The organism is Alcanivorax sp. MD8A (assembly GCF_002888555.1).
Taxonomy (GTDB): Bacteria; Pseudomonadota; Gammaproteobacteria; order Pseudomonadales; family Alcanivoracaceae; genus Alcanivorax.
In genome coordinates, this window is sequence record NZ_AQOQ01000014.1 from 1 (window position 1) to 102,249 (window position 102,249).

Genomic DNA, 102,249 nt, shown 5'->3' on the forward strand with positions numbered 1-102,249 from the left:
TCAGCGGATTCTTCCGGGCAAAGCTGCTCGGTGAGCGGGTTGGAACCTGAGATCAGGTCCTGCACGTCAGCAAAGGCGGCACCGGCTTCCGTCAGACAGTCGATCGGCGTGGTCGGGCCAACGTCACCGGCAGCGGTTTCCGGACAGAACTGTTCCAGCACCGGCGCCAACGGATTGTCACCACCGCCACCACCGGGCAGACCGCTTTCAGCCGCTTCGGTGAAACAGGCGGCAGGATCAATCGGCGTCGTTTGTGCGGCTTCCGGGCACAGGTTTTCGGTCAGAGGGTTCGGGCCCAACAGCAGGTCCTGAACATCCTGGAAGTTACCACCGGCTTCGGCCAGGCAGTCAAACGCGGTTGAGGCACCGATTTCAAGCTGTGCGGTTTCGGGACAGAACTGTTCCATGACAGGAGCAAACGGATTGCTCGGGTCGCCCCCATCGCCACCGTCACCGCCATCTCCACCGCCATCACCGGGGAAACCACCCGCCCCCATCAGGGCTTCGGCGAAACATTTCGGTGGGTCGATGCGGCCATCTGCCGAATCTTCCGGGCAGATCTGGCTGGTCAACTCATTGCTTTCGGTAATCAGGTCATAGATGGCCACATAGTTACGGCTGGCTTCATCCAGACAGTTCATCGGGGTTTCTTCGTTAAACTCACCGGCCCCGGCTTCCGGGCACAGTTGCTCGGTAATCTGGTCAGCACCAGGCAAGCCACCGCCATCACCGCCGCCAGGCAAACCGCCGCTGCCCGCAGCTTCAGCGAAACAGTTCGCCGGATCCACCTCGCCATCAGCGGATTCTTCCGGACAGATCGCTTCAGTGATCGGGTTGGAACCACCAATCATGTCACCCACGTTTTGCAGGTTGCCGGCAGCTTCCTGCAAACAGGCCGCCGGAAAACTGGCGCTACCATCGAACGACGTATCGGTGTCGTAAATAAAATCCTGATCCAACAGTTCGCCGTTGAACGTCAGGGTGGCATCAAAGGCCTGTGCCGCTTCGGGACAGAACTGTTGAACCACCGGATTCAGCGACAAGGTATAGCCGGTATCTTCCTCAGCCTCCTCTTCGCCTTCGTCCATACAGGCTTCCGGGCTGATGTTGCCAAGCTCGTCAGGCGCACTACTGGTGGCCGGACAGAGCGCATCAGTCAGCGGGTTTTCCTGATCAATGATGTCTGCGATTTCTGGTGGCAGGGCACGGGCGGCTGCGCCCGCGGCGTCTGCGGCCGGCGAAGAACTGCCGCCACCGCCACCGCAGGCGGCCAGCATGGCCGCAAGGGCGCTGCTACCTACCAGAAGTTTGAGTTGATTAGCCAAGGTGAACCCCTCCATGTGCTTTGTCGTTATGTTCCCCCCTTGGGGAGATTGCATGTGCGACTATGGAAGGGATGTGCAATCTGCTGTAGAGCAACGCCGTTGACAGAATGTAAGCGAGCGTAGCCAGCGTTACCCGATCGTGTCTGAAGACGGGTCAACGCAACTTTTTGATAACAGATCCATGCTTATCACTTGGAAGAGCCCATCACCACGGAGGCATGGGCGCGCACATGGCGGTGGTTATCCGTCTTGCTGAGATGCGGGTGCACGAAAGCGCCGATTTCGCGAAATGCCTGCCCGGCCTCGGGCAACCAGGCAGACAGCGCCTGAAACACGTGGGGCATGTTTTCCCACACCTGCAACCGACAGGCCACGCCCGCCGCCTCGGCGCGCTGAGCAATCCGCTGGGCATCGCTGAGCAGCACCTCTGTGCTGCCAACCTGAATGATCATGGGCGGCAGGCCTGTGAAATCCGCAAATACGGGTGACAATGCAGGCGCTGCAGGGTCCTCTCCGCGACTATAGGAGGCCGACACGAAACGCAGTGCGTCCAGGGGAATCAGGGGGTCTTTGTCCACATTGTCACGAATCGAATCACCAGAGCAGGTCAGATCGCCCCAGGGACTAATGAGCACAGTACAGGACGGCAACGGCAAGCCCATTTCACGCAGCCGCAGCAGAGTGACCAATGACAGATTGCCTCCGGCAGAATCCCCGGCGAAGACAATCTGCTGCGGATCATAGCCCTGCGACAACAGGGCCCGATAGGCGCTCACCGCATCCTCAAGGGGAGCCGGGTAACACCAGTCCGGCGGCTGCCGGTAGTCCAGCGCCAGCACTTTTGCCCGGCAATAGTGGCTCATTCGCCAAGTCACTGCCCGGTGCGATCGCGGTGAACCAAAAAAATAGGCACCGCCATGAAAATACAGCACCACTCGACTGGCCCGCACCTGCCGGCCGGCGATCAACCATTCACCGGGTACGCCCCCCACATGTGCACGGGCAATGTGCACATCCGATGGAACCGGTAAGGCAAGCGTTGCCGCATCAAACCCCAGTTGTGAAAACTTCATGAACCGCGGGGTAAAGCGCACCCGATTCACCACCGGTTTCACAACCCCTCGCAGAGCGGCGCCAATGGCCTTGCCCTGCCAGCTGACGGCACGAAAATACTGGTTGTTATTGTCGTTCATTGCATCGTTATTCCACTGGCCCAAAACCAGAGTAAGTGGTCATTCTTTGGGGAACAAGCCACAATAGCCTCAGCTTTGTTGATCAATGAACGACAGGAAGACGAGACGCGGTATGGAATCACTGCGCCAACGCTGGCGGCATATCATTTTTGGTACCGATACCCCGGCCGGGCAGCTGTTTGATGTGCTCCTGATTGTGGCGATTCTCGGCAGTGTGGTCGCGGTAATGCTGGATAGCGTTTCCGGACTCCATGAGGATTACGGCACCTGGCTATACGCCGCCGAATGGTTTTTTACCCTTCTCTTCACACTCGAATATGGGGTACGGCTTTGGGTCAGTGATCGCCCGTTGCGCTATGCACGCAGTTTTTTCGGCATCGTTGACCTGCTTTCCATTATCCCCACCTACCTGAGCCTGTTTGTTCCCGGCTCCAATTATCTGCTGACCATCCGTGCTCTGCGTGTGCTGAGAGTCTTCCGGGTGATGAAGCTGGCCAAGTTCATGGGCGAAGCCAATCAACTGGGGCTGGCACTGGTACGAACCCGGCGCAAGATTGCCGTATTCATGTTTTCGGTTTTTGTGGTGATCATTATCTTCGGCAGCCTGATGTATGTCGTCGAGGGCCCCAGGAACGGCTTCACCAGCATCCCGCGCAGTATTTACTGGGCCATCGTCACGATCACCACGGTCGGTTACGGCGATATTTCCCCGCAGACGCCACTGGGGCAACTGATTGCATCACTGGCCATGATCACCGGCTACGCCATCATTGCGGTGCCTACCGGCATCGTCACAGCCGAAATTTCTGCCGCGCGCACCAGCATGCAGTACGAGCGCGAGTGCACCCATTGCCACCGCCACGCGCACGACCCGGATGCCCGGTTCTGCAAGCAGTGTGGCAATGAGCTGCCAAAGTTGTCGCTGAAAGGGCCGGATGGCTAAGCTTGCTATGCCGTGCGTCTACGGCTTAACCGCAACGGTGAGGTGTCAGGGCTTGCGTCCCCTGGGCAGAGGCACTGTTCCTCGTGCAGGTCCCAGAGGATCATGAACCTCTGGGACTACCATTTTTCTGCCTTTTGCGTCAGACGTCCGACCTATCTGCTTTACCGCTAATCCGCGATCAACCTTAAATAAGGCCCTCGCGCTCCAGCACTTCAATAAACAGGGAAGGCTCCGGGCGAATCCGGTAGTTATCGGTCAGATGCTGGAACACCAATCGCCCTTGAGCGTCCAGGATCAACACCGTGGGCATGACCGTATCACTGTCATAGCCCAGCACCTCGAGTCCCGCCGGCGTGCCCCCCGCGTCGAGAATCCCCAGCGCACGGGCGGCAGCATTGTCATCATCTCGCAGATAGTCAAAATTCACTGAAAACTGTTTCGCCAGTTCCGCCGACTGGGCATGGGATTGCGGACTGATCAGCGCCACACGTACCCCCTTTTCTTGCAGGGACTGATAGGCCGCTGCCACTTCGCGTATCTGGGCAAGACATAACGGACACCAGTTACCCCGAAAGAACAACATCACCACCGGGCTGCCCGCAAAGTCCGCCACCGTCACCGGACGATTCTCAAGATTGGTAAACTGTACTGCCGGCAGCATTTCACCGACTTTCGCCACCACCGGGCGCTGTTGATAACGGCTGTACCAACGAATATAGAGATGCACCCCGGCCAGATTCAGCACCGCAAGCGTGGTCATTAACCAACAGGCATGCCCGGCCAGAAACAGACTGATCACGGCTAGGGTGCCCAGCATTGAGGGCCAGAAGACCCAGGGCAATGACGCACTGGTCCGTGCCGGTTTCCCCAGAAACAGCCATCCCAGAAACACCAGCATGGGAACAGCGGCAAGCAGCAACGCCAGCGACGCCAGATTCCCGGACGACACCAGCAACCACAGAGCGAAGACGACCGTGGCTACCGCGAGGGAAATCAGACCGGAAATAAACAAGGATTTGAGACTTTTCATGGACAACCCCATTGTGCATTCGCCATTGGATGCACAATGGGGACAGGCGTTACAAAAGAAATCAGGCGCTGCAGGTTTCCAGAAGACCGCGCAGCTCCGGAATACACGAGCCACAGTTGGTGCCGGCCTTGCAGCACTTGCCAATGGCTTCCACGGAATCAGCGCCCTCTTCCACTGCTGCCTCGATAGTCTTCTGTCGAACCTGATGACAGCTGCAAATCACCGGCCCCAGATCGGGACCGGCATCTGCGGGTTGCCCGGCCAGAATCGATAGCGCCTGCACTTCACTGCCTTCAGTGAAGCACGTCGCCAGCCACTCCACGTCACACAGCGGCAGGGTTTCGCCAATGGCCAGCCAGGCAATCAGCTTGCCATCGCTGTCCAGAGCCGCACGGCGGAAATGCCCGGTAGAGGGATCATTCAGCGCCAGCCACTGGGCGGCCTCTGGCATCCATTCGTGAAGTTGTTGTTCGGTTAGGTCCGCATCGCCGGCCAGCCGATAGCGTTGTACCTGGCCCGCCTGCAAAAATGCATCGACGGGAACTCGGGCCCAGTACTCCACGGCGGGCGGGGTTGCCGCCGTGAACAACCAGCCATGCCAGCGGGGTTGCCAGTCGCTGACATTAACCGGCGTATGTTTGAACGCTGGCTGGCCGGAATGCGGATCCAGACGTGCCGGTACCAGGGCATCAACCCGGGCCCGACGAGAAAACTGATCAGTCCAGTGCATGGGCATAAACGCGGTACCGGGACGCTGCCCGCCATCGCTTTTAACCCGCACCAACGCATCACCCACCCGGCTGGTCAGGCGGACAAAACCGCCATCTGCGAGTCGGTAACGCTCGATGTCTTTGGGATGCAAAGCCGCAAACGGCTCGCTGAGGTGGGCAAACAAGCGACCTGCGCGCCCGGTGCGCGTCATGGTGTGCCACTGGTCGCGAATACGGCCACTGTTGAGAATGATCGGGAAGCTGTCGCCAATCTCGCGCACCACCGGATTCTCGCAGGCCACAAAACGGGCACGGCCATCCGGGGTGGAGAACGTGCCGTCCGCAAAGCAACGGGCACCGCCCTGCAGTGGCCATTGTTGGGGCTGCCACTGCTCGTATTGGTCGGCACTCAGTTCCGCCGCAGCAGTCAGGTCAAGCCGCTTGCCAAACCGGCCTGCCAATGCGGTGAGCGCCGAGTACTCGGCAAAAATTTCGTGTTCGTGCTGATAACCGAATCCCTGGCTGTACCCCATACGGCGCGCCACTTCGGTGATAATCCACCAATCCGCCCGGGCTTCTCCCGGGGCGGGCTGAAACGGCCGCTGACGGGAAATACAGCGCTCGGAGTTGGTGACCATGCCGGACTTCTCACTCCAGCCCAATGCGGGCAGGCGGATGTCCGCACACGCGAGGGTATCGCCGCTGGCCACACAGTCGGAGACCACCACCGTGTCGCATCCCATCAAGGCGTGACGAACCCGGTCGGCCTCTGGCAGGGAATCCACCGGGTTGGTGGCCATGATCCAAACCGCTTTTACCTCGCCACTTTCCACCGCATTGAACAGGTCCACGGCGGTGAGTCCGTTATGTTTTGCCAACTGTTCGGTCTGCCAGAAATCCGCCACCGCGGCGTGATGTTCGGGGTTATCGATATCCAGGTGCACGGCCAGCTGGTTGGCCAGACCGCCCACTTCGCGCCCGCCCATGGCATTAGGCTGCCCGGTAATCGAGAACGGGCTGGCGCCCGGCTTGCCGACACGGCCGGTAGCCAGGTGGGCATTGATAATCGCGTTGCCCTGGTCTGAGCCGTTTCGGGCCTGATTCACCCCCTGTGAAAACACTGTCACAGTGCGTTCGCAGGCCGCAAACCAGTGATAAAAGGTGGTCAGATCGACTTTCGACACCCCCAGCTGTCGGGATAGTGCGTCCCAGTCGTTACCCTGGGCGCGGGCTGTAGCCAGTGCCTGATCAAAGCCGTTGGTATGATGGGCAATGTAATCCTGGTCCAGCGCGTTGTGATCATCCAGCCAGGTCAGCAGACCGTTGAACAACGGCACATCCTGACCGGGACGCACCGGTATATGCAGGTCGGCAAGATCGCAGGTGGCGGTACGGCGAGGATCAATCACCACCACTTTCATTTCCGGCCGTGCCTGCTTTGCCGCAGCAATGCGCTGGTACACGATCGGATGTGCCCAGGCGGTGTTGGAGCCAGTAAGAATCACCAGATCTGCGATTTCCAGATCTTCATAACAGCCCGGCACAACATCTTCACCAAAGGCACGCTTGTGGGCGACCACCGCACTGCTCATGCACAGGCGAGAATTGGTATCAATGTTGGCACTGCCGATGTAGCCCTTCATCAATTTGTTGGCCACATAGTAATCTTCGGTGAGCAGCTGGCCGGAGACATAAAAGGCCACGGCATCGGGGCCATGTTCATCCACGATACGGCGAAAACGCTCGGCCACTTCGTCCAGTGCCCGGTCCCAGCTCACCCTTTCCCCATCGATATCGGGATACAGCAAGCGGTCCTGGTCGCCCAGGGTTTCCAGTACAGACGAGCCCTTCACACACAACCGGCCCGCGTTGGCCGGGTGTGCTGAATCGCCTTGCAGCTCCTTGCCATCGGTGCGAATTCCGCAACCTACGCCACAATACGGGCAAGTGGTACAGATACTACTCATGCGGCAATTTCCTCCTCGCCGTCGCCGCCCCTGTCCGCTGCCTTGTAGAACGCTTCGCCCAGCAGCAACACCTGGCGACGGGCGCCGATATCTGCATGCTCGCGCCACAAGGTTTCGTAAAAGGCAGCGTCAGACACATCGCCATACAGCACCATGCCGATGATCCGGTTATCACGAACCTGAAGACGACGGTAACCACCCGGCAGAGACAGCTGCAGGGTTTCCCCTTCACTGCCTGTGCCTGCGCCTTCAAAATCGCCAAACGAGACCAGATCAATACCGGAAATTTTCAGGCGGGTGGCACTATCGGCATAGAGATATCGCCGGTGGCCCAGTTCCGCCAGATGGCTGGCACACACCGCTGCCTGTTCATACAGCGGTGCGACCAGACCGAAGGTCCGGTTACGGTGCTCCACGCATTCGCCAATGGCATAAATAGCAGGGTCAAACGTTTGCAAGGTGTCATCAACACGAACACCTTGGTTAACGCTTAAGCCTGCGTAATCGGCCAGTTCCGTCCGCGGAACAATACCCACGGCCTGAACCACATAATCTGCAGGCAGACGCTGACCATCGGCCAGCCTGACAGCCGCCACGCGGCCCTGCCCTTGCGTTTTCGTATCAGCGCTCTCGATGGCAGCCGTGCGGGCCTGCATGACAAATTTCACGCCCCGTTTTTCCAGGTCGTGTTGCAGGCGATGACCGGCTGCCTCATCGAGTTGCTGATTGAGCAAGTGGCCGCGACTGTGAACCAGGGTGACATCATGCCCCTGCTTCACCAGTGCATCGGCGGCCTCAAGCCCTAAAAAGCCGCCGCCCACGACCACCACACGGGCGGCCGAGAGCGACAACAACTTGCGCACGTCATAGAGATCGCGAAAGCTCATGACGCCGTCTAAATTCACTCCCTCAACGGGAAGCTGGCGGGGTGCAGCCCCGGTAGCCAGCACCAGGCGGTCGTAGTCCAGCTTGTGGCCGGCGGCAGTGACCACCTGACGACGGTGGCGGCGGATAGCCACCACCGGTGAACCGGTTATGAGTCGAATTCCCCGGTCCCGGTACCACTGGTGCGGGTGGGTGGTGATCGTGACTTCGTCAGTCCCACCACCCAACAGGGGCGACAGCATGACCCGGTTGTAACCGGCAAAAGGTTCTTCCCCGACCACCGTGATCTGATACAGATCCGGCGCCAGGCGAGTCACCTCTTCCAGCAGACGGATCGCCGCCATGCCGTTACCAATTACTACCAGTTTTTTCATTACTGCCTTGCCCTTGCGGTCAGTGCGCGGCCGACATGGCCACTTCGATCACGTCACCCTCCACCCGAACCGGGTAGACATTCAGGCTGACGGTTTCGTCTTCGATACACTGACCGGTTTCCAGATCGAAGTGCTGTTTGTAGATCGGCGAGGCCACGACCTTGCGGTCCCCGATCGATCCGAGGATCCCTCGACTCAGCACATTGGCATGACTGAAGGGATCCAGGTTGTCCAACGCATAAAACTGGCCATCACGGGTACAGAACAGTGCGGCCTGGCCCGCCGGCAGACGAACGCCTACCCCGGTGCCCGGCAACACATCACTGACCTTGCAAACGGCTTTCCATTCCACGGCAACAGAACTGTTCATGATCAGGCCTCCTGGACCATTTCAATGCGTTCGTGCTCGTAGGCCGGGCGACGTTGGCCACGCTCACGAACGTACTGCAGGTTGTCATCGTTGGCGTCATCGTTAACAAAGTGCTTGAAGCGCTTGACCGCTTCCTCGTCTTCGATGGCGGTCTTCCATTCGCACTGATAGGTTGCAATTACGTGCTGCATTTGCGCTTCCAGCTCTTCACCGATCCCCAGCGAATCATTGATGATCACGTCCTTGAGGTATTCGAGGCCGCCCTCCAGGTTTTCCATCCAGACACTGGTGCGCTGCAGGCGATCAGCCGTCTTGATATAGAACATCAGGAAGCGATCGGTGTACTTGATCAGTTCCTCATCGCTAAGATCCGAGGCAAACAGATCGGCATGACGAGGGCGCATGCCGCCATTACCACAGACATACAGATTCCAACCTTTCTCGGTAGCAATGACACCCACATCCTTGCTCTGCGCCTCGGCACATTCACGGGTACAACCACTGACCGCAAATTTGAGTTTGTGCGGGCTGCGCAGCCCTTTGTAGCGCTCTTCGATCTGGATGGCAGTACCTACCGAATCCTTCACACCGTAACGGCACCAGGTCGAACCCACGCAGGACTTCACGGTCCGCACCGACTTGCCATAGGCATGACCGGTTTCAAAACCGGCCTCGACCAGAATTTTCCAGATTTCGGGAAGCTGATCGACGCGGGCACCGAAAAGATCGACCCGCTGACCACCGGTAATCTTGGTGTAAAGGTCATATTTCTTGGCCACTTCACCGAGCACAATCAACTTGTCCGGAGTGATTTCACCACCGGCAACGCGGGGCACGATGGAATAGGTACCGTCGCGCTGCATATTGCCCATGAAGTAATCGTTGGTGTCCTGCAGGCCCGCATGGGGTTTGTTCAAGACCCAATCGTTCCAGCAGGAAGCCAGCACATTGGCCACGGTCGGTTTACAGATATCACAACCATCACCGCTGCCATGTTTTTCCAGCAGCTGATCAAACGTGGTGATCTGGCCAACACGTACCAGGTGATAGATTTCCTCACGGGAATACGGGAAGTGCTCGCAGACGTGGTTGTTGACTTCCACACCCCGTTTTTCCAACTCGCTGTCGAGCACCTGTTTCACCAGTGCAGCACAGCCACCACAAGTACCCGCGGCATTGGTGCAGGCTTTCAGGTCGCCCACGGTCATGCAGCCACCATCGATAGCCGCACACAGATCGCCTTTGGAAACGTTGTTACAAGAACAGATTTGGGCGGTGTCTGGCAGGGCATCGGCACCCAGCAAGGGGGCGCCATCAGAGACCGGCGCCACCAGGGCTGCCGGATCGCCAGGCAAATCCATTTCGTTAAGGCACAGTTGCAGCAGGTTGCCATAATCGGCGGCGTCGCCGACCAGCACCGCGCCAAGCAGTTTCTTGCCGCACTCGCTGACCACCGCCTTCTTGTAAATGCCAGCGGTCTGATCCATGAACACGGTGCTGCGACAGCCCGGGGTGTTGCCGTGCGCATCACCGATGGACGCGACATCCACGCCCATCAGTTTGAGCTTGGTGCTCATATCGGCACCCTGGAACGCTTTTTCGGCCTTGCCCATCAAGTGCTCGGCAGCAATTTCCGCCATCTGGTAGCCCGGCGCCACCAGACCAAAGATACGGCCATTCCACAATGCCACTTCACCGATGGCGTAAACATCTTCATCTGAAGTCACACAGTGATCGTTGACGACGATACCGCCGCGCTCGCCCAGCTCCAGTTCGCAGGCACGACCCAGGGCATCCTGCGGACGGATACCAGCGGAAAAGACAATCAGGTCCGTTTCCAGATGCTTGTCTTCACCAAACACCATACGGTGTTTGCAGCTTTCGCCATCAATAATCTCCTGAGTGCCAGTGCTGGTATGCACAGTCACACCCAGTTCCTGAATTTTGTCTTTCAGCAGACCACCACCGAAATCATCCACCTGAACGGCCATCAAGCGCGGGGCAAATTCCACCACATGGGTTTCCAGACCCAGATCGTGTAATGCCTTGGCGGCTTCCAGGCCGAGTAGCCCCCCGCCGACCACAGCGCCGACTTTGCCGCCTTTACTGGCGGCAATCATGGCATCCAGATCATCGATGGTGCGGTACACAAAGCAATTATCGCGATCGTTGCCCGGGATCGGCGGCACAAACGGGTAGGACCCCGTGGCCAGCACCAGCTTGTCGTAAGCCAGGGTCTCACCGGTATTGGTGGTCACAGTTTTGGCAGCTCGATCAATGCTGTCGGCTCGGGTCTTGAGCTTCAGGGTAATACCGTGCTCTTCAAAAAAGCCCTGCGGCACCAGTGACAGGTCGTCGGCGGTCTTGCCGGAAAAGTAGCTGGTAAGCCCAACCCGGTCGTAGGCCGGCAGCGGCTCTTCACACAGCACGGTAACGTCGAATTGTTCACGGCCACCCTGGGCTACCAGCGATTCCAGATAACGCTGGCCCACCATGCCGTGACCGATCAAAAGAAGTTGTTGCTTTGCCATAAGGCTCACCCTCGCGGTGCGTAACTGACACCCACCCCAAAGCAACCCTTGTGCCAACTTTTTATCTTGTTGTTTTTATTGAGTTTTTGCCGTTATAACGGAATACCCTACAGAAAATGTGCGTTCTTTTAATGCGCCAATGCACGACAAGGATGCACTTTTTCGTGCACCGAAATGTTCCATTTTCGCGCTCCCCCTTTGCGCACTATCCCGGCGCACGCCCCCCTCTTTCGCCCTGTTTACCTATACAAATCATAGGGTTAAACAAGTGGCACAGGAGTTGCTCACAAACACAGACCGTTAATCGCCCATGTATGGAGTTTTCGTGAGCGCCGACAAGCTGAATCTGTTTAATCTGTCCTCCCCACGCATTCGCTTGCTACACCTGAGCTGGCTGGCCTTCTTTATCAGTTTTGCCGTGTGGTTTTCCCACGCGCCACTCATGGGCCACCTTCGGGAGGTGTTTGATCTGACCAGCGAACAGGTAAAGGCACTACTGATCTTGAATGTTGCCCTTACCATTCCGGCCCGGGTCATCATTGGCTCCCTGGTGGACCGCTTTGGCCCCCGTATCGTATTCGGCACCCTGCTGATTACTGCGGCCTTCCCGTGCTGGGCCTTTGCCATGGCCACCAACTTCGAACAGCTGGCGATCACCCGCCTTCTGCTCGGCTTTGTCGGTGCCGGTTTTGTCGTCGGGATCCGGCTGATCAGTGAGTGGTTCCCCGCCAAGGAAGTGGGCCTGGCAGAAGGCGTCTACGGTGGCTGGGGGAACTTCGGTGCGTTTGCCTCTTATGTCGCCCTGCCATCACTGGCTCTGTGGTTTGGTGGTGAAAACGGCTGGCGCTGGGCGATCGCCAGCACTGGCGCCCTGGCGTTTGTGTACGGCCTGGTGTTTCTGTGGCGTGCCCGCAACACCCCCGCTGGCGCCTCCTATTTCAAACCCAAAAAAGCCACCGCACTGGAAGTCAGTAATCGGCGAGACCTGTTCTTCTATGTGGGCGCGTGCCTGCCGCTATATATCGCCCTTGGCGTCATTGTCTGGCGGCTCGGCCCGCAGGGGTTTGATCTGTACGGTGAAGCGACCCAATGGATGATGGCGTCGCTGGTGCTGGCTCTGGCAGTGATCCAGCTTTCCCAGGTCTGGAAGGTGAACCGCGAACGCATGCTCGAACCGGCCCCCAAGCATGACAAGTACCCCTTCAAACAGGTGGCCATTCTCGATCTGTCCTACTTCATCACCTTTGGCGCCGAGCTGGCAGTGAAATCCATGCTGCCTCTGTTCTTTCTCGACACCTTTGCCGAAGTGACTCCGGTGACCGCCGGCCTGCTAGCCTCCGGCTTTGCGTTCACCAATCTGATTGCCCGCCCCGGTGGCGGCTGGCTGTCTGACCGTATCGGCCGCAAGAAAGCACTGACCATTCTTATTGGCGGTCTATTGCTGGGCTTCATACTCCTCAGCCAGATCAACAGCAGCTGGCCTGTGCTGGTGGCCATGGTCGCCACCATGGTGTGCTCCTGCTTTGTCCAGGGCGGTGCAGGCGCGGTATTTGCCACTGTCCCCCTGATCAAGCGCCGCCTGACCGGCCAGATTTCCGGCATGGTGGGCGCCTACGGCAATGCCGGGGCAGTGATTTTCCTCACCGCGCTCACCTTCGTGAACGCCAGCACCTTCTTCCTGGTAATCGCGGGTTGCGCCGCTGTCGTGCTGGCCGCAGTCCAGTTCCTTGATGAGCCCAAAGGGCACATTGCGGAAGTGGATGAAGATGGCCAGGTTCAACTGATTGAGGTGGGCTGAACCGTATGGCAGGCACGGGCAAGGCATGGCATTTCCCGCTGGCGGTCCGGGGCACCCACCCGGACAGCCAAGCCCGTTTATGCCCCAATGGCGCTCACTTTTTATGCACCAGCGAACGGCGCCCCGCGCACCGCTTGCACATCAGCCTGTCGCCAAATAACGCCAAAACAACAAAAAAACCATTACTATCAGACCCTTACAATCTGGCACACCCTTTGCTTGATATGAGCTTGTCATCAACGCTGCCGTCTATGGAGTTACCATGAGCGCCGACAAGCTGAACCTGCTGAATTTCTCTGCACCGCGCATCCGGCTGCTGCACCTGAGCTGGGTCGCTTTCTTTATTACCTTTGTGGTGTGGTTTTCCCACGCCCCGCTAATGGGTCACCTGCGTGAGGTATTTGACCTGACCACCGAACAGGTCAAGGCCTTGCTGATTCTCAACGTGGCCCTGACCATTCCTGCACGTGTGGTCATCGGCTCTCTGGTCGATCGCTTCGGCCCCCGTATCGTGTTTGGCACCTTGCTGATGCTTGGCGCTCTGCCCTGCTGGGCCTTTGCCATGGCCAACACCTTTGAACAGCTGGCCGTCACCCGTTTGCTGCTGGGTTTCGTGGGCGCCGGCTTCGTGGTGGGTATCCGTCTGATTGGTGAATGGTTCCCGGCTCGTGAAGTGGGCCTGGCTGAAGGCGTCTACGGCGGCTGGGGCAACTTCGGTTCTGCCGCGGCAGCCATCACCCTGCCCACCGTCGCACTGATGTTTGGCGGTGAAAACGGCTGGCGCTGGGCGATTGCCAGCACCGGTGTTCTGGCCTTCCTGTACGGTATGTTCTTCCTGTGGCGGGCCCGCAACACCCCGGTTGGCGCCTCTTACTTCAAACCCAAGAAAAGCTCTGCACTGGAAGTCAGCACCAAACGTGATCTGTATTTCTATCTGGCCATGAGTATCCCGCTGTACGCCGCCCTGCTGGTCATCGTATGGCGCCTTGGCCCGAGCAACCTGTCCCTGTTTGGCAGCACCGCTCAGTACGTCCTGATTGCCCTGATCCTGTCGCTGGCAATTCTGCAAATGGGCCAGGCCTGGCGTGTAAACCGCGAACACCTGAAAGAAGGTGTCGAAGAACACGATCGCTATAACTTCAAACAGGTCGCCATTCTCGATCTGTCTTACCTGGTGACCTTTGGTTCCGAATTGGCGGTGGTGTCCATGCTGCCGCTGTTCTTCGCCGACACCTTTGGCCTTGAACCCGTGACCGCCGGCCTGCTGGCGTCCGGTTATGCCTTTATGAATCTGGCGGCACGCCCGGGTGGCGGCTGGTTGTCTGATAAATTTGGACGCAAGAAATCCCTGATCATCCTGCTTGCCGGCCTGATGGTGGGATACGGCCTGATGAGCCAGATCAGCGGAACCTGGCCGCTGCTGCTGGCCGTGGTTGCCACCATGTGTTGTTCCTTCTTTGTACAGGCGGGTGAAGGTGCCGTGTTTGCCACCGTACCGCTGATCAAGCGTCGTCTTACCGGGCAAATCGCCGGTATGGTAGGCGCTTACGGGAATACCGGTGCGGTCATTTTCCTGACCGTCCTGACCTTTGTGGACGCCAGCACCTTCTTCCTGGTGATTGCTGCCAGTGCAGCCGTGGCCCTGGCCGCCGTCCAGTTCCTGGACGAGCCAAAAGGTCACATTGCCGAAGTGGACGAAAAAGGCGAAGTCCAGCTTATTGAAGTGGGCTGATCGCCACCCCTGCTCACCAGCCGCAGGCCGCCACAAGGCCCCTGCGGCTGGCGCAGTTAACCGTGAGACCCTGGAGCCCGGATATGGAAACTTCCACCGCTGATCTGCCCGCCCCGAGTGCGCTTGACGCTACCGCGGAGCACGAACCCGAGCTGCACCCGAAGGTTCGTATTGGTCAGTACAGCGATGCCGGGCCCAAACTGCACAACCAGGATGCCCTGGCCATGCAGATTCCTGATGGCCCCCTGCTTCGCACCAAAGGCATCGTAGCGGCACTGGCCGATGGCCTGTCTACCGCCGGAGCCGCCCGCGAAGCGGCGGAGTCCTGTGTCCTCGGGTTTATCAGTGATTACTACGCCACTCCCGCTTTGTGGAGTATCCCCCGCTCGGCCCAGCGCGTTCTCGAAGCACTGAACCGGTGGTTGTGCCGCCAGACCCTGGCCGGCGAAAGCCACTTGTGCACCCTGTCGCTGTTGATTCTGCGTTCGCGCACTGCCCACCTTTTCCAAGTCGGGGATTCGCGGATCTGGCGACTGCGCAACGACAAACTGGAATGCCTGACCCGTGACCACAGTCGCATGATCGGTGAAAACCGGCAGGTGCTGACTCGGGTGATGGGCGGCGACACCCGGCTCGACGTGGATTACAGCAGCACCGACCTGCAAGTAGGCGATATCTACCTGCTGACCACCGACGGCATTCACGGGTTTCTAAGCCGTTCGCGCATGCAAGGCATTGTTCGCGGCTGCGAGGCCCCCGACGTGATTGCCCAGACACTGGTAGAAGCCGCACTGGCCAACGGCAGTGATGACAACCTCAGCTGCCAGGTGTTGAGAGTCGACGGCCTGCCGGATGCCAGTGCCGATGAAACCCTGAAACAGCGTGGCAGCCTGCCACTTCCCCCTCCCCTCAGCCCCGGGATGAAAGTCGACGGGTTCACCGTCAAACGAGAACTTTATGCCAGTGTGAGAAGCCACCTGTACCTGGTGGAAAATGAGGAAGGCAAGCGTTCCGTATTGAAAACTCCTTCGGTCAATCTGGAAGACGACCGCGATGCCCTGGAGCGGTTCGTGATGGAAGGCTGGGTCGGAAGCCGGCTGCGCAACCCGCACCTGTTGCACGCCCTGCCACTGCCAGAGACCCCCAGCTGCCTGTACCAGCATCTGGAGTTCATCGATGGCGTTACTCTCAAACAGTGGCTCAAGGAACACCCGGATGCGGCCGTAGAGGAAAAACTGTATCTGGCTGACCAGCTGCTCAACGGTATTCGCGCACTGCACCGTGCGGACGTTATCCACGGCGACCTGAAACCCGACAACATCATGGTCGATACGTCCGGGCTGGTTCGCATCGTGGATTTTGGTAGCTGCCATTGCCGTGGCATGGAACAGAGCGCCTCGGACATTCCACTGGGTACCCGGGACTACACGGCACCGGAACTGGTCGACGGGGACGCTCCCAGCGAACAAAGTGACCTGTTTTCAGCCGCCGCGATCATCCACGAAATGCTGACCGGTGCCCTGCCCTGGCAAGGCCGTTACGAGAAGAGCAACCACCGACCGCTACCCGCACTGCAGACCCTGAACGCCTTTATCCCATTGTGGATCAACAACGTCCTGCAAATTGGCCTGCAACGGCACCCCAACCAACGTTTCGCCGACGCTGCCGAATTCCGCGACGCCCTGCGCCGCCCCGTCCGCGCCACCAAACCCGGCAAGGACAACAGCATCAACGAGCTGCGATTATGGAAAGGGGCTTGCCTGGTGTTGGTGATGTTGTTGCTGATTAGTGTGAGCCTTAATCAGTGAACAGTTAACAGTGAATAGTTAACAGCGAAAACCCGCGTAATAAACGGGGTTGGGTCTAAAACGCATGAGGCCGCGCCCAGGGTTTGGGCGCGGCCTCATGCGTTTTAGAAAGAATGTCGTTGCTCGCGCAACTGTTCACTGTTCACTGTTCACTGTTAACTATTCCAGAGCACCCAACACAAACCCCTCCCCACCACTCTCAACCACCAACCTGCCATCCACCTCCTCTGCCCAATCCACCAACTGGTAGAATGCGCTTCGGCCGATCAGGGCGTGCAGGTTCTTGCGTACGGTAATGTAGGGTGAGGGTTCGCCGGTTGAGGGGTCGGTGTCCACCCGGATCGGGTGCTCGGCACCCGCGATGACATGGCTACCCACATTGGTGGTGAACACCAGCTTGTTGTCAACCTGCTGGACTTCACCCGCTACAAAGGGCGCATCTTCTACCTGGATACGGAGTTTCTCCACCGGCGTAATCAGGAAGTAATCCTCCCCTTCACGCAACAGGATGGTGGAAAACAGGGCGACCATGCGCTCACGCTCAATGGGCGATCCCTCATAATACCAGGTGCCGTCTCGGGCAATGCGCATATCAATATCGGCATGCCGTTCCGGCTTCCACGCATGTACCGGCGGCAAGCCGCTCTCGTCTTTCTCTGCCTTTTCCAACAAGGTCAGCAGATCGTCGGGCTGGCTCATTTGGCCCCCCGTTGCCCCTTGTTCCCCATACGGATACCGATTTCGATAAGGAAATCCACGAAATCATCCTTGTCATCAATAAGACGCTGGTAAAACGGGGATTCCATCAGTGCCACCGCACCATGGGCCAGCGCCCAGGCGGAACAGATGTGGTAGATCGGGGGGACATCTTCCAGCGAACCTTCTGCCATCCGCGCTTCGACGATCTCCGTCAAGCGGGCAAAATTCGCTTCACGAATGCTGTGCAGCTTTTCTACCAGCTCGGGCAGCGCATGATCCTTGATCACCTTGTTTTCCAGGCGATCAAACAGTTGGTAACGCTTGGGATCACTGATCCGGAAACGGAAATACTCCCGGGCCAGTTTCTCCTTGTCGTCCGCACCGGAGATCTGCTTGAACACCTCTGCCAGATCCTCCTCGTAGCGGAGCATCAACAGCAGATAGATCTCGTTCTTGGTTTCAAAGTGCTTGTAGATGGTGCCTTTTCCGATGCCCACCCGGTCCGCAATCATCTCCACCGTGACACGGTCTTCGCCTTCCTCCAGAAACAACTCCAGAGCAGCATCAAGAATTTGCCGTTCACGCTGGCGAAACTCTTGCGCCTTGCGCGTGGCTTTTTCCAGGTCACCCATCCATTTCTCCTTGAGCACAACAGAACTTGTCACTCCTGCCGGCAATTCTAACGTATTCCTTTTTTATAAGCATACGAACGAATACCCTGCGCTGTTTACCTGCATAAGACAATCTGCCGCGTTAGCATGGTGTCAACGCCAGAACCGGTGCGCAAGCAAGGGAGCCAGGATGCCTTCATCAGTGCCAGACCACACGGAATTTCCCCAGCAGGATGACCTGCTCTATCTCAACCATGCGGCCGTTGCCCCCTGGCCGCAGCGCACCCGCGATGCGGTGTGCGCCTTTGCCGAAGCCAACTGCAGTCTCGGCGCCCGGGATTACCCGAAGTGGCTGGGAGTGGAGCAACGGTTACGGCAGCGGCTCGCCTGGCTGATCGGCCAGGTGGGTACCGATGAGATCGCCCTGCTGAAAAATACCTCCGAGGGCTTGTCGGTGATTGCCCAGGGGCTGGACTGGCATGCCGGGGACCAGATTGTGATCAGTGATCAGGAGTTCCCGTCCAACCGCATTCCCTGGCAAGCCCTGGCCAATCAGGGAGTCGGCGTCGTTGAGGTCAATCTGGACGTCGACGATCCAGAGCAGGCCATTATTGAAGCGCTAACCCCAGCCACCCGGCTGGTGTCCCTGTCAGCGGTGCAATACGGCAGCGGCCTGTTGATGGACATGGCCCCCATTGGCAAGGGCTGCCGTGAGCGAGGCATTCTGTTCTGTGTGGATGCCATCCAGATCCTGGGCGCCCTGCCCTTTGACGCCCGCGCCTGCATGGCCGATTTTGTGGTCGCCGATGGCCATAAATGGATGCTGGGTCCGGAAGGGCTGGCACTGTTCTACTGCCGCCGGGAAGTACAGCCGGAGTTGACCCTGCGTCAGCATGGCTGGCATATGATTGCCAACCCGGGAGACTACACCCGCAAGGACTGGCAGGTCGCCGACAACGCCAAACGCTTCGAATGCGGCAGCCCCAACATGCTGGGCGTTCATGCGCTGGAAGCCTCGCTCTCGTTGCTGCAGGAAACCACCATGGAAACCGTGGCAGACAGGCTGGCGGAACGCGTCCAGTACCTGATTGACGGTCTGCTGCAGCGCGGCGCCTCGCTCTTGAGCCCAGCTGCCCCCGAACGCTGCGCAGGTATCGTTACGTTCACCCTGCCCGGAGAAGATCCTGCAGCGACCTTTCAACGCCTTAAACAAGGTGGGGTGGTCTGTGCTGAACGAGGCGGCGGCGTGCGATTTTCACCGCATTTCTATACGTCGTATTCGGTCATCGACCGGGCTTTGGCCCTGCTGTAAGCTCCAGTGACTTTGATTGTTGGGTGGGATAGAGAATGAGTCGACAGCGCGCGGTCTACGAATGGATTTGCCGCCGTCTGCAACGGGACGAGTCCTTGGGACACCCCAGTGCGGACCTGGAAAGCCTGCGCTCGGTGATTCGCCCCTGCGATGTGCTGCTGGTCTCTGGCCACAGTACCGTAGACCGCACGTTCAAGGTGATCGGCGATAGCCGCTATGCCCGTGCCGTACTTTACGTGGGCCGACTTCATGATGTGGCCGACCCGGCCCTTCGCGCCCTGCTGGCCGACTACACCCCCTGCGAACCGGACACCCAACTGGTAATTGATGCCCGCCTGGAACGGGGCCTGATCGTAGAGCCCCTGTCAGCCCTTGAGGGTCGACAGATGCGTGTGTGCCGGGCCCAGGGGCTCAGCGACAGCGAAGCCCAGGACGTCATGCGTTATGCCATCAGCCGTATTGGTGCCGGTGGCGGGCAGTCCTGGGGCGCCCTTGCCCTGCTCGGCATGATGCCGTGGCGCTGGCTTCCACTATTGTGGCGTACCCGCATGTACCGACGCTGGGCCGGAGAGCTGATCAAGGCACTCAGCGGCACCGTGGTTGCCGATGCCTTCAGCTTCGTCCAGTTTCCCGTCATGCCATTGGTCAAGGAAGATGGCAGCGGCGCGCGCCTGCTCCGGCTGCAGCCCAGAGCGGTCACCGCCGCCGACTTTGATCACTCGCCCTATTTCGAAATCATCAAGGCCCCCTTCCAGCTGACGGAAATCCCCAAAGGGGTGGACGCCGTTCCCTGGAAGGGCAATCAAGGCGCGCTGGCGCCCGAGCGCCAGCGCCATCTGTCACTGGTAGAACCGGCGAACGGCAACCAGCAGTAACGTCGTCAGCCACAGCCAGGACAGGCTGCCACCACCACCACTGCCACCCCCATTGCCACCAGACTGAGCGGGCGGAGTGACGGTAGCAGCACGCGCCTGAGCTGGCCGTGTGGTGGCGTAGGTGTCCCCCGCCGGATAATCCCCGTTGTCAGACCAGACCTGCACCGACATAACCGTATCGCCGTCACCCTGCAGCAGAAGCTGCTGCGCGGCGAGCGTAGCGGGTGCCACATCGCCAAGACCGCACTGCACCGTCGTACTGCCACTGCAATTGTCCGGCACCTCGGCAGACCAGCCATCAGGCACATAAAACGCCACGCGCACGCGAGCCGCGCTGCGGTGCGTAGCCCGATTTTCCACCTGGGCATTGACTCGAACACGGCCATCATCGCCACGGCGCGTCGTTAACGACAGCACCAGGTCCGGCTCATCGCTGAACACCAGACGGAAACTTTCCCCGGCCCTGGAAAAATAATCGTGTGAATCGCTCACCGGTCGCACCGTGACATCGCCCGCCCAACGGTCACTGGCGCTCAGCGTCAGGTTGTAACGGCTACCCGTCGCCCCGGCACTGAGCGACTGACTGCTGTCACAGCGGGTATAGGTCGCGTAGCGCTCACAGTTCAGACCGCTGACGGCCACCTTGAGCCCACGCTGATGATCAATCTGCAGGCCCACATTTCGGGCCCGGGTTTGACGGCTGCTGTTGTACAGGCTCGGGCTCAGGGTGACGGGGACGCCGATGGATTGATAGGTCTCACCATCAAGCCCCTGTGGCTCCAGATCCACCAGACCATTACTGGTGGTGCCCTCCAGCCAGGACAGGAAACTGTCAACACGGGTATAGACCGCAGGCACCCCTGAGGTCGCGCAGGTTTCGTGGCCATAGCTGGTGATCCCAACCAACCACTGCTTGTCACCCTGGGCATAAACCAGCGGACCGCCACTGTCACCGCGGCAACTGTCTTGACGCTGGCCCTGCGGATTCATTTCTCCGGCACAGATCTGACTGTTACCCAGATTGCTCCACTGACTGGCACAATAGGCGGGAGACACATAGTCCAGCATGGCACTCTGCAAGGTATCAGACATGCCGTAGCCACTGCTGGCAGTCGAGCCCCAACCCAGCACCTCCAGCGCTTCATCCGCAGGACCTCGGGTCAGATCAGCGATAACCGACGCCTTGCCCAACTCCAACGGGGCGTAACCACTGGCGGAGTCCAGTTTCAGCAAGGCGATATCATTATGAAAAGTACGACTGTCGTAGTGGGGATGTACCCGCACTGCAGCCACCCCATGGCGCTCCGGCGGGGTGCTGTTGCGGTTCACTGAGCCCAGCGACACAAACAGAATCGACGCACTGTGCGTCACCCCGTCAGCCGTGACGCAATGGGCTGCAGTCACAACCCACTGGGGCGCAATCAAGGTGCCGCCACACAGGGTTGCCCCACGTTCCGGGTCGCCGGTACGACTGATTTCCACCTCGGCCATCCACGGCCTGATTGTCTTTACGTCCTGTCCCCCGACTACCCGGGGCTGGGCTTCCAGCGCCGTAACCGTCTGACCCAGGCCTGCCACCAGAAACAGAGCCAACATCAAACGATACATTTCTTTACCCTCAGCTAATATTTCGTTACCGGCGAAATATTAACCACGGAATATCAATGCGTCTTGTGATGCAGTTCTGATATTACGATGGTGGTACAAAGGTACTAGATGAGCGCCAAAACTGACTGGCAAGTCCGGTCACTTTGTGTGGGATTTCGACGCCATTTACGACAAATGACGTCATTTAAAAAGGATTTTTACTGAAGTTTTTTAACCAAAAAACAACTGCATATCGCTGTAAGTTTTACATTGTATCGCTTATTTTGTCAGACAGACCCGTCAGTCATTCTGAATCATCGTCAGTTACACGCGGTAACGCACGGCGCGCCTTGGCCCCCAGATCCATCAATTGGTTGGCCTGACGTAACAGGTTCCCCCTGCCCTGGGTGAGACGATTATGAGTGGTCTCCCAGGCAGAATGTGCCTTGTTGAGCTTGTCGCCCAGGTCGCCCAGGGACTCATCCAGCAACGAGACCTGGTCGCAGATCTTGCCGGCCCGGTCGGCAATATCCAGTGCATTACGGTTCTGGTATTCATACCGCCAGATATTCTGAATGGTGCGCAGGGTAACCAGCAGTGTGGTCGGGCTCACCAACACGATATTGCGTGCGAAGGCATCGGTGTACAGGCTGGCATCCTGCTCCATGGCCACCATGAAGGCTCCCTCAATGGGGATGAACAGCAGTACGAAATCCAGGCTGCGGATACCTTCCAGACCACTGTAGTCCTTGGCATCAAGCCCCTTGATATGGCTGCGCAGGGACGCCAGATGCTCACGCAACGCCTGCTCCCGCTCCTCGGCATCCGCGGCTGACGCCAACCGTTCGTAGGCCACCAGAGATACCTTCGCATCAATCACCACATCCTTGTCTTCCGGCAGGTGTACGATGGCATCCGGCAAGCGACGTTGACCGCTCTCATCCTTGAGGCTCACCTGGGTTTCATATTCCCGGCCCCGCGTCAGGCCTGACGACTCCAGCACCCGTTCGAGAATCATCTCGCCCCAGTTGCCCTGGGTCTTCACCTGCCCTTTCAGGGCATCGGTCAGGTTGCGGGCGTCCTCGTGCATCTGTTGGTTCAGCCCCTTGAGCTGATTGAGCTGTTCCAGCAAGGTCGCCTGGGTGCGCGTCTCATCACTGTGAATCTGGTCGACCCGACGACGAAAGTCCGTGAGTTGCTCACGAAAAGGCTTGAGCAGACCGTCCAGGCCCTGTTGTTGCTGTTCGTGAAGCTGCTTGCTGCGTTGTTCAAAAATCCGCGCGGACAGGTTTTCAAATTCCTGCTTGAGCAGCTCTCTGCTCTTCTCCGCGAACACAAGTTTTTCTTCCTGTCCGGCCAGCCGCTCTTCCAGACGGGCTTTCTCTGCAGCCAGCTGCTGAGCCCGGCTTTCACTGTCCTGCAGCCGCTTGTTGGTAATCTCTATCTGCTCTCGCAACAGGGGCACCTGAGCCAACGGCTCACGCAGCTGCTCCTTTTCCTGCTGGAATTGCAGGCTCAACTGTGACTGCCGCCGGCGCTCCAGCAACCAGACCAACAAAGCCGCTATCAGGGCTGCGGCCAATGCCGATGCCAGAGCAATCATTACCGTGCTATTCATCGTTGCGCCTTGCTGAAAAGAGTAAAGAAGTTATCTGCCGTCACCCGAGCCAACTCATCCACCGGGACCCCTTTAAGCTCCGCCACACACTCCGCCACCTGAGCCACAAAACGGGGTTCGTTGGGCTTGCCACGAAACGGTACCGGCGCCAGCCACGGCGAATCGGTTTCGATCAACAGGCGCTCGATCGGTAGCGCTTTCACTGTGTCCCTTAAGGACTCGGCATTACGGAAGGTGACAATGCCTGAAATTGAGACGTAGAACCCCATCTCGATGGCCTGCAGGGCCATGTCCAGGTCTTCGGTGAAACAGTGCAAGACCCCTTTCACTTCACCCTGCCCGTGCTCACGGAGCAACGCCAGCGTGTCGTCCTTGGCCCCCCGGGTATGGATGACCAGAGGCAAGCCGGTTTCGCGTGCCGCCTCGATATGAGCAATGAAGTAGCGGCGCTGCCAGTCACGTTCTTCCTTGGCGTAAAAGTAATCGAGCCCCGTTTCCCCAATGGCCACCACTTTCGGGTGTGACGCCCGCTCGACCAGCTCTTCAGCAGAAGGCTCACGGGACTCCTTGTACAAAGGGTGCACGCCGACACTGGCAAACACATGGGGATAGCGGTCCGCCAATGCCTGCACATCAGGAAAACTTTCCAGGTCGACCCCGATGCAGAGCATATGGCTGACCCCGGCCTCTTCCGTCGCGGTCATCATGGCGGAAAAGTCACCGCCGTGGGCATCCAGATTCAGTCGATCAAGGTGACAATGGGAATCCACAAAAGTGGCAGCAGACATGAACAGCTCCGGCACGATTAAGGCCCGGAATTGTAGCGTAGATCACCGCCATGCTTCACGCTCCAGGCCTGGATTGATCCCCCGGAAACAACAAGGCCGCGTTCCAACCCTGGACGCGGCCTGCCTTGGTTTTGCGTATTGCGTGTTGCGTTACATGGTATGGGTGGGCCGGTCGGATTCCAGCGAGCCGGCCAAATGGTTCTCAATGGTGACCCGGGCAGTGTCATCCTGATCCGAGAACTGCACCCCAATCCCGGCACTACGGTTACCCTGAGCCCCCTTGGGAGTAATCCAGACGACCTTACCGGCCACCGGAATCTTGTCCGGCTCATCCATGATATTCAGCAACAGGAAAATCTCTTCGCCCAGCTTGTATTGCTTGTCGGTGGGAATAAACAAGCCACCATGGGTAATGAACGGCATATAGGCCGAATACAGCACCGCCTTGTCCTTGATGGAAAGCGACACAATGCCGCTGCGCCCGCCAGGCATTTTCATGGGAACCGCCTCTTTGCTCTGGTCATCCGTCTAACGCCACTCTTGCCACTCTAGGGTAAAGGGCCCGTCCGTACGACTTTATTATTAATTTTCAATCAAGATTAGTGGCCAGCCGGGGCAGCGTCAACGCCCACCAGTACCAGCAGCCATTGCTCGTAGAGCAAATCCTTATTGGGGTTGGCCCCGGCCAGCAAGGCACGGCGACCTTCCAGCACCCGCTGGGCGGCGCGCATCAGGCGTGCCGCAGGCACCGCCGTCGCCAGGCGCTTCAGCAACGGTGCCAGCTCCGCATCCGCACTGTTATCGTCAGCCACGACGGATTTCAGGCCACGGGCCAGCCAACCGTAAATCACCCCTGCCAATTCTACCGGGTCATGCTTTGCCAGCACTGGCGAAGCCTGCGCGGGCGACTGCCGCCCCTCTGCCACCATGACCAGCGCTTCCAGCAACTTGCGGCGATCGGCAAACCAGTCAGCTTGCTCCAGCGCCAGCGCCTGCAAGGGCGCCCCCTGCGCGGCATCCAACAGCGATTCCGGCTCACTGACCTGCCCCTGCAACCACTCCAGTGCCTGGCCAGTGGCTGGCACCGCCAGCGGCCGCTGTTGGCAACGGCTACGGATGGTAGGCAACAACAAGCTGGGTTGGTGGCTGACCAGCAGCAGCAGGGTCTGGTTACCTGGCTCTTCCAGGGTCTTCAGCAAGGCATTCTGCGCATTGCGATTAAGCGCTTCCGCCGGCTGGATGATGGCCACCCGGTAACCGCCGTATTGCGCCGTTCGGGTCGCAAAACTCACCAGCTGGCGCACCTGATCAATCTTGATGGCCTTGCTGCCATCTTCCGGGCTGAGACGGTGGTAATCGGGGTGCGTCCCGGCGGTACTGAGTTGACAGCCCTGGCAACGCCCACAGGGCAACCCGGCAGGGTTGTCGCACAGCAGCGTCTGGGCCAGTGATTCCGCCAACCGCACCTTGCCTATGCCACGAGGGCCGCTCAATAACAGGGCATGGGGCAAGCGCCCTTGCTGATGCTGATCGAGCAGCCGCTCCATCTCTCCCTGGTGCCAGGGGCAGGGAACCTGAATCGGAGCGGTTACGGCCATGCCAGCATCTCCTCAAGCAGAGGATTGAGTTGTTCGCGCACCTGTTCCAGCGGCTGAGCCGCATCCAGCACCCGAAAGCGCCCCGGCTCGTGGCTGGCCCGTTGCAGGTAATGCGTGCGAATTCGTTCGAAAAAGGCCACATCCTCCTGCTCGATACGGTCCAGGGCGGCGCGTTTGCCTGCCCGGCTCATACCCACCTCCACAGGCACATCAAACAGGATCGTCATGTCCGGACGGCTTTCGCCAATCACCAGCGTTTCCAGCTGGGCAATGGCCTCAGCATCCAGACCGCGACCTGCGCCCTGATAAGCCCAGGTAGCATCCACAAACCGGTCGCACAATACCCAGTCGCCACGCTCAAGAGCCGGGCGAATCTTTTCCGCCAGGTGTTGGGCCCGGGCAGCAAAGACCAATAGCAGCTCGGTATGTGCTGCCATGGGTTCATCCGAGGGGTTCAGCAAGACATGGCGAATGGATTCCGCCAGCGGTGTCCCACCGGGCTCGCGGGTCAACAGCACCGTTTTGCCCGACGCACGCAATTGCTCGGCCAACCATTCAAGGTTGCTGCTCTTGCCGGCTCCCTCACCGCCTTCCAGGGTGATAAAGCGTCCACTCATTGCGACGCTCCCGGGGACGAGCGATAGCCTTCACGACGACGCAGCTGGTAATCACGCACCGCTTTCTGGTGCTGAGCCAGGGTTTTGGAAAAGTAGTGACTGCCATCGCCACGGGCAACAAAGTAGAGAGATTCGGTTTTCGCCGGGTGCAAGGCAGCCACAATCGCGTCCTTGCCTGGCATGGCAATGGGCGTGGGCGGCATACCCTTGATCACATAGGTGTTGTAGGGCGTCGGTCGACGAAGGTCACTGCGACGGATATTGCCCTGATAGGACTCGCCCATGCCGTAGATCACCGTGGGATCCGTTTGCAGCCGCATGCCCTTGCGCAGACGGTTCACAAATACCCCAGCGATTTCAGCTCGCTCGCTGGGCACGCCGGTTTCCTTTTCCACGATGGAGGCCATCACCAGAGCGTCATAGGCCGTCTCGTAAGGCAGCCCTTCCTCTCGCTCCAGCCAGGCTTGTTCAAGCACAGCTTCCTGACGCTCCAGAGCCCGCTTGAGCACGGTCAGGTCTGAGGTACCACGGGTATAGAAATAGGTTTCCGGCGCAAACCAGCCTTCCGGATGGCGATCCGGATAACCCAACCGGGCCATCACCTCCTGATCCGATAATCCCTCAAGGGTTTGTGTCAGGGTATCTTCCGTCTCAAGACGGGCACGCAGCTCACGAAAATTCCAGCCCTCTACCAACGTCAGGCTTCGCTGCATGACTTCACCGCGATCCATTTTCTCGAGCAGGGCCAGCAACGAATCGCCAGGATTCAGCTGGTACTCCCCCACGTGCAAACGCGAGTCCATGCCGGTAAAGCTGCTATACAGACGGGCGCCCAGACGGCGGAACTCAGCCTCCTGAGCAGCACCAAGAATCCCCTCGCCTTTCAGCTTCCAGAGCACACGGCTGAGCCCCTCACCGGGCTCAACGCCTACCACACGGGGCTCGTCAACAGGCAGAGGGCGATGGAGATAACTGCTGACCCAGGCCCCGGCCAGAGGAACAGCGACTACCAGCAGGACTACCAGTAGTCCGAAAATTCGAATTTTTTTACGCATAGCGAAATTGTAGGGCCTGTGAGAAGGAAAGCCAGCAAGATTGTATTGGCTGACTGAAAGGCGCACCAAGGGAGTTATTGATGGAAAAGTTGTTCCGCCTGCGCCTGTAATGCGGCCAGCTCGGCCGTCACCGGCCAGTGCCACTGCGCCAGTTTACGCACCGGCAGCACGCCGACAACACTGTTGCACAAAAACAACGCTTCAGCGTGACGGAGCTGTGACAGCGGCCGCAGATCAGAGCAGACTCGCATGCCCTGGGCGACCAGTTTTTCCTGGAGCACATCCCGCATGACCCCGGCGACCCCCGCACCCGCCCTCGCCAGATCCGGTGTCCACCAGTGATCCTCAAAACGGACAAACAGATTCATGCTGGTGGCTTCCAGCGGTTGCTGACGCGGGGATAACAACAAGCCTTCATCCCACCCGTACCGGGCGACCTCCCGGCGCGCCTGCACCTGGGGTAGGCGGTTAAGGTGCTTGTAGCCTGCCAGCAGATCAGGATGAAGAACCGTCTGGCACACGCCAAGCTCAATGCCCTGCTCTCGCTGGGCCCGGGACCATTGCGGAAGGTCTCCGTGTTGCACAAAGAGGGTCGGGGTAACGCGCGATGGCGGCAGGTAACCCCGCCCACCCACACCGCGAGTGACCGTCATCTTGACCACCCCCTGGCGCCCTGCCAACGCTCCGATCGCGGACGCCAGGGCACCCTGTAGACAACTCGGGGCCGGGGCCGGAATGCCCAGGGCCTGCAAACCCGCCTGCAGGCGGGCCAGGTGGCGAGGCCACAACGGGGCCTCACCGGCCGCCGTTATGCGCAGGGTTTCGAAAACCCCATCGCCATAGGCAAGGCCTCGATCACGGGGGTCCAGGCGCATTACACCTTCTTGAACAGCAGGGTGCCGTTGGTGCCACCAAAACCGAAGGAATTGGACATGGCATAGTCGATGTTGCGCTGCTGCGCTTCATTGGCGACCAGGTTGAGATCGCAGCCTTCGTCCGGATTCTGCAGGTTGATGGTAGGCGGTGCCACAGAGTCGCGCATCGCCAGAATGGAGAAGATCGCCTCAATGGCACCTGCGGCGCCCAGCAGGTGACCGACCATGGATTTGGTCGAGCTGACCGCCAGCTTGTACGCATGATCGCCATACAAGCTCTTCACGGCAGCGACCTCAGCCAGGTCACCCATTTGGGTAGAGGTGCCGTGGGCGTTGATGTAATCCACCTGATCCGGGCTGACACCAGCATTGCGCAGGGCATTACGCATGGCCTGCATGGCACCAACGCCGCCTTCCGCCGGGGCAGTGATGTGATAGGCGTCATCGCTCATCCCGTAGCCCACAAGCTCTGCATAAATGGTCGCACCGCGAGCCTTGGCGTGTTCATACTCTTCAAGCACCACGGCCCCGGCGCCATCCGCGAGTACAAACCCGTCTCGATCCTTGTCCCAGGGGCGGCTGGCGGCCTGGGGATCATCATTGCGGGTGGACAACGCCCGAGCAGCAGAAAAACCACCAAGCCCCAGAGGGGTGGACGCTTTCTCTGCCCCACCGGCCACCATCACATCGGCCTGGTTCAACTGAATCTGCTGTGCAGCGAATCCGATATTGTGAGTACCTGTGGTACAGGCTGTCACCGTGGCAAAGTTCGGCCCTTTCATGCCGTACATGATAGCCAGATTACCCGCGATCATATTGATAATGGTGCCCGGCACGAAGAATGGCGTCAGCTTTCGCGGGCCGTTATTCACCATCTTGATATGGTTCTCTTCAATGTTGGTCAGGCCACCGATACCCGAGCCGATAGCTGCACCAACACGCTCCGCGTCTTCTTTATCCATATCCAGACCGGAATCACGCACCGCCTGGATTGCCGCAATCAACCCGTACTGAATAAAGATATCCAGCTTGCGTGCGTCTTTCGGAGACAAATAGCTGGAGACATCAAAGTCCGGTACCAGGCCAGCAAAACGCGTGGAAAACGGCTCCGTATCAAAATGCTCAATCGTACGAATCCCGCTTTTCCCTGCCTTGATGCCTTCCCAGCTGGAAGTTACATCTGCACCCAGCGGGGTCAGCATGCCCAGCCCTGTGATTACAACGCGCCGTGTTGTCACCCGAATTCCTCCAGTTCTTCAAATTTGGAGCATTAAACGCTGCCAGTGCGACAAGATTACTACACTCGCCCCTTCAGCAGGCCGCCATTATGTAAGCGGTTATCTCCTCAATGCGCTGGCAGCCTTCGCTACCAAAACGCGCGCACAAAAAAACCGCAAGCTCACTGAACCTGCGGTTTTTTTGTGGTGCTCAGCAACTGAATATCAGCTGTGGGCTTTGATGTAGTCGACTGCGGACTGAACGGTGCTGATTTTCTCAGCTTCTTCGTCCGGAATCTCGGTCTCGAATTCTTCTTCGAGAGCCATAACCAGCTCAACGGTGTCCAGGGAGTCGGCACCCAGATCTTCAACGAAGGACGCTTCTGGCTTTACGTCTTCCGGCTTAACACCCAGTTGTTCTACGATGATTTTGTTTACGCGTTCTTCGATGCTGCTCATGATCCTTTAACTCTCCTGATTGATGGTGTGCTAGCACCTGTCAGCGGCTATTCTAGGTGAACGCAGTTTGCGCTTGCAAGCGAACAGGCCCGGTGCATTTCCTTCAAGTTTTTCCAAATATTTTTTTCTGTAAAAACAGTCAATTAGGCCGCTTACACAGAAACACTTGCGCGCCCCACTTCGGGGCCCAGAGTCTTAACCGGTAAACATGCCGCCATTGACATGCACGGTAGTACCGGTCACATACCCACCGCCATCGCTGGCCAACCAGGCTACAGCGCTGGCAATTTCTTCCGGCTGTCCAAGGCGTCCCAGCGGGATGCCGGACAGCAGGGATTCTTTCTGCGCGTCTGCCAGGCCATCGGTCATATCCGTCTGGATAAAGCCTGGCGCCACGGAATTTACCGTGATGTTACGGGAACCCAGCTCTCGGGCCAATGCACGGGTAAACCCTTCTACCCCGCCCTTGGCAGCCGCATAGTTTGCCTGACCGGCATTCCCCATGGTGCCAACCACGGAACTGATATTGATGATCCGCCCCCAGCGCGCCTTGGTCATGCCTTTCAGGCATGCCTTGCTGACACGGTAGAGGGAATTCAGGTTGGTATTGATCACATCTTCCCACTCATCATCCTTCATGCGAAGCATGATGTTGTCACGTGTGATGCCAGCATTGTTCACCAGTACCAGCGGCGCGCCGAATTCCTCGGTGATGGCTTTCAGCGTGCTCTCAACGGACGCTTTATCGGCCACGTTCAACACCTTGCCAGCACCGTTTGCACCCAGCGCCTCACCGATTGCCGTGGCGCCACCTTCAGAGGTCGCCGTGCCTACCACAAAAAAACCATCGGCAATCAGCTGGTTGGCAATAGCACGGCCAATGCCACGGCTGGCACCGGTGACCAGGGCCACTTTCTTGTCTGTCATCCTTTATCCCCTTGTTCTGAATTGGTCTGAGGTCCGTGCCATCCGCAGGCTGCCGGGCAATCCTGCCCGGCACACATGACAGCCGGGTTACTGTCCGGTCAACGCCGCCTCGAAGGCATCCGCGGTTTCCAGCGCGCAGGAAGCCACATCACGATCAATACGCTTGATCAGGCCGCCAAGCACCTTGCCCGGACCACATTCATACACCCGGATCACACCCTGTTCCTTGAGCGCCTGTACGGTTTCCACCCAGCGCACCGGCGAATAGAGTTGGCGAATCAAGGCATCGCGAATCTGTGCAGGATCGGTTTCCACCGCCACATCCACGTTATTGATCACCGGCATTTCCGCCGCATGGAAGTTGGTGTTATTCAGTGTCTCGGCAAGCTTCTCGGCGGCAGGCTTCATCAGCGCACAGTGCGACGGCACACTAACCGGCAGCGGCATGGCACGCTTGGCACCCGCTTCCTTACAGGCAGCAATGGCACGCTCGACCGCCTCGGCGGACCCGGCAATCACCACCTGACCGGGGGCGTTAAAGTTCACCGCCTCGACCACATCGCCGTTAGCCGCTTGCTCACAGGCAGCACGTACCTGGTCATCATCCAGACCCAGCACCGCAGCCATCTTGCCCTGGCCTTCCGCCACCGCTTCCTGCATCAGCTGACCCCGGGTGCGGACCAGACGCACCGCATCGCCCAGATTGATCACCCCGGCACAGCTCAAAGCGGTGTATTCGCCCAAACTGTGGCCAGCCAGAAACTGCGGGCGCGGCCCACCGCTCTGCTCCCACAGCCGCCACAGGGCAACACCTGCCGTGAGCAACAGCGGCTGGGTATTTTCGGTCTGATTCAGCGCTTCTTTCGGGCCATCCTGACACAAGGCCCAGAGGTCCAGATCCAGCGCACCGGACGCTTCCGCAAACGTCTGTTTTACCGCGGGTCGATCCGCGAAATCGGACAGCATACCCAGTGCCTGGGAGCCCTGACCGGGAAAGATGAAAGCCGTCTTGGACATTGGTTATCCCCTTGAATTCGGCGGCAGTATGCCCGGTTTCGTCGGTGCTGTCCGGGCCACGCTGCAACAAAGTATGAATGAAATCAGTGGTCTTGCCCGGCCGTAGCGGCGGGCGCAAGGGCATCGCTGATCAGCGCCGGTACATTGCGGCGTGCTTCCACTTCAGCCACCTCCAGCGCACTGAGAAACCCCTGCTCGGAGGTACCACCGTGGCTTTTCACGACGATACCGCGCAGCCCTACCAGGCTGGCCCCGTTATAGCGATCCGGGTCCATACGTTTTTTGAGGCCGCTGAGTACCGGTAAGGCGAGCAATCCACTCAGCTTGCGCAACCAGGAATGGCCAATTTCCTCGCGGATCATGTTGCCGATCATCTTGGCCACGCCTTCCATGGTCTTGAGGGACACATTACCCACGAAACCATCGCAGACCACCACATCGGCCTCACCGGCGAAGATGCCGTTCCCTTCGACAAACCCCACGTAGTTCATGTCCGGGGCAGCTTTCAACAGGGCGGCGGCCTCCTTGATCTGCTCGTTGCCCTTGATGTCTTCCTCGCCAATGTTCAGTAATGCGACGCTGGGCTGGCTGACGCCATCCACCGCCCGCACCAGCGCCTGCCCCATCAAGGCAAACTGCATCAGGTGCTCCGGCTCGGAATCCACATTGGCGCCCAGATCCAGCATATGGCAATGGCCTGTGGCGGTAGGAATGGCGGTACAGATCGCCGGGCGATCCACGCCGGGCAAGGTCTTGAGAACAAAACGACTGACCGCCATCAGGGCGCCGGTGTTGCCGGCACTGACTGCCGCCTGGGCTCGTCCTTCCTTGACCATATTGATGGCGACCCGCATGGAGGAATCTTTCTTCTGGCGCAAGGCCACTGCCACGGGATCATCCATGGCCACCACTTCCGTAGCAGGCTGGATCTCCAGGCGGGCATGGCCAGACAATCCCGCCTTTTGCACCGCCTCAGCCAGCGGCTCAGCCTGCCCCACCAGGATGATATTGAGATGAGCATGGCGGGAAAGCATTTTCGCCACGGCGGGAACAGTCACGGACAAACCATGATCGCCCCCCATGGCATCCACCGCCAACGTCACAACCGACATGGGCTGCTTCCTTTATAAGATATTCGTTCAAATAGCCCGGCCTTGCGGCCAGTTATCAACTGGCCGCCATTCTGACAAAAAAGCGGCCGGGAAACAGGCTTCCTTGTATCCGCTTACAAAAAATCCTCCCGAAGGAGGATTTTGTGGGCACCCTGACGGGCACCTGCGGCCAATAACAAAACGGGAGCCTTAGCCCCCGTTTTGCGTTACCACTTATTCTTCGTCGTCGGTCTCAACCTGACGAATCACCTGACGGCCACGGTACATGCCATCCGGAGAGATGTGGTGACGACGATGCACTTCACCAGTGTTGGTGTCTTCAGTCAGCGCAGAAGAGGTCAGCGCATCGTGAGAGCGGCGCATGCCGCGCTTGGAACGGGTTTTACGGTTCTGTTGAACAGCCATTTCGAGCTCCTCGGGCGTTGAATCAGCCTGAATTTACTTGCCTTGACCTTTAAGCTTGGCCAGCACGGCAAAAGGATTATCCGCGTTTTCCTGTTTCTCAGGTTTGCCGCTGTCTTGCGGCAAAGCTGTCGGGCAAGGGTCATGCAGTGCCACCAACGGCATGGCCAGCAACAGTTCTTCCTCGAGCAGGTCGGTGAGAACCATGGGTTCTTCGCCAACCAGCCAGGGATCAAGTCGCTCCGGCAGTGCCTTGGCCTGATCCTCGCTCCACACCAGTGCCACGTTGATACTGGCCTTGATGTCGCAAGTCACCGGCTCCAGGCAGCGCTGACATGGCAGCACCAGTATCGTGCTGACCTCGCCCTCAATACGCCGATGCCCCTCTTCATCACGGCCGAATGCCAGCGAAATATTCACCGGCTGGTCAAGACTGTCATGGTAATCCTGCAGGCGAGGCAGGTCCGCAACGGTGAGTTGACCTTCAACAATGCGACCCTGATCCGCGTATTTGCGGGGATCGAGGAACTGTGGCAGTTGCCCTGAAAACATAAGCGCGCAATTCTAGGGCCGAGAGGCCCGCCTGTCAAAGTTAATCTCGGAAGCTAACCATTTGAACTAAAAAGACTTTTTCCAAAACGGAAAAAAGTCAGCGAGCAAAATGCACATTTTTTGCCCGTCAGCGGGGATTTTACCCCAAATCCCCTGCCGCAAACCTTCTTCCCGCAGCGGAAAATCACTACACTCGTGCCCGCCAGAAGTGGAGATCCCCATGACAGACACCCCTACCCTGTTGCTCGCCTCATCCTCGCCATTCCGCCGTGAACTGCTGGGCAAGTTGCGGCTGGATTTTATTCATCAAAGTCCAGACATCGACGAAACCCGCCGTCCCGGCGAAAGCCCCACCGAGCTGGTGATGCGACTGGCGAAAGAAAAAGCCGCCGCTCTGGCCGCCCAACACCCGGACACCCTGATTATCGGTTCGGATCAGGTGGCCGTATTAGGCGAGCAAGTGCTGGGCAAGCCCGGCACCGAAGAAAAAGCCATTGAGCAACTGACTGCCGCCAGCGGCCAGCAGGTGACCTTTCTTACTGGACTGTGCCTGCTCAATACCGCCACCGGGCGTACCCAGGTCGCCTGTGAGCCCTTCAATGTACAATTTCGTACCCTGAAACCCGAGCAGATCACCCGTTATGTGGCGCTGGAACAACCGCTCAACTGCGCCGGCAGCTTCAAGTCAGAAGGGCTGGGGATTGTGCTGTTCAAGGCACTGGAGGGGCGAGACCCCAACAGCCTGATCGGGTTGCCTTTGATTACCTTGACGGAATTTCTGGCGGCGGAAGGAATTCAGCTACCGCCTGAGCTGTGAGCTGTGAGCTGTGAGCTTGCAGAATGGTGACCTGACCACACTAAAGCGCACCCCTTAAAAGCAAAAATCCGACACCCCGGATTTTTGCTTTTCCTCGTAGCTGAAAGCTCCCGGCTCGCAGCTGCCTCACCGAATGCTCGGCACCACAGCATCCAGGCCCAGCTGACTGCCCAGTCCCTCACCGATGGACACACCGAACTTGCGCATGAATTCCTCAAAGGGAGAGCGGCTGGCGCTGTAATTCACGGCTTCATCCAGACCCACAACATCCCGCGCCACATCTCCAGGGCTCTTGAGCCCATCCACCAGCCCCATTTTCTGCGCCCGCTCACCGGTCCAGAACAATCCGGAGAACATGTCCGGATACTCATCCACCTTCAGACGATCGCCACGCCCATTCTTGACGGCAGTAATAAACTGCTGGTGGATCTCGCCAAGCATGGTTTGCATGTGCTGACGGTCACGGGGTTTGACCGGCGAGAAGGGATCCATGATCGCCTTGTTGTCTCCGGCCGTCAGTACCCGGCGCTCGACGCCCAGCTTCTCTGCCGCTTCCTGCAGACCAAAACCGGCCATGATCACACCAATGGAACCAACAATACTGGCAGGGTCGGCATAAATCTCGTCCGCGGCAGACGCAATATAATAAGCCCCGGACGCGCCCACATCCGTGATAGCGGCATACAGCTTCTTGTCCGGATACTCATCGCGCAGACGCTTGATGGCGTTATAGACCTGGTTGGACTGCACGGGGGAGCCGCCTGGACTATTGATCTTGAGCACCACCGCCTTGCTGTTTTCTGCCTCAAAGGCTCGGGTCAGACCACTGACAATCAGATCAGCGCTGGCATCCTGATCCGGGGCAATCACCCCGGAAACATCAACGATGGCCACATGCTCTTCGGCCACCGCCATGGTATTGCTGGTCTTGCCCGGCAGCACCATTACCAGTACCGCAAACAGATACACAAAAGTCAGCGCCTTGAAGAAGATACCCCAACGTCGGGATTTCCGGTGCTCGTCCTGGGCCTGACCGAGCAGCTTTTCAATCAGCTTCCACTCACGCTCATTGGCAGGACGCTGCGGGGCGTTATCGTTTTCCATCTATACCGTCTCCGTGACCAGTTCATTCGCCGCCAAACCCACCAGCGGCAGCAAGTCGTTCAATCTATCAATCACCGCCAGCGGCTCACAAGGCAACAGCCTGTCCAGCGGATGAGCGCCATAACTGACCGCTATGCGGTCAACGCCGGCATTGCGGGCCATGTCGAGATCAAAAGAGGTATCCCCGACGACCACCGCCCGTTCAGGCGCAACTGCCAGCTCGTCCAGCAGTTCCAGCACCATATGGGGCTGCGGTTTCGAGCCGCTTTCATCGGCACAGCGTGAGGCATGAAAGTACCGGTCCAAGCCGGTATTGCCCCACACCCGCTGCAAGCCCTTACGACTCTTGCCCGTGGCGACGGCCAGTTTTAGCCCCTGCCCGCGTAGCTGGGCCAACACCTCTTCCGCACCGGGATACAGGGCGCTGGGCGTCGACTCGGCCTCAATAAAGTGAAAGGCATAACGGTCTCGCATCAGCTCTACGCCGGCCGCATCCAGCACCGGATACAAGCTGGCGATCGCCTCTGGCAAACCCAACCCGATAATGCCGCACACCTGATCATCAGCCAACGCGGGCAGCGCCAGGTCCCGGGCCGCCGCATGCATGCAACTGACAATCCGACCGGTAGAGTCCATCACCGTGCCATCCCAGTCGAAAATCACCAGATCGTATTTCATTGATTCCCCCGCAATGCAGCCAGAATAGCCTCAAAGTCCTCATCCAGCGGCGCCGTGACACTCAGGGTCTTTCCGGTGTCCGGGTGCGGGAACACCAGCGTTCGGGCATGCAGACACAAACGCTTGTGCCCCAGGGCATCCAGCAGTTGGGCGCCCTTGTCGATACCGTATTTGTCGTCCCCCAGCAGCGGGAAGCCGCCAAACTGGCTATGCACCCGAATCTGGTGGGTACGCCCCGTCTCCAGGGTCGCCTCGACCAACTGGGCGTCTTTGAGCCGCTCGATCATGCGAAAATGCGTCACCGACGGCTTACCCTCACGAGACACCCGCACGATACGTTCATTGCCATTCTGCATCTTCAACAAGGGCGCCTCGATCGTACGCTCCTTGCCCTTATAACCTTGGCAGATCAGCCAGTAGCGTTTTTCCACCTGCCCGGCCTGCATCAGCCGCTGCAGTTTGCGCAAGAAAGAGCGACGTCTGGCCACCATGATCAGGCCGCTGGTGTCGCGGTCCAGCCGGTGCACCAGCTCAAGCTCCTTCTCGTCGGGGTAGATCACCCGTAACGCCTCGATCAAGCCCAGGCTGACCCCACTGCCCCCATGCACCGCCAAACCCGCGGGCTTGTTGAAGATGAACAAATGGGGATCTTCATGGACACAGGCCCGTGACAGGCGCTCGGTCAGGCCGTCACTGACCTTGGGCGGAGCATCGGATTCACTGGTACGAATCGGTGGAATGCGCACCACATCCCCAGTGGCTAACCGGGTCGTTTGCTTGGCTCGTCCCTTGTTCACCCGCACCTCACCGGAGCGAATAATCCGATAGATACGGGATTTGGGCACCCCTTTCAGGTGGGTGAACAGGAAATTATCAAGGCGCTGTCCGTGCCGGCCATCGTCGATGGTCACAAAGCTGACACGGTTCGCTGCGGGGGTATCGTCTGACATGGCGGCGATTCTATAGAAAGCCGCATATAGTGAATAGTTAACAGTGGGCTAATAGCTAAAACAAATAAAGACAAAGCCAAGCATAACCCAACAACCCTCTGACGCGGGCACAGCCAGTCAGAACCCGCTCCACCACCCGAGACTATCCACTATTCACTGTTCACTGCCACAACCGATTGATCCCCCTAGCCTTTTGTTGCTATAGTCAAGCGTCGACCTGAATAGAAGGCAACGGCGACGCGCAGCGAACATTCGCCGTGTGGCCCGCTCCGGCACAGCCGCGAACGACATGGGCCCCGCCCGATCAGGTCTGGCAAAGCGTTACCACCCGCCACTGTCCCCACAAGGTAAACAGTGCCGGGTACAACGCTGCAGAGTAACCCATTTAAAACAGCGTCCAAGGTATGGACCCTGAACATTAACAATGGTGGCCTGCAGCGCCGGTCGAATGACCTGGAAAACAGACAGACAAGAGTTTACATATTGTTGTGCTGCCCGGGAGTGAGATACCACCTCGAGGCCACGGCAATCGCGTAGAAGTAAAACCGCCTGGCCACACTGCCAGTGACCGTTACGCACTAAACATTGCCAATAACTCGGAGAGACGCTGACTCAGGCACACTGATCACCCAGGAAAGCGAAGATCCACGCCCTGCGTGCGCCCTGCCCGTGACTTGCCTGCAGCCCTCCCCCTGGTCTGCTACCGGTTTGCCCCCGGCCCTGCCCAGTGCCACCACTAACGTGTGGTAGCACCATGAAACGTATGCTAATCAACGCCACTCACCCTGAAGAGGTACGGGTGGCACTGGTCGATGGCCAACGGCTGTATGACCTGGATATCGAACACCGGACTCGGGTTCAGAAAAAAGCCAACATCTACAAAGGCAAAATCACCCGGGTAGAACCCTCTCTCGAAGCGGCCTTTGTAGACTTCGGCGCCGAGCGACACGGTTTTCTGCCTCTCAAGGAAATCTCCCGCCAGTACTTCCAGAAAGACCCCAAAGATATTCAGGGTCGCATCAACATCAAGGAAGTCATCAAGGAAGGCCAGGAAGTCATTATCCAGGTCTCCAAGGAAGAGCGCGGCAACAAGGGCGCAGCCCTCACCACCTTTATCAGCCTGGCCGGCCGCTATCTGGTCCTGATGCCCAACAACCCCCGTGCTGGCGGCATTTCCCGCCGTATTGAGGGCGAAGAGCGGGCTCAACTCAAGGAAGCCCTGGGCGCCCTGACCATCCCCGATGAAATGGGCGTCATCGTGCGTACTGCTGGCCTGGGCCGCAGCGCCGAGGAACTCCAGTGGGACCTGAACTACCTGCTCAAGCTGTGGAGCTCCATTGATTCCGCGGCAGAAGAACGCAAGGCGCCCTTCCTGATCTATCAGGAATCCAATGTCATCATCCGCGCCATTCGCGATTACCTGCGCAAGGACATCGGCGAAGTGCTGATTGACTCCGAGAAGGTATTCGCCGAGGCCCAGGGCTTCGTGCAGCAGGTGATGCAGGACTTCCAGCACAAGATCAAGCTGTACAACGAAGAAACCCCGTTGTTTTCCCGCTTCCAGATCGAATCCCAGATCGAGACCGCCTTTGAGCGGGAAGTGAAGCTGCCCTCCGGTGGTTCCATCGTCATCGATCCCACCGAGGCACTGGTGTCCATCGACATCAACTCCTCCCGCGCCACCAAAGGTGCGGATATCGAGGAAACCGCCCTGCAGACCAACCTGGAAGCCGCGGAAGAAATCGCCCGCCAGCTGCGCCTGCGCGATATCGGTGGCCTGATCGTGGTGGACTTCATCGACATGGGGCCGTCGCGCAACCAGCGCGACGTGGAAAACCGCATGCGCGATGCACTGGAAGCCGACCGCGCCCGCATCCAGCTTGGCCGCATCTCCCGCTTTGGCCTGCTGGAGCTGTCACGCCAGCGTCTGCGTCCGAGCCTGGGCGAGACCTCCAGCATCGTGTGCCCCCGTTGTGATGGACAGGGCCATATCCGTGATGTGAAATCCCTTGCCCTGAGCATCCTGCGCCTCATCGAAGAAGAAGTGATGAAAGAGCGCACCGGTGAAATCCAGGCTCAGGTACCTGTCGCCGTGGCTACCTACCTGCTCAACGAGAAGCGCGAACCGCTGCGCGCCATCGAGCAGGCCCACAAGGTACGGGTGGTGATTATCCCCAACCCGAACTTGGAAACCCCGCATTTCGAGGTAGAACGCATCCGTGACGATCAGGTCGTCACCCAGCTGAGCCATGAAATGGACCTGCTGGAAAACAACAACGACGGTGAAGTGCCCAATGCCCAGGACGCCACCGCCAAGCCGCCGCAGGAGCCTGCGGTCAAATTGATGGCACCGGATACTGCCCCGCCGCCACCAAAGCCCGCCGCCGCCGCCCCGGCCCCCTCTGCCAATGTGCAGAACCTTGGGCTGCTGGCACGTTTCTTCACCTGGCTGGCACAAGTCTTCACTGCCGAGCCCAAGCCGGAGAAAAAGCCCAAGAGCAGCAAGCCCCAGCAAAAGGGCAACAAGGGCCAGCAAAACAACCGTAACCGGGGTGGCAACACCCGTAACCGCAACGACAACCGCGGCGGCCGCAATGACAACCGCAATCGCCAGGATGATGGCGGCAAGGGCGGCAACCGTGGCAACAAAAGCGGTGACGACAGCGGTAACCGCAACAACCGTGGCCGCAACAACAAGCAGCAGGACAAGGACGACAACCGAAAGGACAATCGTCAGTCCGACAACAAACGCAACACCGCGGACAACCGTAACAACGAGAACGGTAACGACAACAACGGTGGCAACAACGAGCGCCGTGGCCGCAATCGCAACAGTAACCGCAATAACGACAACCGCGGCGACAAGGGCGACAACAACAAGGCCGAAGGCAACAAGCCACGTAACCGTAACAAGCAGCAGGACAGCAGCAAATCCGAAGGCAATAACGACAAGGGCCCCAAGGCACCGCGTCGCAACGAAGCCAAGGATGACCGCCCCCTGCGCGAGCGTCAGCGCCCGGCCAAAAAAGACACGGCCCCCGCGAGTGATGCTGCGGCCGCCGAGCAGGCAAACGACAGCGCCGTAGCCAGCAAAGCCGCGCCGCGCCCGGAGCAAAAGCAGGCCCCCCGTGCACAGGCCGAGGACACGGCTGCACCGGCTGAAGGGCACCCGCCTGCCAAGCTGGTTCCCGAGCAGGAACCCGCCAGTAACCCGCAACAGACGCCTGCAGCCGCCAAGGAGGCTGCTGAGACTGCGCAGAAACCCGCCCCGGCCAAACCGGAGCAGGCTCCTGTCGCCAAACCCCAGGCTCCGGCGGCTGACGCCAAGGCAGAGCAGGCTCCGAAGGCTGCCCCCGCGCAACAGCAACAGCCCGAGACAACGGCAGAACCCGCCAAACCTGCCGCGCCCAAGGCTGACGCTACCGCCACCAAGCCGTCCTCTGAAGCGGCACCGTCTGACGCACCGAAGCCTGCCGATGCGCCAGCGCCTCAGGCACCACAAAGCGAGAACCGTGAAACCCCGGCGGCTTCCCCGAAAGCCGAGGAATCTACGCCGGCAAATGAGGCAAGCGGTGTAAAGGCTGAGAAGACGGAAAAGGTGCGTGCCAGCAACGATCCACGCTCGCCGGACTACAAGCCCAGCCAGCACACTCCCCGTCCACGGGCGGAGAAGCCCAAGCCGGCTCCTACCGGCAATGAGCTTCCCAGCCGTGCAGTGGAAGTGAAGCCGGTGGCAGCAGAAACCAAACCGGCTGCCGCCGAGCAAGGCATGGCTTCCAACGACCCGCGCGCGCGCCGTCGTCAGCAACAGGCCGAAGCCGCCGCCAAGGCCGAAGCCGATGCGAATAACAGCGGCAACAAGGAGAGCACCCCATCAGATTCCTGAAGGTGATCTCCTGAAACAACAACGCCCCGCATTGCGGGGCGTTGTTGTTTCAGGCGGGTGGCTTTTGCGGCCCGCGGCGTGATGGCATATCAGGAACAGCAATCAGCGGTTAGCGGTCGGCCCCGGCATCCTCACGGGTTCCTGCTCCAGCTCAACCCCAAACCGGGCTTTCACATCCCGGCAAACGGCCTCAGCCAGCGCCGTCACATCGTCACAGGTCGCGCCGCCATGATTAACCAGCACCAACGCCTGCTCGCTGTGCATACCCACCGGCCCCAGACGCCGTCCTTTCCAACCTGCTTGCTCAATCAACCAGCCAGCCGCCAGTTTCACGCCTTCCGGTTGAGGATAGCTCACCAGCTTTTCATGACGCTGCTGCAGTGACGCGGCCAGCGACGCCGGCACCACCGGGTTCTTGAAAAAACTCCCGGCATTGGCCAGCACCGTCGGGTCCGGAAGTTTGCTACTACGGATAGCAATAACCTGCTCTCGTACCGCAGCAGGTGTCACCGCCACCCCGGGCCGCTGCGCGAAAAACGCCTGCAACGGGGCATAGTCGATATTACAGCGAGGCTGCCGGTTCAAACGCAACTCGATACCAGTGATGATATAGCGGCCACGATCACGGCTTTTGAAACGGCTGTCGCGGTAAGCAAACTCACACTCAGCGGCAGAAAAATGCAGCACCTTGCCAGAGGCGATTTCCATCACCGTGACCTGCTCCAGGACCTGCGACAGCTCAACACCATAGGCGCCAATATTCTGAAACGGGGCGGCCCCTGTGGTACCAGGAATCAAAGACAGGTTTTCCAGCCCCTGCCAACCCTGCTCTACGGTCCAGGCTACCAGATCATCCCAGTGGACCCCGGCACCCGCTGCTACCCAGACATGGGAGTCGTCTTCTTTGACCTTGACCATGCCATCAATCGCAAGCGACAGCGTCAGCCCCGGCAAATCCCCATCGATCACCAGATTGCTGCCCTCACCAATCACGAAAACCGGCTGGGACAAATCTCGCTCGGCAAGCAATTGCCTGAGCGCATCCAGAGTGGCGGGACGCGCCAGATGGTGGGCTTTGGCCGGTAGCCCAAGGGTATTGAGTGCGCGCAGGTCAGCGTTGTGTTCGAGCCCGCTCACAAGCGCTCCTGTAGCGATGCCAACAGGCCCCGGGCTCCATCCTCAACCAGGTCCAATACCTGATCGAAACCATCGTTACCGCCATAATATGGATCCGGCACTTCTCGCTCTGCACTGTCGGTGGCGTAATCAAGAAAACGGGCCAGAATGCCGCTGGCATCCGATGGGCGCATGGCTTCCAGGTCCGCCAGATTGGCATTATCCATCGCCAACACCACATCAAACGCGTAAAAGTCGGCCGGACTGACCTGCCGGGCCCGCAGGCTGCTCATGTCATAACCGCGACGAGCCGCAGCCTCCTGGGTACGTGGATCCGGTGCGCGGCCAATATGCCAATCACCGGTACCTGCGCTATCAATACGAATTTGCTCTTCCAACCCTGCATCACGGACGTATTGGCGAAACACCACGTCCGCCGTGGGAGAACGGCAGATATTACCGAGGCACACAAACAACACAGAAACGGACATCAGCCCTTCTCCAGCATGGCCTGAACGCGTTCCAGATCTTCCGGGGTATCAATGCCACCAGGTACCGCCTCACACGACGGCGCCACATGAATGGCCACCCCGTTGGCCATCGCCCGCAGCTGCTCCAGAGACTCCAGCCGCTCCAGCGTTGCCGGTTCCCAGGCGACGTATTGATGCAGGAATTTCACCCGATAGGCGTAGATGCCGATATGGCGCCACCATTGGCCACCCTGAATATCCCTGGCGCCTTGTACAAAGGCATCACGATGCCAGGGAATCGGCGCACGGGAGAAATACAACGCCCGCCCGTTGCTGTCGAACACCACCTTGACCACATTCGGGTTAAACACATCATCTGCCAGCTCAATAGGCTCACAGAGGGTCGCCATCTGACAATCCGGATGGCTGGCCAGATTGGTCGCAACCTGATCAATCACCGCGGCAGGAATCAGCGGTTCATCGCCCTGCACATTGACGATGATATCGTCGTCACTCAGGCCCAACTGCTGGGCAACTTCCTGCAGCCTGTCTGTCCCTGAGGGGTGATCTGTTCGGGTCATGACGACCGGCACCTGGCCTTCCAGCGCATCCGCAATTCGCTGATCATCGGTCGCCACATAAACCTTGTCCGCCTGACTGGTCAGACAACGCTCTGCAACGCGGGCAACCATGGGCTTGCCTGCCAGATCCGCCAGCGGCTTGCCAGGAAGACGGGTAGACGCATATCGCGCCGGCACCACTACATAAAAACTCATGAACAACCTCTTTTAAAAAAACCTCAAGCTACAAGCTACAAGCTACAACGCGAAGCCAGGCCTGGTGATTCTGAAATGCCCCAGCCGCGATCAACGCTCATTCGCGGCTTCGAGCCAAGGGTAAAATCCCAGGCTGATCCGCGTTGTAGCTTGTAGCTTGTACCTAATCTGTCCCCAGCGCCCGGTCCAGAATCTGCTCAAGAAGGCCATCCGGCAGGCTCGCCGTCACCGGCAGAAACCACCAATGTGGTTCGGCAAACTCCTTGCACTTGACCGCATCTTTTTCGGTCATCAGCACAGGCAGGCCATCCGCGAACGCCAGGTCCGCCGGTTGGTAGGCGTGATGGTCCGCAAACACATGAGGGGTAATATTCAGGCCCAGGATATTGAGCAGATTGAAGAACCGTTTGGGATTACCGATACCGGCAACCGCATGAACCTGGGGGTGACTACGCAGAAAGTCCTGTGGTGACAGGCTGTGCCCGCCCTGCAAACTCTCGACCCCATCCGGGCGCATGATCATCGGGTGAGCACCGCTCCAGCCACCACCGGTGCTAATGACAAAGTCCACCTCCTTGAGCCGCGAAGCAGGCTCACGAAGCGGGCCTTCCGGCAAGCAACGGCCATTACCCAGGCCTCGCTGACCGTCCACCACCACCACCTCGACACTGCGAGGCAAGGCGTAGTGCTGCAAGCCATCATCACTGATAACCAGATCAGGCTGATGATCCCGTACGGCCACCTGCAGCGCATTATGACGATCAGGATCCAGAATGACGGGAGCGCCGGTGCGGCGAGCAATCAGGACCGGTTCGTCCCCGACGTCCAGTGCCGCACTCTGGGCATCCACCGTCACCGGGTACTGATTCGTCTTGCCGCCGTAGCCGCGCGACACGACCACCACCGTCAGCCCTCGGGCTTTTGCCGCCTGAACCAGCGCGATAACAAGCGGGGTCTTGCCTGTCCCGCCAACAGTAATATTGCCGACCACCAACACCGGCACAGGCGGAACGGGCTTCGCCTTGCGAAACCGGCGCAGCCGTCGCGCGGCTTCCATGGACACCAGCATGGACAAGGGCCGCAACGGCACAAGCCACGGGCTACCCTTGTACCAGCCCTTCTGAATCCACTCACTCACCGACATGGCAATCTGCCCCTGAATCCTCGTTCCCTGAATTACTCTTCTGCAAAGTCCATCCGATAAAGCTGGGTATAGATACCGTTCTTCGCCAGCAACTCCTCATGGCTACCCTGCTCCATGAGCTGGCCCTGATCCAGAACCAGAATCCGGTCGGCCTTCTCGATGGTGGACAGACGGTGGGCAATAACCAGAGTAGTTCGCCCGGCCATGACTCGCTCCAGCGCCTGCTGAATGTGGTGTTCAGATTCAGTATCCAGCGCGCTGGTCGCTTCATCCAAAATCAGCACTGGCGCATCCTTGAGCAATGCACGGGCAATCGCGATACGCTGGCGTTGTCCGCCGGACAGTTGCACTCCATCCTGGCCCAGACGGGTGTCCAAACCCTGCTCGAGTTGTTCAATAAAACGCCAGGCATGGGCATCACGGGAAGCCGCTTCAATCGCCGCATCGTCCGCCGTGCGCAACTCGCCATAGGCAATGTTGTTGCGCACAGTGTCGTTAAACAGCACCACCCGCTGGCTGACCATGGCAATCTGGTTGCGCAGTTCTCCGAGGGTGTATTCATCCAGTGGCACACCGTCCAACAGGATGCGCCCCTGATCCGGATCGAAAAAGCGGGGCAACATGGCACTGATGGTACTCTTCCCCGCACCGGAACGGCCCACCAGCGCCACGGTTTCGCCGGCGCGAATGCGGAAGGACAGATTTCGTATTACGGGTGTTTTGGGCTCGTAACCAAAGGTCACACCGTCAAACTCGATATCACCGCGCACCTTGGTAGCAGGCACATAGAGTCCCTGATCCACTTCTTCAGGTGTATCAAGCAGCTCGAACAGGCTGGCAGCACCGGTTACCCCGCGCTGCACCTTCACATTCACGTCGGTGAGCTGTTTCAGGGGTTTCTGGATCATCCCGGCCGCCGCAATGTAAGACAGGAAGCCACCCACCGTCAGCGCGTCACCCATCAAGTGGATATAGAGATAGGTAATCGCGCCGATCCCGACAGCCACAAACAACTGCACAATGACGGTACTGGCAATCTTGCTGGCATTGAGCTTCACATTCTGTTTGGCAAATGTGCGGCTGACAGAATGAAAACGGTTGGCTTCCTGCTCCTGGCCACCAAAGATTTTCACCTCACCGCTGCCCTCAATGGCCTCACCCAGAAAATGCGTGATATTGGACATGGACGCCTGGATTCGTCGACTGATCTTGCGGAAACGCTTGCTGGTCACATTGACGACCAGGGCAATCAGCGGCGCGACGGCAACCAATATCAGAGTGAGCTTCCAGTTCTGCCAGAGCAAAAAGCCGAATAGCCCAATCACGGTCAAGCCTTCGCGAATGATCACAATGATCGCATCGGTGCCTGCACTGGTGACCTGCTGGGCGTCAAAGATGATCTTCGACATGATCCGGCCTGAGGCATTCTTGTGGTACTCCGACTGGGGCAGCTTAAGAACATGACCGAACACATCGTTGCGCAGCACATACACGATTTGTTGAGCGACCCAGTTCATCGTGTAACTTCCCATGAACTGACCGAGCCCCTGGAATATCACCAACACCAGGGGCGCAATGGACACCACCATCACCCGAAATTCCGTGGGATTGACGATGGTTTCGCCGAGATACCCTGCCAGCTGGGCCGCACCGGCTTGCGTCCCCGCATAAATGGCGTAGCCAATCACACTCAGGACAAGCATGAACCAGTAAGGACGAACATAGGAAAGCAGCCGCTTGTAGGTCGGCCACACGTCCACAGAGGATTGACTCATTGTGCCTCGTCAGGGGTTTGGCGGGTGGTGAGCGACAGCTTAACAAAACCCAGCTGCCCCGCCACGTCGTAGACGCGCACAACAGACTGATAGGCCACATTGGCATCCGCATAGATTTGCAGCGGCAGATCCGTTTTGTCCTGGCCAAGTCGTAGCAGGGCCACACGCAGGCTTCTGCTGTCGCTGGCTGCCAACTTTTCCCCGTTGACCAGATAATCTCCGGTGGAGGTGATCGTCACCTCCACTTGATCTGGCGACGGGGCCAGCGCCGTTCCATCAGCCTGTGGCAGGGTGATCGCAAGCTGCGTCTTGTCATCAAAGGTGGTGGAAACCATGAAGAAAATCAGCAGCAGAAACACCACATCGATCAGAGGTGTCAGATTGACGCTGATTTCTTCCTGGCTGGGACGGGGGAACTTCACGCCTTTTCTCCTGGCTCGGCTTCGCGGTCACCGTGTACCAGATCCACTACGTGTACCGCGCTCTGCTCAAGCTCAACGGTAATTTCTTCCACCCGGCGGACAAAAAAGCGGTGAAAGAAAATAGCCGGAATCGCCACGACCAGACCGGCAGCGGTAGTCAGCAAGGCCTGGGAAATCCCGCCCGCCAGTTGTGCGGCATCACCGGTACCGTGAATCATGATCGCGGCAAACACATCGATCATGCCGATCACCGTCCCCAGCAAACCCAACAGAGGCGTAATGGCCGCAATGGACCCCAGCGTACTGAGAAATTTTTCCAGCTCGTGAATCACGCCGGTCGCACTTTCCTGAATGCTTTCCTTCATGATATCTCGGCCGTGCTTGGCATTGGCCAGGCCCGTCGCCAGAATACGCCCCAGCGGTGAACTGTCGCGCAACTTGATCAGATTGCCCTCATTGAGCAAGCCCCGCTTCAACAGGGTCTGCACCTGCGGAACGGTATCCGCCGGCGCCAGTTTGCTCGGCCGTAACGTCCAGAAACGCTCAACGACAATGGCCAGTGCCACCACGGAACAAATCAGGATCGGGAGCATCATCCAGCCCCCGGACTGCACAAGGTCCTGCACCTTTCTCTCCCCTCACTCACTACGTCGCCCATCTGGGCGCAGTCGGGTTACCAGAAACGCCAGCCGGCCGGTTTGTGCCAGGGCCGGGCATGAGATTGGCGCCATTTTGTTATAAGCGGAACATTATCGGCATCACCCCGGCGAAACACAATCATGCCGGACTCATCGGTGCGCAGAACTGTGACTCCCGACGCCCGCAGACGTTCCAGCACCTGCGCATGGGGGTGGCCGAAATGATGGCGATAACCGGCACTGGCAACCGCCCACTGTGGTGAGGTGTCACGCAGAAAGGCCGCCGAGGTGCTGGAGCGACTACCATGATGGGCCAGCACCACCAGATCGCTCTGTGGCCACTGCCCCAGCAATGGGTACTCACTCTCACGGGTAATATCACCGGGCAAGAGCAACGACAGGTTTCGCCCTTCGATATGCAGCACACAACTCGCATCATTGCCACGCGCATTACCGTCGCCCTGCCGCGGCCATAACACCCGAAAGCGCACCCCGTCCCACAGCCACTGTTGCCCGGCGTGACAGGGGCTGCTACCGGCTACCCGCTCGGGTTCACCACTCAGCACCGCCCGGGACTCCGCCATCATTGGCAAGATGGCTCGCAAGCCTCCCGCGTGATCATTGTCCCCGTGACTGACCACAATCCGGTCAGGGACAAGGCCAAAACGATTGAGCCACGGCACCACGATACTGGCTGCCATACTGCCACCCGGCCAGGATGCCCCGGTGTCGTATAACAGCAGATGTTCACGGGTCCGTACCGCCAACGCCAACCCTTGCCCCACATCGAAAACAGTCAGTTCCCATTCACCGGCGGGTAACGGCGCCGGGCGCTGGGCCAGCCATGGAATCAGGAACAACGGCAACAAACGCCGGGGGAACGGCAACCCGGGCATCATCAACATCGCCACTGCGACCATCAGGCAAGTCCCGGCCCATGCGCCAGGCAAGGGCAACCCCGGCAAAACCAAGGTGTCAGCCAACTCCTCCATCAACCACGCGGAAAGCTCAATACCCGTGGCAGCCCCGTGCAACAACACGCTGCAGTCAGCCAGAGCGCCACATAAGGCCAATGGAATCACCAAAAACGAATACAGGGGAATCAACACGATATTCGCCAGTGGCGCACTCAGTGACCACAGCTCGAACAAGACTGCGCCCAGCACGCTCATGACCGCAGGCAATAGCACGATCAACCGGCGACTGCCCTGCCCCATGGCCAACCAACCAATGGCAGCCACGGCACCGAATGACAACCACAAGCTTTCCGACAAGGCAGACAGGGGAAACACCAACAGCACGACGCACAGGGCCATTGCCAGGCTACGCCATAACGAAAAAGGCTGTCGCAAACACGATGATATCGCCACCACGGCCAGCATGGTCACGGCCCTCAGGGTCGGCAGACTGAAACCCGCCATCGCGGAATAGCCAACCGCCGCCAGCATGGCCGGGCACCACGCCAGCTGTTGCAAGGTATAGCGCTGCAAAGCAGGCACTAACCGCTGGCAAAGCGGCATCAGGCACCAGCGGCCGAGCCAGCCCGCCAACCCGGCCACCAGCGCAATATGCAGCCCGGAGATCGCCAGCAGATGGGCCGCCCCCGTGGCCTGAAAGACCTGCCACTGCTGCGGGGTCAGTCTTGAACGGTCGCCGACAATGAGTGCAGGCACCACCGATGCTCCCACCGGTGAATTCTGCAAGCGAGCAGCAAGACTGGCGGACAACTGCTCTCGCCAACGTAAAAACCCGCGGCCCTGCGACAACCGATGCCACTGTCGTATCGAACCGCGCGCATGAATCCCCTGCGCCAGGTCCCGGCGAGCCAGATCCGCACCCGTTGCATTAAACTGCCCTCGCCCAGCCTTGAGCTTGACCACTATCCGGGCCCGCTCCCCCGCACGCACAGGTTGCGGCGGGTCATAATAGTTCACGCGCACACGGTGAACGCCTGGCCAGGCGTCGTTGCCGGAGACTTCCAGTAGCAGGGCCTGACGCCAACGCCAGCGTCCAAAGCGATATTCATGGACCATTTGCGGCAAGGCGACCACCCGGGCCTCAAACGGTAGCACCTCCCCTTCCAGGGCATCGGGCAACTGCTGCCCAATTCCCCACTGCAACTGCATCACTCCGGCCATGAAGGCCAACCCCGGCAACAGCAACCATCCTCGCCACCGGCGACAGCACAGCACCGCAAACAAGATCACACACAGCGGCCACAACACGCCAAGCCAGCAACCCGCCACCATGGCCAGAGCCGCTATCCACCACCCCATTGCTGCTCCCCGGTTGGCACCACACCCGGTGTATTTCGTGCTTCAGCACGTTTCGCTGTGGCAAATACCCGTGGCAGGTGTATGCCTTTGTGGTTGTTGCGGGCATAATAGCCAGCCGCGGGGGAAAGCGGGGTAAGCCTCTGACCCCAATTTCTGCCAGACATGCGCTATGCAGATCACCACAAAGGTCGGATAGCCTGCCGCCCAAGGTTCAGGCAAGCTGACCGGAAACTCCGGGCACAACACGCCCGATCAGGCCAGCAGATGCGAGTTCATGCCTAAACGGATATTTCGTAAATACCTGCCCAAGCCCGAACGGCTTCGTGAACAGAAATCCTTGCGTTTTCTGGGCGAGGTATTGGCAGATCCGAATCTCTGGCATATCAACCGCCGCTCCCTGGCCGGCGCCGCCTTCATCGGCATTTTTTCCGGGCTGCTACCCATCCCTCTGCAAATGGGACTGGCCGCCTTTCTTGCGGTGCGTTTTCACTGCAACTTGCCACTCTCGGTGATGCTGGTCTGGATCTCCAACCCGGTCACCTATGTGCCCATTTTCTACTTTACCTACCGTATCGGCGCCTGGCTGCTGGGCATGCCGCCGCACAGTGGTGAAGACATCACCGTAGCCTGGTTCGTGGAGCAGTTGATCCCGCTCTGGGTTGGCTCTGTGCTGTGCGCGTTGTTGTTTGGAGGGGTTGCCTATCTGACCGTCAAGGTGGCCTGGCGGCTGGCAGTGATTCGCAGCTGGAACCTGCGCGCCCGTGCACGAGCACGGGCACAGCGTCGTGCCGCCCGCAAGGAGCAAGCGGCACAACGCAACGAAGATGACAGTAAAGAGAAAGACGAAACCGAGGAGCCGCGTCAGAGCTGACGCAACACCCCATCATGCAGCTCATACTGCTTTGGACAGCGGCTGGCGAAGTCCCGGTCATGTGTCACGATCATGAAAGCGGTACCCAACGAGCGGTTCAGCTCCAGCATCAACGCCTGCACTTGTTCCGCCGTACGCTCATCCAGATTACCCGTAGGCTCATCTGCCATGACCAGAGCAGGCTCAGTGACCAGCGCCCGGGCAATGGCCACCCGCTGACGTTCACCGCCACTCAATGCAGATGGTTTGTGGCGAAGGCGATGCCCCAGCCCCACCTTCTCCAACATGGCAGCCGCCCGTTCCTGACATGCGGCAGGTTTGTCACCACGAATCAATAACGGCATGGCCACGTTCTCCAGCGCGGTAAACTCCGGCAAAAGATGATGGAACTGATAGACGAAGCCCAGGTAGCGGTTACGCAACTTGCCGGTGGCACGATCGTTGAGCTGGCTCAGGTCGTTACCGGCGATGGACACAGAGCCGCGGGTGGCATCGTCCAGGCCGCCCAGCAAATTCAGAAGCGTGGATTTACCGGAACCGGACGCACCGATAATTGCAAGGATATCGCCCTGCTCAACAACCAGCTCCACTCCGCGCAGGACCTCAAGCTCGTTATTGCCCTCCTGGTAGCATTTCACCAGAGACTGGGCATGCAGCACCGTGCTGCCTTCGCTGCGGAAATCATTCATAGCGCAGGGCCTCCGCAGGTTGTACCCGGCTGGCTCGCCAGGAGGGGTACAGGGTTGCCGCAAAGCTGATGAACAACGCGATAGAAACAATCGTGATGACATCGCTCCACTGCAGCTCTGACGGCAGGTAATTCACAAAATAGGCGTCAAACAGCCGCGTATTGAAGGTTGTCTCGATCCATTCAGCCAGATTACTGATATTCGTGGCCAACAACACACCCAACACGGTCCCCAGTAGCGTTCCGGCGACCCCGATCAAGGTGCCCTGCACCATGAAAATACGCATGATGGTGCCTGGCGACGCCCCCAGGGTGCGTAATACGGCAATGTTGCCTCGCTTCTCGGTGACCAGCATCACCTGACTGGAAATGATGTTGAATGCAGCCACCGCCACGATGAAGCTGAGCAGCAACGTCATCATGGTCTTTTCCATCTTGATGGCCTGGAACAGGTTGCCGTGAGTGCGTGTCCAGTCGCTGGTGTAATAGCCTGGCCCCAGCTCCCGCTGCAGCTTCCAACCCACCGAGGGCGCACTGAACAAGTCATCCAACCGCAGACGCAGCCCCTGCACTGTACCCGCCTGACGCGCCAGCTTGGCGGCATCGTCAACATTCACGTAGGCGTAGAGCGAATCCACCTCCGCTCGCACCCGAAAGATACCGGTCACGGTAAATCGCTTGAAACGCGGCATGACACCGGCCGGGGAAATGGTGGCTTCCGGCAGCACCAGGGTCACCTTGTCGCCCATGCTGAGTCCCAGTCGCCGCGCCAGACCGTAGCCAACCACCATGCCGAACTCACCCGGCGCCAGGGACTCCAGTTCGCCCTGCTCCATGTAGTCCCCCACGATGGAGACCTTGCGCTCCGATTCCGGCTCAATACCGTTAATCAGCGCACCCGCGACCTCGCCACGGTGGGTCAACATCCCTTCCAGCTGCACAAAGGGGGAGATCGCCTTGATTTCATTGTGGTGATCCAGCCGTTGCGCCAGTTGATGCCAGTCGTCCACGGGTTCACGGCCATGCACCGACAAGTGCGTCACCATGCCGAGAATGCGGGTCTGTAGCTCACGGTCAAAACCGTTCATGACGGAAAGCACGGTAATCAGGACCGCCACACCCAGCATCAAACCCAACGCCGAGATCAGTGTGATCACCGAAATAAAACTGTTGCGGGCACGAGCACCGGTATAGCGCAGCCCCACATAAAATGAGAGAGGTCTAAACATGGAGCGCATTTAACCCGAATCCGGTGGCAAATACTACGATCACATCAGCCGCCGTCCCGGCGACTCGCTTTGTGAACAGGATCTGCGTCCGCCAGATGGCAAAATGGTTGAATAAGCGTGCCTAACTTTCTAATATCGAAAGAAAATACCTATCGCCGGGGGAAAATAATGAAAACGAAAATAATGTCGCTGCTGGCTAGTGCAGCGCTGGTGCTACCCGCTGCCTCCTTGGCCGCAGACGTTCCCCAACGTGGCACCCCCCAATCCCAGGTTCGCGCCCAGCATGGCGCACCGCTATCCAGCAAGGGCCCCGTGGGCACACCAGCCATTACCCGCTGGAACTACGACGGCTTCACCGTCTACTTTGAAAACGGGATTACCCTGCACACTGTTCAGGACCGCCCTGCCAGCCAGGCCCCTGCAATCGTCTCCGGTCCGCAGACCGTCGACAGCCTGCCCCCCATTGAAGAAACACAGACCGCACCCGACCCTGCCCCAGCCGCCCAACAACCGGCGACCCAACAGGCCCCTGCGGCCGACAGCGGCGAGTTGACCTTCGACCCGGTATCCGGGCGCTTTGTGCCTACGGGCGCCGCCGGGCAAACTGACACTGCCGAGCCCAAGCCCGAGGAAACCCCGGCACCAGCCAAGTCCGCACCAGAGGCAGCCCCGGTGGCCCCTGAAGCCAAGGCCGCCGCCCCCACGGCACCGGTCGCCGAGTCCAAGCCGGCCCCTGCTCCGACACCCAAAGCGGAACCCAAACCCGAGCCTGCACCGACACCAGCCCCCAGCGAGCCCGCCACCGCCTCACCCGATGAAGGCGAATTCCGTTTCGACCCGGTGACAGGCCGCATCATTATTGCTGGCGAAGCGTCATCCGAGCAGGCAACAGCCAAGGCCTTGGACAGCGAGCAGAAAGCCACTGAAGCTACCGGCGCTGCAAAACAGTCCGCCAAGGACGCAGCTGAAAGCACCCAGGCTGACACCGAGCAAGCCGCTCAGGACACCTCTGCCCAGGCCGAAGCGGCCAAACCTGCCGACGACGCAGGAGCGGCTGACGACAGCGGTTTCTATATTGACTGGGGTGCCCGCCAGTAGCACACTCGCGCGCATGTTGCTTCCCTGACGGACCCACCCTGACATGCGCCGATTTCTTCCTGAATGGCACCCCCAATGGGGGGTGCTCCTGGCCTGGCCCGACCAGCATACTGACTGGGCAGACCACCTGGCTGACGCCGAACAGTGTTATCTGGATATCCTTGCCGCCCTGCTGGATCATCAGCATGTCTTGCTGGTGTGCCGAAACGAGGCCATGCAAAGCCGTATCACCCGCCTGGTCGACCAGCGTGGCATTGCCCGTGAACGGCTCACCCTCATCATCGCCGACTACAACGACACCTGGGCCCGCGATTTCGGCCCGCTTGCAGTGGAGCAGGATGGCCAGGTGGAATTACTCGATTACACCTTCACCGGCTGGGGCGGAAAATTTGATGCCGAGCAGGACAATGCCCTGAATACATCACTGCCCTGGCAGTTGCCATTGCATACCCAGGCACTTGTTCTGGAAGGCGGAGCGGTAGATACCGATGGCAAGGGTAATTTGCTGACGACCCGCCACTGTTTGCGTAACCCCAACCGGAACCCGGATCTGTCTGAAGCAGAACTGTGCGAGCGCCTCAAGGCTGAATTGGGGGTGAGCGACATCTGGTGGCTTGATCACGGTGAACTGGAAGGCGACGATACCGACGCCCATGTGGATACACTGGCCAGATTCGTGGATGCCCGTACCCTTGCCTATGTGCAGTGTCGCGATAGCAGTGACAGCCATTACCCGTCGCTGCATGCCATGGAACAGGAACTCCAGACCCTGGCCCGGCAGCACAACCTGACACTGGTTGCGCTTCCGCTCCCTACCCCGCAGTACAGTCGGGAAGGAGAACGGCTGCCCGCCACCTATGCCAATTTCCTGATCACTAACGACAAGGTCTTGTTGCCGGTGTACGGCTGCGATACCGATCAGGAAGCGATCACAGCATTACAGGCGGTCGCAGGCGACCGGGTCGTCACCCCCGTGAACTGTCGGGTATTGATTGAGCAGCATGGCAGCCTGCACTGTGTCACCATGCAGTTGCCCCGTGGCGCCCTGTGAGCCCTCTTACCAGCAAGAAAGACAGCGAGAAAGAAGCATGCGTGTAGCCGTCATTCAACAGAAGAACTGCGCCGACCTGAACGCCAACCTGGCGCATTCTCTGGCCCTGGTCCGTGACGCGGCCAACGCCGGCGCTGAGCTGGTGTTGCTGCAGGAGCTGCATCGCAGCCTGTATTTCTGTCAGACCGAAGACACCAGCGTGTTTGACCTGGCCGAGACGATCCCCGGCCCGAGCACCGAAGCCCTCGGCGCACTGGCGAAAGAGTTGGGTATCGTCATCGTGGGCAGCCTGTTCGAAAAACGTGCCGCCGGCCTCTACCACAACACCGCGGTGGTACTGGAAAAGGACGGCACTCTGGCAGGCATCTATCGCAAGATGCACATCCCGGATGACCCCGGCTTCTATGAGAAATTCTATTTCACCCCGGGGGATGCGGACTTCAACGACGGCCGCAGCGGCTTCACTCCCATCGAGACCAGTGTCGGCAAACTGGGCTTGCTGGTGTGCTGGGACCAGTGGTATCCGGAGGCCGCACGGCTAATGGCCCTCGCGGGGGCGGACCTGCTGTTGTATCCCACCGCCATCGGTTGGGATACCGCAGATGAACCAGCAGAGCAACAACGCCAGCTGGACGCATGGATCACTATCCAGCGAGCCCACGGTGTCGCCAACGGGCTACCGGTATTGGTGGCCAACCGCACAGGCTTTGAACAGAGTCCGGCGGACGACAGCGGTATTCAGTTCTGGGGCAACAGTTTTGTGTGTGGTCCTCAGGGTGAGTATCTGGCCCAGGCAGACAGTGACAGCGAGCAAATCCTGATCGCCGAGGTGAATCTGCAACGCAGCGAATCCGTACGTCGTATCTGGCCTTACCTGCGCGATCGCCGCGTGGATGCCTATGGCGACCTGACCAAGCGTTTCAGGGACTGATTGCCCAGCGCAACGTTCCCGGGTTAACCCGGGAACGCGTCAATCGCACCGTAAACCCCTTCAATCAGCATTTGCACCCCGATCACCGCCAGGATCAACCCCATCAACCGGGTCATGACACTCAGCCCTTTTTGTCCGAGCAGGGCCACGACCTTGTGGCTGTAGACAAAACACACGAACGTCATCAGGCAAAGCACAGCAAAGACCAGCAATGTTCCTAGCGGTTTCACCACCGCATTACTTGCCGTAAAGCTCACTGTCGTGGCGATGGTGCCCGGTCCCGCCAGAATTGGCACCGCCAGCGGGGAAATCGCCACATCATCACCGCCACTACCTTGACTGCTTCTGGGCTTGTGCAGGCTGGAGTTTTCCCCTTGCTGCATCTGATAACCGATCAGGAAAACCAGGACACCCCCGGCAATACGCAAGGCGGGCAGCGTGATACCAAAGAAATGAAAGATCAGGTTACCGAGCACGGCAAAGGCCGCAATGATGATAAAAGTCATCAGTAATGCCCGGCGGGCAACCGCTACCCTCTCCTCTTGAGCAAGACCGCCTGTTAGACCAAGAAACACCGCCGTGTTGGCGAAAGGATTCATGATCGCGAAGTAGGCGAAAAAGACAGCAAGCAGGTGATTGACGGTATCGGTCATGAGGGATCCGGGCGAAAGGAAGTCAGGTCGTTATACCTGAGCCTCGCGCCCGGTTAAAGCCTGTCAGTGCGACATGGATAACTCGGTACCGGCATCCTTGCGTTTGAGGTACTCACTCACCAGGAAAGGTGCCTTCAACACACTGTAGAGATTTTCATCCGTGGTCAGCATGTACTCGCGGCGCTCACGCTCGAACGAACGATAACTCTTGCGGAAGTTCAGGTAGTAATCCTTGATCTCACGCAGGCGTTTGGATGCGTACATGGAATCCAGCGCCTCCATGGCGCTTTTGGGGTGGATCCCGATCGCCACATTGAACTCTTCCATGGCCCGGTAGATATCCCGATTACGGTTGATATAAATCAGCGAGTTGGCGTATTCGTAATGGACAATGGCCAGATCATCAGCCTGCTCGAACGCTTGCTCAAAGTAGTCCTCTACGCGGCTCAGGCGTGCACCGAAGGTCAGGCGACCAAACAGCTTGCCCACGTAACGGATGATGTTGGCGTCCTTGGCCGCATTCATGGCCAGCGCTACCGGATGATTCGGTTCAATTTCCAGCGTGTCATCAATGGCCCGGGATACCTTGAACAAGTAATTGTTCATCAGCGATTCCACCGGTGATGCCTCTTCTGCAATCCGGGCAATGGAAAACGCGTAACCCAACCGCAAGGTCATGTAGTCAGCCTGAAATTCTTCCTCATCTTTCAGGCTTTTGATCAAGTCCAGGTAATCGGTGATCTGGTTCGCCACATCCTGAAGCAGCTGCAGTTTCTCTTCCCGCGTGTCGGTCAGGTACACCGCATAGACGCTCTGGGCCAGGTACGCAGGGATCTTGCCGTAAGCGCCCAGCCGCGAGCCATGCTCCTTGGCTGCACGGAAATCCCCACGGAAAAAGAAGCGCCAGGCTTCCAGGATTTCGTCAGACAAGTGCTGGTAATTGCCATCGAATTCCGGACCGAGTTCGGCCTTCAATTGTGGAAAGTGCTCAATACGTCGCTCAAGGTATTCGGCAGACGGATAAGGGATACGCAGGGCACGCATCAACACCGGCCAGGCCTCCTTGAGCTTTTCTGGCGGATAATCGAAGAATCGGGTCTGAAACGGCACGCTGTTCCACTGCCCGGAAATCACCTTGTCATCGACGGCGACTTTCTCGCTTTGCCAACCATCCGCATCCTCAGCTTCACTGCCTTTCTGAGCCTTGTCGGCTATCGCCTTCATCTCTTCGCGGCTGAGATCGTCGTAATCTTTTTCAGCATGACTCACTGGCGAGCACAGCAGGCCTGCCAGTACAAAAATGAACATCGAGCAATTGCGCTTCATAGCCCCGGCCCCATTGTTGTTCTTGCTATTATTTCTGTGTTTCATAATTCGTGACTCTACGGTCACAAAATAGCCCGAAACGCCGTCAGCAGAAACCACGAATCTGCTATCACGATGACATCTTTGATCAGGCTTTGACCACAATGGTCAGAGGGTAAACAAGGAAGAGCAAAACGTTCTCAACGAACCGGATTCGAGGACTTTAGCGGCAGCCGGGCGGACAGCAGATCGTCATAATCCAGAAACGCCGTCACCTGCTCCAGCATCGGCGCAATGCTCCTGGCCAGAAGCAAATCCAGATCGTAGGGGTGGAGTCCGATGCGCAAAGGTCGCCCTTGCGCTTTCGCTCGGCCGAGACAGTATCGGTTAAAGCAAGACAAGAACCAGGCTCGCCAGGGCCGGTCTGCTTCAAATCCCACCAGCGGCAGCGACAGCGTCTTGCCACTGCCGGTATCCAGCACACCGGAAAGGGTTTCCACATACCGAAACGGTAACCGCGAATAATCGTCTGCTGGCAGGGCTCCGAGTGCCCAGGCCGGAGGTACATAAAGGCGTGAAGGCGTGAGCTGATGGAGGGCAAACCAGTCATGGCAATCTTGCACCAGACGCACGATCCCCTCTGCGCTGAAGGACAAATGCTCAGCCACCCTCCGTGACAGCAAGAGACTGTGAAGCCGGTGATACAGAGACACTGGCGGTTGGCACCGGTGAGACCAGCCATGGCCGGCCAGTGGATGGCCGGCCTGCTGCAAATCGCGCAACCAGGCGATGTCGTCCCTGGACCAGTCTCGCCCCGGCACCACCAGCAAAGTGACGTGTTCGGGCGCCAGCTGTAGTCGCGAGAGCATGGCCGTGACCTGCTCTCGAGTTTCCGGCATCACATCATGGATGCTCACCAATGCAGACAGAGCATCAGGCATGGTGGCTACTCAAACGGCGTAACAATGCCAGTGTCGGCGACGGCAGGCTGGCGGCGCGGGGCTTCAACGTCGCACAGTGGGCAAGCACGCTACCCCAGTGTTCGATAGCATGGTTATTCATGGCCAGTGCGGCCTCACGCGCGCTCGCCGCCTTGGCCTGGCGCTCATCGCTTGTCAGGCTTGCCAGACGATCAAGGGTGTCGCTCAACGTTTCGTCCGGCTGCATAACCCAAAGCCCACGCGCCAGCGCCGGCCATTCATTGATCCCGCAAGCGGGCGTGGTAATCACCAGTCGCTGGCGGGCCATGGCTTCAAGGGCTACGGTGCCAAATGCCTCCACCGAAGACGGCAACACCAGCACCTCACACTGGTCCACCAGCGCTACCACTTGCTCACGACTGCACCAGCCATGGCAGTGAAGATTACTCAGACGGTCACAGGCCTGATCCACTTTGGCACGCAAGGGACCATCCCCTGCCACATGAAATTCCAGATCCGGACGCGCCGCAGCCAGCTCCAGGAAGGATTCGATATTTTTTTCTGCCGCAAGGCGCCCCACATAGCACACTTTGTTTACGTCATCAGCCAGAGGTTGCAGCGGTGTCTGCACAAACTCTCTGGCCAGCGGCGTACCAACAAGCTGCGGGTTGCGCGCCCCGGCTTCTCTGGCTTGGGCAATCATGGATTCGCAGATCGTCGCCGCCGTTTCACTTCCCTGAAACAGCGTTCGGTTGATCCAGTTCAGAAAGCCCCCGGCCAGCTTGGCCAGTCGCTTGCCCCAATAGAGTTCTACCAGTCGGTTGTAATCCGTCTGGAAGGTAACGCAAACAGGGATTCCCCATTTTCGGGCAATCCAGTAGCCGATCATGGAGAAAATGCCGGGGCCGGGAATAACGATGACGTGGGGCTTCATCTCCCACACCAGAGCACTGAGCTCACGTATCCGGGGAAAGAAAAGACGCTGGGTCGGGTCACCGGGAATCGGCATGGATGCGCCTTGACAGGGGTGGGGATCCTGCAAACAGGGTTGCACCAGTTCCACCCGCTCTACACGGTCTTCAAGATGCGATACCAGATCCTGGAAATAGGCACCAACGCCATTCCGGCCTTTGATCGCATCCACCACAAACAGTACACGAAGCGTTTTGGTATCCATGGCCGCGAGTATTACCAGCGGCCATTTCCGAATTGTGACAAGCAACAAAAAGCCAACGGGAATTTGCGACAAGATGTGACAGCCGATGAGTCAACGGCAGATCACGCAAAGACATTCAGGCCTCGGGCCGTGAATAACCGAAGCGGTCGTAGACCCAACCAAATACCGCGTTCAGCTCCTCTGCGCTGACACCCAGCGATTGCGGATCGTAATGGTGGCCGCTGCGATAGCCTTTTGCCTTGCGGTCTTGTTCCGCAAGACGTTCGCGGAACGCCGGATCGAGAGTCCAACCGAAACGAATGTACAGTTGCGCAACAACCTCTGCAGGACGATCTGCCAACACTTCCATGACCGATAACCCCTGTCGCGATTCAGGAAGGGTGTCGAGCACCTCCAGCAGATGCCGATAGTAATAATCCAGCATCGCCATGAACCCGTCTCGCCAGTAAGTGGTGGTGTCACGCCCCTCGAAAAGCCGTGCTCCAATCAGAATCGAGTTGATCTGTGAGGGCACGGAGGCATCCGGATTACGCAGGCAGCCAATGAAGCGCGCATCAGGAAAGGCGTCCGCCAGGGTCTGCATCCACGGAGTAAACGAAGGGTTTTTCGACAGCAACTGCTTGTCCTGGCCATGGAAATACAAATGCCGCTGCACAAAACGGCGATAGGCCGCCATTAGCCGGCGTTTTTCTGCGGGAGAGCCATCGCGGTCCAGAAACGTCAGGCGCCACAAGGAAGGAGATGGCACCACCAGCACCATCAGAAAACAGCCCCACACCGGAATCAATCCAAGGTAGTCTTCTTCCGGGTCCAGCAGACCGGTCTTGTGCACACCATCCAGGCCACCCAACACACGTCGCTCTAGCCACAGAAGCAGGCGCCCGGCCGGTTTGCCGATTCTCGCATCCAGTGAGGCTAGAGCAGTCCAGAAATAACGTTGCGTAATGGATGGAGCAAACAGCAATTCCCATAATGCCGTCGTCGTAAAACGCGGGTCCAGCGCCAACAACCGGTGCAGAAAGGTCGTGCCACTGCGTGGCACCCCCACGACAAACAAAGGCTCGCGCACCGTAACTCGGCGAAAGTCCGGAAACAGTACATAGTCGAGCAGCAGTCCCGCCCCATTGATCAACTGCACCAGCAGAAATACCGGCCAGAACAACACGATCACCAACAGCCGTTGCAACGATGCTCCGCGCCGGCCAATCCCGTAATCAGGAAAGGCACTGGCCGGAATACCTCGCAGGTATTGTTTGATGACGGACAGGGCGTTATTCAATCGACTGGCTCCTCGGTAACCTACTGCGCAAGGCTAGCCTTGCGATAAGTCATAAAAATGACACCTTACCCTCTTGTGTCCAGGTCACAGCGCTGTCATCTTTCTCGCAAACAATGCCCGTATGAATATTGCCATGACTCCTCCAGCAACCCCTGTCCACCTGCACCCCGCCCTCGTCGGGCATCGTGGCGCCCGTGGCGAAGCCCCGGAAAACACCCTGGCCAGCTTTCAGGTGGCCGTCGAGGCCGGTGTCACGGAGATGGAACTGGACGTACGGCTGTCCTCTGACGGTCAACTGATTGTGCTACATGACAGCGATGTCACACGAACCACAGGCGTTCGCGGCAACGTGCGGCAATATACGCGAGCGCAGCTGGGCGTCATGGATGCTCGACGTAACACTCCCGGCTGGCATAGCCCCACCGGCATTCCCTCATTGCAGGAAGTGGTCGACCTGTGCGGGCCGCAGATGCGGTTTCAGTTTGAAGTGAAAGGGGCCGACCGCCACGTGCTGCATCAACTGGCCCACCACCTCAGCCACATGATCCATGACCAGCAACTGCAATCGCGGGTGGTGATCACCTCCAGTCATACCGGCTTTCTGCGCATGATCGGCACCATGGCACCGGATATCGAGCGTGGCTACGTCTGCCAGTACCGCTATCTGCAACCGACCCGCCGTGCCCAGGGCCTGGGCTGTAGCTGGGTGATTCCGCACTTTTCCCTGGTCACCCCGGCGTTGATGCGCCGGGCACGCCGGCGAGGTTTGAAAGTGTCGGTGTGGACCGTCAATGATCTGACTGAAGCCGAGCGGTTGGCCAAACTCAAGGTAGACAGCATCATCACCGACTACCCCACCAGTTTCGTCAGCCACTTCCGCAGTCGGCAGCGTTACGCCTCGTCTTCCGTTTCCGACTGAGGCTCCGGTCGGTAAAGCGGTTCGTCACTGAAGAACGACAGGATTTCCTCTTTGCGGGCCAAGGCATCCTTGCGGCCCATTTCAATCAAGGCGTTGGTGAAACCGGGCTCGAACAGCAGGTAGCTCATAGCGCTGGCCCCCGGCGAACGGGTCGCACCCGACCCACGCAAGAAGAAACGCAGGCCCTTGGGCAGCTCCCCGATATGCTCCGCAGCGATTTCATCGATCGGCCGCGAGGGGTAGATCTTCAGTACATCCACTTCCTTGAGGGCAATACCGTGCTTGCGGCGCGCTCTTTCTCCCAACGCCCTGACCGTATTGTTGATGCGCTCCAGCCGCTCCACATCCCCTTCCAGGGTATCGACAAACACGCTGTTAAGAACGTGTCCCAGCACCTGGGCCATGGACGGATAGCCGCTCAGGACGCGCTGGTGCCCTGCACTGACATTGCCAGAGACACCAATCACCAGTAGCCGGGAAGCGCCCAGATGCAAGGCAGGGCTTAGCGGTGCCAACTGGCGCAAGGCTCCATCACCGTAATAACCGCCATCAACCTTGCCAGCAGGAAACAGAATCGGGATCGCCGCCGATGCCAACAGATGCTCGACACCAATGGTGGAACGCTTGCCCTTGCGACGCGCACGCACCCATTCAGCCAGATCATCTTTGCCCTGAAAAAAACTGACGGACTCTCCTGTGGCATAACTGGAAGCGGTTATCGCCAGTGCACGCAGATGCCCCTGATCCAGGTTGCCCTGAATGCGTTGAAAATTGACCACCAAGCTTAACAACCGTTGCAGCGGCAGGTTGTCCAGCAAGGCACTGCGCTCGGGAGTCCGCCCGGTGGTGAACCCGGAAAAAAACCAGCGCAAAATCCCCCGCAGACAAGCATACAAATCGGTGCGGTAAACCTGTTCGGCAGTAATGTTGGACCATACCCGCTCCAGCCCCCGCACGGCAGAACGGTAGTTGCCCGCATTGGCAGCCAGTGCAGACGCATTGATCGCGCCCGCAGAGGTGCCGCAGATGATCGGAAAAGGATTGGGGACGCCGCGATCCAGCATGTCTGCCATGGCCGACAATACGCCTACCTGATACGCCCCTCGGGCTCCCCCACCGGATAACACCAGTCCACGGACCGGATCCTTCTGCTGCATCAACGCCTCCTTGGTTGCCTCCAGTATGCCCACAGCCATCGCCACCTGCCAGACTCTACAAACGCCGGATGACGGGCTTTTACATGACGTTGCAACCGCTGTGCCGATTACCCTTTTCGCGCATCAAGAATCCGCTGGTTGCGGGTGCCACAGGTGCCTTATGCTAGGGAACCTCTGAATAACTCCTTGCGTGCTCAGTCTTTCAGGCTGGTTCGCCCCCTCTATGGGTCAAGAGGGGCGCATCTGCTGCGCTTTGCCGCCAGGAAAGGGAACCACCCTGCCCGTTGCGACAAAACACAACAGCTACACCCTTCAGGCCACGCTGAGCACGCAAGGAGTTATTCAGAGGTTCCCCAAGCCCCAGGCGAATACAACCGTTCTTCCGAGGACCATGAACACCTTCTCTCTACGCCCTGCCCTACCCAGCGATCTGGACGCCCTTACCCGTCTGGAGCAACGCTGTTTTTCCTCCGATCGGCTCTCCCGCCGCAGTTTCCGAAAATGGTTAAAGCGCCAGCATGCCGGACTGATGGTAGTAGAGCGGGAAGGGGAACTGGGAGGCTATGCCCTGGTTCTGCTCCAGCCCGGCACCCGGTTGGCGCGTCTGTATTCCATTGCCGTGGATCCCGGCTTTCGTGGCCAACACCTTGGGGAACAGCTTATGGATGCTGCGGAAGAATATGCCCATCAGGAACGTCGACTCTACCTTCGACTGGAAGTGCGCAAGGACAACCCTGCAGCCATCGCCTTGTATGAAAAACGTGGCTACCGGCTGTTTGGCCTGGCACCGGATTATTACGAGGACCATCAAGACGCCCTCCGATACCAGAAGCGATTGCATTACCAGCCAGCCAACGCAGAACAGATTCATTTGCCCTGGGTGCAGCAAAGCACCCCGTTCACCTGCGGCCCGGCTTGTCTTTTGATGGCGCTTGCAGCCCTGCGCAACCAGCCTGCAGACACCACCGAGGAACTGTTGTTATGGCGTGAAGCTACGACCATTTACATGACCGCGGGCCACGGTGGCTGCCACCCCATGGGGCTGGCAATCGCCGCCCACAAGCGTGGCCTCAACGCCAGTGTCTGGTGCAACCAGCAGGGTCCATTATTTGTGGATTCGGTACGTGATACGGACAAAAAGCAGGTGATCACCACCCTGCACGAGCATTTTGCCCGTAGCTGCAAGGCGCAGCAGATTCCGGTCCATTATCAGGATTTCACTGCCCATGATCTGGACAGTGCCATCGCCCAGGGCAAGGTTGTTCTGGTGCTGATCAGTACCTGGCGCCTGGATGGCCGCAAGGCCCCCCACTGGGTGGCGATCAGTGGCAGCGACGAGGAATGTTTCTACATTCACGACCCGGACCCGGGCGAAGACCAGGTGCCTCTGGACTGCCAGCATGTCCCCATCGCCCGGGAGAAATTCGAGCAAATGCGAAAATACGGTCAGGCCAAACTGCGCACCGCGGTGGTACTGGGGGGCTAAGAAGAGTGGTTTTTCTTAAGCGACGGGACTTTCAATAAGGCTCGCAATAACCGCTCGATCGCGCCCCTTTCCGTAGGAGCGTCGCTGGCGGCGCGATCAAAACCGTTTCAACAATGACGGGATAGAGGGGGCACTAAAAGGAAGAAAGAGCGTAATCGCTGTGTACTCTGTGGCCAATCTCGCTCTTGCCGGTTTGTTATCGCGCCGCCAGCGGCGCGCCAACAAAAAACCAACCTACATTTTCATGACATCCTTGCCCAGCGCAGCGGCTTTTTCGCTGTTCACTTTCTGGGTGTTCTCTTCGCACTTCCCGCGATCGCCGCCACAAATTTCACAGCCTTCTTTCAGGCCAAGATTGGCCAGCCCGCCACAGGAGCCTTGCAGAGGCTTGTTGGACATGATCACGCCAATAGCCATACCCGCAAACAGCAGGCCAAGGAAAACAACAGCCGCCAGAATGGTCATCAACATGTTATCGCTCCTCTTGAATCGCTTTGAAAGCGGGGGTCATCACTTCTTCGACACCCTTATCTGTTCTGACAATAAAGAACACCGCCAGTTCATGTGCCTTGGCAAAGGCCAGACCCTCTTTTGGGCCCAGCACGGTCATGGCAGTAGCCAGACCATCCGCCATCATGGCGCTGGGATGCAGAACGGACACCGACGCCAGAGCATGCTCAACCGGGTAACCGGTGCGCGGATCAATGGTGTGTGAGTACAGTTTACCATCAGACTCGAAAAAATTCCGGTAATCACCGCTGGTGGCTACGGCCAGGTCTTTCAGCGCCACCACGGTCTCCACTTCGCGGACACCGGGAATTGGCCGCTCCACCGCCACGCGCCAGGGTTGGTTATACGGCTTGTGCCCCTGAGCCCGCAGCTCGCCCCCAACCTCCACCAGATAGTTGTTTACCCCGTGGGTTGAGAGCAGGTCCGCAATCTTGTCCACTGCAAACCCTTTGGCAATGGAAGACAAATCCACGTAGACGTTGCCTGGCTGTAGCAGTTGATTGCCGCTAAGCAGCAGGGCCTGCCACCCTACCCTGGCTCTCGCCGCATCGATTTCAAGCGCATCCGGAGGGGAAAAGCGATCCGGATCAGGGCCAAAGCCCCACACATTCACCAACGGGCCCACCGTTACGTCATACGCTCCACCGGTCATCTCGGACAACGAAAACGCCGCCGTGATCACCTTTACCGTATCGTCAGGCAAGTCCATGAGGGTGCCCGGTTCAGCCTGGTTAAAACGGCTCAACACCGAATCCTGCCGGTAGGTGCTCATCTCGGCATTGACCTGCTCCAACGCGGCCTCGATATCTTCTTTCAGCGCTTCTACGCTTTCATCGGGACTCCCGGTGTATTTCACACTCCAGGTCGTGCCCATGGTGGGACCACTGAGTGCAGATACACGATTCTTGCTGTCATCACAGGCAGCCAGCAGCAGGGTCAGGGAAAGCACCAGCAGGGGAAAGATGCGGGTCATGGTTCCATTCCGATAAGTGGGGCAGAGACAAGCTACAAGCTTCAAGCTACAACGCGCGATAGACCATAGTGTTCTGCAAGCCTTCAAGCCGCGATCAAGCTCTACGCGCGGGCACGGAGTCGCAAAAAGCCTGGTGCCTATCACGCGTTGTAGCTTGTAGCTCAAATAAAAACGCCGGCCCTGAGGGCCGGCGTTGGGGGTCAGCCGCCGAAATCATCCAGTAGGATGTTTTCCGGCTCAACGCCCAGGTCTTCAAGCATCTTGATGACCGACGCGTTCATCATCGGCGGACCGCACATGTAGAACTCGCAGTCTTCCGGTGCCGGGTGATCCTTCAGGTACTGCTCGTACAGTACGTTGTGGATGAACCCGGTGAGGCCTTCCCAGTTGTCTTCCGGTTGCGGGTCAGACAATGCCAAGTGCCAGTCGAAGTTATCGTTCTCTTCTGCCAGCTGGTCATATTCTTCGTTGTAGAAGCACTCGCGAACACTACGGGCACCGTACCAGAAGCTCATCTTGCGCTTGGAGTTCAGACGCTTGAGCTGGTCGAAGATATGACTGCGCATGGGCGCCATGCCCGCACCACCACCGATAAAGACCATCTCGGCGTCGGTGTCCTTGGCGAAGAATTCACCGAAGGGCCCGAACACAGTGATCTTGTCACCCGGCTTCAGGTTGAACACGAACGAGCTCATGATACCCGGCGAAATATCCTTGGACCCCGGAGGCGGGGTGGCAATCCGGATGTTGAACTTGAGAATGCCCTTCTCTTCCGGGTAGTTCGCCATGGAGTAAGCACGGATCACTTCTTCGTTGTTCTTGCAGTTCAGATCGAAGAAGTTGAAACGCTCCCAATCACCCCGGTATTCCTCTGCGATATCAAAATCAGAGAAATTGATATCGAACGGCGGCGCTTCCAGCTGTACATAACCACCAGCCCGGAAATCCACGTTCTCGCCTTCCGGCAGCTTCAGGGTCAGTTCCTTGATGAAAGTGGCCACGTTGTTATTGGAGATAACTTCGCATTCCCACTTTTTCACACCGAAGAATTCTTCCGGCACCTGAATCTTCATGTCCTGCTTCACGTTGACCTGGCAGCTCAGACGCCAGCCATCGCGAATTTCACCCTTGGTGAAGTGGCCTTCTTCGGTGGGCAAAATGTCACCCCCGCCGTCGATCACCTGACACTTGCACTGTGCACAGGTACCGCCGCCGCCACAGGCGGAAGACAGGAAGATTCCCTGGTTTGCCAGGGTGCCCAGCAGCTTGCCGCCAGCCGGAGCATCGATGCCTTTTTCTGCATCACCATTGATATCGATATGTACATCACCGGTAGCCACCAGACGCGAGCGGGCAGCAAGAATCACCGCCACCAGCGCCAGCACGATGGCGGTGAACATGACGACACCGAGAATAATCTCAACACTCATGATTCAACCCCTCCCTTACAGCTGCACGCCGGAAAATGACATGAAGCCCAGTGACATCAGACCCACGGTAATAAAGGTAATACCCAGACCTTTCAGACCATCAGGCACATCACTGTACTTGAGCTTTTCACGGATCCCGGCCAGCAAGGTGATCGCCAGTGCCCACCCCGTACCGGCACCCAGACCGTAGACGACGGATTCACCGAAGTTGTAGTCACGCTCAACCATGAACAGGGACGCACCCATGATGGCGCAGTTCACAGTGATCAGCGGCAGGAAGATACCCAGCGCGTTGTAGAGACTGGGTACGTACTTGTCCAGCGCCATTTCCAGGATCTGTACCAGAGCAGCGATCACGCCGATGTAGCTCAACAGGCCGAGGAAACGCAGATCCAGGCTTGCCAGCTCAGGAATACCAGTCCAGGACAACGCACCTTCATTCAGCAGATACGTCAGCAGCAGATTGTTAACCGGCACAGTAATGGTCAGTACCACCACTACCGCCACACCCAGACCAATTGCGGTCGAAATTTTCTTGGATACGGCGATAAACGTACACATACCCAGGAAGAAGGCCAGCGCCATGTTTTCAACAAAGACGGCGCGGACGAACAGGCTTAGATAATGTTCAAACATTCCTCGTCTCCGTTAAAACGCGTCGCTGACACGGGTGTTGGGCTTCATCTTGAAGTCGTCCTGCTCTACCTGGGCCGGCTTCCACGCGCGGATCGCCCAGATAAACAGACCGATCAGGAAGAAGGCACTCGGTGGCAACAGCATCATGCCATTGGTCAGGTACCAGCCACCCTCGGAAACCTTGGGCAGAATCTGGTGACCGAACAGGCTGCCGGCGCCCAGCAGTTCCCGGGTGAAACCCAGGCCCAGCAGGATCACGGAATAGCCAAGACCGTTGCCCACACCATCCAGGAAGGACGGAATCGGCGGGTTCTTCATGGCAAACGCTTCTGCACGCCCCATCACGATACAGTTGGTGATGATCAGCCCCACGAATACCGACAGCTGCTTGGAAATACTGTAGGCGTAGGCTTTCAGGAACTGGTCCACCACGATTACCAGCGAGGCAATAATGGTCATCTGCACGATGATCCGGATGCTGGAAGGAATCGAGTTACGGATCGAGCTCACAAAGAAGTTCGAAAATGCCGTTACCGCGGTCAGCGCAATACACATGGTGACCGTGGTGCTCAGGTTGCTGGTAACCGCCAGCGCGGAACAGATACCCAGGATCTGCAGCGCGATGGGGTTGTTGTCGAAAATCGGACCTAACAGGATGTCCTTGGTTTTCTCCGCCATTACGCGTCTCCTTCCGGCTGCTCGCTGGATTCAACGGCATCAGTGGACTCAGCCACATCACCGCCACCTTGCTGCATGCGCTTCAGGTATGGGCCAAAACCGTTTTGTCCGACCCAGAATTGAAGCAGGTTGCTCACACCCTTGCTGGTCAGGGTTGCGCCGGCCAGGCCGTCTACCTTGTACTCAGCATCCGGGGTGTTTGCTTCCACGGTACCCTTGATGACCTGGATTTCCACATCACCCTGGCCGTCATAGAGTTTCTTGCCTTCCCAGAGGGCTTTCCACTTGGGGTTGTCGACTTCACCACCCAGCCCCGGGGTCTCACCGTGCTCGTAGAACCCAAGCCCGGCAACCGTGTTGGCGTCCGGCTCCAGCGCCAGGAAACCATACAGGGTCGACCACAGACCGTAACCATGAACCGGCAGGATGATACGGCTCAGTTCACCGTTATCGCCCCGGGCCAGATATACCTCAGCCACTTTGGCCTGGCTCTTGATACCAGCGATATCTTCGTCACCGCTCAAGCGTACAGACTGCTTCGGATCCTTGGCCGCTTTACGCTGGTCATAGGATTCCGGCATGTCGACATAGTCACCGCTGTCGATATCAACAAACTTGCGCTCAATGGTGGCGAACTGCTCGTTCACATCCTGAGACGGGTCATACATGCCTGCGGCCTGCAGGATGTTCATCCGCTTGTCGATCAGTTTGTTTTCGTTCTGCACCGGGCGCAGGCTTACCGCTGCAGTGGCAACCACCACACCGCAAACCACACACACCAGGAAGGCAACCAGCAGAGTCTTGCTGACGCTTTCGTTTTTTCCAGCCATTACGCTTCTCCCCCGGTACGACGCAGACGACGGCGAATGTTTGCCTGAGTGACAAAGTAGTCAATCAGCGGCGCACACAGGTTACCGAACAGAATTGCCAGCATGATGCCTTCCGGGAAGGCCGGGTTGATTACCCGGATCAGGACGGTCATCACACCAATCAGGGCACCGAAGATGTATTTGCCCGTGTTGGTCATGGACGCAGACACCGGATCAGTGGCCATGAAGATCATGCCGAAGGCGAAACCACCCACGCTCAGATGCCAGTACCACGGCATGGAGAACATGGCGTTGGAGTCAGAACCGATGACATTGAACAGGGCAGACATACCCACCATGCCCAGGAACACGCCCAGCACAATGCGCCAGGAGGCAATCTTGGTCATCAGCAGGGCCGCACCACCAATCAGGATGGCCAGGGTAGACGTTTCACCGATACTGCCCTGGATGTTACCCAGGAAGGTGTTCATCCAGCTCAGGCTGGCGGTCGCCGCAGCGGCGCCTTCCGTGAGGGCGTTGCCCGTCAGGGAAGCCGCGTAGTCCAGGTGGCCAGAGGCAGCCAGGGACAAGGAGGTGGCACCAGAGAAGTTGTCCACCGCGGTCCAGACCGTATCCCCGGACATCTGCGCCGGGTAAGCGAAGTACAGGAAGGCACGGCCAACCAGCGCCGGGTTGAGGAAGTTTTTGCCGGTTCCACCGAACACTTCCTTACCAATCACGACACCGAAGGAAATCCCCAGGAATACCTGCCACAACGGAATGGACGGCGGCAGAATCAGGGTGAACAGGATACCGGTAACGAAGAAGCCTTCGTTAACCTCATGGCCGCGCTTCCACGCGAACAGGCCTTCCCAGATAAACCCGCCCAGGTACACGGTAATCAGGATAGGCACATAGTAAACCGCACCATGCAGCACATTGGCCCAGATGCTGGCAGGGTCAAAACCCGTCAGGGCAGCCACCAGGTCACTGCGCCAACCCCCCAGCGGATCGGCACCGAATTCGGCAATCTGCAGGTTGGCTTGATAGCCGGTATTCCACAGCCCGAACAGAATCGCCGGGAAGGTGCAGAACCACACCGTCATCATGATGCGTTTGAGGTCGAGACCATCACGTACGTGAGCTGCAGTCCGGGTTACGGAATCCGGGCTGTACAGCATGGTGTCGAACATTTCGTAGAAGGTGTAAAACTTCTCGTACTTGCCGCCCTCATGGAAATGCGGAGCGACTTTCTTGTCCAGATAGTTTCTCAGGCCCATGCTCAGCCCTCCGCTTCAATAGTGGTGAGGTTGTCGCGCAGGATCGGACCGTACTCGTATTTACCCGGGCACACGAAGGTGCACAGGGCCAGGTCTTCTTCCAGCAGCTCCAGAGCACCCAGTGCGACCGCGTTGTCGGCATCACCGACAATCAGGGCACGCAACAACTGGGTCGGCAGCACATCCAGCGGCATCACTTCTTCATACGCCCCCACTGGCACCATGGCACGCTCGGAACCGTTGGTGGTGGTGGTAAAGTTGAAGCGCTTGCCCGGCATCAGCTTGGACAGGTAGATATTCATCACCGAGAAACGATTGGTGCCGGGGGAGATATAACCCAGCAGCTCACGTTCGTGGCCTTCTTTCAGCGCCGTCAGCTGATTGGTGGAGCGACTCAGCCAGGCCAGCGGGCCACGAGCGTTGTGTCCACTGAACACAGAGCCGGAAATCAGGCGATTATCACCGTCTTTCAGTTCACCCTGGGTGAAATCTTCCACATTGGCACCCACTCGGGTACGCAGCAGACGCGGCGTCTTGGCCTGCGGGCCGGCCAGAGCAACCACGCGATCGCTATAGATCTTGCCTTCGGTGAACAGCTTGCCGATGGCGATCACGTCCTGGTAGGCGAGAGACCAGACGGTCTTGTTCATGCCGACCGGGTCCAGGAAATGGATCTGGGTACCCACATTGCCAGCCGGGTGCTTACCGGCGAAGGTCTCTTCGCGCACCTGGCCGCCAGCGAAACTGGGCAGATCAGTTTTGGGACCGCGGCAAACCCATACCGGGCCATCGGTGAGACGGCTCAGTACAGACAGGCCATCACGGAACGACTGTTCGTTTTCCTTGATGACCACCGCCGGCTCTTGCGCCAGAGGGTTGGTATCGAGAACGGAAACGAAAATGGAGTTGGGGGTAGAATCCAGCGCTGGCACCTTGCCAAAGGGGCGAGTACGCAGCAAAGTCCATTCACCGGAGTCCACCAGCTGCTGCTGAACCGCGGCACGATCCAGACTGGAAAGCTGGTCGGCACTGTAGACGGTAAAGGAAACGTCCTCTTCCTGTTCAGCCACTTCAATCACGACGGATTGCAGAATGCGTTTGTGACCGCGATTGATGGCGATCACCTTGCCTGCGGCAGGAGCGGTGTACTTCACACCGTCGGTCTTCTTGTCCGTGAAGAGGATCTGGCCTTTTTTGACCATATCGCCTTCGCGCACTTCCATGGTGGGTTTCATGCCCACGTAGTCACCGCCGAGCACGGCAACAGAACGAACCTGGTGACCTTCCTCAATCGACTGGCGCGGTGCACCAGTGATGGGCAGATCCAGGCCCTTCCTGATTTTAATCATAGTTACTCGCCCACGTTGCGTGTTGCTGAAGTCGAGGCAAACCCTCCGAAAATGCCCTGAACTCAGGGAATTACCGGGGATTCACGCAAAATCCGGAATTTGCACTTGGGAGCCGGCCGGAGCCGGCGGCGCACATTATAAAGAGGCGCCACTCCATTCGCCAGAGGCTTGAAGGCCGACTTTTGTCGCATCGCACCATGCAGGTGCGATATTGATGCACCATGCTGATACTTTTCTCTGGCCGAAAAAAAGCCCGCGCTGAGCGGGCTTTCTCTCAAACTGACGTCATCAGTCCTTCGGATACGCCGGGAATTCGACCCCGGAGATCTGCTGGAGGATACGCAGTACCTGACAGCTGTAGCCGAATTCGTTGTCGTACCACACGTACAACACACAGTGACGACCGTTAACGATGGTGGCTTCCGCATCGATCACGGAGGCGTGACGGGAGCCCACGAAGTCGGTAGAAACCGCATCCGGACTGCTCACGAAGTCCACCTGGCGCTGCAGCGGAGAGTGCAGGCTGACCCAGCGCAGGTATTCGTTCAGCTCTTCCAGGCTGGTTTCCTTCTCCAGAGTCAGGTTCAGGATCGCCATGGAGACGTTCGGGGTAGGAACGCGAATGGAGTTACCGGTCAGCTTGCCCTTCAGGGACGGCAGCGCCTTGGCAGCAGCGGTCGCCGCACCGGTCTCGGTGAGCACCATGTTCAACGGAGCCGCGCGGCCACGACGGGGGCCCTTATGGAAGTTATCGAGCAGGTTCTGGTCGTTGGTGTAGGAATGCACCGTCTCAACGTGGCCAAACTCGATACCGAACTTGTCTTCGATTGCCTTGAGCGGCGGCACGATGGCGTTGGTGGTACAGCTGGCCGCAGAGATGATCTTGTCGCTGTCTTCGATGATGTTGTTGTTCACGCCGTGAACAATGTTTTTCATATCACCTTTACCTGGCGCCGTCAGCATCACGCGGGACACGCCCGGACGGTTCAGGTGCTGGGACAGGCCTTCCACATCACGCCACTTACCCGTGTTGTCGATCACCACAGCATTGTTGATGCCGTACTGGGTGTAATCGATGGTGTTGGGATCGTTGGAGTAGATCACCTTGATGAAGTTGCCGTTGGCGATGATGGCATTTTCTTCTTCATCGACAGCGATGGTACCGGCGAAGGGACCATGCACGGAATCACGACGCAGCAGGCTGGCACGCTTTTGCAAGTCACCCTTGCCAGATTCACGCACCACAATGGCTTTCAGGCGCAGACCGTTACCGGAGCCCACCTTTTCGATCAGCAGACGGGCCAGAATACGGCCGATACGGCCAAAGCCGTAGAGCACCACATCGGTGGGCTCAGGCATGCCGCCCTTGTTGCTGGTCGCTTCGGCCAGCTCTGCGCGCACATACTCTTCAATAGACAGGCCGCGATTATCTTTTTTGTACTCTACCGCCAACTTGCCGATATCAATGCGGCAGGGGCCCAGGTCGAGCTTGGCAACTTCCTGAAGCACCGGAAAAGTGTCGACAACAGACAGCTCGGAATCTTCAATCTGCTTGACGAAACGGTGTGCCTTCAGGATCTGGATAACAGACTTGTTGACCAGGGAACGGCTGTAAACGGTGGTGGTGACGTTCTTTTCGCGCTGCAGGCGGCCAATCATGGGAATCATGGCTTCTGCGATTTCCTCGCGATTCTTCCAGCGTCCGAAATGGTCTTCCAGTTTGCTCACGGAGATGCCCCTCTCAGTTTGGGTTCAGGTGACGGAAACCGTGGAATGGCTCTAGATGCCCGGTTTCAGCGGTCAGCCAGCGGTGGAGTTTGGGGCGCGAATGATACTGCCAAATGCGGGGTTTATCCACCCGGGTACAGCAAAGCGGCTGACTGTATAAGCGCGGCCGCTGTGACGGCATGGCAAACCCGGGCTCACAGGCCGGGGACAGCATGAACATTACATCAGAGCCTGAGCCACTTTGGCCTGCAATGCGGGCACCACTTCGTCTTCGAACCAAGGGCGCTGGCGCAACCACAGACGATTACGGGGGCTGGGGTGTGGTAGTGGGAAGTAACCGTGCGCTAGCGCCCGGCGGTATTCCCGTACGTTATCAGTTAGCGACTTGCCGCGCTCCGGCAGGTAATAACGCTGGGCGTACTGCCCCACCAGCAGGGTGAGCCTGATCTCGGGCAATTCCGCCAGCAAAAGCTCATGCCACTGCGGCGCACATTCTGGACGCGGCGGCAGATCGCCCCCCTTTCCCCGACCGGGATAACAAAACCCCATAGGGATGATCGCGATGCGGCGCTCGTCATAAAAGGCGGCTTTATCCAGTTGCAACCAATCCCGCAACCGGTCCCCGGAGGGATCATTCCAGGGAATCCCGCTCTCGTGTACCCGGGTACCGGGCGCCTGGCCAACAATCAATAACCGGGCGCTCTCTCCTGCCTGCACCACCGGCCGCGGGCCCAGCGGCAAGTGCGGCTCGCACAGGCGGCAAGCGCGCACCTCTTCCAGTAATGGCAGCAGCCGGTTCATTCCGCCGGACTGTCAGACCGGTGCAATCGAATCAACCCTTCCTGAGCCACCGACGCCACCAGGGTGCCATCCTGACGGTAGATGGAACCAAAGTTCATCCCGCGGGAACCACCGGCGAAGGGGCTGTCACTGCGATACAGCAGCCACTCATCGATTTTGAAGTCATTGTGGAACCACATGGCGTGATCGATGCTTGCGCACTGCACATTGGGCTGCCAGAAATTCATGCCATGGGGCAGCATGGCTGTGCCCATCAGGCCAAAATCCGAGCAATAGGCCAACAACGCCCGGTGCGTCATGGGATTGGCGTCTACCTTGTCCACGACACGGAACCAGACTTCCCTGATCGGCGCTTTGGGGTCGGGGGAAATGGGGTCTTTCGGCGTGACCGGGCGAAATTCTACCGGTCGCTCGGTAAGGAAGTCCTTTCGATACTGCTCCGGGAGGCGCTCCACCAACTTGATCCGAATCGCCTCGTCACTCTCCAGCCCGTCCGGGCCCGGCACCTCAGGCATCTCAGCCTGATGGGATGCCCCCTCCTCCACTACTTGATACGAGGACGCCAGCGAAAATATCGGTCGGCCATGCTGGATGGCATTCACCCGCCGGGTGGTAAAACTCTTGCCATCACGAATCCGGTCCACGTCGTAGACGATGGGCGCATTAAAATCCCCCGGCCGCAGGAAATAGGCATGCAGGGAGTGCACCGGGCGGTCTTCCGGCACGGTCCGTGACGCCGCCAACAGAGCCTGCCCGGCCACCAGCCCGCCAAACACACTACGTTGGCCATTGGCCTGGCTCTGGCCACGAAAGAGGTTGTTCTCGAGTTGCTCCAGATCAAACAGATCCATCAGCTCCCGGACAGCATTATTCATACCCAATCCTCAGCAAAATCACGTTGGCCGCATAGTACCCTACTATTCAAGAAAATGGGGTTCATCAGCACGCCCGGACACTTAACCTGGCGCCAAGCCAATCTGTCAGGTAGGCAGAGTCAGAATCGCGCTGCGCCAGCAGAGCCGTAAAGCAAGATCAACCAAGGACGCACTTGTCCATATGTGAACCAGCGCATAGTATCGGGGCAATTAAATACAAAAGGTCGCGTTGTCGACTTGGGGGAATACATGGTTTCACGACTACGCCAGGGGACGGCGGCCTTGCTGCTGTCCATTCTTTTCGTTTGCTCCACCGCTTATGCGGAAACACCCTCCAGTCTGATTATCCAGGGATATCTGATCGACCAGAACACCCAACGCCCGCTGCATGCCACCGTGGACGTGGTTGCCACCCTTTATGATCTTTCCGGGCGGACAACGGACTACCAGGACGCAGGCGGGACAGCAACCGACCCCCAAGGTCTCGGCGCCGTACTCTGGACAGAAACCTTTACCGTTGCCATTGATCAGGGACGCTACAGCGTGACACTGGGCAGCGACAGCAACCCGCTCCCCGCTGATCTCCTTGACAGCAATGAGGTAGAACTGGGGCTTGCTATCGACGGTGATAACGAAATGACCCCACGGATGGCGGTTACCGCCGCCAGCGTTCCGTTTGCCCTGCAAGCCCGCGAAGCTGAACAGGTCAACGGCGACATCACACCACGCTCGGTTAGCATCGATGGCAGTCTGGTCATCAATGAATTTGGTGAATGGGTCGGCTCAGACAGTGGCCTGATCGGCCCTGAAGGCCCGGCCGGTGAAGCGGGCCCGGCCGGCGAGAAAGGCGACCCTGGCGCCGATGGTCCCCAGGGGCCCGCCGGTCCGGCGGGCGCAGCCGGCCCACAGGGGCCCGTTGGCCCTCAAGGCTTGGCCGGTGCTGATGGTGCCACAGGCCCACGCGGCGAGGCAGGGCCACAAGGTCCAGCTGTACCGGCAGGCCCCGCCGGCATGATGGGACCACCCGGCACCCAAGGGCCGCAGGGACCTCAAGGTACACAGGGTGTTGCCGGCGCGGACGGCCCTGCTGGTGCCGCTGGCCCTCAAGGTCCTCAAGGGCCCGCTGGCCCAGCAGGAGCAACCGGGGCACAAGGCCCCACCGGCATGACCGGCCCTGCGGGCACCTTTAGCACCAGCAATGTGTCACAAACAACCTGTAGTGCTGCCACCAGCTGCCAGTGCCCCTCTGGTGTGGTACTTGCTGGCGGCGTCCAATGCAGCGCCAACAGTTATGTGATCAGCAGTTACCCAAGCGCTGCCAACACCTGGTCGGGGAGTTGCGAAGTCTGGCAGACCGGAGCGGCCAGCACCCCCGCAACGCTGACCGTGACCTGCGCGGTGACCAACTGATGGCGATGACCCGACGGCAATTCATCGCGGCGGGAAGCGCAGCAGGCATGCTGCTCAGTACCCCACTGGTCGCGGGCACCACTGCCACCCGGGTTGAATTGGTGGCAGGTGAGCGCGCCATTGCCCTGGAAGGCCAGCAGCAACTGCGTATCAGCCAGTACGGGCGCCAGGCATACTGGCACCAAGATCAGGGTGATGCTGTTTCGATCACAGCCGGATCACCACCGCAAACACGCATCGTCGCCGCTGCCAAAGACGGCACCCAGCTTGTTGTGCTCGACCGAGGACATCGCCAACTCCGCTGGTTTCAGGCCAACGGGGTACTCGCGCGCGAGCTCAATCTGCCCGATTTGCTGGAACCTGCCGACTTCATCCTCTATGCGGGACAGGCAGTCATTGCAGATGTGCACGGCCACCGGTTACTCGCCTTGGACACCCATAGCGAACGCAGGGCATGGCTGGAAAGTGACCGGCCATTGAATGGCCCGGCATCGCTTGCCCGCACCCGGGATCGGCTGTCCCTGCTGACACTAGGCGATCAACGACTCCACCACTTTACTCTCGCCGGGGAGTCTCTCGGCAGTGAAGGCTCCATGCTTGCCATGCCGGGTAGCCTGACGGCCGTCAACAATCACTTGCTGGTAATGGACCGCAGCCAGAACCAACTGTGCTGGGCAGACCATACCCAACCCGTTCTGGCGCTACCGCAAACCGGCCCCCAACAGCTGACGTATATGAGCTGGCAACCGGGCAGTAACCTGCTGATCAGCGTATGAGGCAACCATGAGCGAACCCTTTATCGCCGAAATCCGGATTTTCGCCGGAAATTTTGCCCCCCGGGGCTGGGCATTCTGCAATGGGCAACTGCTGCCGATCAGTCAGAACACCGCACTTTTCTCTCTTATCGGCACCAATTACGGAGGCGATGGCAGAAGTACCACCGCTCTGCCAGACATGCGTGATCACGTCCCAGCTCACCCTGGCACAGGGCCAGGACTCCCCTCCGCCAGACTCGGCGACAAAGACGGCGACACTACCATTGATGTGGTCGCTGGCGTTACCCCGGCCCGCAATCTTGGGCACACCGAGACCTCCCGTACCGTCAGCGGCAAAGTGGGTGAAACACGCCAACCGTTTCTTGGCCTGAATTTCATTATTGCCCTGGTCGGGCTATACCCCTCCAGGTCATAGGAGCCGATGTCATGAGCGAACCTTTCCTTGCCGAAATCCGCATTGTGGGCTTCACCTTTGCCCCGCGGGGCTGGGCGTTGTGCGACGGTCAGATACTTCCGATCAGCCAGAATCAGTCACTTTATTCCCTGCTAGGCACGACCTATGGCGGCGATGGCTACACCTCCTTTGCGCTGCCCGACCTGCGTGGGCGGATGCCCATGCACCCCGGAGCCGAGGTGCGGCTAGGCCAGAAAGGCGGCGTACAGGATGCCCAAACCACCAGCACCGACAACACCTTGGACACCCTGTCGCTGGACCGCAATCTGGGCAGCACGCTGCAGCAGGAAAATGTTGCCACCCAGACGCCGGTCACCCCCAAAATCGGATTGAACTTTGCCATTGCATTACAGGGGCTGTTCCCCAGCCGTAACTAGGAGCGATTATGTCAGAACCATTTATTGGAGAAATCCGCATGTTCGCCGGCAACTTTGCTCCCCGGGGCTGGGCGTTCTGCGATGGCCAACTGCTGGCGGTGTCCCAGAATGATGCCTTGTTCTCACTGTTTGGTACCCTATACGGCGGTGACGGCCGAACCACCTTTGGGCTTCCTGATTGTCGCGGGAGAAGCCCGGCGCATGCCGGCACCGGACCCGGGCTTGCGCAGTTACGACTCGGCGCCAAAGTGGGTCAGTCCAGCAGCGGGCAGGAAGCCGTGACCACCGGTGTGAGCCTTGACCGGAACCTGGACCCCGGCACCAATAGTTGGAGCGCCCTTCCCGCCAATACTCACAATGCAACGCCGAGATTGTTTGTGAATTTCATCGTCGCCCTGTTTGGCATCTACCCCAGCCGCTCCTGATGCCGGAATATCTGCTGCGCCCCGTCACCGACACAGACACCCCCGTGCTGCTGGAGATCTACGCCAGCACACGCCAGGAAGAAGTCGCGCAGACCGGCTGGCCACAGGCGCAGCAGAAGGTCTTTCTGACAATGCAGGCCCAGGCACAACATGAGCACTACCTGCGACATTACCCCGAGGCAGAGCGACATCTGATCGAGGTCAATGGGCACACAGCCGGGCGATTGTATGTATCGGATTGGAAGCGGGAAATTCGTATCGTGGATATCGCCTTGCTACCGGTCTTTAGGGGAACAGGCCTGGGCTCAGGGATTCTGGCAAGCCTGCAGGGACGCGCCAAACAAGCCGGTAAACCGCTTTCTATTCATGTTGAGAAAAACAATCCGGCACGACGCCTGTATCAACGGCTGGGATTCACAGAACAGTCTGACAACGGCGTCTATCTGCTCATGAATTGGCAACCTGACGGTTAAACACCGCCTCAAAATAGCAGGTGCCATCATTGCTCCCTAACGGCCCGAGCGGCACCAGAAAGACTGTCAGCTCTCCGGCAGCGTCATGACGCATGGCAACGGTGCCCTGCTCCCGCTGTTGATTTCCTGCAAACAACAGCGAAAAGCACTCCCATCCCTCAGCCATTGAGGGCACCGACACCTCCGCCAGCGTCAGAGTGCTTCCATCTTCAAGCGCAAAAACCTGCCCTTCACAGTTTTTCCATTGTTCCAATGTCACCATCTTGTATCCCCCAAACAATGCCAGCAGTGTAGACGGCGCTGACGTCACCGTCACCCTTGGCTACAATACGCGGCCACCGATTGTGCAGGAACCGGGTCTGAATGAAGCTACTCCCCGACAGCAACCTCTTTCCCAGCGGGCGAGAGCACTATAAAGACTGGGCCGGACTCACTGCCGGCAGCATGGCCGCGGTGCTGGCCGAACTGGCGCGCAGCCAGGATCACCTGTTTGTGGTGCTGGCCCCCAACAGTAGCCGCGCCCAGCAGCTGACGGACTCCCTCAGCTTTTACCTGACCGGCAGCAACACGCCGGTGATGCTGTTCCCGGACTGGGAAACCCTGCCCTACGACCACTTCAGCCCCCACCAGGACATTGTCAGCGACCGGATACGTGTATTGCACCAGCTGCCCACCACCCACAAGGGTATCCTGGTGGTTCCGGTCAATACCCTGATGCAGCGTCTGGCGCCGCCGCTTCACATCACTGGCAACAGTTTCCTGCTCAAGGTCGGCGACGTATTTGATATGGACGCCACCCGCGAACGGCTGGTGGCGTGTGGCTACCGTCAGCGCGACAACGTCTACGAGCACGGCGAATTTGCCGTGCGCGGTGCCATCATGGATATCTACCCCATGGGCGCCGAGCAGCCATTTCGCATCGAGCTGTTTGATGACGAAATTGAATCGCTGCGCCTGTTCGATGCCGAAAGCCAGCGCTCCACCGGCAAGGTCGAGGACATCACCCTGTTACCCGCAGCGGAATTCCCGCTCAGCGCCGAAGGCATTGCCCGTTTCCGCAGCAACTTCCGTGACACCTTCGATGTGGACACCCGCCACGTGCCCCTTTACCAGGATGTCACCGACGGGTTGGCCGCCCCGGGGCTAGAGTATTACTTGCCCTTGTTCTTCGAACACATGGCCACGCTGTTCGATTACCTGCCCGATGACGTAAAGCTGGTCGAAATGGCCGATTGCCAACCGGCCATTGAACATTTCTGGGACGACGTAGAACAACGCTATGAATCGCGCCGCCATGACATTCACCGCCCGATCATGGCCCCCTGGCAGCTGTATCTTCGCCAGGAAGAGCTGGGCGCAGCCCTCAAGCGTCACCCACGGGCCCGCCAGGCCAGTAGCGCAGCGCCTGCCGACAGCAATGCCATCGCCTTTGATGTGGCACCCATGCCGGCACTGACCACCGACGTGCGCGCCAGCAACCCCCTGGCCCTGCTGCACACCTTCTCTGACGCCCATCCAGACACCCATATCCTGATCTGTGCGGAAACCGCCGGCCGCCGCGAAGCCCTGCTGGAGCTGATGCAGAAAATCCGCATCCAGCCAGTGATGAAAGACAACTGGCCAGACTTCATTGCCGAGCCCGCCCGCTGGAGCCTGACCCGCGGTGAGCTGGATGCCGGCTTTTATGCACCGGAACACCAGCTGCTGGTGGTCACCGAGAACGACCTCTACGGCGAGCGGGTACTGCAACGCCGACGCCGTAAATCCAGCAGCGATGACGGCGCCGCCGAGCAAGCCTTCCGCTCTCTGGGTGAACTCACTGTGGGCTCCCCGGTGGTACACCTTGAGCACGGGGTCGGTCGCTACCTGGGTCTGACCCACATGGAAGTGGACCGCCAGCAACACGAGTTCCTGTTGCTGGAATACCAGGGCGGCGACAAGCTCTATGTGCCGGTGTCATCCCTGCACCTGATCAGCCGGTACGGCGGTGGCGACACAGCACCGCTGAATAGACTCGGTACCGAACAGTGGAGCAAGGCGCGCCAGAAAGCCGCCGAGAAGATCCACGACGTGGCCGCCGAACTGCTCAACACCTACGCCCGCCGTGAAGCGCGCGAAGGCAAGCAGTTCGATGTGGACATGAACGACTACGATCGCTTCAGCGCCGGCTTCCCGTTCGAGGAAACGCCGGATCAGCAAGCCGCGATCGCCTCGGTGATCGCCGACATGCAATCCAGCAATCCCATGGACAGGCTGGTGTGTGGAGACGTGGGCTTCGGCAAGACCGAAGTGGCCATGCGCGCCGCCTTTGTCGCGGTGGAAAACCAGACTCAGGTGGCGGTGCTGGTGCCCACCACCCTGCTCGCCCAGCAACACTACGAATCCTTTACTGACCGCTTTGCCGACTGGCCGGTGAATATCGAGGTGCTGTCCCGTTTCCGCAGTGCCAAGGAAAAAACCCAGGTACTGCAACGGCTGAAGGAAGGCAAAGTCGATATTCTGGTGGGCACCCACCAGCTGCTGCAGGAAACCGTGGCGTTCGACAATCTCGGGCTGATCATTGTGGATGAAGAGCACCGCTTTGGAGTGCGCCACAAAGAGCGCCTGAAACAGATGCGCGCCGAATGCGACATCCTTACCCTCACCGCTACCCCCATTCCGCGCACCCTGAACATGGCCATGAGCGGCATGCGGGATATTTCCATCATCGCCACTCCGCCACAAAAACGCCTGTCGGTGAAAACCTTTGTGCAACAGCACAATGACACCGCCATCAAGGAAGCCCTGCTCCGGGAGCTGTTACGCGGTGGGCAGGTGTACTACCTTCACAACGACATCGACACCATGGAGAAGACCGCGGAAGACATCCGCAAGCTGGTGCCGGATGCCCGCGTTGGCATTGCCCATGGACAAATGCGCGAGCGCGAACTGGAAGCGGTGATGAGCGACTTCTACCACCGTCGCTTCAATGTGCTGGTGTGTACCACCATTGTGGAAACCGGCATCGACGTGCCCAGTGCCAACACCATCATTATCGACCGGGCCGACAAGCTGGGCCTGGCCCAGCTGCATCAGCTGCGTGGCCGGGTCGGCCGCAGCCACCACCAGGCCTATGCCTACCTGATCACCCCCAGCCCCAAGGTGATGACCAAGGACGCCCTCAAGCGTCTGGAAGCCATCGAACAGGCCACCGATCTGGGTGCCGGTTTCATGCTCGCCAGCCAGGATCTGGAAATCCGTGGCGCTGGTGAACTGCTCGGCGAAGAACAGCACGGCAATATCGAAACCATTGGCTTTAGCCTCTACATGGAAATGCTGGAGCAAGCAGTGGAAGCGCTCAAGCGCGGCGAGCAACCGGATGTGGAAAAACCGCTCAGCGGCGGACCGGAACTCAACCTGCGCATCCCGGCTCTGATTCCCGAAGATTACCTGCCCGATGTATTCAGTCGACTGACGCTCTACAAACGCATCGCCGGCTGCAAGACCCGCGACGGGCTGAAAGAACTGCAGGTGGAAATGATCGACCGTTTCGGCCTGTTGCCCGAGCCGGTGAAAAACCTGTTTGCGGTCACCGAACTGCGCCAACAGGCTGACCGTCTCGGCATCATTCGCCTGGATGCTCACGCCAGCGGCGGCAAGGTGGAGTTTGGCGAGCGGACTCCGGTGGACCCGCTGACCATCGTTAAACTGGTGCAGTCCGGCCCGAACCGTTTCAAGCTTGAAGGCGCCAACATGTTGCGGTTTGTAGAGGACAGTGAAACCGCCGAGGAACGGATCGACGTCGTCGACGCTCTGCTCAAACGGCTCTCGGCGCAGAGCATCAAGAAGGACTGAGGCAAGCGACAAGCGGCAACGCACGCCTTGCAGCTTGTCGCTTGCAGCTCACACCGTCACAAATTTGCCACCGCCCGGCCAGTGCATCGTGAATTGGTCTGGCTGAGCCGTTATAGTCGGCACCGGAATCAATGCCTGTCTTCAGGCAAACAAGGAGTATTGAATGCGTCGCGCATTACTGTGGGTTATGTTGTCCCTGTTCACCGGTCCGGCATTCGCCAAAGGCTGGTACACCATCGAAGTACTGGTGTTTGCCCAGAATCACCCGGTCAGCAGCGAGATATTCCCCACCAACCGGCAACCCGCCTACGCACCTCAACCGGTCACCCTGGGCTCACCAGAATTGAATGAGCAGGCCGACAGCGATGCCGTCGGCCGCGGTGCGTGGCAATTCCTGGGTGAAGACAGCGCCGTGTTGCAGTTCATGATGGAACGCATGGAACAAAGCGGGAACTACCGTGAGCTCTACCATGCCACCTGGCGCCAGCCAGTCGGGAGCAAGCAGGAAACACAGCCCGTCTACCTGCGCGGCGGTCAGACCCTGCCCACCGAGGAGGGAGATATCCCGGAACTGGAAGGCACCCTGCATTTCAGCGAAAGCCGTTATGTCCACGTGGACCCGCGCCTGTGGTTCAACACCGAAGTAGAAGGCGAGCGAATCTATGTGGACATCAGTGAAAGTCGTCGGCTGAGCGGCTTTCAGGCGTATTACTTTGATCACCCCATGTTCGGCATGATAGTTCGGGTTACCCGCTAACGGACTGCCCTTTGCGGCATGCCCCTTTCAAACCCCGCTCACGGCCAATACCGATTCTACCGCCTGTCTGAAACTCTGCATTCAGACGGGCCCCCAAACGTTTCCCGCGCTAAAGTCATTTCAAGGGGCCTTACCCGGCCCAGACAAGTCACTCCCTGACGGGCTACCTCCCGGACGGGAAAGGAGCGTTGTCATGTTCGTTACCCTCGAACAGACCGACGTTGCCGAACTCCATCAGTTCCGGGATCCGGTAACCGGTCTGCGTGCGCTGATCGCCCTGCACTCCACCCGCCTGGGCCCTGCCCTTGGTGGCTGTCGCTGCCTCCCCTATCCTGACGAAGCCTCTGCCATCGCCGATGTCTGCCGCCTCGCCCGCGGGATGAGCTACAAGGCCGCACTGGCCGGGTTGCCATTGGGTGGCGGCAAAGCCGTCATCATTGAACCCCCAACGGACTACGACCGAGCCGCCCTCTATCGCAGCTTCGGCGAAGCCGTCCACCGACTGGGGGGACGCTATATCACAGCTGTCGATGCCGGCACCGAGATCCAGGATCTCGATCAGGTCGCCCACGTAACACCGCACGTACGAGGGTGCTCCGCCGACGGCATCGACCCCTCGCCCTATACGGCACTGGGTGTCTTCGCCGCACTCAATGCGGCTATTCAACACCGATTGCAGCGTCACGGGGTGCGCGGCCTGCACCTGGCGATTCAGGGGCTCGGCCATGTGGGGAGTCAGCTTGCCCTGATGCTTGGCCGTGCAGGGGCGAAGCTGACTCTGGCCGACCTGAATACCCTGCGGGCCCGTCAACTGGCAGACCGTTTACACGCGGACTGGGTTCCCGCTGACCACATCTACGATGTCCCCTGCGATGTTTTCCTGCCCTGCGCCCTGGGCAGTATTCTCAACGCCGATACCATTTCACGGCTGCACAGCCCCCTGATTGTTGGCGCTGCCAACAATCAGCTCGCCACACCGAGCGATGCCCGCCGGCTGCTGGAGCGGGACATCCTCTACACCCCTGACTACCTGAACAATGCTGGCGGCCTGATCGCACTGGCACTGGGACACCAGCAGGTCCCCGTCGATCAGATTCGCCGAAAAGTCCTGACCATCGGCCGCACCCTCACCCGAATCTTGCACGACGCCCAGCGTCTGCAAGTCGCACCCGCCACCATGGCAGACCGGTTGGCGGAGCAACACCTGCACGATGCCCGGCCAGAAACACTCCAGTCCTACCCGGAGGCCCGCCATGTTTATGCCTGAGCCCTACCAGATCCATCAACGGCTGGACGCCCTGGCTGACTGCCCCCACTGGCAACGTCTGACTGAGGGCTACCGGAATATGCAGTTGATCCGCACCTTCGACAAAAAGGCCGTCAACCTGCAGCGCACTGGCCAGTTAGGCACCTATGCCTCCTGCCTGGGCGCCGAAGCCATCGCCACCGCAGGCGGCATGGCACTGGCAAGAGAGGATTACTTCGTCCCCTATTACCGCGACCATGCCACCCAATACCTGCGCGGTGTACCGCTCTACCAGATCCTTCAGTATTGGGGCGGCGATGAAAGGGGTAACGCCTTCCCGGCAGACACCCCCGCCAGCCGCGATCTGCCCAACTGCGTCCCGATCGCCACCCAACTGCCCCAGGCCGCCGGCATCGCAACCAAGGCCAAGCTGACGCACGAACACGCCGCCGTACTGGCCACCTGTGGAGATGGCGCAACCTCTCGCGGGGATTTCTACGAAACCCTCAACGTGGCGGGAGTATGGCAATTACCCCTGGTGGTCATGGTCAACAACAACCAATGGGCGATTTCGGTTCCCGGCCAGCTCCAAACCGCCAGCCGGTCCATCGCTCACAAGGCGGAGGCCGCCGGCATAGAGGGCATACGGGTCGACGGCAACGACCTGCCCGCCCTGCTGGAGGTACTCGACTATGCACTCGACAAAGCCCGCCACGGCAAAGGCGCTACCCTGGTAGAGGCGATCAGCTACCGCCTCAGCGACCACACCACCGCTGACGATGCGAGCCGTTACCGCAAGGCGAGCGAGCTGCATACCGCCTGGCAACACGAACCTATTGCCCGACTCAGGCAGGCGCTGGTCAACGCCAGACAGTGGGATGCCGAGCAGGAAACACTATGGCAGCAGCACTGCCGTGACGTCGTGGACGACGCAGTAAAAACCTATCTGGAACACCCCCCGCAGGTGCCCGCTGACATGCTCGACCACCTCTACGCCACCTTGCCCGCGAGCCTTGGCCGTCAACGGAAAACCCTGTCCCGCCAGCAAGGAGATCCGCATGCATAATGCACAGCAACGCCCTCAACATGCGCTCCCCCTGAACCTGGTGGAAGCCATCAACCGGGCCCTGTTCCAGGCCATGAGCGACGACCACCGCGTGGTGCTGCTTGGTGAGGACATTGCCACCAATGGCGGCGTCTTCCGGGCCACCGAGGGGCTCAAGGCGCATTTTGGTTTTCGTCGGGTAATGGATACCCCTCTGGCAGAGAATCTTATCGCTGGCCTCAGTGTCGGCATGGCCAGCCAGGGACTGAAGCCCGTGGCCGAGATCCAGTTCATGGGCTTCATCTACGCAGCCCTGGAACAATTGATCAGCCACGCAGCGCGTCTGCGTCACCGAACACGGGGACGGCTGAGCTGCCCGCTGGTGATCCGCGCGCCGTTTGGCGGTGGCATCCACGCCCCCGAGCATCACAGCGAAAGCACTGAAGCCCTGTTTGCTCATGTACCGGGGCTTCGCGTGGTCATTCCGTCCTCCCCCGCCCGGGCCTACGGCCTGCTGCGTGCCGCCATTAGCTGCCCAGACCCGGTCCTGTTTCTGGAACCCAAACGGCTTTATCGACTGCAACGACTGCCCGTCGACCTCGACGATGCCCCGCTGCCGCTGGATCGCTGTTTCACCCTGCGTCCCGGCGAAGACATCACCTTGGTCAGCTGGGGCGCCATGATCCATGAGACCCTGGCCGCCGCCGACCACCTGGCACAGGCCGGCATCAAGGCTGAAGTCATTGATGTCGCCACACTCAACCCACTGGACCGGGACACGCTGGTGGCCAGTGTCAGCAAGACAGGGCGCGCCGTTATCGTCCATGAGGCGCCCTTTACGGGCGGGTTTGGCGCCGAGATCGCCGCCACCCTGGCCAGCGATGCCTTGATGCAACTCCGTGCGCCCGTGACGCGGGTCACCGGCTACGACACCCCCATGCCCTATTTCGCCATGGAGAGGGAATACATGCCCAGCGTGGAGCGCATCGTGGAGGCGGCCAAGCAGCAGATGGAGTACTGAGAAAAAGGTCGGACGTCTGACGTCGGATGTCTGACGCAAAACCCAGGGAGCCCAACCATGCCCTATTTCACTCTGCCCGATCTGGGCGAAGGTTTGCAGGAAGCCGAAATCGTCGAGTGGCATGTCAACGAGGGTGACAGCGTCAAGGTGGATGACCTGTTGCTCAGCGTAGAAACCGCCAAGGCTATTGTCGATATTCCTTCCCCCCGCGACGGCATCATCGGATCGCTGTTTGTGCGCAATGGGGACCTGATTCATACCGGCGAACCCCTGCTCGCCTTCGCCGGTGATGAAGGCACCGGCAGTCAGACGGTGGTGGGCAACCTGGAAAGCCAGGACGACAGCGACAATCAGGATCATTTTGTCATCGGCGCGGTGACTGAAGGGCACCATTTTGGCGGCGCCACCCCTGCCATTCGCGCCCTGGCCCAGCACCTGGGCGTTAATCTGGAGCAACTTCGAGGCAGCGGCCCCAACGGCAGCATCACCTTTGAGGACGTACAGCAATACGCCAACCTGAAACACAGCCACGGCGACAGCACCCCGCTAAAAGGCGTCGCTCGCAGCATGGCCAAAACCATGGCCTCCACAGGCCAGCAAGTCGTGCCTGTCAGCCTGTTTGACCAAACCAGTATCCGTCACTGGGCAGCCCACACTGATATTACCCTCAGACTGATTCAGGCCATCGTGGCGGGTTGCCAGGCAGAACCCGCCCTTAATGCCTGGTTCGACGGCAACACCCTGAGCATGCGAGTGGTGGAAAAAATTGATCTGGGTATCGCGGTGGATACCCCCGACGGCCTGTTTGTACCGGTACTGAGGGATGTGGGAAACCGCAAGCCAGATGATCTGCGAGAGGGGCTCGACCGGCTCCGCCATGATGTGAGGAACCGCAAGATTCCCGCAAAAGAATTACAAGGTGCCACCCTCACCCTGAGCAACTTTGGGACCCTGGGCGGCCGCTTCGCCACACCGGTAGTGGTACCACCACAGGTGGCCATTGTCGGCGCGGGAAAACGCTTCATCCAACCGGGCATCAACAATGGGGCGTTGTTTGAAGATGTGCAGCTACCCTTGAGCCTGACCTTCGATCACTGCGCCTTGAATGGCGGACAGGCTGCCAGATTTCTGGCTGCCTTGCTGGCAGATCTTTCGGCCCCACCAATGTAGCGCAGCCAAGTAACGCGAAGACTTCCACTGTTGCAGAGCCAACCAGGGGCATGGGCTCCCACAAAGATGAATACAGCGCTCGAGCGGTTAATTGAACTGCTTTGTGGGAGCTATGCTTGCATGGCGAATCGAGCGACAGCGAGACGACCGAGGAAGGGGCACTCTCATGTTTACCAGCGCTCTGGAATCTCTACCTCGCCTAGGCGAGGATCGCCATGCAAGCATGGGCTCCTACTGGGCGCATAGGTTATCCGAGGTCGCCGAACTCGACGATTTGGAAGGCGTTACCGTTCTTCTTGAAACCAGGGAACTATTTTAGGTCTTCCCATCCACTCAAGCATAGCTCATAGCTCATAGCTCATAGCTCATAGATCATAGCTCATAGCCCATAGCCCATAGCCCATAGCCCATAGCTTGTAGCTTGTAGCTTGCCCAGCCCGATGCCTTTGAGGCTCTACGGTGACTCCAGACCCAACAACTCCACCAGAAAATCTTTCCACAGGTCATAGACCATGAAATGGCCATACTCCGGAAAGCTGCGAAAGCGAACATTGGGCAAATCGTCCGCCAGCCTGCGGGCCCCATCAATATGGATAATACCGTCGGTTTCACCATGCCATTGCAATACCGGCAGGGTGACCTGCTGCAAATCGACGCCCAATGGCCGCAGATGATTGAGATACTCCTCCATCATGATCCGCGCGCCCTGAAAGTGCCCCCGTCGGGTACGCTTGATGGTCCGGGCCAGCAGATCCGGATTATCAAAGACCCGCTGATCGGCCTTCGACATGCCCCGCGCCAGCATTTTGTAGAACTTCTCCGGCGCCTTCTGTACACCGCGTACGCCAAGCCGTCCGACCAACATGAACAGGCGGGGGTCCCTGCGTGAAATCTGCAGACTCATGCGGTGAATCGGTTCCAGCTTGTCCAGGTCGAGATACTCACCCGCGAGGGTCGTTCCCAGCAGCCCCAGACGGTCAAACAGGTCCGGGTAGTTTGCCGCCGCACACAGCGCATAGGGTCCGCCACCACAATAGGCCGCCATGGGAGGACGCTGGATCTTCAGGTGCTCACAGAGGTAACGGATATCCACCCCCAGATCAGTAAACTGGTACTGGGGTTGATAGGTTGAGATCCCATAGCCCGGCCTGACGATCAGAATCATGCGCAGGCCTTTTTCACGGTACCAGTCTTCAAACACCGTGTGATCAGGCATCGAGGCGCCCTGGTTTTCCAGAGTCAGGACGGGCCGCCCATTGGGGTCACCATATTCATACCAGCTCAGCACCCGGCCATCAGGCAAGGTGAGCGTGTATTCCTCATCGTCATCATCGTGACGCGGCATGCGCGCCGCCTGCACCAGGGCATGGCCCATGGCGTGGCTGACCAGCTGCACCTGACTGCTGGCATTGAGCTTGCCCATGATGGATTTCAACTGGGAACGTGCCGTGCTGATCTTGATGTTCAGCAACTGGGCGCTTTGCTGCAGGTTGCCGATCTTGCATAGCAGGTGCAGCAGGCGGGATTCCGCCTCGGTAATATTGAAGACCGAGCGCAGCATGTCCGGCGATGGCGTCACCACACTATGTCCCGCCAGCACCCAGACGATGGTTCGCACCCGGGAGATACTGCCGGGGGCATCGGATTTCTGTACTGGCAAGCACAGCAGCGAAACGCCCTCTTCCGGGGACGTCAGTAACTGGGTCCCCCGCCCTTCTGCAAGCCGGTTGACCCGATCCAGAGCCTGCTTCAATTCCCGGTCAGAAAAATGCAACTGATTGCCGACCAGCCGAACCGGCCCCGCCGCCAGCACCTGTGCGGCTACCGGGTTGTACTCAAGCACCTCAAGACCTTCGCTCAGCATCAGCATCGGCCAGGGCATCTGGTTGTACATGGCATTGAGAACGTTGCTGCGATCTTCCAGCGCGTGCATGTAGGAACTGGAACGCACCGCCCGCTCCAGATGGGCGACCAGAGACTCCACTTCCGCGCGCCGGGGCAACGGCGCGGCATCAGCAGGAGACACGTCCCCCGCCTCCACTTCGGTCCAGCCGGCAATGGTATCCAGCAATTCTACCCAATCACCGGGAGACAGGGCCGTTTCGTAGATCTTGCCGATCAGGGCATCGTTGTCGTTGTTCAAGCCGGGTTCCCCACACAACCATCGGGGAAACAGGATAATGAAAGGCTATGCAATAACAATCGCCAACCGGCGCTGAGGAATGCCGAGCTGACCAAAGGCGTCAGGGCTTGTACCTTCAGCGCAACCTCAGTGGGCGCACTCAGTCGGTTTGAGTACAAACCGGCCATGGGAATCGTACAGGGCCATGGGGAGGACACGGTGGGCGGTGGGCAACTGCCGTATTTCGTACAGGGTCGCGAAGCGGTGGGCCCAGGCGGGATGATCCGTGCGGTATTCCACCACATCCGGGTGATCCAACCCACCGAAGGCCAGAATTTCGTCAGAGGAATCAAACAATGCCACATAACCCAGAAAACGGGGCTCGGTGGTATCCGCCTGGCCGGGGGGATAAATCGGGTCGAGCCGAGAGGGCGCTTTAGCCATGTCACCAGCCTCCATGACAGAGAGGGAACCAGATTACAGATAATGTGAATCTGAGTCAGACGACTATAACAGGCTTCATGTCGCGTTATGTTACTGCGGTGTGAAATCCGCCACCCCTTCCTCGATGGGGGATCAGGCCCGGCCGGGGCGACCACCCGGCCAAGCCAACAGCATTACAACTCGACGTTGTGATAGACGTTCTGCACGTCATCCAGGTCATTGAGCATGGCCAGAAACTTGTCGAACAGCTCACGCTCCTCCCCTTCCACCGTGGTGTAGGCGTGGGGGATAAACTGAATCTCTTCGACGTCGAAATCGATACCTTCAAACGCCTCGGTCAGGGCCTGACGTGCCTTGGCAAACTCGGTGTTGGGCGTAAAGACCGTCAGCACACCGTCCTCATTTTCGATATCCGTCACGTCGACATCCGCTTCCATCAGCGCTTCCAACACCGTGTCTTCGTCATCGTGAGCAAAGCTGAAAATCGCCGCGTGGTCGAACATGTGCGCCACGGTGCCCTGGGTGCCAATCTTGCACTTGGTCTTGGTGAAGGCGACCCGCACATCGCCAAAGGTACGGTTGGGATTATCGGTCAGACACTCAATGATGGCCATGGAGCCACCCGGTCCGTAACCCTCGTAGCGAGCCGGGGCAAAGTCTTCACCGCCGCCACCCTTAGCCTTGTCCAGCGCCTTGTCGATCACATGCCCGGGAACCTGGTCCTTCTTGGCTCGATCGATCAAGCTACGCAGTGCCAGATTCGAATCTGGCTCTACCCCGCCGTTCTTCGCACACACATAGATTTCGCGGCCATAGCGACTGTAGACCTTCGCTTTCATGTCCGAGGTCTTGGCCATGGATTCTTTTCGGTTCTGGTAGGCGCGGCCCATGGGATACTTGCTCCGATAATGGTTTTGGGGAGGGATTCTAGGGGAAAAATCGCGGCTTACCTACGACAACTGCCAAGCAGCCACCCCGCATAGTCATAATAGCGTCATAATGGCGCCCTATAGTCACCCCTTTGGCTATGAGAAGTTTTTCACAATGCTCAGCACGATCCAGAATCGCTTGTCCATCAAGCAGGGATTGTGGCTACTGGCAGCGGGAATTGCTGCCGCGCTGATGGCCATCTGGTTACTGGACCAGCACTACCAGCGTCGCATCACGGAAGAGACAGCCCTGCAATCCATGAACACGGCCATGAGCCGTCAGCTGCAGACCCTGCGTCAGCAGATGGATGCGTTCGCCAGCTCCCGCCAGCTCACTCACGCAGAGCAGTTCCGGGCCAGCCTGCAGCAGCTCAAGGCGCAACACCGGGCACTGGTTATGGCTCTTCGCAATGCCGATCTGGATGAGACCGGCATGCTGGCCGCCGGCGATCTGTTTCAGCAGGTGGAGAGCAACTTCAACGCCTTGGTCCACAAGCAGGTCACCATTGGTATCGCGCGAAATGAGGGGCATGCCGGGCAACTGAATGCAGCCGCCCAGCGGGTCGAGGAGGTGGTTACCGCCCTGCCGACACTGGCAGTGTCTTTCCTGCAACTGCGCCAACATGAAAAGAACTTTCTGCTGTACCGGGACGAAACCTATATCAACCAGTTCATGGTGGCGCTCTCTCAGTTTCGTGGCACCATCTTCATGTCCGATCTGGATAACCAGATCTTGGCGGCCACCCAGCAGTCCCTGCGCGCCTACACCGACAGCTTCAACACCATGGCGCAATTGCAGCGAGACATCGGCCTCAGCTCCGAGAGCGGGTTGACCGGCGAGCTCAACCGTGCGGCCAGCAAAGCCGAGCAGCAAACGCTGGCACTGGCACAGCAACTGGACTCGCACTTGGACAACCGGCTGGATCAGGCCAGACTACACAGCACCTTGTCCGTGCTGGTCATCATGGCACTCGTCCTGACAACGTTGGCTCTCTTTATCCGCCAGTTGAACCGACACTTTGCGGCAGCACGGTCGTCCGCCCAGCGTCTGGGTGACGGGGACCTCCAGACGCCCATCGAGCAGATCCCTGGTAACGAAATTGGCGAGTTGCTCAAGGTGCTCGAAACCATGCGCAGCAGCTTGCTGGACAAGAGCGACGCCCTCGCCAGGGACAATCACAGCAAGTCATTTTTGTCTGATCTGGGCCACACCCTGCAAGGCGTAAAGGACACTACCACGCTGTGCGACGACATCATTCGCTATTTGTGCAGCCGCCTGAAAGCCCATGTTGGCGCACTCTATGTTGCAGAGGGCGATGGGTTAGTGCGAAGAGCCACCTATGGCATCGCCAGCCTTGAAATGTTGGCGCAAGTCATCGAGCCCGGCGAAGGCATCGTCGGCCAGTGTGCCAGCGACCGAAAGCCCCGACATCTGCACAATCTTCCCCACGACTACCTGCTGGTCACCACCGGCTCCACTCGCCAGACGCCCTCCTCGCTGCTGCTCATGCCACTGCTGTGGAATAACCAACTCTACGGTGTACTGGAACTGGGTGCGGTCGGTTCGCTACCGGACTTTGCCGGCGACTTTCTGCATCAAGCCAGCGAGCCCCTGGCCATTGCCCTGCACACCAGCCAGGTAAATGCGGAACTGAGGAATCTGCAGCAAGAGGCCCCACTGCCCCCAGCTAACTTCGCGATCCAGAAAAGGGCGCTGCCGGCCGGACACCAAGCAGCCCCCGTCATCGACACACAGCAAGACCAGGCTCAGCGCCTGCAACTGGAGAACACTCCCTAACCTAAAGCCAGGCCATTTCTTCACTAGCGCAAGTCGGTTGAAGTCCGCCCCGAGCCCCGGCGCAGACATCACCAAATTGCATATTGTTTCTGGTAACGACTCGTCACCGACTCCGGAAGGTACGTCTAGTTAAGCTGATCCAGCGCGCGCTTGAGCCGTGCCACGGCAGTATCGGTATCACCCAGTTTATCCAGGCCAAACAACCCCACCCGGAAGGTCTTGAAATCCGCGGGTTCATCACACATCAGCGGCACGCCGCCCGCAGTTTGCAAACCCAGCTGCACAAAGGCTGCACCACTCTTGATGGCATCGTTGTCGGTGTAAGACACCACCACACCCGGCGCTTCGAAACCTGGCGCCGCCACACTTTCATAGCCCTGCTCTGCCAGCAACTCGCGCACGGCCATGCCCAGTTTCCACTGGCGCTCCTTCACTGCCGTGAGGCCCTCACCCAGGGTTTCCAGCATGGCATCGCGGAACCCGCGCAAGGCATCCGTCGGCATGGTGGCGTGGTAGGCATGCCCACCCTTTTCATAGGCGATCATGATGTCTCGCCACTTTTTCAGGTCAGCCGCAAAACTGGTGGATGTGGTGACCTGTAATCGCTGTTCTGCCGCCTCGCTCATCATCACCAGAGCGCTGCAGGGTGAGGCACTCCAACCCTTTTGCGGCGCACTGATCAGCACATCCACGCCGAGGGCCTTCATATCCACCCAGATCGCCCCGGATGCAATACAGTCCAGCACGAACAACCCACCCACACTGTGCACCGCCTCGGCAACCTGTTTCAGGTAATCATCGGGAAGAATGATCCCGGAGGCCGTTTCCACATGGGGCGCAAACACCAGCCCGGGCTTCTCGGCCTTGATGGTGGCCACCACCGTTTCAATTGGGGCAGGCGCAAACGGCGCCCTGGGCTGGTCACTGACCGGAGCGGCTTTCAGAACCGTTTCTTTTGACGGAATTCCACCCATGTCAAAAATCTGGCTCCAACGGAAACTGAAAAACCCGTTCCGGATCACCAGGCAATGCTGGTCGGTGGCAAACTGGCGTGCCACCGCTTCCATACCAAAACTGCCACCACCCGGGACAACTGCAACACAATGGGCGTTGTAGACCTGCTTCAGATTACTGGAGATATCACGCATCACCTGCTGAAAACGCTGGGACATGTGATTCAGGGAACGATCCGTAAAGACGACGGAGTATTCCAGCAGGCCGTCTCGATCAAAGTCACGGGGCAGGTCGGTCACAGGGGGGATCTCCTTGCGGTAGCTACGGCGTTTATCGTGGTCTCTCTGGATACTGGATTGCCCCTGCCAACGCAACCTTTGGGGGTGTGATTGGTGGCAAAATGCACAGGCAAGCCGTGTCTGCAGTCAATGCGGGGGGCGCAGCAAACCATTAAGCTATTATCATTCTTGAGCCAGCCAGGGCGCTCACGCATACTATGCGCCCCTTAAACCCCATAAACACTGTGTTTATTTCGCGAGCCGGGAATTCATGGCAGAGTACGTCCTGATACTGATCAGCGCAGTGCTGGTTAACAACTTTGTTCTGGTGCAGTTTCTGGGGCTGTGTCCGTTCATGGGTGTCTCCAACAAGATCGAGACCGCCATGGGCATGTCACTGGCCACCACCTTTGTGCTCACCCTCTCCTCCGTACTCGCCTACCTGACCTGGGCCTATATTCTGGTGCCCTTCGAGCTGGAGTACCTGCGCACCATCAGCTTTATTCTGGTGATCGCCGTGGCAGTGCAGTTCACTGAAATGTTCGTCAAGAAAGCCAGCCCCCTGCTCTATAGGGTACTGGGGGTGTTCCTGCCGTTGATTACCTCCAACTGCGCCGTGCTGGGTGTCGCCCTGCTGAATGTACGCCAAGAAGATGCCACTTTCATGTCATCACTGACCTACGGCTTTGGCGCCGCGCTGGGATTCTCCCTCGTGCTGATCCTGTTTGCCGCCATGCGTGAGCGCATCGCCGTTGCGGATGTACCGGAAGCGTTCCGCGGTCCCAGCATCGGCCTGATCACCGCCGGCCTGATGTCGCTGGCCTTCATGGGCTTTTCCGGGTTGATCAAGCTATGAGTGCCGTACTGATTGCGATTGCCGCCCTGCTGGGACTGGCAGCGGTGTTCGGAGCGGTGCTCGGTTTCGCCTCGGAAAAATTCAAGGTGGAGGGCGATCCCATTGTCGACCAGATCGACGACCTGCTGCCACAAACCCAATGCGGCCAGTGCGGCCACCCCGGCTGTCGCCCCTATGCCGAGGCCATTGCCGAAGGGGAAGAACACAATCGCTGCCCTCCCGGCGGTCAGGATACCGTGGATGCCCTCACTGACCTGCTTGGCCGTGATGAGCTGACCCTGGACGATGAAGGCGCCGAAGACGCCAACATCCCCAAAGTCGCCTACATCCGCGAGGACGAATGTATCGGCTGCACCAAGTGCATCCAGGCCTGCCCGGTGGACGCCATTGTCGGCGCTGCCAAGCTGATGCACACCGTGATGGTGGACGAATGCACCGGCTGCGACCTGTGCGTGGAGCCCTGCCCGGTGGACTGCATTGATATGGTAGAGGTCAAACCTACCCTGCAGACCTGGGGCTGGCACCGCCCTGCCGGCATTGGTCAGCGCCCGGACAGCCGTATTGAGGTGGTCAACCTGTGATTCGTACCCTGTTCCGTTCGCGCAGCCCGAAGGTGTTTGATTTCCACGGCGGCATTCACCCACCGGAAATGAAGCACCTGTCCAACAGCACCCCCATTGCGCCCGGCCCTCTGCCGGCCCAGCTGGTGCTGCCGCTGAACATGCATATCGGGGCACCGGCCAAGCCATTGGTGGCCCCCGGCGACCGGGTCCTAAAGGGGCAAATGATTGCCGAACCCGGCGGCGCCGTTAGTGCCGCGATTCATGCGCCGACTTCCGGCACCATCAGTGCCATTGGCCCCCGCCCGATCCAGCATCCATCTGGCATGGATGCCATCTGCCTGGTGCTCGACACCGATGGCAAGGATGAATGGGTCACCCACAGTGGCGTGACTGATTACACCGAGCTGAGCCCCGGCGAGCTGGTCGACACCATCCGCCATGCCGGTATTGCCGGAATGGGAGGCGCGGGTTTCCCCACCAGCATCAAGGTGAACCTCGGCGACCATCAGCGAGTAGAAGAGCTGATCATCAATGCGGTGGAGTGCGAGCCGTACATCACCGCCGATGATCGACTGATGCGTGAACATGCCGACGAGATCATCACCGGCATCCACATCCTCCAGTACCTGCTCAACCCACGCCGCACCCTGATTGGGATCGAGGACAACAAGCCCGAGGCCATTTCCGCGATCAAGCGGGCCTGCAAGGGCTGCGATATCGAAGTCCGTGTGGTGCCGACCAAATACCCGTCCGGTGGCGAGAAGCAGATCATCCAGTTGCTGACCGGCAAGGAAGTCCAGAGCGGCCAGCTGCCCGCCCATGTGGGAGTGGTGTGCCAGAACGTCGGCACCGCCCACGCCATCAAGCGGGCCGTGGTAGACGGCCAGCCCCTGATCAGCCGGGTCACCACCCTGACCGGCGATGGCGTCGCACGACCGGGTAACTACGAGGTGCTGCTGGGCACGCCCGTACGCGACCTGCTAAGCCATGGCGGCGTCAATCCGGATGCACTGGAGCGCCTGGTCATGGGCGGCCCGATGATGGGGTTCACCCTGCATAACCCGGCCGTGCCGGTCGTCAAAACCACCAACTGCATCATTGCCGCCACCCCGGAAGAGCTGCCTGAACCCCCAGAGGAACAGCCCTGTATCCGTTGCGGTTCCTGTGCCGAAGTCTGCCCGGCCAACCTGCTACCCCAGCAGCTCTACTGGCATGCCAAGAATGACGATCTGGAAAAGGCCCAGCACCACAACCTGATGGATTGCATCGAATGTGGCGCCTGTGCCTACGTCTGCCCCAGCCACATTCCACTGGTGCAGTACTACCGCTACGCCAAGGGTGCCGTGCGCCAGCAGGCCGCCGACCAATTGAAAGCGGACAAGGCCCGGGAACGTTTCGAGGCACGCCAGGCCCGTATCGACGCTGAGAAGGCCGAGAAGGAAGCCCGTCGCCAGGCCCGCCTGGAAGCCAACCGCAAGAAGAAAACTGACACTGCTGCCGCCCCGGCCGTGGACACCGCCGCCCTCAAACAGGCCTCTCTGGAAGCATCCAAGGCCTACAAAGCGGCAGTCAAGGCGGCCAAGGAAGCAGAAGCCAACGAGGCAGAGAACAGTGCGGAATTGAAGGCCGAAGCCGAGCGCCTGAAAGCCGTGGCCGACAAGGCCAAGGCCGCCGTGCGTGACGCCAAAAACGCCGCCCCTGCCACCGCACCGGCAGAGGATCGGGTGGCCACACTCAAGAAACAGGTGGGTGACGCCTCGTCTGCCTACAAGAACGCGGTCAAAGCCGCCAAAGAGGCGGAAGCCAACGGCGATGACAATGCCGCCGAGCTACGGGCCAGTGCCGACACCCTCAAGGCCGAAGCCGACAAACTGAAAGCCGAGTTGCGCGAGGCCAAGGCCAATGCCCCCGCCGCCCCTGCAGCGGCGCCACAAGTCGACCCCGTCGCTGAACTGAAACAAAAGGTGGGCGAAGCATCGTCTGCTTACAAGGCTGCGGTCAAAGCGGCCAAAGAGGCCGAGGCCAACGGCGATGATAATGCCGCCGAGCTAAGGGCCAAGGCCGACACCCTCAAGGCCGAAGCCGACACACTGAAAGCCGAGTTGCGTGAGGCCAAGGCCAATGCGCCAGCGGCGACCCCGGCGCCCGCCACCCCGCCGCCGGCCGATCCGCTCGTCGAGCTGAAGGCCAAAGTGGGTGAAGCCTCTGCAGCCTACAAGGCCGCGGTCAAAGCCGCCAAAGAAGCGGAAGAAAATCGCGCGGAGAACGCGGCGGCCCTGCGTGCCGAAGCCGACAAGCTGAAAGCCGATGCCGATCACTGGAAGGCAGAATTGCGCGAGGCCAAGGCAAGCGCACCTGCCACCCCCAAGGCGGCACCGGCCACCACCGACCAACCGCGTATCCCTGAAGCCACTGCCCCGCAATCGCTGGCCGCCGTGGATCCGGAAGAAGCCGCCAAGCGGCAAAAGCGTCTCAAAGGCCTCAAAACCGCCTATAACATGGCCCACAAGCAGTACAAGGAAGCCCACGCCGCCCTTGAACGGGCCGAGCGCAAGGAGGACGTCACCGCCGACGAACTCAACGACATGCAGCGCCGCGTGGACAAACTCAAGAACAAGGCCGACATCGCCCGTGATGCGCTGGATGCCCTGGTGGAAGAAGCCAAGGCAGACATTCGTGCCCACACCGGCAAGGATCTGAAAACGCTGAAACTGGAAGCCGCACGGGCCGAAAGCGCCCTGGCCGACAAGGCGATCGAACTGCAGCGCCTGCGTGACAGCAGCAGCGAAGAGTCACTGGAAGCGCTCAACTCTGAACTGAAAGCCCTGGAAGCCGAAGCCCAGATTGCCCGAAAGGCACTGAAACAAGCCGTGGAAGAACAGGGGCTGGTGGAATGATGAAAGCCGCTCTGACGACCTTACAACCTGCAAACGCGACGCCGGCCATGCCCGGTCGCGTCGGCCCCTACCTGAACGGCAAGGCCTGAATCGACATGAGCCTGATTACGTCCTCCTCGCCCCATGCCTCCGTGAAGAACAACACCGGCGCCTTCATGCGCCAGGTGATCTACGCCACCCTGCCCGGCCTGGCAGTACTGACCTGGCAGTTTGGTTGGGGCACGGTGATCAATGTGCTGTGGGCAGTGGTCGTGGCCCTGGTCAGCGAAGCCCTGTTCCTGAAAGCCCGTGGCCGCAGCATCGGGTTCTATCTGAAAGACTACAGCGCCGTGGTCACTGCGGTGCTGTTGGGTCTGGCCCTGCCCCCCACCGCCCCCTGGTGGCTGACACTGGTGGGCGTGAGTTTCGCCATTATCGTCGCCAAGCAACTCTATGGCGGCCTGGGCATGAATCCGTTCAACCCGGCCATGGTCGGCTATGTGCTCTTGCTGATTTCCTTTCCGGTGGCCATGACCCAGTGGATCAGCCCCGGTGACGCCCCCAGCCTGCAGCAAAGCCTGCAACTGTTTGCCGGTCAGTTGCCGGTTGATGGTTTGAGCGGGGCAACACCACTGGACACCTTCCGCACCTGGGCAGGCGACGAAGCGGCCCTGGCCAGCCACCCGATCCTGCACGGCGAACTGGCCGGGCAAGGCTGGGAATGGGTCAACCTGGCGTTCCTGCTGGGCGGGCTGTATCTGATCAGCCGCAAGATCATCACCTGGCATATCCCCGCCGGTTTTCTGGCGGGCCTTGCAGCGCCGGCACTGGTGGCATGGCTCATCGATCCGGTCCGTTTTGCCGACCCGCTGTTCCATATGCTGTCTGGCGGCGCCATGCTCGGTGCGTTCTTCATCGCCACCGACCCGGTCAGTGCCGCCACCAGCCGTAACGGTCGCCTGGTGTATGCCCTGCTGATCGGTGTGCTGATCTGGGTTATCCGCAGCTTTGGAGGCTATCCGGACGCGGTCGCTTTCTCGGTACTGTTACTCAACCTCAGCGCCCCCTTTATCGATTACTACACCCAGCCGCGTACCTACGGCCATAACAAGCCCAACAGAGGGACCGGCTCATGATGCGGTATGCCATCACCAAAAACGCCGTCATCCTGAGCCTGTTCGCTATCGGCACTGCTGCGGCCCTGGCCATCACCAATGCCCTGACCATTGACCAGGTGCAGTGCAATCGTCAGCAGGCGCTGATGACCTCGCTAAACGAAGTGATGCCCCACGACCAGCACGACAATGACCTGCTCGCTGACCGCATTACCCGCCGTGATCCGCTGCTGGGGCGCAGCGAACATCATATCTATCGCGCCCGCCTCAATGGCCAGCCCAACGGCGCCGTACTGGAAGCCACAGCCCCGGATGGCTACGGCGGCAATATCGCCGTGATCATTGGCATCAATAACAGCGGGACGGTTCAGGGCGTTCGCGTGGTTCCCCCGCACAACGAAACCCCCGGGCTGGGCGACAATATCGAAACCAAAAAATCCGACTGGATCTATGGTTTCAACGGCCGCTCACTGGAAAACCCGCAGGCCAGCGGCTGGGCAGTGAAGAAGGACGGCGGCGAATTCGACAGCTTTACCGGCGCCACCATTACTCCCCGGGCCGTGGTGGGTGCGGTATACCGTGCCTTGCAGTATTTTGATGCCAACCGCGAGCAACTCTTTGCTGCGGATGCCGAAGCCGTCGCCGCGGAGGTGTGTGATGAGTGATGTGAACTACAAGAAAATCAGCATGGACGGGCTGTGGAACAACAACCCGGCCACCGTGCAGATTCTTGGACTCTGCCCCTTGCTCGCCGTCACCGGATCCGTGGTCAACGCACTGGGGCTTGGTCTTGCCACCCTGGTGGTACTGGTAGGCTCGAACGTGTGCGTGTCCCTGATTCGCCATTACGTCACCGATGCAGTTCGCCTGCCGGCTTTTGTGATGATCATCGCGGCTATGACCACCGTGATCGAAATGCTGATGCAGGCCTACACCTTCGAGCTGTATGAAATCCTCGGCATCTTCATTCCACTGATCGTGACCAACTGTACTGTGCTCGGCCGCGCCGACGCCTTTGCCAGCAAGAATGGCATCCTGCCGTCAGCCTTGGACGGTTTCATGATGGGCCTTGGCTTTCTGGTGATCCTGCTGATTCTCGGTGGCATGCGCGAACTGGTCGGCCAGGGCACGCTGTTTACCAACATGCAGCTGTTGTTCGGTCCCATCGCCGCCCACTGGCAGCTGAATGTGATCGACAACTACGGCGGCTTCCTGCTTGCGATTCTGCCCCCCGGCGCCTTCCTCGGCCTGGGCCTGATCATCGCCGGCAAAAACGTAATCGATAAACGGCTGAAAGCCATCCAGAAGGCCAAGGCCAGCGACGAGCCCAAAGTGAGCCGTCGGGTACGCACCACTGGCAAGGTCAGCTAGGGAGCCTCTGAATAACTCCTTGCGTGCTCAGTCTTTCAGGCTGGTTCGCCCCTGTATGGGTCAAAAGGTAAAGAGGGGCGCGA

At 59.1% G+C, this 102,249-nt stretch carries 91 protein-coding genes and 1 pseudogene; 33 read left to right on the forward strand and 59 right to left on the reverse strand.

What is annotated here, in order from left to right:
• Positions 1-1,325, reverse strand: a pseudogene (locus A15D_RS09105) (hypothetical protein); the annotation flags it as partial.
• 188 nt (positions 1,326-1,513) lie between these two features.
• Positions 1,514-2,518, reverse strand: coding sequence for an alpha/beta hydrolase (locus A15D_RS09110; RefSeq protein WP_102791674.1), 1,005 nt, complete (start codon positions 2,516-2,518; stop codon positions 1,514-1,516).
• A gap of 112 nt (positions 2,519-2,630) precedes the next feature.
• On the opposite strand from A15D_RS09110, the gene A15D_RS09115 reads away from it, so the two are divergent.
• Entirely contained in the window at positions 2,631-3,461 is an 831-nt protein-coding gene (locus A15D_RS09115; protein ID WP_199175834.1) for an ion transporter, read from the forward strand.
• A 184-nt stretch (positions 3,462-3,645) separates the two neighbouring features.
• On the opposite strand, the gene A15D_RS09120 is transcribed toward A15D_RS09115, so the two are convergent.
• The 5 genes from A15D_RS09120 to nirB form a co-directional block, all read right to left on the reverse strand.
• Positions 3,646-4,491: a peroxiredoxin gene (locus A15D_RS09120; RefSeq protein ID WP_102791742.1), complete on the reverse strand. Its 846-nt coding sequence runs from the start codon at positions 4,489-4,491 to the stop codon at positions 3,646-3,648.
• A gap of 61 nt (positions 4,492-4,552) precedes the next feature.
• Positions 4,553-7,168, reverse strand: coding sequence for a nitrate reductase (locus A15D_RS09125; RefSeq protein ID WP_102791676.1), 2,616 nt, complete (start codon positions 7,166-7,168; stop codon positions 4,553-4,555).
• A complete protein-coding gene (locus tag A15D_RS09130; RefSeq protein WP_102791677.1) occupies positions 7,165-8,427 on the reverse strand; it encodes an NAD(P)/FAD-dependent oxidoreductase in 1,263 nt (420 codons plus the stop codon). Before A15D_RS09130 ends, A15D_RS09125 begins: the two co-directional genes overlap by 4 nt.
• A gap of 19 nt (positions 8,428-8,446) precedes the next feature.
• Positions 8,447-8,797: a nitrite reductase small subunit NirD gene (gene nirD, locus A15D_RS09135; protein ID WP_102791678.1), complete on the reverse strand. Its 351-nt coding sequence runs from the start codon at positions 8,795-8,797 to the stop codon at positions 8,447-8,449.
• Positions 8,798-8,799: 2 nt separating this feature from the next.
• Positions 8,800-11,328 carry a nitrite reductase large subunit NirB gene (nirB, locus tag A15D_RS09140; RefSeq protein WP_102791679.1) on the reverse strand — a complete coding sequence of 843 codons (2,529 nt, stop codon included), beginning with the start codon at positions 11,326-11,328 and terminating at the stop codon, positions 8,800-8,802.
• A 325-nt stretch (positions 11,329-11,653) separates the two neighbouring features.
• Between nirB and A15D_RS09145 the strand changes: the two genes are divergently transcribed.
• The 3 genes from A15D_RS09145 (at position 11,654) to A15D_RS09155 (ending at position 16,666) form a co-directional block, all read left to right on the forward strand.
• Positions 11,654-13,126 carry an MFS transporter gene (locus A15D_RS09145; protein WP_233192189.1) on the forward strand — a complete coding sequence of 491 codons (1,473 nt, stop codon included), beginning with the start codon at positions 11,654-11,656 and terminating at the stop codon, positions 13,124-13,126.
• A 262-nt stretch (positions 13,127-13,388) separates the two neighbouring features.
• Complete coding sequence (locus tag A15D_RS09150; protein ID WP_102791681.1) at positions 13,389-14,858, forward strand: NarK family nitrate/nitrite MFS transporter; 1,470 nt, start codon at positions 13,389-13,391, stop codon at positions 14,856-14,858.
• An 83-nt stretch (positions 14,859-14,941) separates the two neighbouring features.
• Positions 14,942-16,666: a bifunctional protein-serine/threonine kinase/phosphatase gene (locus A15D_RS09155; RefSeq protein ID WP_102791682.1), complete on the forward strand. Its 1,725-nt coding sequence runs from the start codon at positions 14,942-14,944 to the stop codon at positions 16,664-16,666.
• Positions 16,667-16,825: 159 nt separating this feature from the next.
• Here the strand turns inward: A15D_RS09155 and A15D_RS09160 are convergent, their stop codons facing one another.
• Together A15D_RS09160 and A15D_RS09165 are read right to left on the reverse strand one after the other, a co-directional pair.
• The gene (locus A15D_RS09160) at positions 16,826-17,365 is read right to left on the reverse strand and encodes a DUF1285 domain-containing protein (RefSeq protein ID WP_102791683.1); all 540 of its coding nucleotides are present in this window, start codon (positions 17,363-17,365) and stop codon (positions 16,826-16,828) included.
• Positions 17,362-17,997: a TetR/AcrR family transcriptional regulator gene (locus A15D_RS09165; RefSeq protein ID WP_102791684.1), complete on the reverse strand. Its 636-nt coding sequence runs from the start codon at positions 17,995-17,997 to the stop codon at positions 17,362-17,364. Before A15D_RS09165 ends, A15D_RS09160 begins: the two co-directional genes overlap by 4 nt.
• A gap of 169 nt (positions 17,998-18,166) precedes the next feature.
• Here A15D_RS09165 and A15D_RS09170 point away from each other — a divergent pair, with 169 nt between their 5' ends.
• Positions 18,167-19,288, forward strand: coding sequence for an aminotransferase class V-fold PLP-dependent enzyme (locus A15D_RS09170; protein ID WP_102791685.1), 1,122 nt, complete (start codon positions 18,167-18,169; stop codon positions 19,286-19,288).
• A gap of 35 nt (positions 19,289-19,323) precedes the next feature.
• Complete coding sequence (locus A15D_RS09175; protein ID WP_102791686.1) at positions 19,324-20,163, forward strand: hypothetical protein; 840 nt, start codon at positions 19,324-19,326, stop codon at positions 20,161-20,163.
• Here A15D_RS09175 and A15D_RS09180 read toward each other — a convergent pair.
• The 15 genes from A15D_RS09180 to A15D_RS09250 form a co-directional block, all read right to left on the reverse strand.
• Positions 20,128-21,771 carry a trypsin-like serine protease gene (locus A15D_RS09180; RefSeq protein ID WP_102791687.1) on the reverse strand — a complete coding sequence of 548 codons (1,644 nt, stop codon included), beginning with the start codon at positions 21,769-21,771 and terminating at the stop codon, positions 20,128-20,130. The two genes, A15D_RS09175 and A15D_RS09180, sit on opposite strands and share 36 nt — an antisense overlap.
• 283 nt (positions 21,772-22,054) lie before the next feature.
• Entirely contained in the window at positions 22,055-23,368 is a 1,314-nt protein-coding gene (locus A15D_RS09185) for a DNA recombination protein RmuC (protein ID WP_102791688.1), read from the reverse strand.
• On the reverse strand, positions 23,365-24,156 hold the full coding sequence (locus A15D_RS09190) for a TatD family hydrolase (RefSeq protein WP_022984179.1): 792 nt from the start codon (positions 24,154-24,156) through the stop codon (positions 23,365-23,367). The genes A15D_RS09185 and A15D_RS09190 overlap by 4 nt, the downstream gene beginning before the upstream one ends.
• Positions 24,157-24,306: 150 nt before the next feature.
• Entirely contained in the window at positions 24,307-24,654 is a 348-nt protein-coding gene (locus tag A15D_RS09195) for a PilZ domain-containing protein (RefSeq protein ID WP_022984178.1), read from the reverse strand.
• Positions 24,655-24,755: 101 nt separating this feature from the next.
• Positions 24,756-25,754, reverse strand: a complete 999-nt coding sequence (locus tag A15D_RS09200; protein WP_022984177.1) for a DNA polymerase III subunit delta' — start codon at positions 25,752-25,754, stop codon at positions 24,756-24,758.
• Complete coding sequence (tmk, locus tag A15D_RS09205; RefSeq protein WP_102791689.1) at positions 25,745-26,371, reverse strand: dTMP kinase; 627 nt, start codon at positions 26,369-26,371, stop codon at positions 25,745-25,747. The genes A15D_RS09200 and tmk overlap by 10 nt, the downstream gene beginning before the upstream one ends.
• Positions 26,368-27,426, reverse strand: a complete 1,059-nt coding sequence (gene mltG / locus A15D_RS09210; protein ID WP_022984175.1) for an endolytic transglycosylase MltG — start codon at positions 27,424-27,426, stop codon at positions 26,368-26,370. The genes tmk and mltG overlap by 4 nt, the downstream gene beginning before the upstream one ends.
• A gap of 74 nt (positions 27,427-27,500) precedes the next feature.
• Complete coding sequence (gene pabC, locus A15D_RS09215) at positions 27,501-28,301, reverse strand: aminodeoxychorismate lyase (RefSeq protein WP_102791690.1); 801 nt, start codon at positions 28,299-28,301, stop codon at positions 27,501-27,503.
• Complete coding sequence (fabF, locus tag A15D_RS09220) at positions 28,301-29,539, reverse strand: beta-ketoacyl-ACP synthase II (protein ID WP_102791691.1); 1,239 nt, start codon at positions 29,537-29,539, stop codon at positions 28,301-28,303. Before fabF ends, pabC begins: the two co-directional genes overlap by 1 nt.
• Before the next feature lie 204 nt (positions 29,540-29,743).
• Entirely contained in the window at positions 29,744-29,977 is a 234-nt protein-coding gene (acpP, locus tag A15D_RS09225; protein WP_022984172.1) for an acyl carrier protein, read from the reverse strand.
• Positions 29,978-30,172: 195 nt separating this feature from the next.
• A complete protein-coding gene (gene fabG, locus A15D_RS09230; RefSeq protein ID WP_102791692.1) occupies positions 30,173-30,904 on the reverse strand; it encodes a 3-oxoacyl-ACP reductase FabG in 732 nt (243 codons plus the stop codon).
• Positions 30,905-30,991: 87 nt separating this feature from the next.
• On the reverse strand, positions 30,992-31,921 hold the full coding sequence (gene fabD, locus A15D_RS09235; RefSeq protein WP_022984170.1) for an ACP S-malonyltransferase: 930 nt from the start codon (positions 31,919-31,921) through the stop codon (positions 30,992-30,994).
• An 83-nt stretch (positions 31,922-32,004) separates the two neighbouring features.
• The gene (gene plsX / locus A15D_RS09240; protein WP_102791693.1) at positions 32,005-33,033 is read right to left on the reverse strand and encodes a phosphate acyltransferase PlsX; all 1,029 of its coding nucleotides are present in this window, start codon (positions 33,031-33,033) and stop codon (positions 32,005-32,007) included.
• A 213-nt stretch (positions 33,034-33,246) separates the two neighbouring features.
• On the reverse strand, positions 33,247-33,438 hold the full coding sequence (gene rpmF / locus A15D_RS09245; protein ID WP_022984168.1) for a 50S ribosomal protein L32: 192 nt from the start codon (positions 33,436-33,438) through the stop codon (positions 33,247-33,249).
• A gap of 33 nt (positions 33,439-33,471) precedes the next feature.
• The gene (locus tag A15D_RS09250) at positions 33,472-33,987 is read right to left on the reverse strand and encodes a DUF177 domain-containing protein (protein WP_102791694.1); all 516 of its coding nucleotides are present in this window, start codon (positions 33,985-33,987) and stop codon (positions 33,472-33,474) included.
• Between the two features lie 220 nt (positions 33,988-34,207).
• Here A15D_RS09250 and A15D_RS09255 point away from each other — a divergent pair, with 220 nt between their 5' ends.
• Positions 34,208-34,804 carry a nucleoside triphosphate pyrophosphatase gene (locus A15D_RS09255; protein WP_102791695.1) on the forward strand — a complete coding sequence of 199 codons (597 nt, stop codon included), beginning with the start codon at positions 34,208-34,210 and terminating at the stop codon, positions 34,802-34,804.
• 126 nt (positions 34,805-34,930) lie between these two features.
• Here A15D_RS09255 and sppA read toward each other — a convergent pair whose 3' ends face one another.
• The 3 genes from sppA to A15D_RS09270 are packed head-to-tail and all read right to left on the reverse strand — an operon-like array spanning position 34,931 to position 37,536.
• Positions 34,931-35,908: a signal peptide peptidase SppA gene (gene sppA, locus A15D_RS09260; protein WP_102791696.1), complete on the reverse strand. Its 978-nt coding sequence runs from the start codon at positions 35,906-35,908 to the stop codon at positions 34,931-34,933.
• Positions 35,909-36,586, reverse strand: coding sequence for an HAD-IA family hydrolase (locus A15D_RS09265; RefSeq protein WP_102791697.1), 678 nt, complete (start codon positions 36,584-36,586; stop codon positions 35,909-35,911).
• Complete coding sequence (locus A15D_RS09270) at positions 36,583-37,536, reverse strand: RluA family pseudouridine synthase (RefSeq protein ID WP_102791698.1); 954 nt, start codon at positions 37,534-37,536, stop codon at positions 36,583-36,585. Before A15D_RS09270 ends, A15D_RS09265 begins: the two co-directional genes overlap by 4 nt.
• Positions 37,537-38,290: 754 nt before the next feature.
• Here A15D_RS09270 and rne point away from each other — a divergent pair.
• Positions 38,291-41,422, forward strand: coding sequence for a ribonuclease E (rne, locus tag A15D_RS09275; protein WP_102791699.1), 3,132 nt, complete (start codon positions 38,291-38,293; stop codon positions 41,420-41,422).
• Positions 41,423-41,524: 102 nt separating this feature from the next.
• Here rne and murB read toward each other — a convergent pair whose 3' ends face one another.
• The 8 genes from murB to A15D_RS09315 form a co-directional block, all read right to left on the reverse strand.
• Positions 41,525-42,559 (reverse strand): UDP-N-acetylmuramate dehydrogenase, encoded by a 1,035-nt coding sequence (murB, locus tag A15D_RS09280; RefSeq protein ID WP_102791700.1) that lies wholly within the window; start codon positions 42,557-42,559, stop codon positions 41,525-41,527.
• A complete protein-coding gene (locus tag A15D_RS09285; protein ID WP_102791701.1) occupies positions 42,556-43,029 on the reverse strand; it encodes a low molecular weight protein-tyrosine-phosphatase in 474 nt (157 codons plus the stop codon). The genes murB and A15D_RS09285 overlap by 4 nt, the downstream gene beginning before the upstream one ends.
• Entirely contained in the window at positions 43,029-43,784 is a 756-nt protein-coding gene (gene kdsB, locus A15D_RS09290; protein ID WP_199175836.1) for a 3-deoxy-manno-octulosonate cytidylyltransferase, read from the reverse strand. Before kdsB ends, A15D_RS09285 begins: the two co-directional genes overlap by 1 nt.
• Positions 43,785-43,947: 163 nt before the next feature.
• On the reverse strand, positions 43,948-44,928 hold the full coding sequence (gene lpxK / locus A15D_RS09295; protein WP_102791703.1) for a tetraacyldisaccharide 4'-kinase: 981 nt from the start codon (positions 44,926-44,928) through the stop codon (positions 43,948-43,950).
• Positions 44,929-44,960: 32 nt separating this feature from the next.
• Positions 44,961-46,703, reverse strand: a complete 1,743-nt coding sequence (msbA, locus tag A15D_RS09300; protein ID WP_102791704.1) for a lipid A export permease/ATP-binding protein MsbA — start codon at positions 46,701-46,703, stop codon at positions 44,961-44,963.
• Positions 46,700-47,125 (reverse strand): biopolymer transporter ExbD, encoded by a 426-nt coding sequence (locus A15D_RS09305; protein ID WP_102791705.1) that lies wholly within the window; start codon positions 47,123-47,125, stop codon positions 46,700-46,702. The genes msbA and A15D_RS09305 overlap by 4 nt, the downstream gene beginning before the upstream one ends.
• Positions 47,122-47,751 (reverse strand): MotA/TolQ/ExbB proton channel family protein, encoded by a 630-nt coding sequence (locus A15D_RS09310; protein ID WP_102791706.1) that lies wholly within the window; start codon positions 47,749-47,751, stop codon positions 47,122-47,124. Before A15D_RS09310 ends, A15D_RS09305 begins: the two co-directional genes overlap by 4 nt.
• A gap of 47 nt (positions 47,752-47,798) precedes the next feature.
• The gene (locus A15D_RS09315; RefSeq protein ID WP_102791707.1) at positions 47,799-50,039 is read right to left on the reverse strand and encodes a DNA internalization-related competence protein ComEC/Rec2; all 2,241 of its coding nucleotides are present in this window, start codon (positions 50,037-50,039) and stop codon (positions 47,799-47,801) included.
• A gap of 274 nt (positions 50,040-50,313) precedes the next feature.
• Here A15D_RS09315 and A15D_RS09320 point away from each other — a divergent pair, with 274 nt between their 5' ends.
• Positions 50,314-50,910: a DUF2062 domain-containing protein gene (locus tag A15D_RS09320; protein WP_102791708.1), complete on the forward strand. Its 597-nt coding sequence runs from the start codon at positions 50,314-50,316 to the stop codon at positions 50,908-50,910.
• On the opposite strand, the gene lolD is transcribed toward A15D_RS09320, so the two are convergent.
• Both lolD and A15D_RS09330 read right to left on the reverse strand, forming a co-directional pair.
• Positions 50,901-51,599 (reverse strand): lipoprotein-releasing ABC transporter ATP-binding protein LolD, encoded by a 699-nt coding sequence (lolD, locus tag A15D_RS09325; protein WP_102791709.1) that lies wholly within the window; start codon positions 51,597-51,599, stop codon positions 50,901-50,903. The two genes, A15D_RS09320 and lolD, sit on opposite strands and share 10 nt — an antisense overlap.
• Positions 51,592-52,827 (reverse strand): lipoprotein-releasing ABC transporter permease subunit, encoded by a 1,236-nt coding sequence (locus tag A15D_RS09330; protein WP_102791743.1) that lies wholly within the window; start codon positions 52,825-52,827, stop codon positions 51,592-51,594. Before A15D_RS09330 ends, lolD begins: the two co-directional genes overlap by 8 nt.
• Positions 52,828-52,995: 168 nt before the next feature.
• On the opposite strand from A15D_RS09330, the gene A15D_RS09335 reads away from it, so the two are divergent.
• The 3 genes from A15D_RS09335 to A15D_RS09345 are packed head-to-tail and all read left to right on the forward strand — an operon-like array spanning position 52,996 to position 55,907.
• On the forward strand, positions 52,996-53,925 hold the full coding sequence (locus A15D_RS09335) for a hypothetical protein (protein ID WP_102791710.1): 930 nt from the start codon (positions 52,996-52,998) through the stop codon (positions 53,923-53,925).
• A 43-nt stretch (positions 53,926-53,968) separates the two neighbouring features.
• On the forward strand, positions 53,969-54,976 hold the full coding sequence (locus A15D_RS09340) for an agmatine/peptidylarginine deiminase (protein WP_102791711.1): 1,008 nt from the start codon (positions 53,969-53,971) through the stop codon (positions 54,974-54,976).
• Between the two features lie 37 nt (positions 54,977-55,013).
• Positions 55,014-55,907 carry a carbon-nitrogen hydrolase gene (locus tag A15D_RS09345; RefSeq protein ID WP_102791712.1) on the forward strand — a complete coding sequence of 298 codons (894 nt, stop codon included), beginning with the start codon at positions 55,014-55,016 and terminating at the stop codon, positions 55,905-55,907.
• Between the two features lie 23 nt (positions 55,908-55,930).
• Here the strand turns inward: A15D_RS09345 and A15D_RS09350 are convergent, their stop codons facing one another.
• The 5 genes from A15D_RS09350 to A15D_RS09370 all read right to left on the reverse strand — a co-directional run bounded on the left by A15D_RS09350 (position 55,931) and on the right by A15D_RS09370 (position 61,241).
• Entirely contained in the window at positions 55,931-56,560 is a 630-nt protein-coding gene (locus A15D_RS09350) for a MarC family protein (protein WP_102791713.1), read from the reverse strand.
• A gap of 63 nt (positions 56,561-56,623) precedes the next feature.
• Positions 56,624-57,868 carry a hypothetical protein gene (locus A15D_RS09355; protein ID WP_158245796.1) on the reverse strand — a complete coding sequence of 415 codons (1,245 nt, stop codon included), beginning with the start codon at positions 57,866-57,868 and terminating at the stop codon, positions 56,624-56,626.
• Between the two features lie 197 nt (positions 57,869-58,065).
• On the reverse strand, positions 58,066-58,806 hold the full coding sequence (locus A15D_RS09360; protein ID WP_199175838.1) for a polysaccharide deacetylase family protein: 741 nt from the start codon (positions 58,804-58,806) through the stop codon (positions 58,066-58,068).
• Positions 58,799-59,962: a glycosyltransferase gene (locus A15D_RS09365; protein ID WP_102791715.1), complete on the reverse strand. Its 1,164-nt coding sequence runs from the start codon at positions 59,960-59,962 to the stop codon at positions 58,799-58,801. The genes A15D_RS09360 and A15D_RS09365 overlap by 8 nt, the downstream gene beginning before the upstream one ends.
• A gap of 115 nt (positions 59,963-60,077) precedes the next feature.
• The gene (locus A15D_RS09370; RefSeq protein ID WP_233192190.1) at positions 60,078-61,241 is read right to left on the reverse strand and encodes a sulfotransferase; all 1,164 of its coding nucleotides are present in this window, start codon (positions 61,239-61,241) and stop codon (positions 60,078-60,080) included.
• Between the two features lie 133 nt (positions 61,242-61,374).
• Between A15D_RS09370 and A15D_RS09375 the strand changes: the two genes are divergently transcribed.
• Positions 61,375-62,160 carry a glycerophosphodiester phosphodiesterase gene (locus A15D_RS09375; RefSeq protein ID WP_102791745.1) on the forward strand — a complete coding sequence of 262 codons (786 nt, stop codon included), beginning with the start codon at positions 61,375-61,377 and terminating at the stop codon, positions 62,158-62,160.
• On the opposite strand, the gene A15D_RS09380 is transcribed toward A15D_RS09375, so the two are convergent.
• Positions 62,133-63,317, reverse strand: coding sequence for a patatin-like phospholipase family protein (locus tag A15D_RS09380; RefSeq protein WP_102791746.1), 1,185 nt, complete (start codon positions 63,315-63,317; stop codon positions 62,133-62,135). The two genes, A15D_RS09375 and A15D_RS09380, sit on opposite strands and share 28 nt — an antisense overlap.
• A 391-nt stretch (positions 63,318-63,708) precedes the next feature.
• Here A15D_RS09380 and A15D_RS09385 point away from each other — a divergent pair, with 391 nt between their 5' ends.
• Complete coding sequence (locus A15D_RS09385; RefSeq protein ID WP_102791716.1) at positions 63,709-64,803, forward strand: GNAT family N-acetyltransferase/peptidase C39 family protein; 1,095 nt, start codon at positions 63,709-63,711, stop codon at positions 64,801-64,803.
• Positions 64,804-65,037: 234 nt separating this feature from the next.
• On the opposite strand, the gene nqrM is transcribed toward A15D_RS09385, so the two are convergent.
• From nqrM to A15D_RS09445, 11 genes are all read right to left on the reverse strand, one after another.
• Positions 65,038-65,274, reverse strand: coding sequence for a (Na+)-NQR maturation NqrM (gene nqrM, locus A15D_RS09390; protein ID WP_022986367.1), 237 nt, complete (start codon positions 65,272-65,274; stop codon positions 65,038-65,040).
• Between the two features lies 1 nt (position 65,275).
• A complete protein-coding gene (locus A15D_RS09395) occupies positions 65,276-66,286 on the reverse strand; it encodes an FAD:protein FMN transferase (RefSeq protein WP_102791717.1) in 1,011 nt (336 codons plus the stop codon).
• A 200-nt stretch (positions 66,287-66,486) separates the two neighbouring features.
• Entirely contained in the window at positions 66,487-67,716 is a 1,230-nt protein-coding gene (gene nqrF / locus A15D_RS09400; protein WP_022986365.1) for an NADH:ubiquinone reductase (Na(+)-transporting) subunit F, read from the reverse strand.
• Positions 67,717-67,731: 15 nt separating this feature from the next.
• Complete coding sequence (nqrE, locus tag A15D_RS09405) at positions 67,732-68,352, reverse strand: NADH:ubiquinone reductase (Na(+)-transporting) subunit E (protein ID WP_022986364.1); 621 nt, start codon at positions 68,350-68,352, stop codon at positions 67,732-67,734.
• Positions 68,353-68,364: 12 nt separating this feature from the next.
• Positions 68,365-69,030, reverse strand: coding sequence for an NADH:ubiquinone reductase (Na(+)-transporting) subunit D (locus A15D_RS09410; RefSeq protein ID WP_022986363.1), 666 nt, complete (start codon positions 69,028-69,030; stop codon positions 68,365-68,367).
• Positions 69,030-69,860 carry a Na(+)-translocating NADH-quinone reductase subunit C gene (locus A15D_RS09415; protein ID WP_022986362.1) on the reverse strand — a complete coding sequence of 277 codons (831 nt, stop codon included), beginning with the start codon at positions 69,858-69,860 and terminating at the stop codon, positions 69,030-69,032. Before A15D_RS09415 ends, A15D_RS09410 begins: the two co-directional genes overlap by 1 nt.
• Positions 69,860-71,119 (reverse strand): NADH:ubiquinone reductase (Na(+)-transporting) subunit B, encoded by a 1,260-nt coding sequence (locus tag A15D_RS09420; protein ID WP_022986361.1) that lies wholly within the window; start codon positions 71,117-71,119, stop codon positions 69,860-69,862. Before A15D_RS09420 ends, A15D_RS09415 begins: the two co-directional genes overlap by 1 nt.
• A 2-nt stretch (positions 71,120-71,121) precedes the next feature.
• Positions 71,122-72,468 carry a Na(+)-translocating NADH-quinone reductase subunit A gene (locus tag A15D_RS09425; RefSeq protein WP_102791718.1) on the reverse strand — a complete coding sequence of 449 codons (1,347 nt, stop codon included), beginning with the start codon at positions 72,466-72,468 and terminating at the stop codon, positions 71,122-71,124.
• Between the two features lie 288 nt (positions 72,469-72,756).
• On the reverse strand, positions 72,757-74,196 hold the full coding sequence (locus A15D_RS09430; protein ID WP_102791719.1) for a glyceraldehyde-3-phosphate dehydrogenase: 1,440 nt from the start codon (positions 74,194-74,196) through the stop codon (positions 72,757-72,759).
• Positions 74,197-74,415: 219 nt separating this feature from the next.
• Entirely contained in the window at positions 74,416-74,997 is a 582-nt protein-coding gene (locus A15D_RS09440; protein ID WP_102791721.1) for a uracil-DNA glycosylase family protein, read from the reverse strand.
• Entirely contained in the window at positions 74,994-75,872 is an 879-nt protein-coding gene (locus A15D_RS09445; protein WP_102791722.1) for an acyl-CoA thioesterase II, read from the reverse strand. The genes A15D_RS09440 and A15D_RS09445 overlap by 4 nt, the downstream gene beginning before the upstream one ends.
• A 249-nt stretch (positions 75,873-76,121) precedes the next feature.
• Here A15D_RS09445 and A15D_RS09450 point away from each other — a divergent pair, with 249 nt between their 5' ends.
• Genes A15D_RS09450 through A15D_RS09475 form a run of 6 tightly spaced genes read left to right on the forward strand, consistent with a single transcriptional unit; the run spans position 76,122 to position 79,787 of the window.
• Positions 76,122-77,282 carry a collagen-like protein gene (locus tag A15D_RS09450; RefSeq protein WP_102791723.1) on the forward strand — a complete coding sequence of 387 codons (1,161 nt, stop codon included), beginning with the start codon at positions 76,122-76,124 and terminating at the stop codon, positions 77,280-77,282.
• Positions 77,282-78,058 carry a hypothetical protein gene (locus tag A15D_RS09455; protein ID WP_146026864.1) on the forward strand — a complete coding sequence of 259 codons (777 nt, stop codon included), beginning with the start codon at positions 77,282-77,284 and terminating at the stop codon, positions 78,056-78,058. Before A15D_RS09450 ends, A15D_RS09455 begins: the two co-directional genes overlap by 1 nt.
• A 7-nt stretch (positions 78,059-78,065) precedes the next feature.
• A complete protein-coding gene (locus A15D_RS09460; RefSeq protein WP_102791725.1) occupies positions 78,066-78,473 on the forward strand; it encodes a phage tail protein in 408 nt (135 codons plus the stop codon).
• 11 nt (positions 78,474-78,484) lie between these two features.
• Complete coding sequence (locus A15D_RS09465) at positions 78,485-78,889, forward strand: phage tail protein (RefSeq protein WP_102791726.1); 405 nt, start codon at positions 78,485-78,487, stop codon at positions 78,887-78,889.
• Between the two features lie 8 nt (positions 78,890-78,897).
• Positions 78,898-79,314 (forward strand): phage tail protein, encoded by a 417-nt coding sequence (locus A15D_RS09470; RefSeq protein WP_102791727.1) that lies wholly within the window; start codon positions 78,898-78,900, stop codon positions 79,312-79,314.
• Positions 79,314-79,787 carry a GNAT family N-acetyltransferase gene (locus tag A15D_RS09475; RefSeq protein WP_102791728.1) on the forward strand — a complete coding sequence of 158 codons (474 nt, stop codon included), beginning with the start codon at positions 79,314-79,316 and terminating at the stop codon, positions 79,785-79,787. Before A15D_RS09470 ends, A15D_RS09475 begins: the two co-directional genes overlap by 1 nt.
• Here the strand turns inward: A15D_RS09475 and A15D_RS09480 are convergent.
• Positions 79,762-80,049 carry a hypothetical protein gene (locus tag A15D_RS09480; RefSeq protein ID WP_102791729.1) on the reverse strand — a complete coding sequence of 96 codons (288 nt, stop codon included), beginning with the start codon at positions 80,047-80,049 and terminating at the stop codon, positions 79,762-79,764. The two genes, A15D_RS09475 and A15D_RS09480, sit on opposite strands and share 26 nt — an antisense overlap.
• A 101-nt stretch (positions 80,050-80,150) precedes the next feature.
• On the opposite strand from A15D_RS09480, the gene mfd reads away from it, so the two are divergent.
• The 6 genes from mfd (at position 80,151) to A15D_RS09510 (ending at position 88,860) form a co-directional block, all read left to right on the forward strand.
• Positions 80,151-83,621, forward strand: coding sequence for a transcription-repair coupling factor (gene mfd / locus A15D_RS09485; protein ID WP_102791730.1), 3,471 nt, complete (start codon positions 80,151-80,153; stop codon positions 83,619-83,621).
• Positions 83,622-83,784: 163 nt separating this feature from the next.
• Positions 83,785-84,378, forward strand: a complete 594-nt coding sequence (locus A15D_RS09490) for a CsiV family protein (protein ID WP_102791731.1) — start codon at positions 83,785-83,787, stop codon at positions 84,376-84,378.
• Positions 84,379-84,571: 193 nt separating this feature from the next.
• A complete protein-coding gene (locus A15D_RS09495) occupies positions 84,572-85,645 on the forward strand; it encodes a Glu/Leu/Phe/Val dehydrogenase dimerization domain-containing protein (RefSeq protein WP_102791732.1) in 1,074 nt (357 codons plus the stop codon).
• Positions 85,632-86,690: a thiamine pyrophosphate-dependent dehydrogenase E1 component subunit alpha gene (locus tag A15D_RS09500; RefSeq protein WP_233192191.1), complete on the forward strand. Its 1,059-nt coding sequence runs from the start codon at positions 85,632-85,634 to the stop codon at positions 86,688-86,690. The genes A15D_RS09495 and A15D_RS09500 overlap by 14 nt, the downstream gene beginning before the upstream one ends.
• Positions 86,683-87,690, forward strand: coding sequence for an alpha-ketoacid dehydrogenase subunit beta (locus tag A15D_RS09505; RefSeq protein WP_102791733.1), 1,008 nt, complete (start codon positions 86,683-86,685; stop codon positions 87,688-87,690). Before A15D_RS09500 ends, A15D_RS09505 begins: the two co-directional genes overlap by 8 nt.
• A 57-nt stretch (positions 87,691-87,747) precedes the next feature.
• Positions 87,748-88,860: a dihydrolipoamide acetyltransferase family protein gene (locus tag A15D_RS09510; RefSeq protein WP_102791734.1), complete on the forward strand. Its 1,113-nt coding sequence runs from the start codon at positions 87,748-87,750 to the stop codon at positions 88,858-88,860.
• 454 nt (positions 88,861-89,314) lie between these two features.
• Here the strand turns inward: A15D_RS09510 and A15D_RS09515 are convergent, their stop codons facing one another.
• The 3 genes from A15D_RS09515 to A15D_RS09525 all read right to left on the reverse strand — a co-directional run bounded on the left by A15D_RS09515 (position 89,315) and on the right by A15D_RS09525 (position 92,316).
• On the reverse strand, positions 89,315-91,003 hold the full coding sequence (locus A15D_RS09515) for an alpha/beta fold hydrolase (protein ID WP_102791735.1): 1,689 nt from the start codon (positions 91,001-91,003) through the stop codon (positions 89,315-89,317).
• 126 nt (positions 91,004-91,129) lie between these two features.
• Complete coding sequence (locus A15D_RS09520; RefSeq protein ID WP_102791736.1) at positions 91,130-91,426, reverse strand: hypothetical protein; 297 nt, start codon at positions 91,424-91,426, stop codon at positions 91,130-91,132.
• Positions 91,427-91,599: 173 nt separating this feature from the next.
• On the reverse strand, positions 91,600-92,316 hold the full coding sequence (locus A15D_RS09525; RefSeq protein WP_102791737.1) for a YebC/PmpR family DNA-binding transcriptional regulator: 717 nt from the start codon (positions 92,314-92,316) through the stop codon (positions 91,600-91,602).
• A gap of 154 nt (positions 92,317-92,470) precedes the next feature.
• Between A15D_RS09525 and A15D_RS09530 the strand changes: the two genes are divergently transcribed.
• Positions 92,471-94,153: a GAF domain-containing protein gene (locus tag A15D_RS09530; RefSeq protein ID WP_158245797.1), complete on the forward strand. Its 1,683-nt coding sequence runs from the start codon at positions 92,471-92,473 to the stop codon at positions 94,151-94,153.
• 125 nt (positions 94,154-94,278) lie between these two features.
• Here A15D_RS09530 and A15D_RS09535 read toward each other — a convergent pair whose 3' ends face one another.
• Positions 94,279-95,406, reverse strand: a complete 1,128-nt coding sequence (locus A15D_RS09535; RefSeq protein WP_102791739.1) for an aminotransferase class V-fold PLP-dependent enzyme — start codon at positions 95,404-95,406, stop codon at positions 94,279-94,281.
• Positions 95,407-95,656: 250 nt separating this feature from the next.
• Here A15D_RS09535 and rsxA point away from each other — a divergent pair, with 250 nt between their 5' ends.
• The 6 genes from rsxA (at position 95,657) to A15D_RS09565 (ending at position 102,166) form a co-directional block, all read left to right on the forward strand.
• Entirely contained in the window at positions 95,657-96,241 is a 585-nt protein-coding gene (gene rsxA / locus A15D_RS09540; RefSeq protein WP_022986752.1) for an electron transport complex subunit RsxA, read from the forward strand.
• Entirely contained in the window at positions 96,238-96,822 is a 585-nt protein-coding gene (gene rsxB / locus A15D_RS09545; protein WP_022986753.1) for an electron transport complex subunit RsxB, read from the forward strand. The genes rsxA and rsxB overlap by 4 nt, the downstream gene beginning before the upstream one ends.
• Positions 96,819-99,701, forward strand: a complete 2,883-nt coding sequence (gene rsxC, locus A15D_RS09550) for an electron transport complex subunit RsxC (RefSeq protein ID WP_233192192.1) — start codon at positions 96,819-96,821, stop codon at positions 99,699-99,701. Before rsxB ends, rsxC begins: the two co-directional genes overlap by 4 nt.
• Before the next feature lie 95 nt (positions 99,702-99,796).
• Complete coding sequence (rsxD, locus tag A15D_RS09555; protein WP_022986755.1) at positions 99,797-100,816, forward strand: electron transport complex subunit RsxD; 1,020 nt, start codon at positions 99,797-99,799, stop codon at positions 100,814-100,816.
• Positions 100,813-101,460, forward strand: a complete 648-nt coding sequence (rsxG, locus tag A15D_RS09560) for an electron transport complex subunit RsxG (RefSeq protein ID WP_102791740.1) — start codon at positions 100,813-100,815, stop codon at positions 101,458-101,460. Before rsxD ends, rsxG begins: the two co-directional genes overlap by 4 nt.
• Positions 101,453-102,166: an electron transport complex subunit E gene (locus tag A15D_RS09565; RefSeq protein ID WP_102791741.1), complete on the forward strand. Its 714-nt coding sequence runs from the start codon at positions 101,453-101,455 to the stop codon at positions 102,164-102,166. The genes rsxG and A15D_RS09565 overlap by 8 nt, the downstream gene beginning before the upstream one ends.
• Positions 102,167-102,249: the final 83 nt, after the last annotated feature.

Coding starts and splice junctions, on each gene's coding strand:
- kdsB (WP_199175836.1), bottom strand. CDS start 43,784: ATGAGTTTTTATGTAGTGGTGCCGGCGCGATATGCGTCTACCCGTCTT.
- A15D_RS09335 (WP_102791710.1), top strand. CDS start 52,996: ATGAAAACGAAAATAATGTCGCTGCTGGCTAGTGCAGCGCTGGTGCTA.
- A15D_RS09415 (WP_022986362.1), bottom strand. CDS start 69,860: ATGGCTGGAAAAAACGAAAGCGTCAGCAAGACTCTGCTGGTTGCCTTC.
- nqrF (WP_022986365.1), bottom strand. CDS start 67,716: ATGAGTGTTGAGATTATTCTCGGTGTCGTCATGTTCACCGCCATCGTG.
- A15D_RS09355 (WP_158245796.1), bottom strand. CDS start 57,868: ATGTTCATTTTTGTACTGGCAGGCCTGCTGTGCTCGCCAGTGAGTCAT.
- A15D_RS09200 (WP_022984177.1), bottom strand. CDS start 25,754: ATGGCCGTAACCGCTCCGATTCAGGTTCCCTGCCCCTGGCACCAGGGA.
- lolD (WP_102791709.1), bottom strand. CDS start 51,599: ATGAATGATTTCCGCAGCGAAGGCAGCACGGTGCTGCATGCCCAGTCT.
- rne (WP_102791699.1), top strand. CDS start 38,291: ATGAAACGTATGCTAATCAACGCCACTCACCCTGAAGAGGTACGGGTG.
- A15D_RS09190 (WP_022984179.1), bottom strand. CDS start 24,156: ATGTCTGCTGCCACTTTTGTGGATTCCCATTGTCACCTTGATCGACTG.
- sppA (WP_102791696.1), bottom strand. CDS start 35,908: ATGGAAAACGATAACGCCCCGCAGCGTCCTGCCAATGAGCGTGAGTGG.
- rsxA (WP_022986752.1), top strand. CDS start 95,657: ATGGCAGAGTACGTCCTGATACTGATCAGCGCAGTGCTGGTTAACAAC.
- A15D_RS09470 (WP_102791727.1), top strand. CDS start 78,898: ATGTCAGAACCATTTATTGGAGAAATCCGCATGTTCGCCGGCAACTTT.
- A15D_RS09250 (WP_102791694.1), bottom strand. CDS start 33,987: ATGTTTTCAGGGCAACTGCCACAGTTCCTCGATCCCCGCAAATACGCG.
- fabD (WP_022984170.1), bottom strand. CDS start 31,921: ATGTCCAAGACGGCTTTCATCTTTCCCGGTCAGGGCTCCCAGGCACTG.
- A15D_RS09315 (WP_102791707.1), bottom strand. CDS start 50,039: ATGGGGTGGTGGATAGCGGCTCTGGCCATGGTGGCGGGTTGCTGGCTT.
- A15D_RS09255 (WP_102791695.1), top strand. CDS start 34,208: ATGACAGACACCCCTACCCTGTTGCTCGCCTCATCCTCGCCATTCCGC.
- A15D_RS09160 (WP_102791683.1), bottom strand. CDS start 17,365: ATGAGCCAGCCCGACGATCTGCTGACCTTGTTGGAAAAGGCAGAGAAA.
- A15D_RS09420 (WP_022986361.1), bottom strand. CDS start 71,119: ATGGGCCTGAGAAACTATCTGGACAAGAAAGTCGCTCCGCATTTCCAT.
- A15D_RS09480 (WP_102791729.1), bottom strand. CDS start 80,049: ATGGTGACATTGGAACAATGGAAAAACTGTGAAGGGCAGGTTTTTGCG.
- A15D_RS09460 (WP_102791725.1), top strand. CDS start 78,066: ATGAGCGAACCCTTTATCGCCGAAATCCGGATTTTCGCCGGAAATTTT.
- A15D_RS09445 (WP_102791722.1), bottom strand. CDS start 75,872: ATGAATAATGCTGTCCGGGAGCTGATGGATCTGTTTGATCTGGAGCAA.
- A15D_RS09170 (WP_102791685.1), top strand. CDS start 18,167: ATGCCTTCATCAGTGCCAGACCACACGGAATTTCCCCAGCAGGATGAC.
- A15D_RS09450 (WP_102791723.1), top strand. CDS start 76,122: ATGGTTTCACGACTACGCCAGGGGACGGCGGCCTTGCTGCTGTCCATT.
- A15D_RS09345 (WP_102791712.1), top strand. CDS start 55,014: ATGCGTGTAGCCGTCATTCAACAGAAGAACTGCGCCGACCTGAACGCC.
- mltG (WP_022984175.1), bottom strand. CDS start 27,426: ATGCGTAAAAAAATTCGAATTTTCGGACTACTGGTAGTCCTGCTGGTA.
- A15D_RS09285 (WP_102791701.1), bottom strand. CDS start 43,029: ATGTCCGTTTCTGTGTTGTTTGTGTGCCTCGGTAATATCTGCCGTTCT.
- msbA (WP_102791704.1), bottom strand. CDS start 46,703: ATGAGTCAATCCTCTGTGGACGTGTGGCCGACCTACAAGCGGCTGCTT.
- A15D_RS09385 (WP_102791716.1), top strand. CDS start 63,709: ATGAACACCTTCTCTCTACGCCCTGCCCTACCCAGCGATCTGGACGCC.
- mfd (WP_102791730.1), top strand. CDS start 80,151: ATGAAGCTACTCCCCGACAGCAACCTCTTTCCCAGCGGGCGAGAGCAC.
- A15D_RS09380 (WP_102791746.1), bottom strand. CDS start 63,317: ATGCAGCAGAAGGATCCGGTCCGTGGACTGGTGTTATCCGGTGGGGGA.
- A15D_RS09490 (WP_102791731.1), top strand. CDS start 83,785: ATGCGTCGCGCATTACTGTGGGTTATGTTGTCCCTGTTCACCGGTCCG.
- tmk (WP_102791689.1), bottom strand. CDS start 26,371: ATGAGTGGACGCTTTATCACCCTGGAAGGCGGTGAGGGAGCCGGCAAG.
- A15D_RS09330 (WP_102791743.1), bottom strand. CDS start 52,827: ATGTTTAGACCTCTCTCATTTTATGTGGGGCTGCGCTATACCGGTGCT.
- A15D_RS09110 (WP_102791674.1), bottom strand. CDS start 2,518: ATGAACGACAATAACAACCAGTATTTTCGTGCCGTCAGCTGGCAGGGC.
- A15D_RS09505 (WP_102791733.1), top strand. CDS start 86,683: ATGCATAATGCACAGCAACGCCCTCAACATGCGCTCCCCCTGAACCTG.
- A15D_RS09155 (WP_102791682.1), top strand. CDS start 14,942: ATGGAAACTTCCACCGCTGATCTGCCCGCCCCGAGTGCGCTTGACGCT.
- nirB (WP_102791679.1), bottom strand. CDS start 11,328: ATGGCAAAGCAACAACTTCTTTTGATCGGTCACGGCATGGTGGGCCAG.
- A15D_RS09270 (WP_102791698.1), bottom strand. CDS start 37,536: ATGTCAGACGATACCCCCGCAGCGAACCGTGTCAGCTTTGTGACCATC.
- lpxK (WP_102791703.1), bottom strand. CDS start 44,928: ATGTCGGTGAGTGAGTGGATTCAGAAGGGCTGGTACAAGGGTAGCCCG.
- A15D_RS09165 (WP_102791684.1), bottom strand. CDS start 17,997: ATGGGTGACCTGGAAAAAGCCACGCGCAAGGCGCAAGAGTTTCGCCAG.
- nqrE (WP_022986364.1), bottom strand. CDS start 68,352: ATGTTTGAACATTATCTAAGCCTGTTCGTCCGCGCCGTCTTTGTTGAA.
- rpmF (WP_022984168.1), bottom strand. CDS start 33,438: ATGGCTGTTCAACAGAACCGTAAAACCCGTTCCAAGCGCGGCATGCGC.
- A15D_RS09520 (WP_102791736.1), bottom strand. CDS start 91,426: ATGGCTAAAGCGCCCTCTCGGCTCGACCCGATTTATCCCCCCGGCCAG.
- A15D_RS09510 (WP_102791734.1), top strand. CDS start 87,748: ATGCCCTATTTCACTCTGCCCGATCTGGGCGAAGGTTTGCAGGAAGCC.
- A15D_RS09375 (WP_102791745.1), top strand. CDS start 61,375: ATGACTCCTCCAGCAACCCCTGTCCACCTGCACCCCGCCCTCGTCGGG.
- A15D_RS09350 (WP_102791713.1), bottom strand. CDS start 56,560: ATGACCGATACCGTCAATCACCTGCTTGCTGTCTTTTTCGCCTACTTC.
- A15D_RS09475 (WP_102791728.1), top strand. CDS start 79,314: ATGCCGGAATATCTGCTGCGCCCCGTCACCGACACAGACACCCCCGTG.
- A15D_RS09565 (WP_102791741.1), top strand. CDS start 101,453: ATGAGTGATGTGAACTACAAGAAAATCAGCATGGACGGGCTGTGGAAC.
- A15D_RS09395 (WP_102791717.1), bottom strand. CDS start 66,286: ATGACCCGCATCTTTCCCCTGCTGGTGCTTTCCCTGACCCTGCTGCTG.
- A15D_RS09120 (WP_102791742.1), bottom strand. CDS start 4,491: ATGAAAAGTCTCAAATCCTTGTTTATTTCCGGTCTGATTTCCCTCGCG.
- nirD (WP_102791678.1), bottom strand. CDS start 8,797: ATGAACAGTTCTGTTGCCGTGGAATGGAAAGCCGTTTGCAAGGTCAGT.
- A15D_RS09495 (WP_102791732.1), top strand. CDS start 84,572: ATGTTCGTTACCCTCGAACAGACCGACGTTGCCGAACTCCATCAGTTC.
- A15D_RS09455 (WP_146026864.1), top strand. CDS start 77,282: ATGGCGATGACCCGACGGCAATTCATCGCGGCGGGAAGCGCAGCAGGC.
- rsxB (WP_022986753.1), top strand. CDS start 96,238: ATGAGTGCCGTACTGATTGCGATTGCCGCCCTGCTGGGACTGGCAGCG.
- A15D_RS09195 (WP_022984178.1), bottom strand. CDS start 24,654: ATGAAAATGCCTGGCGGGCGCAGCGGCATTGTGTCGCTTTCCATCAAG.
- A15D_RS09365 (WP_102791715.1), bottom strand. CDS start 59,962: ATGGATACCAAAACGCTTCGTGTACTGTTTGTGGTGGATGCGATCAAA.
- acpP (WP_022984172.1), bottom strand. CDS start 29,977: ATGAGCAGCATCGAAGAACGCGTAAACAAAATCATCGTAGAACAACTG.
- A15D_RS09320 (WP_102791708.1), top strand. CDS start 50,314: ATGCCTAAACGGATATTTCGTAAATACCTGCCCAAGCCCGAACGGCTT.
- A15D_RS09500 (WP_233192191.1), top strand. CDS start 85,632: ATGTTTATGCCTGAGCCCTACCAGATCCATCAACGGCTGGACGCCCTG.
- A15D_RS09410 (WP_022986363.1), bottom strand. CDS start 69,030: ATGGCGGAGAAAACCAAGGACATCCTGTTAGGTCCGATTTTCGACAAC.
- A15D_RS09125 (WP_102791676.1), bottom strand. CDS start 7,168: ATGAGTAGTATCTGTACCACTTGCCCGTATTGTGGCGTAGGTTGCGGA.
- A15D_RS09180 (WP_102791687.1), bottom strand. CDS start 21,771: ATGTATCGTTTGATGTTGGCTCTGTTTCTGGTGGCAGGCCTGGGTCAG.
- pabC (WP_102791690.1), bottom strand. CDS start 28,301: ATGCGCCTGGACCCCCGTGATCGAGGCCTTGCCTATGGCGATGGGGTT.
- A15D_RS09340 (WP_102791711.1), top strand. CDS start 53,969: ATGCGCCGATTTCTTCCTGAATGGCACCCCCAATGGGGGGTGCTCCTG.
- A15D_RS09440 (WP_102791721.1), bottom strand. CDS start 74,997: ATGAACCGGCTGCTGCCATTACTGGAAGAGGTGCGCGCTTGCCGCCTG.
- fabG (WP_102791692.1), bottom strand. CDS start 30,904: ATGACAGACAAGAAAGTGGCCCTGGTCACCGGTGCCAGCCGTGGCATT.
- A15D_RS09530 (WP_158245797.1), top strand. CDS start 92,471: ATGCTCAGCACGATCCAGAATCGCTTGTCCATCAAGCAGGGATTGTGG.
- nqrM (WP_022986367.1), bottom strand. CDS start 65,274: ATGTTGATGACCATTCTGGCGGCTGTTGTTTTCCTTGGCCTGCTGTTT.
- A15D_RS09465 (WP_102791726.1), top strand. CDS start 78,485: ATGAGCGAACCTTTCCTTGCCGAAATCCGCATTGTGGGCTTCACCTTT.
- A15D_RS09150 (WP_102791681.1), top strand. CDS start 13,389: ATGAGCGCCGACAAGCTGAACCTGCTGAATTTCTCTGCACCGCGCATC.
- rsxG (WP_102791740.1), top strand. CDS start 100,813: ATGATGCGGTATGCCATCACCAAAAACGCCGTCATCCTGAGCCTGTTC.
- A15D_RS09425 (WP_102791718.1), bottom strand. CDS start 72,468: ATGATTAAAATCAGGAAGGGCCTGGATCTGCCCATCACTGGTGCACCG.
- A15D_RS09130 (WP_102791677.1), bottom strand. CDS start 8,427: ATGAAAAAACTGGTAGTAATTGGTAACGGCATGGCGGCGATCCGTCTG.
- A15D_RS09360 (WP_199175838.1), bottom strand. CDS start 58,806: ATGCCTGATGCTCTGTCTGCATTGGTGAGCATCCATGATGTGATGCCG.
- rsxD (WP_022986755.1), top strand. CDS start 99,797: ATGAGCCTGATTACGTCCTCCTCGCCCCATGCCTCCGTGAAGAACAAC.
- A15D_RS09525 (WP_102791737.1), bottom strand. CDS start 92,316: ATGGGCCGCGCCTACCAGAACCGAAAAGAATCCATGGCCAAGACCTCG.
- A15D_RS09185 (WP_102791688.1), bottom strand. CDS start 23,368: ATGAATAGCACGGTAATGATTGCTCTGGCATCGGCATTGGCCGCAGCC.
- A15D_RS09175 (WP_102791686.1), top strand. CDS start 19,324: ATGAGTCGACAGCGCGCGGTCTACGAATGGATTTGCCGCCGTCTGCAA.
- plsX (WP_102791693.1), bottom strand. CDS start 33,033: ATGTCGGTTGTGACGTTGGCGGTGGATGCCATGGGGGGCGATCATGGT.
- A15D_RS09115 (WP_199175834.1), top strand. CDS start 2,631: ATGGAATCACTGCGCCAACGCTGGCGGCATATCATTTTTGGTACCGAT.
- A15D_RS09265 (WP_102791697.1), bottom strand. CDS start 36,586: ATGAAATACGATCTGGTGATTTTCGACTGGGATGGCACGGTGATGGAC.